104 protein-coding genes, 1 tRNA gene, 2 pseudogenes and 3 CRISPR repeat arrays (1 of these 110 running past the window's edge) are annotated in these 115,343 nt (G+C 71.5%); of the genes and pseudogenes, 46 read left to right on the top strand and 61 right to left on the bottom strand.

The window, feature by feature from the left end; translation table 11 throughout:
• Window positions 1-1,254: the 3' portion of a C39 family peptidase gene (locus C1701_RS15150; protein ID WP_103056061.1), read on the top strand. The gene continues 36 nt to the left of window position 1, outside the view; the window shows 1,254 of its 1,290 coding nt (coding positions 37-1,290); its start codon lies beyond the left edge, outside the window; it ends in the stop codon at window positions 1,252-1,254.
• A 60-nt stretch (window positions 1,255-1,314) separates the two neighbouring features.
• On the opposite strand, the gene C1701_RS27460 is transcribed toward C1701_RS15150, so the two are convergent.
• Together C1701_RS27460 and C1701_RS27465 are read right to left on the bottom strand one after the other, a co-directional pair.
• On the bottom strand, window positions 1,315-1,650 hold the full coding sequence (locus tag C1701_RS27460) for a hypothetical protein (protein WP_337661693.1): 336 nt from the start codon (window positions 1,648-1,650) through the stop codon (window positions 1,315-1,317).
• A 93-nt stretch (window positions 1,651-1,743) separates the two neighbouring features.
• Window positions 1,744-2,379 (bottom strand): RNA polymerase subunit sigma-70, encoded by a 636-nt coding sequence (locus C1701_RS27465; protein WP_337661694.1) that lies wholly within the window; start codon window positions 2,377-2,379, stop codon window positions 1,744-1,746.
• A gap of 73 nt (window positions 2,380-2,452) precedes the next feature.
• Between C1701_RS27465 and C1701_RS15160 the strand changes: the two genes are divergently transcribed.
• On the top strand, window positions 2,453-2,812 hold the full coding sequence (locus C1701_RS15160) for a VOC family protein (RefSeq protein WP_026419191.1): 360 nt from the start codon (window positions 2,453-2,455) through the stop codon (window positions 2,810-2,812).
• An 87-nt stretch (window positions 2,813-2,899) separates the two neighbouring features.
• On the top strand, window positions 2,900-3,490 hold the full coding sequence (locus C1701_RS15165; protein ID WP_103057058.1) for a DinB family protein: 591 nt from the start codon (window positions 2,900-2,902) through the stop codon (window positions 3,488-3,490).
• A gap of 99 nt (window positions 3,491-3,589) precedes the next feature.
• Here C1701_RS15165 and C1701_RS15170 read toward each other — a convergent pair whose 3' ends face one another.
• The 8 genes from C1701_RS15170 to C1701_RS15205 all read right to left on the bottom strand — a co-directional run bounded on the left by C1701_RS15170 (window position 3,590) and on the right by C1701_RS15205 (window position 13,165).
• Window positions 3,590-5,143 (bottom strand): serine/threonine-protein kinase, encoded by a 1,554-nt coding sequence (locus C1701_RS15170; protein WP_026419189.1) that lies wholly within the window; start codon window positions 5,141-5,143, stop codon window positions 3,590-3,592.
• A gap of 255 nt (window positions 5,144-5,398) precedes the next feature.
• Window positions 5,399-6,646, bottom strand: coding sequence for a styrene monooxygenase/indole monooxygenase family protein (locus C1701_RS15175; RefSeq protein WP_103056062.1), 1,248 nt, complete (start codon window positions 6,644-6,646; stop codon window positions 5,399-5,401).
• Between the two features lie 321 nt (window positions 6,647-6,967).
• A complete protein-coding gene (locus C1701_RS15180) occupies window positions 6,968-8,203 on the bottom strand; it encodes a styrene monooxygenase/indole monooxygenase family protein (RefSeq protein WP_026419187.1) in 1,236 nt (411 codons plus the stop codon).
• Between the two features lie 49 nt (window positions 8,204-8,252).
• Complete coding sequence (locus C1701_RS15185; protein ID WP_026419186.1) at window positions 8,253-8,834, bottom strand: GTP-binding protein; 582 nt, start codon at window positions 8,832-8,834, stop codon at window positions 8,253-8,255.
• On the bottom strand, window positions 8,812-9,168 hold the full coding sequence (locus tag C1701_RS15190; RefSeq protein WP_026419185.1) for a DUF742 domain-containing protein: 357 nt from the start codon (window positions 9,166-9,168) through the stop codon (window positions 8,812-8,814). Before C1701_RS15190 ends, C1701_RS15185 begins: the two co-directional genes overlap by 23 nt.
• Before the next feature lie 52 nt (window positions 9,169-9,220).
• Window positions 9,221-9,646, bottom strand: coding sequence for a roadblock/LC7 domain-containing protein (locus C1701_RS15195; protein ID WP_026419184.1), 426 nt, complete (start codon window positions 9,644-9,646; stop codon window positions 9,221-9,223).
• Window positions 9,643-11,091: a sensor histidine kinase gene (locus C1701_RS15200; protein WP_337661695.1), complete on the bottom strand. Its 1,449-nt coding sequence runs from the start codon at window positions 11,089-11,091 to the stop codon at window positions 9,643-9,645. Before C1701_RS15200 ends, C1701_RS15195 begins: the two co-directional genes overlap by 4 nt.
• Before the next feature lie 1,258 nt (window positions 11,092-12,349).
• Complete coding sequence (locus C1701_RS15205) at window positions 12,350-13,165, bottom strand: potassium channel family protein (protein ID WP_337661696.1); 816 nt, start codon at window positions 13,163-13,165, stop codon at window positions 12,350-12,352.
• A gap of 570 nt (window positions 13,166-13,735) precedes the next feature.
• Between C1701_RS15205 and C1701_RS15210 the strand changes: the two genes are divergently transcribed.
• On the top strand, window positions 13,736-14,251 hold the full coding sequence (locus tag C1701_RS15210) for a hypothetical protein (protein WP_337661697.1): 516 nt from the start codon (window positions 13,736-13,738) through the stop codon (window positions 14,249-14,251).
• Window positions 14,252-14,266: 15 nt separating this feature from the next.
• Here the strand turns inward: C1701_RS15210 and C1701_RS15215 are convergent, their stop codons facing one another.
• The 4 genes from C1701_RS15215 to C1701_RS15230 all read right to left on the bottom strand — a co-directional run bounded on the left by C1701_RS15215 (window position 14,267) and on the right by C1701_RS15230 (window position 19,497).
• Window positions 14,267-16,603: a heavy metal translocating P-type ATPase gene (locus C1701_RS15215; protein ID WP_337661698.1), complete on the bottom strand. Its 2,337-nt coding sequence runs from the start codon at window positions 16,601-16,603 to the stop codon at window positions 14,267-14,269.
• A gap of 116 nt (window positions 16,604-16,719) precedes the next feature.
• The gene (locus C1701_RS15220; protein ID WP_051314052.1) at window positions 16,720-17,385 is read right to left on the bottom strand and encodes a nucleotidyltransferase family protein; all 666 of its coding nucleotides are present in this window, start codon (window positions 17,383-17,385) and stop codon (window positions 16,720-16,722) included.
• Window positions 17,386-17,740: 355 nt separating this feature from the next.
• Window positions 17,741-18,961 carry an XdhC family protein gene (locus tag C1701_RS15225; protein ID WP_337661699.1) on the bottom strand — a complete coding sequence of 407 codons (1,221 nt, stop codon included), beginning with the start codon at window positions 18,959-18,961 and terminating at the stop codon, window positions 17,741-17,743.
• Window positions 18,962-19,059: 98 nt separating this feature from the next.
• Window positions 19,060-19,497, bottom strand: a complete 438-nt coding sequence (locus tag C1701_RS15230) for an SRPBCC domain-containing protein (protein ID WP_051314050.1) — start codon at window positions 19,495-19,497, stop codon at window positions 19,060-19,062.
• Window positions 19,498-19,990: 493 nt separating this feature from the next.
• Here C1701_RS15230 and C1701_RS15235 point away from each other — a divergent pair, with 493 nt between their 5' ends.
• On the top strand, window positions 19,991-20,821 hold the full coding sequence (locus C1701_RS15235) for a DUF1684 domain-containing protein (RefSeq protein WP_035276188.1): 831 nt from the start codon (window positions 19,991-19,993) through the stop codon (window positions 20,819-20,821).
• Window positions 20,822-20,933: 112 nt separating this feature from the next.
• Here C1701_RS15235 and C1701_RS15240 read toward each other — a convergent pair whose 3' ends face one another.
• Complete coding sequence (locus tag C1701_RS15240; protein WP_337661700.1) at window positions 20,934-22,148, bottom strand: carboxylate-amine ligase; 1,215 nt, start codon at window positions 22,146-22,148, stop codon at window positions 20,934-20,936.
• A gap of 712 nt (window positions 22,149-22,860) precedes the next feature.
• On the opposite strand from C1701_RS15240, the gene C1701_RS15245 reads away from it, so the two are divergent.
• Window positions 22,861-25,920: an AfsR/SARP family transcriptional regulator gene (locus C1701_RS15245; protein ID WP_337661701.1), complete on the top strand. Its 3,060-nt coding sequence runs from the start codon at window positions 22,861-22,863 to the stop codon at window positions 25,918-25,920.
• A 24-nt stretch (window positions 25,921-25,944) separates the two neighbouring features.
• On the opposite strand, the gene C1701_RS15250 is transcribed toward C1701_RS15245, so the two are convergent.
• A complete protein-coding gene (locus C1701_RS15250; RefSeq protein WP_030107527.1) occupies window positions 25,945-26,844 on the bottom strand; it encodes an NAD(P)-dependent oxidoreductase in 900 nt (299 codons plus the stop codon).
• A gap of 764 nt (window positions 26,845-27,608) precedes the next feature.
• Between C1701_RS15250 and C1701_RS15255 the strand changes: the two genes are divergently transcribed.
• The gene (locus C1701_RS15255) at window positions 27,609-28,418 is read left to right on the top strand and encodes a S1 family peptidase (RefSeq protein ID WP_026419179.1); all 810 of its coding nucleotides are present in this window, start codon (window positions 27,609-27,611) and stop codon (window positions 28,416-28,418) included.
• A gap of 175 nt (window positions 28,419-28,593) precedes the next feature.
• On the opposite strand, the gene C1701_RS15260 is transcribed toward C1701_RS15255, so the two are convergent.
• Window positions 28,594-29,541 (bottom strand): NAD-dependent epimerase/dehydratase family protein, encoded by a 948-nt coding sequence (locus C1701_RS15260; protein WP_026419178.1) that lies wholly within the window; start codon window positions 29,539-29,541, stop codon window positions 28,594-28,596.
• Between the two features lie 83 nt (window positions 29,542-29,624).
• Window positions 29,625-30,167: a MarR family winged helix-turn-helix transcriptional regulator gene (locus C1701_RS15265; protein ID WP_051314047.1), complete on the bottom strand. Its 543-nt coding sequence runs from the start codon at window positions 30,165-30,167 to the stop codon at window positions 29,625-29,627.
• 242 nt (window positions 30,168-30,409) lie between these two features.
• On the opposite strand from C1701_RS15265, the gene C1701_RS15270 reads away from it, so the two are divergent.
• A complete protein-coding gene (locus C1701_RS15270) occupies window positions 30,410-32,086 on the top strand; it encodes a DUF885 domain-containing protein (protein ID WP_103056069.1) in 1,677 nt (558 codons plus the stop codon).
• Window positions 32,087-32,099: 13 nt separating this feature from the next.
• Here C1701_RS15270 and C1701_RS15275 read toward each other — a convergent pair whose 3' ends face one another.
• Together C1701_RS15275 and recD2 are read right to left on the bottom strand one after the other, a co-directional pair.
• Window positions 32,100-33,032, bottom strand: coding sequence for a hypothetical protein (locus tag C1701_RS15275; protein WP_103056070.1), 933 nt, complete (start codon window positions 33,030-33,032; stop codon window positions 32,100-32,102).
• A gap of 181 nt (window positions 33,033-33,213) precedes the next feature.
• Entirely contained in the window at window positions 33,214-35,436 is a 2,223-nt protein-coding gene (gene recD2, locus C1701_RS15280) for an SF1B family DNA helicase RecD2 (RefSeq protein ID WP_026419175.1), read from the bottom strand.
• A gap of 324 nt (window positions 35,437-35,760) precedes the next feature.
• Here recD2 and C1701_RS15285 point away from each other — a divergent pair, with 324 nt between their 5' ends.
• Both C1701_RS15285 and C1701_RS15290 read left to right on the top strand, forming a co-directional pair.
• On the top strand, window positions 35,761-36,195 hold the full coding sequence (locus C1701_RS15285) for a cold-shock protein (protein WP_035292289.1): 435 nt from the start codon (window positions 35,761-35,763) through the stop codon (window positions 36,193-36,195).
• Window positions 36,196-36,237: 42 nt separating this feature from the next.
• Window positions 36,238-36,801 carry a pyridoxamine 5'-phosphate oxidase family protein gene (locus tag C1701_RS15290; RefSeq protein WP_026419173.1) on the top strand — a complete coding sequence of 188 codons (564 nt, stop codon included), beginning with the start codon at window positions 36,238-36,240 and terminating at the stop codon, window positions 36,799-36,801.
• 132 nt (window positions 36,802-36,933) lie between these two features.
• On the opposite strand, the gene C1701_RS15295 is transcribed toward C1701_RS15290, so the two are convergent.
• Window positions 36,934-37,440, bottom strand: coding sequence for a MarR family winged helix-turn-helix transcriptional regulator (locus C1701_RS15295; RefSeq protein ID WP_103056071.1), 507 nt, complete (start codon window positions 37,438-37,440; stop codon window positions 36,934-36,936).
• Window positions 37,441-37,594: 154 nt separating this feature from the next.
• Between C1701_RS15295 and wrbA the strand changes: the two genes are divergently transcribed.
• Entirely contained in the window at window positions 37,595-38,209 is a 615-nt protein-coding gene (gene wrbA, locus C1701_RS15300) for an NAD(P)H:quinone oxidoreductase (RefSeq protein ID WP_026419172.1), read from the top strand.
• Between the two features lie 289 nt (window positions 38,210-38,498).
• Here the strand turns inward: wrbA and C1701_RS15305 are convergent, their stop codons facing one another.
• The 8 genes from C1701_RS15305 to C1701_RS15340 all read right to left on the bottom strand — a co-directional run bounded on the left by C1701_RS15305 (window position 38,499) and on the right by C1701_RS15340 (window position 42,217).
• Complete coding sequence (locus C1701_RS15305) at window positions 38,499-38,948, bottom strand: Imm1 family immunity protein (protein ID WP_337661702.1); 450 nt, start codon at window positions 38,946-38,948, stop codon at window positions 38,499-38,501.
• A 372-nt stretch (window positions 38,949-39,320) separates the two neighbouring features.
• The gene (locus C1701_RS15310) at window positions 39,321-39,770 is read right to left on the bottom strand and encodes an Imm1 family immunity protein (protein ID WP_337661703.1); all 450 of its coding nucleotides are present in this window, start codon (window positions 39,768-39,770) and stop codon (window positions 39,321-39,323) included.
• Complete coding sequence (locus C1701_RS28150; protein ID WP_103056074.1) at window positions 39,767-40,093, bottom strand: DddA-like double-stranded DNA deaminase toxin; 327 nt, start codon at window positions 40,091-40,093, stop codon at window positions 39,767-39,769. Before C1701_RS28150 ends, C1701_RS15310 begins: the two co-directional genes overlap by 4 nt.
• A gap of 47 nt (window positions 40,094-40,140) precedes the next feature.
• Complete coding sequence (locus C1701_RS15320) at window positions 40,141-40,632, bottom strand: Imm1 family immunity protein (protein ID WP_103056075.1); 492 nt, start codon at window positions 40,630-40,632, stop codon at window positions 40,141-40,143.
• Window positions 40,581-40,985, bottom strand: a complete 405-nt coding sequence (locus C1701_RS15325; protein ID WP_337661704.1) for a DddA-like double-stranded DNA deaminase toxin — start codon at window positions 40,983-40,985, stop codon at window positions 40,581-40,583. Before C1701_RS15325 ends, C1701_RS15320 begins: the two co-directional genes overlap by 52 nt.
• 142 nt (window positions 40,986-41,127) lie before the next feature.
• Entirely contained in the window at window positions 41,128-41,388 is a 261-nt protein-coding gene (locus C1701_RS15330; protein WP_030104388.1) for a hypothetical protein, read from the bottom strand.
• A 14-nt stretch (window positions 41,389-41,402) separates the two neighbouring features.
• Window positions 41,403-41,861, bottom strand: coding sequence for a hypothetical protein (locus C1701_RS15335; RefSeq protein ID WP_337661705.1), 459 nt, complete (start codon window positions 41,859-41,861; stop codon window positions 41,403-41,405).
• Between the two features lie 74 nt (window positions 41,862-41,935).
• On the bottom strand, window positions 41,936-42,217 hold the full coding sequence (locus tag C1701_RS15340) for a hypothetical protein (RefSeq protein WP_026419167.1): 282 nt from the start codon (window positions 42,215-42,217) through the stop codon (window positions 41,936-41,938).
• A gap of 279 nt (window positions 42,218-42,496) precedes the next feature.
• On the opposite strand from C1701_RS15340, the gene C1701_RS15345 reads away from it, so the two are divergent.
• Window positions 42,497-43,921, top strand: coding sequence for a hypothetical protein (locus tag C1701_RS15345; protein WP_103056078.1), 1,425 nt, complete (start codon window positions 42,497-42,499; stop codon window positions 43,919-43,921).
• A gap of 142 nt (window positions 43,922-44,063) precedes the next feature.
• Here C1701_RS15345 and C1701_RS15350 read toward each other — a convergent pair whose 3' ends face one another.
• The 4 genes from C1701_RS15350 to C1701_RS15365 all read right to left on the bottom strand — a co-directional run bounded on the left by C1701_RS15350 (window position 44,064) and on the right by C1701_RS15365 (window position 49,990).
• A complete protein-coding gene (locus tag C1701_RS15350; protein ID WP_035292278.1) occupies window positions 44,064-46,448 on the bottom strand; it encodes a Tex family protein in 2,385 nt (794 codons plus the stop codon).
• Between the two features lie 220 nt (window positions 46,449-46,668).
• A complete protein-coding gene (locus C1701_RS15355) occupies window positions 46,669-47,469 on the bottom strand; it encodes a S1 family peptidase (RefSeq protein ID WP_026419164.1) in 801 nt (266 codons plus the stop codon).
• Window positions 47,470-47,672: 203 nt separating this feature from the next.
• Window positions 47,673-48,686, bottom strand: coding sequence for an enoyl-CoA hydratase/isomerase family protein (locus C1701_RS15360; RefSeq protein WP_103056079.1), 1,014 nt, complete (start codon window positions 48,684-48,686; stop codon window positions 47,673-47,675).
• 131 nt (window positions 48,687-48,817) lie between these two features.
• Window positions 48,818-49,990 carry a beta-1,3-glucanase family protein gene (locus C1701_RS15365; protein ID WP_103056080.1) on the bottom strand — a complete coding sequence of 391 codons (1,173 nt, stop codon included), beginning with the start codon at window positions 49,988-49,990 and terminating at the stop codon, window positions 48,818-48,820.
• Window positions 49,991-50,614: 624 nt separating this feature from the next.
• Here C1701_RS15365 and C1701_RS15370 point away from each other — a divergent pair.
• Together C1701_RS15370 and C1701_RS15375 are read left to right on the top strand one after the other, a co-directional pair.
• Window positions 50,615-51,238: a superoxide dismutase gene (locus C1701_RS15370; protein WP_026419161.1), complete on the top strand. Its 624-nt coding sequence runs from the start codon at window positions 50,615-50,617 to the stop codon at window positions 51,236-51,238.
• 211 nt (window positions 51,239-51,449) lie between these two features.
• The gene (locus C1701_RS15375) at window positions 51,450-52,529 is read left to right on the top strand and encodes an aldose 1-epimerase family protein (RefSeq protein ID WP_103056081.1); all 1,080 of its coding nucleotides are present in this window, start codon (window positions 51,450-51,452) and stop codon (window positions 52,527-52,529) included.
• Window positions 52,530-52,628: 99 nt separating this feature from the next.
• Here the strand turns inward: C1701_RS15375 and C1701_RS15380 are convergent, their stop codons facing one another.
• The 5 genes from C1701_RS15380 to C1701_RS15400 form a co-directional block, all read right to left on the bottom strand.
• Window positions 52,629-53,516, bottom strand: a complete 888-nt coding sequence (locus C1701_RS15380; protein WP_051314041.1) for an alpha/beta fold hydrolase — start codon at window positions 53,514-53,516, stop codon at window positions 52,629-52,631.
• Window positions 53,513-54,277, bottom strand: coding sequence for an LLM class F420-dependent oxidoreductase (locus C1701_RS15385; protein WP_026419158.1), 765 nt, complete (start codon window positions 54,275-54,277; stop codon window positions 53,513-53,515). The genes C1701_RS15380 and C1701_RS15385 overlap by 4 nt, the downstream gene beginning before the upstream one ends.
• A gap of 205 nt (window positions 54,278-54,482) precedes the next feature.
• Entirely contained in the window at window positions 54,483-55,511 is a 1,029-nt protein-coding gene (locus C1701_RS15390; RefSeq protein ID WP_030107508.1) for an iron-siderophore ABC transporter substrate-binding protein, read from the bottom strand.
• A 175-nt stretch (window positions 55,512-55,686) separates the two neighbouring features.
• The gene (locus tag C1701_RS15395) at window positions 55,687-58,494 is read right to left on the bottom strand and encodes a M14 family zinc carboxypeptidase (RefSeq protein ID WP_337661706.1); all 2,808 of its coding nucleotides are present in this window, start codon (window positions 58,492-58,494) and stop codon (window positions 55,687-55,689) included.
• A 36-nt stretch (window positions 58,495-58,530) separates the two neighbouring features.
• A complete protein-coding gene (locus C1701_RS15400; RefSeq protein WP_026419155.1) occupies window positions 58,531-59,787 on the bottom strand; it encodes a S8 family peptidase in 1,257 nt (418 codons plus the stop codon).
• A 310-nt stretch (window positions 59,788-60,097) separates the two neighbouring features.
• On the opposite strand from C1701_RS15400, the gene C1701_RS15405 reads away from it, so the two are divergent.
• Window positions 60,098-61,078, top strand: coding sequence for a hypothetical protein (locus C1701_RS15405; RefSeq protein ID WP_081715491.1), 981 nt, complete (start codon window positions 60,098-60,100; stop codon window positions 61,076-61,078).
• A 1,408-nt stretch (window positions 61,079-62,486) separates the two neighbouring features.
• A CRISPR array of direct repeats spans window positions 62,487-62,760; the repeat unit is 30 nt; unit sequence GAAAGCCCCGCGCAAGCGGGGGTGAGCCGG.
• Window positions 62,761-63,079: 319 nt separating this feature from the next.
• Here the strand turns inward: C1701_RS15405 and C1701_RS15415 are convergent.
• From C1701_RS15415 to C1701_RS15425, 3 genes are all read right to left on the bottom strand, one after another.
• Window positions 63,080-64,285, bottom strand: coding sequence for a M20 family metallopeptidase (locus C1701_RS15415; protein WP_337662300.1), 1,206 nt, complete (start codon window positions 64,283-64,285; stop codon window positions 63,080-63,082).
• 55 nt (window positions 64,286-64,340) lie between these two features.
• Window positions 64,341-64,979, bottom strand: a complete 639-nt coding sequence (locus C1701_RS15420) for a transcriptional regulator (RefSeq protein WP_103056084.1) — start codon at window positions 64,977-64,979, stop codon at window positions 64,341-64,343.
• 187 nt (window positions 64,980-65,166) lie between these two features.
• Entirely contained in the window at window positions 65,167-65,622 is a 456-nt protein-coding gene (locus tag C1701_RS15425) for a hypothetical protein (RefSeq protein WP_103056085.1), read from the bottom strand.
• A gap of 66 nt (window positions 65,623-65,688) precedes the next feature.
• Between C1701_RS15425 and C1701_RS15430 the strand changes: the two genes are divergently transcribed.
• The 10 genes from C1701_RS15430 to C1701_RS15475 all read left to right on the top strand — a co-directional run bounded on the left by C1701_RS15430 (window position 65,689) and on the right by C1701_RS15475 (window position 73,322).
• Entirely contained in the window at window positions 65,689-66,318 is a 630-nt protein-coding gene (locus tag C1701_RS15430; protein ID WP_337661707.1) for an NAD(P)-dependent oxidoreductase, read from the top strand.
• Window positions 66,315-67,106 (top strand): class I SAM-dependent methyltransferase, encoded by a 792-nt coding sequence (locus C1701_RS15435; RefSeq protein WP_337661708.1) that lies wholly within the window; start codon window positions 66,315-66,317, stop codon window positions 67,104-67,106. Before C1701_RS15430 ends, C1701_RS15435 begins: the two co-directional genes overlap by 4 nt.
• The gene (locus tag C1701_RS15440; protein WP_103056087.1) at window positions 67,103-67,858 is read left to right on the top strand and encodes a class I SAM-dependent methyltransferase; all 756 of its coding nucleotides are present in this window, start codon (window positions 67,103-67,105) and stop codon (window positions 67,856-67,858) included. Before C1701_RS15435 ends, C1701_RS15440 begins: the two co-directional genes overlap by 4 nt.
• Window positions 67,783-68,937, top strand: a complete 1,155-nt coding sequence (locus tag C1701_RS15445; RefSeq protein WP_103056088.1) for a hypothetical protein — start codon at window positions 67,783-67,785, stop codon at window positions 68,935-68,937. Before C1701_RS15440 ends, C1701_RS15445 begins: the two co-directional genes overlap by 76 nt.
• A gap of 19 nt (window positions 68,938-68,956) precedes the next feature.
• Window positions 68,957-69,334, top strand: a complete 378-nt coding sequence (gene speD, locus C1701_RS15450) for an adenosylmethionine decarboxylase (protein ID WP_103056089.1) — start codon at window positions 68,957-68,959, stop codon at window positions 69,332-69,334.
• Between the two features lie 1,282 nt (window positions 69,335-70,616).
• Entirely contained in the window at window positions 70,617-71,450 is an 834-nt protein-coding gene (locus C1701_RS27470) for a hypothetical protein (protein WP_337661709.1), read from the top strand.
• Window positions 71,451-71,472: 22 nt separating this feature from the next.
• Window positions 71,473-71,976: a hypothetical protein gene (locus C1701_RS27475; RefSeq protein ID WP_337661710.1), complete on the top strand. Its 504-nt coding sequence runs from the start codon at window positions 71,473-71,475 to the stop codon at window positions 71,974-71,976.
• 1 nt (window position 71,977) lies between these two features.
• Window positions 71,978-72,292: a hypothetical protein gene (locus C1701_RS15465; protein ID WP_103056090.1), complete on the top strand. Its 315-nt coding sequence runs from the start codon at window positions 71,978-71,980 to the stop codon at window positions 72,290-72,292.
• An 83-nt stretch (window positions 72,293-72,375) separates the two neighbouring features.
• Window positions 72,376-72,690 (top strand): hypothetical protein, encoded by a 315-nt coding sequence (locus C1701_RS15470; protein ID WP_103056091.1) that lies wholly within the window; start codon window positions 72,376-72,378, stop codon window positions 72,688-72,690.
• 317 nt (window positions 72,691-73,007) lie between these two features.
• On the top strand, window positions 73,008-73,322 hold the full coding sequence (locus C1701_RS15475; protein WP_103056092.1) for a hypothetical protein: 315 nt from the start codon (window positions 73,008-73,010) through the stop codon (window positions 73,320-73,322).
• A gap of 63 nt (window positions 73,323-73,385) precedes the next feature.
• On the opposite strand, the gene C1701_RS15480 is transcribed toward C1701_RS15475, so the two are convergent.
• Entirely contained in the window at window positions 73,386-73,568 is a 183-nt protein-coding gene (locus C1701_RS15480; RefSeq protein ID WP_103056093.1) for a DUF397 domain-containing protein, read from the bottom strand.
• Between the two features lie 230 nt (window positions 73,569-73,798).
• Here C1701_RS15480 and C1701_RS15485 point away from each other — a divergent pair, with 230 nt between their 5' ends.
• On the top strand, window positions 73,799-74,113 hold the full coding sequence (locus tag C1701_RS15485) for a hypothetical protein (RefSeq protein WP_103056094.1): 315 nt from the start codon (window positions 73,799-73,801) through the stop codon (window positions 74,111-74,113).
• A gap of 60 nt (window positions 74,114-74,173) precedes the next feature.
• Here C1701_RS15485 and C1701_RS15490 read toward each other — a convergent pair whose 3' ends face one another.
• Entirely contained in the window at window positions 74,174-74,359 is a 186-nt protein-coding gene (locus C1701_RS15490; RefSeq protein ID WP_337661711.1) for a DUF397 domain-containing protein, read from the bottom strand.
• On the bottom strand, window positions 74,356-75,120 hold the full coding sequence (locus tag C1701_RS15495; RefSeq protein ID WP_337661712.1) for a helix-turn-helix domain-containing protein: 765 nt from the start codon (window positions 75,118-75,120) through the stop codon (window positions 74,356-74,358). The genes C1701_RS15490 and C1701_RS15495 overlap by 4 nt, the downstream gene beginning before the upstream one ends.
• A 425-nt stretch (window positions 75,121-75,545) precedes the next feature.
• Here C1701_RS15495 and C1701_RS15500 point away from each other — a divergent pair, with 425 nt between their 5' ends.
• Entirely contained in the window at window positions 75,546-76,610 is a 1,065-nt protein-coding gene (locus tag C1701_RS15500; RefSeq protein ID WP_337661713.1) for a hypothetical protein, read from the top strand.
• A 192-nt stretch (window positions 76,611-76,802) separates the two neighbouring features.
• Here C1701_RS15500 and C1701_RS15510 read toward each other — a convergent pair whose 3' ends face one another.
• Together C1701_RS15510 and C1701_RS15515 are read right to left on the bottom strand one after the other, a co-directional pair.
• Window positions 76,803-77,741 carry an ABC transporter ATP-binding protein gene (locus tag C1701_RS15510; protein WP_026420317.1) on the bottom strand — a complete coding sequence of 313 codons (939 nt, stop codon included), beginning with the start codon at window positions 77,739-77,741 and terminating at the stop codon, window positions 76,803-76,805.
• Window positions 77,738-78,109: a hypothetical protein gene (locus C1701_RS15515; protein ID WP_026420318.1), complete on the bottom strand. Its 372-nt coding sequence runs from the start codon at window positions 78,107-78,109 to the stop codon at window positions 77,738-77,740. The genes C1701_RS15510 and C1701_RS15515 overlap by 4 nt, the downstream gene beginning before the upstream one ends.
• 308 nt (window positions 78,110-78,417) lie before the next feature.
• On the opposite strand from C1701_RS15515, the gene C1701_RS15520 reads away from it, so the two are divergent.
• Window positions 78,418-78,840, top strand: coding sequence for a GntR family transcriptional regulator (locus tag C1701_RS15520; RefSeq protein WP_026420319.1), 423 nt, complete (start codon window positions 78,418-78,420; stop codon window positions 78,838-78,840).
• Between the two features lie 78 nt (window positions 78,841-78,918).
• Here the strand turns inward: C1701_RS15520 and C1701_RS15525 are convergent, their stop codons facing one another.
• From C1701_RS15525 to C1701_RS27480, 5 genes are all read right to left on the bottom strand, one after another.
• Window positions 78,919-80,178 (bottom strand): cation:proton antiporter, encoded by a 1,260-nt coding sequence (locus C1701_RS15525; RefSeq protein ID WP_103056098.1) that lies wholly within the window; start codon window positions 80,176-80,178, stop codon window positions 78,919-78,921.
• 748 nt (window positions 80,179-80,926) lie between these two features.
• On the bottom strand, window positions 80,927-82,474 hold the full coding sequence (locus C1701_RS15530; protein ID WP_026420321.1) for a tryptophan halogenase family protein: 1,548 nt from the start codon (window positions 82,472-82,474) through the stop codon (window positions 80,927-80,929).
• Between the two features lie 1,318 nt (window positions 82,475-83,792).
• A complete protein-coding gene (locus C1701_RS15535; protein WP_035292908.1) occupies window positions 83,793-84,815 on the bottom strand; it encodes a class I SAM-dependent methyltransferase in 1,023 nt (340 codons plus the stop codon).
• A gap of 115 nt (window positions 84,816-84,930) precedes the next feature.
• Entirely contained in the window at window positions 84,931-86,058 is a 1,128-nt protein-coding gene (locus C1701_RS15540) for a branched-chain amino acid aminotransferase (RefSeq protein WP_103056099.1), read from the bottom strand.
• A 296-nt stretch (window positions 86,059-86,354) separates the two neighbouring features.
• A complete protein-coding gene (locus tag C1701_RS27480) occupies window positions 86,355-86,504 on the bottom strand; it encodes a hypothetical protein (RefSeq protein WP_155886255.1) in 150 nt (49 codons plus the stop codon).
• 797 nt (window positions 86,505-87,301) lie between these two features.
• Here C1701_RS27480 and C1701_RS15545 point away from each other — a divergent pair.
• From C1701_RS15545 to C1701_RS15555, 3 genes are all read left to right on the top strand, one after another.
• Entirely contained in the window at window positions 87,302-87,529 is a 228-nt protein-coding gene (locus C1701_RS15545; RefSeq protein WP_026420323.1) for an MbtH family protein, read from the top strand.
• A gap of 259 nt (window positions 87,530-87,788) precedes the next feature.
• Entirely contained in the window at window positions 87,789-89,126 is a 1,338-nt protein-coding gene (locus C1701_RS15550; RefSeq protein WP_026420324.1) for an aspartate aminotransferase family protein, read from the top strand.
• A 91-nt stretch (window positions 89,127-89,217) separates the two neighbouring features.
• Window positions 89,218-90,033: an alpha/beta fold hydrolase gene (locus C1701_RS15555; protein ID WP_103056100.1), complete on the top strand. Its 816-nt coding sequence runs from the start codon at window positions 89,218-89,220 to the stop codon at window positions 90,031-90,033.
• A gap of 382 nt (window positions 90,034-90,415) precedes the next feature.
• Here C1701_RS15555 and C1701_RS15560 read toward each other — a convergent pair whose 3' ends face one another.
• Entirely contained in the window at window positions 90,416-90,919 is a 504-nt protein-coding gene (locus C1701_RS15560) for a FadR/GntR family transcriptional regulator (protein ID WP_337661714.1), read from the bottom strand.
• Between the two features lie 29 nt (window positions 90,920-90,948).
• Window positions 90,949-91,305 (bottom strand): annotated as a pseudogene (locus tag C1701_RS15565) (hypothetical protein); the annotation flags it as partial.
• 475 nt (window positions 91,306-91,780) lie between these two features.
• Here C1701_RS15565 and C1701_RS27485 point away from each other — a divergent pair.
• The 6 genes from C1701_RS27485 to C1701_RS15595 all read left to right on the top strand — a co-directional run bounded on the left by C1701_RS27485 (window position 91,781) and on the right by C1701_RS15595 (window position 97,204).
• Window positions 91,781-92,434, top strand: a complete 654-nt coding sequence (locus C1701_RS27485; RefSeq protein ID WP_337661715.1) for a hypothetical protein — start codon at window positions 91,781-91,783, stop codon at window positions 92,432-92,434.
• 358 nt (window positions 92,435-92,792) lie between these two features.
• On the top strand, window positions 92,793-93,107 hold the full coding sequence (locus C1701_RS15575) for an HD domain-containing protein (protein ID WP_337661716.1): 315 nt from the start codon (window positions 92,793-92,795) through the stop codon (window positions 93,105-93,107).
• Window positions 93,104-93,892 (top strand): tyrosine-type recombinase/integrase, encoded by a 789-nt coding sequence (locus tag C1701_RS15580; RefSeq protein WP_337661717.1) that lies wholly within the window; start codon window positions 93,104-93,106, stop codon window positions 93,890-93,892. The genes C1701_RS15575 and C1701_RS15580 overlap by 4 nt, the downstream gene beginning before the upstream one ends.
• Before the next feature lie 13 nt (window positions 93,893-93,905).
• Complete coding sequence (locus C1701_RS15585) at window positions 93,906-94,226, top strand: helix-turn-helix domain-containing protein (RefSeq protein ID WP_103056101.1); 321 nt, start codon at window positions 93,906-93,908, stop codon at window positions 94,224-94,226.
• Between the two features lie 1,466 nt (window positions 94,227-95,692).
• Window positions 95,693-96,541 (top strand): hypothetical protein, encoded by an 849-nt coding sequence (locus C1701_RS15590; protein WP_103056102.1) that lies wholly within the window; start codon window positions 95,693-95,695, stop codon window positions 96,539-96,541.
• Between the two features lie 51 nt (window positions 96,542-96,592).
• Window positions 96,593-97,204, top strand: a complete 612-nt coding sequence (locus C1701_RS15595; RefSeq protein WP_103057063.1) for a GNAT family N-acetyltransferase — start codon at window positions 96,593-96,595, stop codon at window positions 97,202-97,204.
• 153 nt (window positions 97,205-97,357) lie between these two features.
• On the opposite strand, the gene C1701_RS15600 is transcribed toward C1701_RS15595, so the two are convergent.
• Complete coding sequence (locus C1701_RS15600; RefSeq protein ID WP_103056103.1) at window positions 97,358-98,590, bottom strand: MAB_1171c family putative transporter; 1,233 nt, start codon at window positions 98,588-98,590, stop codon at window positions 97,358-97,360.
• A 9-nt stretch (window positions 98,591-98,599) separates the two neighbouring features.
• The gene (locus C1701_RS15605; RefSeq protein WP_337661718.1) at window positions 98,600-99,001 is read right to left on the bottom strand and encodes an ImmA/IrrE family metallo-endopeptidase; all 402 of its coding nucleotides are present in this window, start codon (window positions 98,999-99,001) and stop codon (window positions 98,600-98,602) included.
• 582 nt (window positions 99,002-99,583) lie between these two features.
• A CRISPR array of direct repeats spans window positions 99,584-100,281; the repeat unit is 28 nt.
• 373 nt (window positions 100,282-100,654) lie between these two features.
• A CRISPR array of direct repeats spans window positions 100,655-101,110; the repeat unit is 28 nt; unit sequence GGAACAGCCCCGCGTGCGCGGGGACGAC.
• Between the two features lie 72 nt (window positions 101,111-101,182).
• Between C1701_RS15605 and C1701_RS15610 the strand changes: the two genes are divergently transcribed.
• From C1701_RS15610 to C1701_RS27490, 4 genes are all read left to right on the top strand, one after another.
• Complete coding sequence (locus C1701_RS15610; protein WP_337661719.1) at window positions 101,183-101,503, top strand: hypothetical protein; 321 nt, start codon at window positions 101,183-101,185, stop codon at window positions 101,501-101,503.
• Window positions 101,504-101,544: 41 nt separating this feature from the next.
• Window positions 101,545-102,099: a DUF3558 domain-containing protein gene (locus C1701_RS15615; protein WP_103057064.1), complete on the top strand. Its 555-nt coding sequence runs from the start codon at window positions 101,545-101,547 to the stop codon at window positions 102,097-102,099.
• A 401-nt stretch (window positions 102,100-102,500) separates the two neighbouring features.
• Window positions 102,501-102,992 carry a DUF3558 domain-containing protein gene (locus C1701_RS15620; RefSeq protein ID WP_337662301.1) on the top strand — a complete coding sequence of 164 codons (492 nt, stop codon included), beginning with the start codon at window positions 102,501-102,503 and terminating at the stop codon, window positions 102,990-102,992.
• Window positions 102,993-103,289: 297 nt separating this feature from the next.
• Window positions 103,290-103,856, top strand: coding sequence for a hypothetical protein (locus C1701_RS27490; RefSeq protein WP_337661720.1), 567 nt, complete (start codon window positions 103,290-103,292; stop codon window positions 103,854-103,856).
• Window positions 103,857-104,401: 545 nt separating this feature from the next.
• On the opposite strand, the gene C1701_RS15635 is transcribed toward C1701_RS27490, so the two are convergent.
• Window positions 104,402-105,388, bottom strand: coding sequence for a DUF6319 family protein (locus C1701_RS15635; RefSeq protein ID WP_337661721.1), 987 nt, complete (start codon window positions 105,386-105,388; stop codon window positions 104,402-104,404).
• Between the two features lie 191 nt (window positions 105,389-105,579).
• Here C1701_RS15635 and C1701_RS27495 point away from each other — a divergent pair, with 191 nt between their 5' ends.
• On the top strand, window positions 105,580-106,314 hold the full coding sequence (locus tag C1701_RS27495; protein WP_337661722.1) for a hypothetical protein: 735 nt from the start codon (window positions 105,580-105,582) through the stop codon (window positions 106,312-106,314).
• 291 nt (window positions 106,315-106,605) lie between these two features.
• On the opposite strand, the gene C1701_RS15645 is transcribed toward C1701_RS27495, so the two are convergent.
• Both C1701_RS15645 and C1701_RS15650 read right to left on the bottom strand, forming a co-directional pair.
• Complete coding sequence (locus tag C1701_RS15645) at window positions 106,606-109,884, bottom strand: S8 family serine peptidase (RefSeq protein WP_253860259.1); 3,279 nt, start codon at window positions 109,882-109,884, stop codon at window positions 106,606-106,608.
• Window positions 109,885-110,673: 789 nt separating this feature from the next.
• The gene (locus tag C1701_RS15650; protein ID WP_026418989.1) at window positions 110,674-110,895 is read right to left on the bottom strand and encodes a DUF3618 domain-containing protein; all 222 of its coding nucleotides are present in this window, start codon (window positions 110,893-110,895) and stop codon (window positions 110,674-110,676) included.
• Window positions 110,896-111,167: 272 nt separating this feature from the next.
• On the opposite strand from C1701_RS15650, the gene C1701_RS15655 reads away from it, so the two are divergent.
• Window positions 111,168-111,241 (top strand) — tRNA-Leu (locus C1701_RS15655).
• 48 nt (window positions 111,242-111,289) lie between these two features.
• Here the strand turns inward: C1701_RS15655 and C1701_RS15660 are convergent.
• Window positions 111,290-112,093, bottom strand: a complete 804-nt coding sequence (locus tag C1701_RS15660; protein WP_337661723.1) for an aminotransferase class IV family protein — start codon at window positions 112,091-112,093, stop codon at window positions 111,290-111,292.
• Window positions 112,094-112,184: 91 nt separating this feature from the next.
• Between C1701_RS15660 and C1701_RS27500 the strand changes: the two are divergent.
• Together C1701_RS27500 and C1701_RS27505 are read left to right on the top strand one after the other, a co-directional pair.
• Window positions 112,185-112,289 (top strand): annotated as a pseudogene (locus C1701_RS27500) (MerR family DNA-binding transcriptional regulator); the annotation flags it as partial.
• A gap of 106 nt (window positions 112,290-112,395) precedes the next feature.
• On the top strand, window positions 112,396-112,554 hold the full coding sequence (locus C1701_RS27505; protein ID WP_337661724.1) for a hypothetical protein: 159 nt from the start codon (window positions 112,396-112,398) through the stop codon (window positions 112,552-112,554).
• A gap of 79 nt (window positions 112,555-112,633) precedes the next feature.
• On the opposite strand, the gene C1701_RS15670 is transcribed toward C1701_RS27505, so the two are convergent.
• Window positions 112,634-113,533 (bottom strand): alpha/beta fold hydrolase, encoded by a 900-nt coding sequence (locus tag C1701_RS15670; RefSeq protein ID WP_103056109.1) that lies wholly within the window; start codon window positions 113,531-113,533, stop codon window positions 112,634-112,636.
• A 150-nt stretch (window positions 113,534-113,683) separates the two neighbouring features.
• Between C1701_RS15670 and C1701_RS15675 the strand changes: the two genes are divergently transcribed.
• A complete protein-coding gene (locus tag C1701_RS15675; RefSeq protein ID WP_103056110.1) occupies window positions 113,684-114,181 on the top strand; it encodes a hypothetical protein in 498 nt (165 codons plus the stop codon).
• Between the two features lie 78 nt (window positions 114,182-114,259).
• On the opposite strand, the gene C1701_RS15680 is transcribed toward C1701_RS15675, so the two are convergent.
• Entirely contained in the window at window positions 114,260-115,225 is a 966-nt protein-coding gene (locus C1701_RS15680; protein ID WP_103056111.1) for an amidohydrolase family protein, read from the bottom strand.
• Window positions 115,226-115,343: the final 118 nt, after the last annotated feature.

The following is a 115,343-nucleotide window of genomic DNA, read 5'->3' on the forward strand; positions in this document are numbered from 1 at the left end:
GGGCTCGCCGCCCTGGTGGGACTCACCCTGCTCACCCCCACCGCCACACCGGCCCAGGCCGGGGAGGCGTCCCGGAACCGGCAGGAGCCGGTCATCGCCTACCACGAGTGGAGGTCGGCGGCCGACCTGACGCGCGGCGAACTGGACGGGACCACGGCCGCTCCCGACGGCGGCGCCCTCGTCGTGGGCACACCGGTCGGAACCGTCGACCGGGACGGCCCCGGCGGCACCCGTACCTACGAGTACGCGACCTGGACATCCCCCGAACGGCGGGACGACCTGGCGGCGACCGAGCTGGTCCCGTCGTGGAACGCGGTCACGCCGGCCGGGACCTGGCTGCGCGTCGAGGTGCGGGCCGTCACCGCACAGGGCGGGCGCACCGGCTGGTACTCCCTCGGCGACTGGGCGTCCGGTGACAGCCACATCCTGCGCACCACGGTGCCCGGGCAGTCCGACTCGCACGCCCGCGTCAACGTGGACACCCTCGTCGCGGCCGGAGCGACCCGCTTCGACGGCTACCAGCTGAGGGTCACGCTGTACCGGGAGGCGGGGAGCGACCTCACCCCCGAGCTGGTGATGGCGGGGGCGATGGTGTCCGACGTCCCCACGCGGTCGGAGGTCCCCACCGGCCCCGGCGCCGGCGCGTGGGGGACGGAACTCGCGGTGCCCCGGTACTCGCAGAACGTGCACCGGGGGAAGTACCCCGAGTACGGGGGCGGGGGCGAGGTCTGGTGCAGCCCGACCTCCACGACGATGCTGCTCGAGTACTGGGGAGTCGGGCCCACCGAGGAGGACCTGTCCTGGATCGAGGACGGCTACGTCGACCCGCAGGTGGCCCACGCGGCCCGCCACACCTACGACCACGACTACGCGGGCGCCGGGAACTGGCCGTTCAACACCGCCTACGCGGCCCACTTCGGCCTGCGCGCCCACGTCACGCGGCTGGCATCCATCACGGAGTTGGAGGAGCACATCATGGCGGGTATCCCCGTCATCACCTCCGTGTCGTTCCGGGCGGACGAGTTGGACGGCGCCGGGTACGGCACGAACGGCCACCTGTTCGTCGTCGTCGGTTTCGACGACGAGGGGAACGTGATCGTCAACGACCCGGCCTCCCCCGACAACGAGGCGGTGCGCCGCGTATACGACCGCGACCAGTTCAACACCGTCTGGCTGCGCACCCAACGCGAGGGCGGCAGCGGGCCCGGGGGCATCGCCTACGTCATCCGCGACGCGGACACGCCGTTGCCGTGACACCCGGGCCGCCCGGCCCGGTGGCGGCCGACGGCGCGGGAAGGGCCAGCCGGCTCGGGGTCACGTCGTCGCCTCCTCCGGCGGCGGTTCCCACACGGGTGGCAGCCCGAACGGCGGGAAGTGCTCGGCACCCAGGAACGAGGTGAGACCGGCGATGCGGTCGCCACGCAGGGACAGCACGGTGACGGACCAGGCGCGGTGGACCACCGCCTCCTCCTCCCGCAGGTAGAACGCCACCGCCGGCTGCCCGTTCGCCGTCGTCCTCCGGTAGCGCCACGAGCCGCAGGACGACAGCGGCACCCGGACGGCGAAACCCATCACCGCGTCCCTGCCCGCGTACCAGTCCTCCAGCGGGGGCATCGACCAGGTGACGTCCTCGGTGAGCAGCGCCACCAACGCCCGAGCGTCCCCCCGTTCCAGCGCCTCGGCGTAGGAGGTGACGATCTCCCGGACCTCGCCGTCACCCAGGGCGCGCAGGGTGCGCGACTGTCAGACGGGGGGAACCCTCGTCGACACCGCGAGACGCGCTCGCTGGAGGGCGCTGTTCACCGAAGCCGTCGAGGTGCCCATCATGGACGCGACCTCGGCGGCGGAGTAGCCGAGCACCTCCACGAGCAGCAACGCGGCCCGTTGGTTCCCCGGCAGGTGCTGCAGCGCGGCGACGAAGGCGAGTTCCACGGCCTCGCGCTGGTCGTACCGGGCTTCGGGTCCGGAGGCCACACCCTCCGGCACGCCGTGCGGGTAGGGCTCCAGCCAGGCCACCTCGGCACCGGACGACCCCGGTGTCGCGTTCGTGTTCGCCGGGCCGAGGTCCACCGGCAGCGCCCTGCGTCGGCGTCCGGCGAGCTGGTCCAGGCAGGCGCGGGTGGTGACCGTGTAGAGCCAGGAGCGCAGCGACGCCCGTTCCTCGAAACGCGACAGCCCCCGCCAGGCCCGCAGCATGGCCTCCTGGATCGCGTCGTCGGCGTCGTGCGTGGAGCCGAGCAGGCGGTAGCAGTGCGCGTGGAGCTCGGGCCGCAGGGGCCGCACGAGGCGGGTGAAGGCGTCCTGGTCGCCGTTCCGGGCGAGGACCAGGTCCGGTTCCCGCGCGCTTGTCACCGAACCGGGACCGGGAGGGCGCGTCACGACCGATGATTCTGCCGCACGCCGTCGGTCTCCCTTCCGGAACCACCACACCAAGCCATCGGAGGGCAGCGACATGACAGCTGGGCAGCACGCGGAACCACCGGTCTGGTTCGACATCTCCAGTCACGACGCTCCTCGCGCACGGCGCTTCTACCGGGAGATGTTCGACTGGCCGATCCGGGAGATCGACGGCGGCTACGCGCTCGTCGGTGAGGACGACGGCCCCGTCGGAGGCATCGGTCAGGCCGGCCCTGGCAGCCCGTACACCGGGATCACGGTCTACTTCCGGGTGGCGGACGTCGACTCGGCCCTGGCCAGGGCGGAGCGGCTGGGCGGGACCCCGGTCCTGGAACCGGTCGACGTACCGGGGCAGGGCCGCATCGCCGCGTTCTCCGACCCGGATGGCCACGTCGTCGGGCTGTCGAGCGGCTGAGCCCGGCCCTCCTCCCCTACCGGGCGGAAGGCGGCCCGTCTCCCGCCCGCTCCCCGAGCACCACGAATGGAACCGGAAGGTGACCACATGAACTCGGACCACGCGAAGCACGATCTGCTCCGTCTGCTCGACGAGGCACGGGAGACGATGCTCTGGAAGTTGGAGGGGCTGTCCGAGTACGACGCCCGCCGGCCGGTGACGCCGACCGGGACCAACCTGCTCGGGTTGGTCAAACACGTCACGTCCGTGGAGATCGGTTACCTCGGGTACGCCTTCGGCCGCCCCTACCCCGAACAGCTGGACTGGATCGGCCCCGAGGCGGAACCGAACGCCGACATGTGGGCGACCGAGGCGGAGTCCCGCGAGGAGGTCGTCTCCCGGTACGGCCGGGTGCGGGCCCACTCGGACGTCACCATCCACGAGTGCGACCTGGACACCCCGGGCCACGTGCCGTGGTGGCCGGCGGACCAGGCGACGGTCACCCTGCACCAGGTGCTGGCGCACGTGGTGGCGGAGGTCCACCGGCACGCGGGTCACGCGGACGTCGTGCGTGAGCTGCTCGACGGTGACGTGGGCCGGCTGCCGGGGAAGGAGGACGTCGCCGCCGGCTCTCCGGAGCGGTGGTCGGCGTACCACGCGCGCCTGGTCGAGGTCGCGGAGGGCTTCCGCCGGCGCTGAGAGCGGGTGGCCGCCGTCGTTCACCCCGTGGGCGGCGGCGGTCAGCGCACCCGGTCTGGTTCGGAGGGCGCTCCGGCGGGGGCGCCGGGCGCGACGACCTCAGAGGGGGACGGGGATGGAGTCGATCCGGTACTGGCCGCCGACCTGCACGACCCGGACGACCACCCGCTCGGAGCCGCCCCCGACGTAGTTGAGGGTCACCGACAACCGGCCGGCGTTGTCCCCCGTCACGCCCTCGCCGTGGATTCCCTGGTAGGAACCCCCGGTGGCGTTCTCGGACCAGTACTGGGCGAAGCCCTCCCGGCCCCCGTACATCTCCTGCGCCCTCGGCGTCAGCATGTTCCACGCCGTGTCGCTGCCCGGGCTGGCGAAGAAGGGCTGGAGCCAGGGGCCGACGCTGCCCCACTGGTTGACGGTGGCGGAGGTCTCGGTGCCCTCCTCGATGGGGTCGCCGAAGTCCTCCTCCAGCTCCTCGGCGTCGGGGACGACTCCCTCGTCGTCCTCCTCGTCCTCACCGGGCGCCGGCTCGTCCGCGCTCTGGCTGGAGGAGGGTGCCGCGTTCTCCCCGGAGTCGCCCGTGGCGTTGTTCACCATGATGATCCCGGCGATACCACCGCCGAGGACCAGCACGACCACGGCCGCGATGACCATCACCTTCGCGTTGACACCACCGCCGTCCCCACCGGCGGAGCCACCCGCCGCGCCGGGACGGGTCGTCGCCCTGGTCTCGGCGGGGATCGGGGTGGGGGCCTCCCTGGTCTTCTCCGCCTTCGTCTCGGGCGGGATCGGGGCGGCGGCCGCCTTCGCCGGCGCGACCGACTGCGGCATCCAGGGAGCGGCACCGCCCTTGGCGACCGCAGCGAGCGCCTCACTCGCCTTGCGCATCGTCGGCCGGTCGATCGCCTCGGACTGCAGGAGGCTGGTCAGCACCGAGGTCAGCGGCCCGGCCGCCTCGCTGGGCGGGTCGAGCCGGCCGGCGGCGACGGCGTGCAGCAACGCGAGCGGGTTCTGGTTCTGCGCCTCCGGGTACGGGCTGCGTCCCTCCACTGCCTGGTAGAGGGTGATGCCGAGCGCGAACACGTCGGAGGCGGGCGCCGGGTCCTGCCCCCTGGCCACCTCCGGAGCCAGGTAGGCGGGCGTTCCCGCCACCATGCCGGTCTGGGTGACGGTGACGTCGCCGACGACCCGGGAGATCCCGAAGTCGGTGATCTTGGCGACGCCGCCGTAGTCGATCAGGATGTTGCCAGGCTTGATGTCCCGGTGGACGATGCCCGCGGCGTGGGCCGCGGCGAGGGCCGCCGCGACCTGGCTGCCGATGAGGGCCACCTCCTCCGGCGGCAGCGACCCTCGGTCGTCGAGGACCGCCGCCAGGCTCCTGGACTCCAGGAACTCGATCACCAGGCACGGGTCGCCGTTGTGCTCGGCGACGTCGAAGATGGCGATGGCGTTGGGATGTTGCAGTCTGGCGGCGATCCGCGCCTCGCGCATGGCGCGGCGCCGCGCCATCTCGGTTTCCTGCGCGGTCAGCTCCGGCCGGAGCAACAGCTGCTTGATCGCGACCATCCTGTCCAGGCGCTCGTCATGCGCCTGCCAGACCACGCCCATGGCGCCACTGCCCACCCGCTCCAGCAGACGGTAGTGGCCCGCGATCACTTGCCCCTTTTCGATGACCGGTTACCCCTCGTACACACCCCAACCCTGGAGTGGGGTTGATCTGCACCAACACCCCATACGGTAGCCGACGCGGGAACACGCGCCGACACCGTGTGGACCTTGATCCGGGAACTGAACAGGTGTTTCGCACCCACGCGACGACCAAGCGGTCGGCCGTCCGGGGGAACGGTCCAGACGGCCGACCGCCCACTACACCGTTCGGAGCAGGACGACCGTGCCGTCCCGCTCGGCCGGCTACGCCGCGTGGGAGGTGGTCACCTCGGCGAGGTAGGAACGCGTCCTGTCGGGATCGAGCAACCAGTTCCGGAAGTCGGCGGTCCGGTCGAACCCGTTGGCGAAGCGATCGGCCACCTCCGGGTGCTCACCGGCGGCGCCGAGCACCTCCAGCACGTGGGGCGGCGGGGGCGCGAGCATCGCGTTGGTCCAGGCGGTGACGGTCTCCGCCTCGGCCCAGTAGGACTCGAAGGCGTTCCGCATGAACGCCTCGTCCAGCGGCCCGTCGCCGGCGGCGGTGATGGCATCCAGGTACACGGCCGCGCACTTGCTGGCGTTGTTCGACCCCTGCCCGGTGATGGGATCGTTGGCGACGACGACGTCGGCCATGCCGAGCGCGAACCGACCGGAGGGCAGTCGCCCGACGGGCTGGCGGACGACCGGCGGGTAACCGCCGACCAGGGTCCCCTTGTGATCGGTCAGCTCCACCCCGCGGGCCCGCTCGTACTCCCAGGGGACGTACCGCCGCATGAGCTCGAGCGTCCTGGCGAGGTGGGCGCCCGGGTCGTTGCGCACCTCGGTGAAGCAGTCGAGGGGCCCGCCGGGGATCCCCTCGAAGAACAGGATGTCGCAGCGGCCGCTGAGGGTCAGGGAGGGCATGACGAACAACTCCCCGATCCCGGGGATGAGGTTGCAGCGCACCGCGTCGATGTCCGGGTGCTCGGGTCGGGGGCCCAGTCCGTGGACGTAGACGACCGAGAGCGCGCGCTGGGTGGAGGTGTGGCAGGACCGGGCGGCGTCCCGGTCGAAGAGGTCGACGAGTTCGCCCTTGCCGGCCGCGACGACCGTCAGGTCGAACATCACGGTGAGGGAGTCCAGGTCGGACAGGCTCACCGGGTGGATGACCAGGTGGCCGCCCGCGCGCTCGAACTCCTCCAGCCAGCCCGCCATCTTCACCCGCTGGTCCACCGACTGCGCCGGCTCGTCCAGCCGGCCGAGCCAGTCGATGGCCCGTCCGCCGTCGGGTCCGGCGACCGAGACGCCGAGGCCGTGCACGGTGGGCGCCTGGTCGGCCCAGAAGTCGATACCCAGTTCCCTCTCGTTCGCCAGGGAGCTGGCGAACATCATCTGGGTGGACATCACCCGACCGTTCCGGATCTCCTCCGGCGTTCTCGCTGACATCAGGGTGACGTCGTAGCCACGACCCACCAACCCCAACCCCAGTTGCAGCCCGGACTGCCCTGCTCCGACGATGAGTATCCTGCGCACAGCGGTTCCTTCCTTGTCCGAGAAAGCCCGGTGGTCTCTCCCCTGCAACCGGACAGGCACCTGTTCGCCGACGTTCGTGACGCCTCGCACCACTCTCCCCGAGTGGACGCGAGCCGCCACCCCCCGATGAGGTGAAACCGGGCCACCGCGCGCTCGGGCGGCGGCCCGTCGAGTCCTCCTTCGCCAGATCTCCGTCCCGGGGGTCCGACCGCCCACCCGGCCGGACCCACACCAGCACACCCGCCCCCGGTGGGGCGGGAAATCCTCCCGACACGCCCGCACGGCTCCCCGACCGCGCCCGGACGAGTGGTCGCGGCGGTCTCAGGCCGCCGGTTGCCCGAGCGAGGCCAGGTAGGCCCTGGCCTTGTCCTCCTCGAACAGGAAGTTCGTGTAGTCCTCGGGGTTGTTGAAGCCGTTCGTGATCCGGTCGCCGACGGCGGGATTCGTGTTACCGGCGGCGAGGACCTCGAGCACGTGCGGTTCCGGCGGGGCCAGCAGGGTGTTCGACCAGCGCGTGGAGAACTGGGCGTACTCCCAGTACCGCTCGAAGGTGGCGGTCATGAACTCCTCGTCGAACGGGCGGTCGCCGTGCTCGACGATGCTGGTCAGGTAGGACGCGGCGCACTTGCTCGCGTTGTTCGCTCCCTGGCCGGCGATCGGGTCGTTGACCACGACGACGTCCGCCATCCCCAGCACCGCACCGCCGGAGGGGAGCCGACCGACGGGCTTGCGGACCATCGGGTTGACCCGACCCGTCAGGTTCGACCGCTCGTCGGTGATCCGCACTCCCGCGAACCTGTCGCGCTCCCACGGCGCGTACTCCTCGAACAGCGCGACGGTGCGGTCGAGCTGTTCCCGGGGCCCCGGCGAGTCCCCGAAGCGGTCCAGCGGCCCCCCGGGGATCGCCGACACGTAGAGGATGTCGCAGGGACCGGTGTGCGTGAGGCCGGGCATGATGTACAGCTCGCCGTGCCCACCGATGAGGTTGATCCCGATGATGGTGATGTCGGGGTCCTCGGGCGCCAGCCCGTGGGTGTAGACGATGGCCACGGACCGCTGGGGGCCGGTGAACCGCGACCGGGTCGGGTCGCGGTCGAACATGTCGACCAGCTCACCCCGCCCGGCCGCCACGATCGTCAGGTCGTAGAGCCGGGCGAGCCCGTCCAGGTCGGACACGGAGGCGGGGTGGATGATGACGTTGCCGCCGCGATCCTGGAACATCTCCAGCCAGGTCGCCATCTTCACCCGCTGGTCCACCGACTGGGCGTAGGCGCTGAAGTCGCCGTGCCAGTTCACGAACCGGGTCCCGTCCGGCGCGGTGGCCGAGAGGTGTTTGCGTTTGATCTGGGGCGTCTCCGGCTCCCAGAGGTTCAACCCGTGGTCCCGCTCGTGTTGGAGGGCGGTGTCGAACATGACCTGGGTGGAGGTGACCCTAGCGTTCCGTATCTCCTCCGGCGTGCGGGCGGAGATCACGGTGACCTCGTAGTCCTGCTCCTGGAGGCTCAGTGCCAGTTGTAAGCCCGACTGCCCACTGCCCACGATAAGAATTCTGCGCATCGACTCCACTTTCCCCGAACCGTCTCGGTGCCGACCACGACGAGCCCCTTCACCCGGTCACTGCCAGCGCGTGCTTGATCGCCTCGGTCAGCACACCCCTCGCGTCGACGCCCTCCCGGGCGTCGCAGTTCACGATCGGGACGTTCGGGCCGACGGCGAGCGCCTCCCGAACCTCCTCCAGCGGGTAGACCGGTGCGTCGTCGAACTGGTTCACCGCGATGATGAAGGGGACGTCGCAGTCGTTCTCGAAGTAGTTCACGGCCGGGAAGCAGTCGGAGAGCCGCCGGGTGTCCACCAGGATCACCGCGCCGAGCGCGCCCCGGACGAGGTCGTCCCACATGAACCAGAACCGGGGCTGTCCCGGGGTGCCGAACAGGTACAGCACCAGCTCCGAGTCCAGGGTGATCCGCCCGAAGTCCATGGCGACGGTCGTGGTGGTCTTGTCCGGCGTCTCCTCCAGGTCGTCGACCGGGGCGCTGACCTCCGTCATCAGCGCTTCGGTGCTGAGAGTCGGCACCTCCGACACCGATCCGACGAAGGTCGTCTTGCCGACCCCGAATCCCCCGGCGATGACGATCTTCGCGGAGATCGCCGAGGCGCCGTCGCCCTCAGGAGATGGTCTGTAGCCCACGAAGCACCCTTTCGAGCAGGTCTCGTTGGTCTTGCTCGCTGTCGATACTGGTCGCGTGCACCCGCACCCGGCCCTGGTCGCTGAGGTCGCAGACCAGCACCCGGACGACGCCGAGCGGAAGCTTGAGCCTGGTGGAGATCTCGGCGACGGACTGCCGGCTGCGGCAGAGCTCGTAGATCCGCCAGGACTCGGGGATCAGGGTCTTCTCCAGCGCCGGGTCGAACTCCACCACCGAGATGAGAGTCTCCAGCAGGAGCGGCCGACGGGATCGGGTGCGCCCGCCGGTCACCAGGTACGGCCGGACCCGGGCGCTCTTACGCGAATTGTTGGTCACGACGCTCCTCGTTCCTCACGCGTCACCCCGGCACCGGGCCGGCGGGTGACGGTCACGAAGTCTTCGCCTCGCTCAGCTCGGTACGCAGTTCGGGGGTGAGCACGTGCGCGGCCTTCTCCACCAGCAGGGTCATCTGGTAGGCGACCACCTTCATGTCGCACTCGCCGGACGCCAGCACGGTCAGGCACGACCCGTCGCTGACGGACATGATGAACAGGTAGCCCCGTTCCATCTTGATGATGGTCTGCTCGCAGGCCCCCTGTTGGAAGAGTCGGGAACTGCCCTGGGCGAGGCTGAGCAGGCCGCTCGACATCGCCGCGAGCTGTTCGGCGTTCTCGACCGTCAGGTCCTTCGACGCGGTGAGCAACAGGCCGTCGACGGAGACGACCACCGCGTGGGTGACCCCGGGGACCTGGTCGACGAAGTCGTTGACCAGCCAGGCGAGGTCCTGCGCCTCATTACTCGATGGACGACTCATGTCAGCCCGTCCCGCTCCTTCGTAGTGGGGTTCACTGGTTCGCCCGCGAGGGCGGTGTCGTCCTGCGCGAGGTCCGACGGGGAGTCCGAGGTCCGGAGGTCGGCGTCCCCGGCCGGGGCGGCGGACTGGGTGGCGCGTGCGGCGCGCGGGGGGCGTGACTGGCGGCGCGCCGGGGCCGACCGCTCCGGCTCCGGCGTGGCGGTGGGGGCCGGGCCCGGATCGGCGGGCGTCGCGGTGACGCTCTCCCCTCCGGCCCCGGTCTCCGTCGCCGGCGGGGTGGGCTCCGCCGCCGCGGTCTCCTTCCTGGCGGCGTCCTGCCCGAGTTCGAACCCGTCCAGGGCGTCGTGCAGGGCCTTGGCCGACTGGGCCGACGAGGTCCGCTCGGTCGCCGGCCGGGGGCTCTGCTCCGTGGTGGGCGCGCGGCGGGGGGCGCGCTTGGGCAGACCACCACTGGTGGTGCCGCTCACCTCGGTTCCGCTGGTGGCGGTCGGCTTCGCGCCGGAGGTCCGGGGAGGGGTCGAGGAGGCGGGTGTCCTGGTGGGGAGCGGGCTGGCCCCGGCGGTGCGCACCGAGCCCCGGTCGGGGGCCGTGGGGGTCCGGCCGGGCAGCGGCGGCCGCTGGGGGTGCGGCTCGGCGACGGGTCGCCTGCTCGCGGGCGCGACGATCCGGCTGCTGGTGGGGCTGCTCGCGGGCCGGGCCCTGACGAGGCGGTCCGGGAGCACCACGCTGGCGGTCGTGCCCTCGCCGGGGCGGGACCGCAGGCTCACCCGGATGCCGTGCCGGTGGGCCAGCCGGCTGACCACGTAGAGGCCCATGTGCCGCGCCACGCTGGCGTCGAGCAGCGGGGTTCCGGCGAGGCGGGCGTTGAGCCTGGTCAGCCGCTCCGGGGGCACTCCGATCCCCGGGTCCTGCACCTGGAGCCGCAACTCGCCGTTGGCGCCGGCCGGGGACGAGACGACCACGGCCGCCTCCCTCGGGGAGTTCGCGGCCGCGTTGTCCAGCAACTCGGCCAACAGGTGGCTGACGTCGTTGGCGGCGGCGCCGACGAGTTGGACGTCCGGCATGGTCTCGGTCCTGACCCGGTGGTAGCTGGCGATCTCCGAGGTCGCGGCGCGAACGACGTCGATGAGGGGGACCGGACCGTAGTGCGGGGTGTCGCTGTCCTTGCCGGCCAGGACGAGCAGGTTCTCGCCGTTGCGCCGCATGCGGGTGGCGAGGTGGTCGATCTGGTAGAGGAACTCCAGCTGTTCGGGGTTCTCCTCCCGTTCCTCCGCCTGTTCCACCCGCTGGAGAAGCAACTCGACCAGGGTCAGATCACGCAGCGCCAGGCTGGCCAGCACGCTCGGAAGGAGCTCCCTGGACTCGGTCGGGGGTTGCGGCTGTTGGGGCGCCGGGCCGTCCACGACCCGCCGCCAGAACCGTCGAGCCTCGTCGACGGCGCGCATGCGCCAGTGCGGGAAGCGTTCGGCTGCCTCCCGCCACGCGGGAACCGCACGCGCCAGTGGCCCGCCGGCCTCTGGTCGAGCACGCCGCGGATCACGCCGCGAGGCGGGCGAAGGAGACTGTGCCAAGGGAGAAATCTCCTTATCACGAAGAATCGGATCCGCGAAGACGTCGTCACGGGCCGGCGGTCGAGGCTCCGCGACCGGAACCCGGCGCGCGTACCGGTCGTCATTCCGGAACGCCGTCTTCAATATTCCAGCTATTCGTGCCACTGCGGCGGCGAGCATAGCATGATCAAGATGCCAGTATGAATAGGCCGGGGCGAGTGAGCCGATAGGAGGATTCCGCTAACCTCAGAGTTACTTGAAGCTTCAACTTCGCTCTCCGTACCTCCGAACGGCGCAAGCCCACCGACCGGTCCGCTTCGGACAGTGACAGTGACGGGCCGAACAGCCGGCGCCCCCGCCTCGGTCGCCCCGGCCCCGTCAGCACCGCCACCTGCGCATCCCACCCCCGATCCGGGGTGGACGCACCGGCGCGACGCCACCCCCACCCCGCCGCCCACGCGCCCGACAACCCCGCTCCGACCCGGGCGAACGAGTGGGCGACCGGGCCGTGGACAACCTCCCACTCACGCGAACGGCTCAGAAGAAAACGGAGGTTTATATCACACTCAGGTAACGCGCGCTCATTCTGGATTACCTCGGGATGCTCACCGGAATTCGCCGCACGCTCCGTGAGTGCGGCTGATAAGAAGACCGGCGGCACGGGCGTGGCCCCACCATCGGCCAGCCGGGGATTGCCGACCACGACTACCCGCGCCACCTGTCACGGCCCGTATTCGCGCGCCCGCCCGGCGGCGGTTCGGATTCCGCCTCCGCGTGAAGCCCACGTGCCACTCGCCTCGGCGCGGCCGGGGCGGGATTCCGTGGAGAGGCCTCGAGCGACGGGCCGCCTGCCCACGCGCACCGCGACGGACGGCGTCGGGGGGCCCAACCCGCGTCGCCGCGAGGGGGACCCGCCGATCCCTCCCCGCCGCTCCGCCGGTCCGCACCACCGGTGCTCGGGTCCTGTTCGCCCGCCCCGGCTCGCTCCTGGTCGTCCCTGCCCTCCCACCCCGGTTCCCCCGAGGGGACGCCACGAGCCGTCGAGGAGACCGTGGACGGGCCCAGGCACACGAACACCGCGTCCCCACCGCACGGCGCCGTTGCCCGGCCGGTCAGGTCCACCCGCTCCCTGACGAGCCCTCCGAGGACGCCGTCACCCTCGTCCTCGTCGTCGGGTCACCCGAACCACCCCAGTGGTTCCCCGTCCCGGGGGGCCCGCCTGGCGCCGGGTTGCCCGGAAGCTGGCGACCAGCCGGGCGAGCAGGGTCGCGAGGAAGACCTGCCCGGCGAACGCCTCCATCACCGCCAGCCCCCGACCGAAGGGCTCGGCCGCGGTGAGGTCGCCGTAGCCCAGGGTCGTCAGCGTCGTGAAGCTGAAGTACTGGAGGGCGCCCGGTTCCCCGGATCCGGCCCCGACGAGGAACGGACCGTCCCCGAACTGGTCGAAGGCCTGGTAGCAGGCGGCGAAGAACAGGCCGATGACCAGGTAGGCGCTCAACGCGCCGAAGATCGTCGTCACCGTGACGACCTGGTGGGAGAGGACGCGCCGGACGACGACGAGCACCACCACGAGGAGCAGGGCCGCGATCCACAGGTTGAGGACGCCGAGCCCGGCCCGCCGCTGGTCGGCGAGCAGCAGAACGGTGACGACGCCCCCGGCGAGGAAGGACGACGCCACGATCGTCGCCACGACCCGACGGCGCGCCCACGAGGTCCGCAGCGTGACCAGCACCGTGACGAGGAAGAGCGGCACCCGCGAGGCGGTCGCCCAACCGCCCTCGGTCACCGCGCCGAGCAGGTAGCCGCCCACCAGCAACCCGAACACCAGTCCGTACCGGTCCCGGTGGTCGTCGCTCCAGCCCGAGGAGCCGGCCGGGCCCCCCGCACGGGACCGAGCACCGCCGCGCCCCGGCTGACGCAACCCGAACGCCTCGGTCCACCCGCCCCGGGACGCTGCTGGCCGCCTCACCGCCGCCCGCCCGGCCCCGCTCCCCGTGCCGTTCCGGCCGGGCGGGACGTGCCCCCGACCGGACCGGGCTCCACCCCCCACCGACACCGCCGCTCCCTCCGACTCCCGCCGCTCCTGACTACCGCAGCGGGTCGAGGCCGGCTCGCCCGATCACACCGAGGGATGAGACCGGCCTACCGGCCCGGTCAAGCCCGAGCGCCGCCCCGGGCCAGCACCTCGAACCGCGCGACGGTGGGACCGGCACCGCGGCCGGCGACGGCACGGCCTCAGACATCGGCGGACGGCACGGCGGACCTCCCGCCGAACCTCCTCCGCCGGGTCGGGTCAGCCGGGTCACGAGAAAACTGGTTGCGACCTTGCCGGTCCCCGACCTAGTCTCGCCGTACACGAGAAAGGAGGTGGTCCAGCAGTGAAGAGCTCTAGGACTCGTGAGGTGGCTGTCCGCTAGGACCGCCTCGGCAACACCCACGCCGGCCCCGCTCGGTGGCGCGTCCACTGACGGGTGAGCGGTCGGCGAATACCAGACAGCTACCCGACCCCTGGAACCCCGAGCCCGTCCTGCTCGGGCCCATGCGAACCGCATGGGAAGCGTTCCAGGGGTCGCTGTCGTTCTGGGGCCTGGTCCGCTCCACCGTCCGAGTGCCCGAGGCAGGCCTCGGGCGGAGACGGGGAGTTCTCGCGGTTTCGACCAGTCCGCTGCCCGAAGGGAACTGGCGCGCGGCGGTGCTGCTGGGCGTGGACCGGGTCGTCACACTCCCCGGAGACGACGAACTCCTGGTCACCGCGCTGGCCGACGCCACCGAGCCCCCCGCCACCCGCGCCGCCCCCGTCATCGGTGTCCTCGGTGGCCGGGGCGGGACGGGAGCATCCACGTTCGCCGCCTCGGTGGCCTGGGCCTCGGCCAGGCGGGGCGGCCATCCGCTGCTGGTCGACCGCGATCCCCTCGGTGGGGGCCTCGACCTGGCGCTGGGCATGGAGAAGGTGTCGGGCCCGCGGTGGTCGGGCTGCTCGGCCGCCACCGGTCGGCTCACCGCGAGCACGGTGGGAAGGGCGGGTGCCCGGGACACGGCTGCGCCTCATCCGTGAACACCGCCCCGGCGGTCACGCCTCCTCGGCCCCGCCCAACCCCCGTCGACGGTCCACGTCCCGGGGCTCGGGGTCCGGGTCGGCAAGGGTGAAGAACGCCTCCTCCTCCTGCGCGAAGTGCAGGGTCAGCACGGCGTCGAGACCGTAGAGGGTGGCCCGCAGGTCGTCGACCTGGTCGGGGAGCACCCGGCCCCCCGACTCCGCCAGGTGCCGTCCCAACCGGCGGATGAGACGTTCGATCTCCACGTGGCTCCTGCTCATGGTGCTCATCGCCTCCTGCCCGCCGAAGAGCGCTCCGACCCTCGGGTACAGGTCCCTCTCCTCGGCCCGTTCGTGGGGCAGCAGGTGGTCGACGAGCAGGCGGTGGGCGCGGCGGAGTTCCGCGTCGGCCACCGGGGAGGGCCCACCGGAGAGTGCGTCGGCCGCCTGCCGCACCGCGACCCTGGTGGGCTGGAGCTCGTCGTGCTCGGCGGCGAAGCGGCGGAGCATCCGGTCGGTCGGGTCCCCGACCTTCGTGCGGCGGGGGCGCCGCAAGGCGCGGAGGGCGTACAGGATGACCACCACGTCGATGCCCTCCTGGGCCACCGCGCCCGCCACCGGCGGCAGCCAGCCCACCGCCGCCACGATCATCGCCACCACTGACAGCGACGTGCCCACGACGGCGCTCCGCACGGCGATCCCCCGGGTGCGCCTGGCGATCTCCACCACGTCGGCCAGCCGGTCGATCCGGTCGTCGAGGATGACGGCGTCCGCCGCCTGGGCCGCCGCCGTCGACCCCCGGGAGCCCAGGGCCACCCCGACGTCGGCCGCGGCCAGCGCCGGGGCGTCGTTGACGCCGTCACCAACCATGACGGTGATCCCCCGCCGCCGCTGGTCGCGCACGCACCGGATCTTGTCGGCCGGGGACGCCTCGGCGCGCACCGCGTCGAGCCCGAGGAGGGCGGCGACCTCCTCGGCGTTGGCGACCCGGTCGCCCGTCACCAGCACGATGTCCCGCAGGCCGACCGCGCGGAGGCGGCGGATCGTCCGCCCGGCGTCGGTCCTGACGCGGTCCCGCATCAACAGCGCGCCCCGGAGCCGGTCGTCGACGGTGACCCAGACCGGGGTCGCGAGGTCCAACCGGCCCCTGCTCGCGGCACCCCGCGCCCAGTCCGGCAGGGCGCCCTCGTCGCCGGCCCTTCCGACGCGGACCGCGCTGCCCTCGACCCGGCCCTCCACCCCCACCCCGTGCCGTTCGCGCACCCCGGTGGCGGTCGCCGGTCGGAGCCCGGCACCGGCGGCGGCGCGGACGACGGCGCCGGCCAGCACGTGGGTGGAGTAGCTCTCGACGGCCGCCGCCAACGCCAGCACCCTCGCGGCGTCCTCCCCGGGGGCGCAGACGACGCCAACCACCTCGGGGCGTCCCACGGTCACGGTTCCGGTCTTGTCCGTGGCCAGGGTGGCCGCCCGGCCGAGGAGTTCGAGGGTCGCGCCGCCCTTGACCACGACGCCGGCCCGGGCGGCGAGGGACAGCCCGCCGGTGACGGCGATCGGCACGGCGAGCAGGAGCGGGCACGGGGTGGCCACCACCAGCACGGCGACCGCGCGGACCGCGTCTCCCGAGGTGAGCCAGGACAGGCCGGCGATGGCGAGGGCGGTGGGCAGGAACCAGGCCGCCACCCGGTCGGCCAGGCGGGCGACGGGTGCGGCGCCCGCCCCGGCCTGTTCGGCGAGGCGGACGACTCCCGCGTAGGTGCTGTCCTCGGCGGAGGCGGTGGCGACGAGTTCCACGGCCTCCCCCACGCTGACGACGCCGCTGCGCACAGTGTCCCCGGCCCTCCTGGTCACCGGGTCGGGTTCGCCGGTGAGGGCCGACTCGTCGAAGGCGGCGTCGGCGGTGACCCCCGCGTCGACGGGCACCACCTCGCCGGGGGCGACGACGATCCGGTCGCCGGGACCGAGCTCGGCCACCGGGACCGGGCGCGGTCCGTCGACGGTGACCAGTTTGGCCGTGCGCGGGATCCGGTCGAGCAGCGCGGAGAGGTCGTGGCCGGCCCGGCGTTGGGCGAGGGTCTCCAGGAGCCGGCCGGTGCCGACCATCACCGCCACGACGGCGCCGGCCAGGAACTCCCCGACGACGAGGGTGCTGGCGAGGGCGAGCACCGCGAGGAGGTCCGCGCCCCACCGCCCGGCTCGGAACTGCCCGATGACCCACACGGTGGCGGGGACCAGGCCCACCACCGTCGCGACCGCCCAGAGCACCCGGGCGGCGCCCGGGTGCGCGATCCAGACGAGCCCGCCCGCCGCGAGCAGCGTCGTGGTCGTCACCAGCAGTGCCGCCTCGCTGGAGGCGAACGCGAAGCGCCAGTTCACCACACCGAGCGTCCTCCCGGCCGTTCGTCACCTCGTGGGTACAGCGTGCTCGCCGGGCGGGCAGCCCGCCGCTCGGAACCCCGAGCGGGGTGTGGTCGTGGGGCCGTCGTGACTGGTCACGGTGTGCCAGGCGCTCCGCCCGCCGAGTTCCGCCACGACTCCAGGTCCTCGGGCAGGTCGACGTCCACCGGGTCAGCGACGTCACCGCACTCCACCAGCGTGACCTCCCGCCGGGCGAGGTAGGGGCGGGCTCCGGTGTCCCCGGCGGCCGACCGCGCCACACCCGCCCAGTGGGCACGCCCGATCAGGACGGGGTGTCCTCGCCGCCCCTGGTAGGTCGCCACGGCGAGCGCCGCGCCGGGACGGATCGGCCCGGGTGTTCCTGGTTCGGCTGTCGCGGTCCGGCGGACCCGGTCGACGGCGGCCGGGGTGAGCCCCGGGAGGTCGACGGGTACCACCAGCGCGGCGTGCGCGCCGCGCCGGAGCAGGGCGTCCAGGCCGGCTCGCAGGCTGGACCCGACCCCGGTGGCCCAGTCCTCGTTGTCGACCGGCAGGACGGGAACGGGGAAGCGGGCCCGCCGGCGCACCTCGTCGCGCGCGGCGCCGAGCACCACCGCGATCGGCGAGCACCCGCCGGCGGCCAGCGCGGCGACGGCCCGCTCGACCAGGAGGTCGCCGTCCAGGGCGGCGAGGGCCTTGGGTCGACCGAAGCGCCGGCCGGCACCGGCGGCGAGCACGAGGCCGGCGACGGTCGGGGTCGACCGCTCGGCCCACCCGGTCACCGGTCCGCTCCGGAGGAGGACGGCGTGGGCCGGCCCGGACGCGGATCCGGTCCGGCGGTCCGATCCGGTCGGACCGCGTCCGCTCCCGGGCGTGCCGGGGCGGCCGTGCCCACTCGTCCCGGAGCAGGCAGGGGGTGGTGCGGGGGCGGCTCCGCCCGCCCGAGGTCCCGGAACGGGTCCGAAGTCGGGGCGAGCCGGCCGGCGGCACCGTGGAGGAGGAACGGGCGGTCCGACCGATGGCCGCCCACCGGTCGTCGTGGCCGCCGGCTGGCCGGCGGTGGGGAGGAGTTCGGGCCGGTCCCGGCGGGCGGACGTCCCGTCGACCCTTCGGGGGGCCGCGCGTGGGGGTCGGAGGTCATCGCGTTCCCTCTCCAGTGCCGCATTGCGGTCCGGTTCGTCGGGGGGGCTGGTGGGGCGCCTGCCTGGTCCGCGCGGTACGGGGAGCAGCCGGGTGGACCGGGCCGTCGAGGGACGTCAGCGGCCGCCCGCTGCCGCCCGCGCGGCAGGCGATGATCTCGGCGGCCACCGAGACGGCCGTCTCCTCCGGCCGGTCACCCCCGAGGTCCAGGCCGACCGGAGCGCGCAGCCGGGCCAGCTCGCGGTCGCCGAGCCCCCGGCCCCGCAGCTCGCCGACCCTCCTGCGGTGGGTGGCGCGGGACCCGAGCGCTCCCACGTACCCGGCTGGTCCGCGCAGGGCCACCACCAGGGCTGGCACGTCCACCCTGGAGTCGTGGGTGAGGAGGCAGACGGCGTCCCGCGCGGTCAGCCGCTGCCCGGCCAGGTACCGGTGCGGCCAGTCGACGACCACGTCGTGGGCGGCGGGGAAGCGGCGGGCGGTGGTGAACAGCGGGCGGGGATCGCACACGGTGACGTGGTAGCCGAGGAGCCGCCCGAGCCGGGCGAGGGGGTCCGCGTGGACCGTCGAGCCGATGAGGACCAACCGGTCCGGAGCCGCGTGGGTCTCCACCAGGACCTCCACCTCCCCACCGCCGACGGTGGGAAGCCGGTGCCGGCCCGGCCGGCGGGCGGTCAGCCACTCCCGCACCCGCCCGGTCGCCGCCCGGTCGGCCGCGCGGTCCCCCAACGTCCCGTGGGGGTGTGGCCGCCCCGGCTGGCGGTCGCCGCCGGCTGCCCCGGCCGGTGCTCCGAGAACGGTGACCGCCTGGCCGGCGAGGGGGTGGTCCTCGTCGACGACGGTGACGAGCACCGCCTCCTGGTCACGGCGGTTGGCCTCGCGCAGGGCGAGCAGTTCGGGGTGTCCCTCCCCGGAGCAGCGGCGGACGAAGACCTCCAGTTCGCCACCGCAGCTCGCGGTCGGCGCGAGGATGTCCCCTCCGGAGGCCGCCACCCGCCGCCGCAGGCACCTCCCGGTCGCCAGGGCCTGCTCGGCCCACGCGTACACGGCGGCCTCGACGCAGCCACCCGCCACTCCCCCGGTCACCTGGCCGTCCGACTCGACCACGAGGGCGAGGCCGAGCCGGCGGGGGCTGCCGCCCGTCGCCTCCACGAGGCTGACCAGCGCGAAGGGCACGCCGGCCCCGGAGATGCCCGCGAGGTGTTCCACCAGATCGGACACGGTGTTCCCCATCCCGTCTCGGAGGGCGCGCGCCCCCGGTCGGGCCGTGACCTGGGAGCGGAGCCGGGCCGGTCGCGACCGGCCCGGCGGTCACACCCCTAGGCCGTGGCGCCGTGGCCGGCCAGGTACTCGCGGAGGTTCGCGAGGATCGGGGTCCACCCCTCCCGCCAGGACTCCACGTCCTCGGCCCCGGCCAGGCCGTCGTGCACCAGGCGGTACCGGACCTTGCCGCCGGGCAACGGCCGGAGTTCGAAGGACACCCGGGTGGCGGGAGACGCGGGGCCGCCGTCCGACGCCTCCTGCCGGAAGCTGTAGACGAGCCGGCGGGTGGGGTCGACCTCCAGCACCTCGCCGCTGTCGGTGACCCGGTCACTGTCGCCGTCGTAGAACCGGACCACCGATCCCACCGTCCAGTCTGACTCGACGCGACGGTCGAACCAGTACCGCCGGGTGATCTCCCCGGAGGTCAACGCGGCCCACAGCCGGCTGGGCGTGGTGTCCAGGACGTCCTCGTGCACGAACGCGGGGTCACTCATGGCATCGCACCTCCGGTGAACACGGATCACGAAGGAGGGCGGCGTGTCGTCCCGCCCCCCGGCGGCCAGCCCGCGTGGCTGACCGGTGCCGGAGAGCTCGGGAGGCACCACACCGCCCGCCGGAGGCCCATCGTCGCACTCGGGAGCGCCCGATCGGCGGAACGACGGGCGGGTGCCGTCGGCGAGGGCCGCCCACCTGCCGTCCGACGTCGTCCCCGCACTCTTCCGGGCGACGCTCGACGAGGTTGGGTGGCGAACCGACGGCTCGGCGGTCGGCGGGGACCGGACCGGCGACCTCCGCCGAGGGCAGCCGCCACGTCATGGGGTCCCGAGCGGGCCTCGCGAGCGCACCGGACGACCGCTCCTCCGGGCGGAACCGCCCTCGTCGTGGCCCCCTCCCCGCCCCTCGCTCCGCCAGCCCGCACCTCGCACCTGGACGCGTCGAGCGGTGTGGTGAGGTGGTGCGCGGGCATCGACCAGGGAGGAAGACGAGATGGGCGGCACGGGATCGGACACGTCGGTGACGTCCTCGGACGCGGGGCGCGAGGACGCCTGGAACCGGTGGCGGGAGGCGCGACGGCACGCGGTGACCGGCCCGGAGGGCAGCCTCGCGCTGGTCGACACCTGCTGGCCCGACGAGTCGGAGCGGCTGCCCGGACTGCCGGGGCGGTGGACCGTCGTCGGCGACGAGGTGTGGCTCGCCGCCGAGGAGGCGGACCAGGTGACCGTCGACGGCGATCCGCTGTCGGGCGAACGCCGGGTCAGCGGGGCGGGAGCGGGGGCAGCGCCGATGGTGCGTTTCCCCGGCGGGAGCGCCACCGTGGTGGTGCGGGGTGGGCAGTTCGGGGTTCGGCGCTTCGACCCGGCCGCCCCGGCCGCGTCGGGGTTCGAGGACATCGACACCTCCCCGTTCGACCCGGACTGGATCGTCCCGGCCCGGTACACGCCCTTCCCCGGCCGGGAGGTGGTGAACTACGCGAAGATGTTGGAGTCGGGACCGACGGAGCTGGAGGTCCCGGGGGAGCTGCGGTTCACCGTGGGTGGCCGCGAGTACCGCACCACTCCCCTGGTCTCCGAGGGGCGGCTCCTCCTGGTCTTCTCCGACGCGACCACCGGGGTCAGCAGCTACCGACCTGGCCGTTTCCTCCGGGTGACACGCCCCGACGTGAGTGCCGGCGGCACCGCTCGCGTCCTCCTCGACTTCAACCGCGCCTACCTCCCGCCGTGCGCGTTCTCGGCGCACTTCAACTGCCCGCTGCCCCCGGCGAACCACCAGTTCGACGTGGCGGTTCCCGTGGGCGAGCGGACCGTGCGGTACCGGTGAGGACGTGGTGGACAACCCCGGCCGGGCAGGGGGCGGCCGGTGGGGCCGTGACGCCGTCCCCTGGTGGCGACGGCCGTCCTCGGCGGGGCGGGCTGGTGCCGTGGGCCGGGGCTCAGGTGGGGCGGAGCGGACCGGTGAAGGACCTGCTCAGGTGGTCGTGCAGGTCGTCGAACCGCCGGCGCCGCCCGTAGGCGGCGCGCTGGCGGTGCGCGCCCGATCCGGCCGCGAACAACCTGCCCAGCAGGTCCCGCGCGGTGGCCCGGTCACCCCCGGCCTCCAGTCCGGGGGCGGCCCGGCGCATGAGTTGGCGTACCCGTCCCCTGGCGGTGAGCAGCGTGCCGGTCCCCGGGTCGAGGCTCATGCCCTCCAGTCCGTCGTGCGCCGCGCGCCACAGCGCCAGCCGCAGGGTGTGGTCGGGGAACCGGGGGCCCGCGCGACCGGCGTCGATGTCGGCGAGCGCGACCACGGCGAGCGCGCGGACCAGCAGCGCGTACAGCACAGCCTCCTCGGCCGTGGCGGCCACGTCGAAGATCCGGACCTCGACGGTGGGGACCCGCTCCGAGGGGCGGACGGAGAAGTACAACATCCCGCTGTCAAGAGCGGCGCCCGAGATCAGGAGTTCCTCACTCGCCCGTTCGTACCCGGCGAGCGACCCGAACCAGGGCTGTGGCACGGCCGAGGGCAGCCGGGTCCAGGTGACCGCCCGCCAGCTCGCGTGCCCGGTGGGCCGACCACCCGCGAACGCCGAGTTGGCGGAGAGCGCCAGCAGGGCCGGCAGCCACGGACGCAGGTGGTCCGCGACCAGGACCGCGCGTTCCCGGTCGGGCATCCCGACGTGGACGTGGCAGCCGCACACGGACAGGTCGTCCACGAGCATCCCGTACCGCTCCCCCATCCGCTGGTACCGGTCGGCCGGGGTGAGGGGGGTGGGGACACCGGCGGCGAGCGGGGCGCAACCGCTGGCCACGACCCGACTGCCCTCCCCGGCCGCGGCCGCCGCCAGCACGGCCCGGGACCGTGACAACGAACCCAGCAGCTCGCCGGCGGTCCCGCAGACCGGCGTCGCCGTCTCGACCTGGTACGGGGTGGCCTCCGCGCAGGCGCCCACCCCGGCCCGGTCGGCCGCCGCCAGCACGGAGGGTGCCGAGGCCGCCGGCCGGCCCGACTCGCCATCGAGCAGGAGGAACTCCTCCTCGATCCCGACCGTCAACACACCTCCCATACTCGCCCTGCCCGAGGGGAGGGTGTGGATCGAGCCGGGCTCGGGGTGCTCCTGCGGCCGGGAGGACGGGGGGACACCGGCTAAGTCGGTCTCCGTCTTCTCCATCTGTACCTCCGAGGGGAGAGGTCGTCGCCGAACGGCGACGGGTTCGGCCCGCGCGGGGCCGGCCGGCCCGGGCGGGTTGACGCGTGCCCGCGGAAAACGCGATCGGAACGCCGGAACGGGGAACGCCGTCGGGAAGGCCGAGCCCGCCGCGCGTCGGCCGCCACGGCTCACCGGGCGACGGCGGGCTGGTGTACGGCGGGCGTGGCCAGGGGGCTGGTCCCGGCTGGCGGTGGGACGCCTACCGGGTGGGATGCTCCGACCTGGCCAACGCGCGAGCCACGGAACGCTCGAAACAAGCGCGTTCGTTCATCGCAACCACCGTGCCCGTCTCTTCATCGTCCGCTCGCCACGGGGCGGGACGGGTTCGGTCCGAGTTCGCCGGCCTCGGTGCGCTGGTGGCACGGCGGGAACGGACCGACGGGGACCCACCCGTCTCCTGGCGAGATGTCCGGCGAAACTCCCTGGCAATCGCTACTCGCTGCGGCGGAGGACCCACCGCTCGTGATGCTACCTAAAGTGTTGCCGGTGGCACAGTAGGTAATGGGTGGTGGACCGCTGGACCCGTCGTCCCAGGCCCTCCGGTCCCGCCGGCGGACGGTCCGCGCGCCGCGAGTCCGCTGCGCGGGAAGGGCTACCGTACAGCTGACGATTCCGACCGCTCCCCCACGGGCCGACCCGGGGGACGGACGCCGCGGCGAGAATGGAAGGGCGGGTGTCTTCGGAGGTGGGAGAGCTGTCGTTCCGCCTGTTGGGACGCGTCTCGGCCATTCGCGACGGCACTCCGGTCGATCTTGGTCCGCCTCGTCAGCGCACTGTCCTCGCGGCGTTGTTGCTCCGGCTCGGCGAGCCCGTTCCCGCGCGGCACCTGGTCGAGGCGGTGTGGTCCTCGACGCCGCCGGGAGCGGCCGCACAGGCGGTGACCGTCTACGTGTCGACGCTGCGGCGGACGCTGCGCGAGGTGCGCATCTCCGGGGACGCGGACGGATACCAGTTGGAGGCCACGCCGGAGGCGGTCGACCTGCACCGCTTCCGGCGGCTGGTCGTGGCCGCCGGCCAGGGGGACCCCGAGAGCGCCCTGCCCCGGCTCGGTGAGGCCCTCGCCCTGTGGGAGGGCGACCCGCTGGGAGGCCTCGGGGCCGCGCCCCTGGTGGCCCGGTCGGCGGGCGCGCTCGCGGAGGAGCGGCTGGCGGCGTTGCGTCACCGCAACGAGATGCGCGTCGCCCTCCACCGGTACTCCGAGGCGGTGGCCGAGCTGTCCCGGTTGGTCACCGAACACCCGCTGCGCCAGGACCTGCGGGAGCTGCTGATGCGGGCCCTGCACCTGTCGGGGCGGCGGGACGAGGCGCTCGCCGTCTTCGAGGACGCCGAACGGGTGCTCCGACGCGAGGGGGGCACCGAGCCGCTCCCGGAACTGCGCCTCCTGCGCGAGGAGATCAGGAACGGGCGTCCCGGGAAGGCGACCGGGAACGCCGGCGGCCGGGAGGTGGTGGCGGAGGGCCGTCCCCAGCCGGGCCACCCCGTGCCCGCGCAGCTCCCCGTGGACACGGCGGACTTCACCGGTCGTGACGAGTTGATCGACCGGATCTGCCACCTGGCGCGGTCCGGGGAGGCCGAGTCGCAGGTCACGGTGGTCGTCCTCGACGGGATGGCGGGAGTGGGCAAGACCGCCCTGGCCGTGCGGCTCGGACACCGGTTGTCCCTCGGCTACCCCGACGGCCAGCTGTTCCTCGACCTCCACGGCTTCACCGAGGGCACGCTCCCCCTCGACCCGGCGCGGGCCCTCGACCGGGTGCTGCGCGATCTGGGCGTGCCGGGGGAGGAGGTCCCACCCACTCCGGCGGAACGGGCCACGCTGTTCCGGACGATCGCCGCGCGGCGGCGGCTCCTCGTCCTGTTGGACAACGCGGGGTCGGAGGAGCAGGTGACGCCGCTGTTACCCGCTGGCCCGGGGAGCCTGGTGCTGGTCACCAGCCGCCGGCGGCTGCCCTCCCTCCCCGGCGTGCGTCCCTTCTCGCTCGGTGTCCTGGACAGCACCGAGGCCGCGATGTTGTTCCGCAGGGTGGCGGGTCCCGAACGCCTCGGAACCGTCCCGCCCGAGGAGGTCGACGAGCTGGTCGACCTGTGTGGGCGACTGCCGCTCGCCGTGCGCATCGCCGCGGCCAGGCTGCGGGCGCGTCCGACCTGGTCGCCCCGCCACCTCGCCAGGAGGCTCCGCGACGAACGACGCCGACTCGGGGAGCTGGAGGAGGAACGTCGCAGTGTGGCCGCCGCCTTCCAGGTCTCCTACCGGCAGCTCAGGCCCGCGCAGCGGAAGGTGTTCCGGTCGCTGGGCCTGTTGCCGGGACCGGATGTCGACGTGGGCGCGGCGGCGGCGGTCGCCGGGTCGGAACCGTGGGCGGTGGAACGCTCGTTGGAGGACCTGGTCGACAGCCACCTCCTCGAACAGCACCTGCCCGACCGCTACCGCTTCCACGACCTGATCCGGGCGCACGCCGCCACGCTGGCGGAGGCGGTCGACGACCAGACCGAGCGGCGGACCGCGCTGCACCGGCTGTTGGACTACTGGTTGGTCACCGCGCGGGCCGCCGTCGACCGGATGGACTCCAACCGGACGACCGAGTCCCTGGCCGTCGCCCACCCTCCACGACACGTCCCCACCCTCACCGGTCCCGGTGAGGCCGGGGACTGGTTGGAGACCGAGCTGGCGAACCTGGTCGCCGCGGTGGAGCGGGCGGCCGGGTCGGAGCTGGCGGAGCACTCCTGGCGGCTCGCCGACGTGCTCTGGCGCTTCTTCCACCTGCGCGGCTACCTCGACCACTGGGTCGCCACCCACGAACAGGCGTTGGACGCGGCCCGCCGGCACGGCGACCGGTGGGAGGAGGCGACGGTCCTGCACAACCTGGGCACCGCCTACTGGCGGCTCGGTCAGCTGCCCTGCGCTCTGGACCACTACCAGCGGGCGCTGGCCGTGCGGCGGGAGCTCGGCGACAGGACGGGCACCGCGCGGTCGCTGGGCAACCTCGGCCTCGTCCTGCGCCGGCTGGGTCGGCTCCCCGAGGCCAGGGAGCGGCACGAGGCGGCGCTGGCCCTGTTCCGCCGGCTCGACGACCGCCCGGGGGAGGCCAGGGCGTTGGGGAACCTGTCCATCGTCGAGGAACTGCTCGGGGACCTCGACGGCGCGCTGGCCCGGCACCGCCACGCGTTGGCCGTCTTCCGCGAGTTGGACGACCGTCCCGGGGAGGCCAGGACGCTGGGGAACCTGGCGATCCTGTTGCGGAAACTGGGTCGGGAGGGCGAGGCCGAGGAGCACGACCGCGGGGCGCTCACCCTGTTCCGGCAGCTGGGTGACCGGTCCAGTGAGGCGATGGCCACCGCGCACCTGGCCGCGGGGATGCGCCGGGACGGGGATCTCGCCGCCGCCGAACGGGAGCAGCGGCGTGCGCTGGAGCTGGCCGAGAAGGTGGGTGACCCCGGCCTGGTCCACGAGGTGTTGCTGGAACTGGGCGAGACCCTCGCCAGGTCGGATCCCCGGGCCGCGCTGGCCGAGTACCGCAAGGCCGCCGAGGTGGCGGAGTCGGTGGGCAACGGCTACCAGCGGGGCCAGGCCCTGGAACGGGTGGGTGACGCCCACCGGGCGATGGGGGACGCGGCGGCCGCGGCCGAGTCGTGGCGCCAGGCGTTGGCCTGCTACCAGCCGCTGGAGGTCCCGGAGGCCGCGAGCGTGGCCGAGCGGCTGGCGGCGCTCGGCGGACCGGCCGCCACGAGCGGCTGAGGTGGCCTCCCCGCCGCCCGCCCGTCAGTGCTCGTGGTCCTGCCCGTCCCGAACCCCTTCGTACACGGCGGCCAGGTCGTCCCGGCCGAAACCGTGGTCCTCCGCCCGGGTCAGCTGGTCGAGCACCACCCGCACCAGGGAGAGGTCGGGTGCGTCGTCGCCGGCCGACGCGGCGAGCACCAGGCGGGCGTCCTTCGCGGCGAGCCGGAGGGGGAAGGACGGGGTGTAGTCGGAACGCAGCATCGCGTAGCCCTTGGTGTGGGCGTAGGGGACGTCCATCGCGCCGCCGGAGATCGCGGCGAGGAACAACGCCGGGTCCAGGCCGAGGTGGCGGGCCAGCGCCAGCGACTGGCCGACGCCGGCGGTCAGCGTCAGGACCCAGGCGTTCGCGACGAGCTTCAGCCGCGATCCGGCACCGGCTGGTCCCACCCAGAGGGTGCGGGAGCCGATCGCGTCGAGAACCCGCGTCGCGGGTCCCCTGGTCTCGTCGGGGCCGGAGGCCAGCACGACCAGCCGCCCCTGTTCGGCGGGTTCGCGGGTGCCGAGGACCGGCGCGTCGACGTAGGGCAGGTGCGCCGTGGCGGCGGCGGAACGCAACCGCCGTTCGTCGGCGACCCCGACCGTGCTGGTCTGGATCCACAGGCCGGGACGCTGCCGCGCCGCGAGCACCCCGTCGGAGCCGGAGACCACGGCGTCGACGGCGTCCCCGTTGGCCAGCATGGTGAGGACGACGTCCGCGCCGTCGGCGGCCTCGGCCGGGGTGTCGAGGATGTCGGCGCCGTCCGCGCGCAGCGGTTCGGCCCGGGCGCTGGTCCGGTTCCACGCCCGGACACCGAACCCGTGGGCCAGCAGGTTCCGGGACATGGGCAGGCCCATGGTGCCGATGCCCAGCACCGCGACGGTGGGAGGCGGTGTCCAGCTCACGACCGTGCTTCTCCTCAGACCGGGGTTCGTCGTCGGGTGACGTCCGACGCGGCTCCATCGTCGGCGCGCCACTCCGCCACCGCCACTCGACGAGGGGCGGGCCGGCGGGGCCGGGTGGGCGGGGCGACCGGACGTGCCGTCCACTCCGATCCGCCGGTGGCGGGCGCGGCACGCGCGTCCCCGTCCCGTCGTCATCGGTCGAGGTGCGGTTACCGGCAGGACTCGGCGGGAACGGGGCCACGGGGATTTCGCGGACCGCGCCACCACTCGTTCTCCACCTCACCGGGGCAGCGCGATCCCGGAATTCCGACTCGACGCGCCCCCCGGGCCCCACTTCCGAGCGACGCACTCCGAACACCGCACCCGCGACCGCGCCAAAACGTTCTGGGACCTTTTCCGAGGAATCACCGAACCAGGTCGGCCAGTGCGTTCGCCACCCGGGCTCGACAGCGCCGCTCCCGGGCAACTCTGACCGGAACCGGCCCTGGACCAGGCGAACTACACCGTCCTACTGATACGGGAAGGAACGGTTTCCGATCTTGTGCGGATCACGGAGAACACCGCCACCGATAATTGGAGGGTTTTCGCCGAGGGGGAACGGAAACGTATCTCCCGAATCCAACGGACATCGAGCAAGGGTTTTCCTATGACCGCCGTGACAGTTTCTTGACGGCGCACGCGAACTCGGACTAGACCATTGTCCCGTGACGTTCGCCCACCAGGCGAACACGGCTCAGCCGAACCATCGAGACAACCGGAGTGTCATGCGCTTTCGTCTTGCCGCCACCGCGGTCGCCAGCGCGGCCATCGCCACGCTCGGGCTGGCGTCGGCCACCGCGGTCGCGTCACCCGACACGACCACCCCTGACGCCGGGGTCGTCCAGCCGTTCATCGTCGGCGGCGAGGACGCCACCGAGGGGTACGAGTTCTCGGCGGCGCTGATCAACGACGGTCGCCACGCCTGCGGCGGCACCGTGATCGCCCCCGAGTGGGTGCTCACGGCCGCCCACTGCATGGTGAGCTACGAGCCGGCGGACATCGACGTCCGCGTCGGCAGCGTCGACCGCACCCAGGGCGGCGAGGTGGTCCCCTCCGCCGAGATCATCATCCACCCGGACTACGACGACTCGGAGGTCACCCGGGTCGACGCGGACATCGCGCTGATCCGCCTCGCCGAGCCGGTCTCGGTGACGCCGGCGACGCTGTCCACCAGCAAGCCGCTGCCCGGAGACACCATCCGGCACACCGGGTGGGGCCAGGAGTGCCCGGTCGGCGGTGAGTGCGGGTCCGCCGAGATCCTCCAGCTGCTGGACACCACCGTGATCGCCGAGGGCTGCGAGTACGGATTCAACCCGGAGACCGAGATCTGCGACCAGCCGGCCGAGGGCACGGGCTTCTGCTACGGCGACTCCGGCACCGGCACCCTGAAGGCCACCGACGGCGGCTGGGAACTGGCCGGCATCATCGTGCGGACGGGCTACCAGTCCAGCGAGCCCCTCTGCGCCATCGGCCCTGGCATCAGCACGGACGTCGCCTACTGGACCCCGTGGATCGAGGAGCACGTCTCCCTCTGACGGTGAGCGGTACGACGCACCGAGCAGCGGGGCGGTGGTCTCCAGGGGAGAGCACCGCCCCGTTCGGCTGCCAGGCACCACCGCCCCTCCCGGGCGGGAGCCGAGGGTCAGGTGAGCGCCGGGAGCCGCGCGCGGGGCGAGCTGGGCGGGGCGAGCGGGGCGCGGGGCTCCCGACTCACTTCTCCACGGGATACCAGCGCTGGTGTGCCTCCCAGCCGTCCCGCAGGATGCGCGGGAGGTCCGACCGCCTCGGTTCCCAGCCGAGCTCCCGGGTGATCCGCGAGTGGTCGGCGACCAGTTCGGGAGGTTCGGGTGCGGCCCTCCGGTAGGCGAGGGGCACGGCTCCCCCCGTCACGCGGGCGGCCGTGTCCACCACGTCGCGGACGCTGCTGCGCCGGCCACTGCCGACGGTGTAGGCGCGCCACCGGCCGGGCGCGCAGGCCGCCACCGCCAGGGCGAAGGCGTCGGCCATGTCCTCCACGTGCACGAAGTCGCGCACGGCCGACCCGTCGCCGTTGATGGTCAGGGCGGCCGTCCGGCCCGTCCTGGCCGCGAGCACCGCGGGGACGAGTCGGGACGGGTCGGGGTCGGGCCGGCCACGCGCCGCGCCCGCGAGGTTGAAGGACCGCAGGCTGATCGCGCCGACCGACCCCGTCGCGGCCAGGTCGGCGGCGGCCCGGTCGGCGGCGAGTTTGCTCCCGCCGTAGGCGTTGACCGGGACCTCCGGGGTGTCCTCGTCGATGGGTTGGCCACCCGGAACGCCGTACACGGCGCAGGTGGAGGCCAGCACCAGGCGGCGGGGACCGCCGGCCGCGCCCGCCTCGGCGAGCGCGGTGAGCAGCGCCAGCGTCCCCCCGGTGTTCGTCCGCCAGTGCCGCACCGGGTCCGTCAGCGACTCGCGCACCCGGACCAGCGCGGCGAGGTGGCAGACGGCCTCCACGGCCGAGACGGGGGACCGGAGCGAGTCGACGTCCCGCACGTCACCCACGACCGCGTCCACGACACCGGGTGGAACGGGCCGCCCCGGTCGGACCAGGGCCACCACCTCATGGCCCCGGTCGGCCAACTCGGCCACCACGGCGTGCCCGAGGAAACCGCTCGACCCTGTCACCAGCACTCGCACCGCCCCAGCCTCGCAGAGCGGACCGTGGAGCCGGCGGTGTCACGTCGGCGCGTCCCGGGAGTGGGCCGCCGCGCCGTCGCGGATCAGCCCACGCCGCCGGGCGGCGGCACCTCGGAGTCCGGGGACGGGGTCTCGGTCCCGCCGGGCTCGCGTCGCCGGTGGTAGCGGGCCGGCGGGTCCAGGTGCGCGAGCATCGCCTGGGAGATCTCACGCAACTGGCGGACCTGGTCCTGGCTGAGCTGGTCGAACAGCCCCTGCCGCACGGCCTCGACGTGGCCGGGAGCGGCGGCCACGAGGACGTCGAACCCCTCCGCCGTGAGGGTGGCGATGGTCGTGCGAGCGTCTCGCGGGTGCTTCTGGCGACGAACCCAGCCCTCCGTCTCCAGCTTCGTCACCGCGTGGGACAGCCGGCTGGGCGAGGCCCGGACCACCTGGGCCAGTTCGGACATGGTCAGGGACCGCTCGGGCGCCTCCGACAGCATCGCGAGGATCAGGTAGTAGGTGTGCGGCAGGCCCGAGTCCCGGTGCATCTGGCGGTCCAGCGACTCCCGTAGCAGCTGGCTCGCCCACAGATAAGCCCGCCAGGTCTCCTGCTCGTCGTCGTCGAGCCATCGCACGCCGTCCATCCACCAAGCATACGAACGGACTTGATCGATCAACGCATCTCAGGCCGCCGAATGGCCGCACCGGGTGAGCGGGTCCTGGCCCGCGGCGCCGCCCGCCACGCCCGCACGCCCCCGTCCGTCGCGCGGGAACGCGGTCCGGCCACAGCACGACAACGATGTGAGCCGCCCGGTCCACGAACCGCCCGTTCCGCCGCCGCTTGGATACTGTCTCCCCATTTCGGCTCCCGGGAACGAGGAGAGACATGACCACCCCAGCCCAGCTCGCGGACGACCTGATCGCCGCGATGTTCGACGCGCGTCCCATCGATGCCACCCTGGTCGGGTTACGGGACCGGGACGACCGGCTCCCCGACTACGGGGTCGCCGGTGACGAGGACCAGCGCGGTCGTCTCCAGGCCATCCTCGACCGGGCGCGGGCGCTCGACGCCGAGTCCCTGGACCACGGTGACCGGTTGAACCGGGACGTGGTGATCCACCAGGCCAGCGGGCTGCTGGAACACCTCGACGCCCGCGCGGTGGAGTACACGGTCGCCGACTCCTTCTTCTCCTCCACCGCCGAGCTGCTCATCATGCTGCCGAGGGTCGGGATCGCCGACCGCGCGCACGCCGACGGGTACCTCGCCAGGCTCGCCGGGCTGCCCACCGTGCTCGAGGCGATCGCCGAGCGTCACCGGTCCGGGATCGGCGCGGGCCTGCTGCCGGTGCGCCACCTCGTCGAGGCCACCGTGGACTTCCTGGACCGGTACCTCGCCGCCCCGGATGACGACCCCCTGCGCCAGCCGGAACCGCCGGCCGAGGCCGACGTGGACCTCGCCGGGTTCCGCGCCGAGCGGGACCGGCTGCTGGCCGAGGTGGTGCGGCCGGCGTTCCGCCGCTACCGCGACGTGCTCGCCACCGAGGTCGTCCCCTCCGGCCGGGACATGGACCACCCGGGCCTCAGCTGGCTGCCGGGTGGTGACGCCATCTACGCCGGCCTCGCCCGGGCGCACACCACGACGAGCCGGACCCCCGAGGAACTGCACGAAACCGGTCTCCGGCTCATCGAGGACCTGAAACGGGAGTACGCGGAGATCGGTGGCCGCGTGTTCGGCACCGACGACGTGACCGAGATCTTCGAGCGGCTGCGCACGGACCCGGCCCTGCTGTGGTCGAGCGGCGAGGAGATGGTCACCGAGGCCCGTGCCGCGATCGCCCGGGCCGAGAAGGTCGCGCCGGCCTGGTTCAACCGGATGCCGGCCGAGAGCTGCGCGGTGGAGGCCGTGCCGGAGTCCGAGGCCCCCGGCGCCCCGATCGCCTACTACATGTCCCCGGCGCTGGACGGCAGCCGCCCGGGCACCTACTTCGTCAACACCCACCGGGCGGAGGAGCGGGCCAGGACCACCTCGGAGGCCGTCGCCTTCCACGAGGCGGTGCCGGGGCACCACTTCCAGATCGCGCTCGCCCTCGAACTGACCGACCTGCCGTTGCTCCGCCGCCTCGCCCCGTTCAACGCCTACCTGGAGGGCTGGGGGCTCTACACCGAACGGTTGGCGGAGGAGATGGGCCTGTACTCCGGCGACCTGGACCGGCTGGGCATGCTCACCCAGGACGCCATGCGGGCCGGTCGCCTGGTGGTCGACACCGGTCTGCACGCCAAGGGCTGGAGCCGTCAGCAGGCCATCGACTACCTGCGGACCAACACCGCCATGTCCGCCTCCGAGATCGAGTCCGAGGTGGACCGCTACATCACCGCCCCGGGCCAGGCGCTGTCCTACATGGTCGGGCGCCTGGAGATCCAGCGCATCCGCGCCGCGGCGGAGGAGGCGCTGGGCGACCGGTTCGACATCCGCGCCTTCCACGACACGGTGTTGTCCGACGGTCCGCTGCCGCTGGAGGTCCTGGACCGGGTGGTGCGGGAGTGGGTGGACAGCCAGCGCTGAGCGAGGACAGGCGTCAGGAGGGGCGACGCGCACCCCCGCCGTTGAGAGGTGCGGTGGTCAGCAGTTTCTCCCGCAGCCACACCGGGCAGCGGTAGCCGTCCGCCCGTTCGACCAGGAAGTCGTCGGCGACCTTGCGGCGCAGGGTGGCGTTACCCGCCTCCTGGAAGCGGGGGTCGTCGGCGAGTTCCTCCGCCAGGGTGGGCAACGACCGGGCCAGCCGCTCGTGGTGGTCCTCCGCCACCTGGAGCGCCGTGTCGGTGGCCTGTTGGATGGCCTCCCGGGCGGTGCGGCCGGGGAGTCCCGACTGGCTCAACATCCCCCGCAGCTCGGGCTGGCGGCGGGCCACCCTCGCCCGCCGCACATCCGTGCCCGCCGCCCGGAAGGCGGGCAACGCCAGCAGCACGGCGGCGAGCCGGCGAACCTCCTCGGAGTCCACCACGTCTCCGGTGCCCTCGTGCCGGGCGGTGGGCGCGGCGGGCGACACCGCCGCCAGTGCCTGCCGGAACAGCGCGTAGAAGGGTTCCTGGTAGGTCCACCGGTGCAGGACACCTCGGTGGACGAAGGCCACGTCGAACTGGTAGAGCACGCCGTCGAACCGGCGCATCACCCGTTGCACGGCGGCCACCCCGTCGTCCGCCGGTGGGCTGGCCGGCCCGAACTCCTCGACGTCGTCCGGGTCGAAGGCCCACATGCTGACGTAGAGCAGACCGGTGTCCAGGCCGGCGGCCAACTCCACCACCCGGGTCGCGTCGTAGCTCTCGGCGGGCAGGCGCACGGTCCACCCGCCGCCCTCGGGCAGTTCGTCGACGACGGTGAGCCCCAGCGCCCTGGCCCGTTGGAGGGCGGCGCGGGCCAGGCCGGTCAGCTCCCCGTAGGCCTCGTCGTCGGGCAGCCGGGCCAAGGCCTCCAGCGCGGAGGGCGAGGTCGTCGGTTCCTGGCTGTGCACGCGGGGTCCCCTTCCGTCCCCCCGGTCGGGGTGCCGACGTGGGGCCGACGGCCCGATCAGAGGTGTGATGTCCACCTCCGCCCGATGCTAGCCATCGGGGCACCACCCGGGACAGGACTGAACGGGTCGTTGTGCGTCCTTCGTGCTCGGGCCACCGCTACCGCGGGTGCCGGTCGGCGGCTCAGGAGCGGGGCGCGGGACGGCGCAGCCGCCAGTCGAGTGCCGTGTGCCGACGGCCCGACCCCACGGTGCGGACCGCCTGGCCGAGCGCCCGCCTCGACCCGACGAGGACCACCAGCTTCTTGGCCCTGGTCACCGCCGTGTAGAGGAGGTTGCGCTGCAACATCATCCAGGCGCTGGTGGTGACGGGGATGACCACGCACGGGTACTCGCTGCCCTGGGACCGGTGGATGGTGACCGCGTAGGCGTGCACCAGCTCGTCCAGCTCGGAGAACTCGTACTCGATGTCCTCGTCCTCGTCGGTGCGGACGGTCAGCGTCTGCTCGTCCTGGTCGAGGGCGGTCACCACGCCCTGGGTCCCGTTGAACACGCCGTTGGCGCCCTTGTCGTAGTTGTTCCGGATCTGGGTGACCTTGTCCCCCAGGCGGAAGATCCGCCCGCCGAAGCGTCGTTCGGGCAGGCCGTCCCGGGGTGGTGTCAGCGCCTCCTGGAGGAGGAGGTTCAACGCACCGGCCCCGGCCGGCCCTCGGTGCATGGGCGCGAGCACCTGGATGTCCCGGCGGGGGTCCAGGCCGAACCTGCGGGGGATGCGGCGGGCGACGACATCCACCGTCAGTTCGGCGGCGGCCTCGGCCTCGTCGACGGGGAAGAGGAAGAAGTCGTCCATGCCCTTGAGCAGGGGGTGGTCGCCCGAGTTGATGCGGTGGGCGTTGGTGACCACGCCCGACTCGGCGGCCTGCCGGAAGATCTGGTCGAGCCGCACGTGCGGGATGGGGGTGTCCGGGGCGAGCAGGTCCCGCAGGACCTCGCCGGCCCCCACCGAGGGCAGCTGGTCGACATCGCCGACGAGCAGCAGGTGCGCGCCGGGCGCGATCGCCTTGACGAGTTTGTTGGCCAGCAGCAGGTCCAGCATGGAGGCCTCGTCGACCACCACGAGGTCCGCGTCGAGGGGGCGGTCGGCGTCGTAGGCGGCGTCACCTCCCGGTTTGAGCTCCAGCAGCCGGTGGACGGTGGCGGCCTCGTGGCCGGTCAGTTCGGTGAGCCGTTTCGCCGCCCGCCCCGTGGGCGCGGCCAGGACCACCTTGGCGCGTTTCGCCCTGGCCAGGGTGACGATGGACCGCACGGTGAAGCTCTTCCCGCAGCCGGGTCCTCCGGTCAGGACGGCCACCCGTTCGGTGAGGGCGAGCCGGACGGCGCGTTCCTGGGCCTCGGCGAGCTCGGCGCCGGTGGAGCGGCGCAGCCAGTCCAGGGCCCGGGACCAGTCGACGTCGGCGAAGGCGGGCAGGCGGTCGGCGCTGGTGGCCAGCAGGCGGCGCATCCGGCTGGCCAACGAGATCTCGGCGCGGTGGAACGGCACGAGGTAGACGGCGGCCGTCGGGTTCTCGGCGTCGTCCCCGGGGACCTCCTCCCGGACGACGCCCTCCTCCTCGACGAGTTCCCCGAGGCATTCGGCGACCAGTCCCGCGTCGACGGCCAGGATCTTGATCGCCTCGGCGATCAGCTCCAGCTCGGGCAGGTAGCAGTTGCCGTTGCCGGTGGCCTCGGAGAGGGTGAACTGGAGACCGGCCTTGACCCGCTGCGGGGAGTCGTGGGGGATGCCGACGGCCTTGGCGATGGTGTCCGCGGTCTTGAAACCGATTCCCCAGACGTCGCCGGCCAACCGGTACGGTTCCTCCCGCACGACGCGGATGGCGTCGTCGGTGTACTGCTTGTAGATCTTGACCGCGAGCGAGGTGGACACCCCGACTCCCTGGAGGAAGACCATCACCTCCTTGATGGCCTTCTGCTCCTCCCAGGCGGCCGCGATCAGCTTGGTGCGCTTCGGGCCGAGTTTGGGGACCTCGATGAGGCGGTCGGGCGTCTGCTCGATCACGTCGAGCGCGGCGGTGCCGAAGTGTTCGACGATGCGGTCGGCCAGGCGCGGCCCGATGCCCTTGATCAACCCTGACCCGAGGTAACGGCGGATTCCCTGGACCGTGGCGGGGAGCACGGTGGAGTAGTCCTCGACGTGGAACTGCCGACCGTACTGCGGGTGGGAGCCCCACCGGCCCCGCATCCGCAGCGCCTCACCCGGCTGCGCCCCGAGCAGCGCGCCCACCACGGTGACCAGCTCGCCGCCCCGGCCGGTGTCCACCCTCGCCACGGTGTAGCCGGTCTCCTCGTTGGCGAAGGTGATCCGCTCCAGGGTCGCGTCCAGCACGGCGCCGCGCGGGGACCCGTCCACGAGTTCCTCACCTCCGTCCGGCCCGCCGTTGGGCGCGGGGTGCCGCCCCGGGCCACGCGCGTCCAGCGCGCGTCCTCGGGGTGGCGGCGGCCACGCCGCCCTCCGTGCCGCCGCCACGGTATCCACTCGGGACGACCGTTCCGAGCCGGGGCCGGGACATCCGGATTCGGTCACCGACGGTGTCCGCTTCCGGTGTTCGGCCTACCGCCGGTTGGAGGAGATCGGCGCGTTCTCGGGTCTGTCACCTGAGCGGGCGCTGTTGTAGCCTGCCGGGACCGCCAGCGTGGACGACGCTGGACTGTGTTGAGGTTTGGGGTAGCTGTGGTGACAACCGGCAAGATCCTTCGGTTCGACGAGACACGCGGATACGGCTTCATCGCGCCCGACGAGGGCAGCGAGGACGTCTTCATGCACGCGAACGACCTGCGTGATGCCAAGCACCTGTTCCAGCCGGGGGCCAAGGTGTCCTTCGTGGTGGAGGACGGCGACCGGGGGCTGAAGGCGTCCGAGGTCCGACTCGTCTCACCGGCCGTGTCCTCGCCACCCGCGCCGGCGAGGGTGGCCGCTCCGGCGCCGCGTCCGATCGGGCGGGAGGACGAGGAGGACGGCATGTGCGACGTCCTCTCCGCCGCCGAGTTCCGGGTCGAGCTGACCGAGGCGCTGCTCGACGCGGCACCGACGCTGACCGCCGCGCAGGTCGTGCAGGTGCGCACCCGCCTGCTGGAGCTCGCTCGTGGGCACAACTGGATCGAGAGCTGATCGGTCCGCCGACGGGCCTGGCCGATCGGTCAGGATGGTGGCGTGAAGTTATACGAGCGGATTGACGGCCGGCTGCGGGAGTTCGTGCTCGCGCAGCCGGTGTTCTTCGTGGGCACCGCGCCCGCCGGCGCCGAGGGGCATGTGAACGTGTCGCCGAAGGGGATGCGGGGCACGTTCACGGTCCTGGGCGAACACCGCGTCGCCTACCTCGACTACATGGCCAGCGGAGTGGAAACGATCGCGCACCTCCGGGAGAACGGGCGGGTCGTGCTGATGTTCTGCTCCTTCTCCGGCGCGCCCAACGTGGTCCGGCTCCACGGTCGGGGCCGTGCGGTCATGCCGTCGGACCCGGACTTCGCCGAGCTCGTGTCGCGGTTCGAGGTCGAGCCGGCGCCGAGGTTGCGGGCCGTGATCGACGTCGAGGTGACCCGGATCAGCGACTCCTGTGGGTTCTCCCTCCCCCTCATGGACTACGTGGGTGACCGGGACCTGCTGACCCGGCACAACGGGCGCCGCAGCGACGAGAACGCCGCGACCTACCTCGCGACCCGCAACGCGGTCAGCATCGACGGCCTCCCCGCGATCGACCCGGTGCCGACCTCCTGATCGTCGCGGCCCCGCCCGGCCGCCACCCGGCCCGTCCCTCGACGGGCGACGTCCTGAGGAGGACGGGAGCCCGAGGTGTTCGGCCGTGGGCGCGCCGGCGCCGGAAGCCCCCGGGGCGGCGAGGGGAGCCTGTCAGCAGGCCCCGGGTCGTCCGACGCCCCGTTCCTCCTGGGGGTCGCCGTTGGCCTCGCGCAGCGCGCGCATGGCGTCGGCGAGCCACTGGGAGTCCCCAGGCCCGAGGGGCGCGAGGACGCGGCGGCGCAGGATCTCCGCGCCGGCGGCCCGCACCTGCTTGGCGATGTCCAGCCCGTGGTCGGTGAGTTCGGCGTAGGTCACCCGGCGGTCCCGGTCGCAGCGGTGCCGCCGGATCAGGTCCGCCGCCACGAGCCGGTCGGCGACCTTGGTGAAACCGCCGCTGGAGAGGGCGGCCTCGTGGGCGAGCCGGGTCATCGGCATCCGGTGGTCGGGGCTGCGGACCAGGCGGATCAGGATGTCGAAGGAGGCGGGGGCGAGGTCGAAGCGCTCGCCGATCTCGGCCTGGATCCGGGCCTGCGTCGCGTGGTAGCCCTCGATGACCAGCCCCCACCAGGTGATGATCTCGTCGTCGGCCGCGAGGCCCGCGTCACGCGCGGCGGTCATGCGCACGCCCCTCCTCCCCCTCGTCTCACGTTCCGGACTGGGCGAGTGTAGCCGAACACATCTTCCCGGCGAACTTCTTGCACGGAAGATGTTTAATGTTTAACCTCGCGTCGGGTCGTCCGCAGACCCCCGACCGAGAGGAACGAACACCCCCATGAGCAAGGTCAAGCTGAGCGTCATCTACTACTCGTCCACCGGCACCATCGCGGAGATCGCCCGCACCCTGGTCGCCGAGGCCGAGCAGGCCGGTGCCGAGGTGCGCCTGCGCAAGGCGCCCGAGCTGGCCCCCGACGCCGCCATCGACTCCAACCCGGCCTGGCGGGCGAACGTCGACGCCACCTCCGACGTCCCCGAGGTCACGGCCGACGACGTGGTGTGGGCGGACGCGGTGATCTTCGGCTCCCCCACCCGCTACGGCAACATCGCCGCCCAGCTCAAGCAGTTCATCGACACCCTCGGCGGCGAGTGGCAGCAGGGCCTGCTGGCCGACAAGGTCTACAGCGGCTTCGCCTCCTCCGCCACCCTGCACGGCGGCCAGGAGTCCACGCTGCTCGCGCTGTACAACACCATCCACCACTTCGGCGGCATCCTCGTCAGCCCCGGCTTCACCGACGGCTCGAAGTTCGTCGACGGCAACCCCTACGGCACCAGCCACGTGGACGCCCAGGGGAGCAACCCCGTCAACGACGTGACCCGCACCGCCGCCGGCGTGCAGGCCCGCCGCGTGGTCCGGATCGCCCAGGCCCTCAAGGCCGGCCTGGCCGCCTGAGCTCCCCGGCCGGTGGTCGTCCTCCCACCAGGGAGGGCGACCACCAGACGGAGGGTGGCGACCCGGGCCTCCGAAGAACGGACGGCAGGGGCCCGACCGCGCCGCGCCCGCTCGTCCACCTCCTCAGGCCCCCTGTCCACGACGCCGCCAGCAGCACAAGGCCGGCGACGTGGCTGTGAGGAACCGAGGTCAGTCCTGACGGAAGTCCCGGAAGCCGCCCGTCGAAACGGCACGGGCCCCGCCCCCGCCTGGCTCACCACGTCCTCATCACGCCGAGGAACCCGCCGATTCAGTACCAGTCCCCCGGCTGCCACTGGACGCACTCCGGTCGACGCCCGGTCCGCAGATGTTCGGTGACGGCTCGGCGCACGTCCTGGAGCGCGAGCGTCGCGGAAAGGGGGAAGAAGAGCGGCGCGGACTCGTCGAAGAGGAGCGCGGAGCCGCCCAGATCGGCTCCCGGGTTGTACGTGTCCCAGGGCCCGAGGTCACCGTCCGGCGAGTCACCCGCCCAGTTCAACGCTCCCACCCCCTGGTCAGGCACGGTGGACACCCTCAGCTGCCACTCCGGCCACGCCTCGTGCCCGGCTCCCTGCGCGGCGGGCCTGTCCCAGACGTAGAGGAGACTGGGGCCGGCCGGGTGCGGTTCGTCCACGACCGCCCGGACCAGTGCCGTCCGTTCGCCCTCCGTCCGGGCGTAGTGCCAAACGTTGTCGATGATCGCGGTCACGACGACTGCCACGTGGCTTTCCCTTCGACGGTGGTCGGTCGGCTTCGCCCCTGTCGCCACACCGACACGGAGGACCCCCGGGGGGCAGGATCGCAGCCGCCGCTTCCCGACACCCCACCGGCCGCCGCGCACGTGGCCGTCGTACCGACCACCGTGAGGCGACCAGTTCCCGCAGCCCGCGCCACCAGCTCCCTCCCGACGCGGCGGGGAACGTCGATGATCGCGGTATCGCGCAGGGGTGTTCGGGGAACACGTGGCTGGCGGCGAGGAACCCGGCCCGCCAGGTCCGACTCCGGCGTACGCCCCGACATGTGAGTTCGCCGCCGCTTCCCCGAGCCGCCCAGAATGAGTCGGTAGCCCTGGCCCGAGTCCGCTTCGTGGGGGTCAGTACCGGTTCGCCGACTGCCACTGGACACACTCGGGCCGGAGACCGGTGCGCAGGTGTTCGGTGACAGCTCGGCGCACGTCCTCCAGCGGCAACACCGCTGACGGAGGGAAGTAGGAGGGGATGGCGCCGTCGAACTCGACCACGACACCGGCGATCGGCGTGGGATTCAGACTGTCCCAGGAACCTAGCTCATCCTCACTCAGCGTGCGTCCCACCCAGTTGAGGGCGCCGACTCCCAGGTCCGGCTCGGTGGACACTCGAAGCTGCCACCCCGGCCACGCCAGCCGTCCGCTTCCCTCTCCCGCTGGCCGATCCCAGACAAAGATGAGTGATGCCCATCCCGGATGCTCCTCGTCCACGATTCGGCGCACCAGGGCCGCTCGTTCCTCCTCCACCCGCGCGAAATGGCGGACATTGTTGATGATCGCGGTCACAACGGCTGTCACGTGGCTTTCCCTCCGATGATGGTCGGTCGGCTGCGTCCTGGTTCCCATACCGTCATGGAGAACCCCCGGGGCAGGATCGCGGCTACTGCTTCCGTACACCCGTAGCGGCCTTCGCACATCAGGTTGTTGAGGACGACGACCGTGTGGGTGACACCGGACTCTGCCTGGCGCAGCGCCAGCTTGGTCTCGACGTGACGGGCGGCGTCGGCGGTCGCGCAGGGAATGTTCGGGGAGCAGGTCGCTGGTGGCGGGGCTGAGGTCGGCGCGGGCCGAGTCCGGGGCGTGTTCGGACGCCATCCGGTGGCTGCTGCCTTCGGGGCCATCTGGGACGTGGTTGGTCGGCTGCTTGGCCTGGGTCGGTTCGGGCCGCTCAGTACCACATCCCGGGTTGCCACTGGACGCACTCCGGCCGGCGGCCGGTCTGGAAGTACTCGGTGACGGCCTGGCGCACGTGCTCGATCGGTAGTGATGCCGACGGTGGGAAGAACAGCGGAACGGACGGGTCGAAGTCGACGGGTTCACCGTCGAACGGCGTGGGGTTCAGGCTGTCCCACGGGCCTGGTTCGTTTGTCGGCACTGGGCCGACCCAGTTCATAGCGCCTACCAAACCTGGCTTGGTAGACACCCGAAGCTGGGTGTTCGGCCACGCCTCCCGGCCGCTCCCCTCTCCCGCTGGCCGGTCCCAGACGAAGACAAGTGACGCCCATCCCGGATGCGGCTCATCCACAATCCGACGAACCAGGTCCGCTCGTTCCTCCCGAGTCAGCGCATAGTGGCGGACATTGTCAATGATCGCGGTCACGACGACAGTCACGTGGCTTTCCCTTCGATGATGGTCGGCTGCGTCCTGCCCGGCTCCCATACCGTCATGGAGAACCCACGGGGCAGAATCGCAGCCACCGCTTCCGTACACCCGTAAGGGCCATCGCACATGACGTTGTTGATGACAACGACCGTGTGGGTGACCCCCGATTCCGCCTGTTGCACAGCGAGCTTGACCTCGACATGGGTCGCCACGCCCGCCGTAGCAAGGTCACGTAATCGGTGTTCGGGAAAGTGCTCGCTGGTGGCGAGGATGAGGCCCGCCACGGCCGATTCCGGCGCATGTCCGGACACCATCCGCTCGCCGCTGCCGTCAGAGCCTCCCAGGATGATCCCGGTCGTCTGCCCCCGGTCCCCAGGACGTTCCGGCAACTGGTCTCGGGCCCAGTCCACCCAGGCGGCGCCTGTCCCCGGGGCCGCTTCCCACGGGGTGTTCGACGGGTGCGGCAGCGGACGGCCCCGGGGTGGTTCGTCGGCCGGGGCGGGGTCGTGGGTGCCGTGCACCGCCCCACCGGCTGGCGGCCCAGGGGCCTGGTCAGATCCCGAAGCCGCCCTGAAACGTGGCCATCAGCCGCACCAACTGCTCGCGTAACTGCTGTTGCTGGTTCGCGGCCATCGCGATCGACTGGCGGATCTGCTCCAGCTGCGCGAGGACCTCGGCGTGCCGGGCGGTGCCGTTGAGCACCGCCAGGTGCCCGGCGACCTCGTCCATCCGGCCCTGTTCCTGGCTGAGCCCGTAGGGCTCCAGCAGGGTGGTCGCGGCCTGTAAGCCTCCGATGATCTGCTGCATGTCCACGGCGGTTCTCCTGTTCAGGTGAGGGTGTCGGCGGCGGCGGCGGAGGCGGCCTGGCCGATCAGCTCCCCGGCCCGCTGCGGGTGGGTGAGCCTCAGACCACGGTCGTGGGGTGGGCGCCAGCGCATGGGAAGCGCCCACGTCAGCGGCGGGGAACCGGGAGAGGTCAGGGTGAGGACCTTCCCGCCGAGGCGGGACAGGGTCGTCACCATCAGCGAGGCCACCACCCCCGGCCCGGCCGTGATGACGGTCGCCACCGCGTCGGCGTCGGGCACCAGGAGCGCCCCGGCCACCCGCCGGGCCTGCACGCCGGGCAGCCCGACCGGTTCGGCGGGCGCGTGTTCCGGACGGAGGACGACTCCAAGGCGGCCTGCCTCGACACCCAGGCGAACCGGCCGGTACTGCTCCGGCCACCACACCACCAGCCGGGCAAGCTCGCGACCCGGCATCACGACATCGGGCGGGAGGGCGGTCACGGGATCACCCGCTACGGCGGGGGCGAACCCGGCGCACACCGCGCTGGACACGCCCGCTCGGGGAGCCGGGGTGGTCACGGCGTCGCTGCCTGAGCAGCGGAGGCCGTGTCCTCCGCTGCCGCCGCCTCGGCCTCTTTGGCTTCCAGCTCACGCACCACCCGCCGGAGCTGGCCCACCATCGTCCGCACCCACTCCGAGTGGAGGTCGGGCTCCTCGGTGACGCAGGGCTCCATCTCCCGCAGCCAGTCCTGGTAGTACCGCAGCCGCTGCTCGTCCGACACCCAGGACCAGCGGCCCATGTAGCGCCTGGTGATGGCCGAGGCGATCTCGGCTGGACTGCCCTTCCGTCGTCCCATGTGGTCATTCCCCGATCTCGATGACGGTTTCGCGGCCGTGCGCCCGGCCACACCCCCACCTCACCGCCGGATCGATCGCCACGGCAGTCCCACAGTGGACGCCTTCCGTCCACGACCCGCCCACCACCTCTCGCCGCCCGGCGGAAGTCCCAGTCCCCTCCCAGGGGTCCTACTGGGGTCTCACTTCGCCGTGACCAGCCCCAACGCCTCCCACTCGTCCACTCGGGCCACTACTCTCCGGACGCACAGGGAAACCCACGGTGATGACACGGGGTCGCGATGCACGGGAACCAGGACCTGCGCCGACTGATGGCGGAGGCGGAGCTGAGCAACACGGGGCTGGCGAACGCGGTGGTGCGGACCGCCGCGCGGGAGGGCATCCATCTCGGAACCACTCCCACCTCCGTGAAACGGATGCTGCTGGGCTGCCAGCCCCGCGATCCGGTGCCCCGGCTGGTGGCCGCCGCGTTGTCGCGGCGACTCGGCTACCCGGTGACGGTCACCGCCTGCGGGTTCGACGACCACCGAACGGCGGGTGACACCTTTGACGCGCTCCGTCGCGCGTCCACTCCGGGTGGGACGATGGGCACCGTGGTGGAGCTGTCCGGACGCGACCTGAACCGACGCAATTTCCTGCTGGGCTCGGCGTTCACGGCGAGCGCCTTCGCGGAGCCGGCCTGGCTGGCACTGACCGCCCCGCCGCCGGAGGCGACGGCGGCGGTGGGAGGGGGGCGACGCATCGGCGCCGCCGACATCAAGGTGCTCCGGGAGACGGCCCGTCACTTCGAGACGCTGCACCGCCGGTTCGGGGGCGGGCAGGTGCGGGACCGCGTGGTGCGCTTCCTGCACGACGAGGCCAGGGTCGCGTTGGAGGCCACCTACTCCGAACAACACGGCCGGGAGCTTTTCTCCGCCGTGGCACGTGCCACCTGGCTGGCCGGGCTGACCACGGTGGACAGCGGGCGGCACGCCCTGGGTCAGCGCTACTACGCGCAGGCCCTGCACCTGGCCACCCAGGCCGGCGACACGCTGTTCGCGGCCAACGTGCTCGCCGAGATGAGCCGGCTGACCATCGACATCGGCAACGCCACCAGCCAGGCGACCGGCGCGGAACACGGCCCGCACGCGGCGGCGTTGGCGCGGTCGGCGCTGCGGATGACCGAGGGCGCGGCCACCCCGAGGTTCGCCGCCTGGCTGCACGCTATCGAGGCCCGGGGGCTCGCCTTCGTGGGCGACGCCCGCTCGGCGCGGCAGGCGATCGAGGAGGCGCAACGCGCCTTCGACCGGCCGGGCCCGCCGGAGCCCGAATGGCTGGCCTTCTATGGTGAGCCGGATCTGCTCGCGGACATGGGGCAGTGTCTGCGGGACGCCGGCCGGCCCCAGCAGGGGCTCGCCCTGCTCGAACAGGCGGCGGCCGCCCTGCCCGAGGACAGGGTGACGGCGCGGGCGAAGACCCGGATCCACATCGCCGCCGCCCACCTGGAACTCGGCGACTACGACCAGGCCGAGTCCGTGGCCGGTCAGGCCTTCGCCGACATGGGCGAGCTGTCCTCGGCCCGCACCGTCGACCGGGTGGTGGCGCTCCGCCAGCGGGCCCGGGGGCGGGGTCGGCATCCGGCGCTGCTCGACCTGGACGAGCGCATCACCGAACTCGTCGGGGAGCGCCCGTCCTCCGGCCCTGGCCCGGCGGGGGTGACCCCCTAGTCGACCGCCTGGTCGTTCGCGGCGCCGCACCCGCCAGGTTCGGCGGCCGGTCGGCCGTGGTCGTCGCCAGCACCGTCAAGGACCGCGAGGGCCGGACCGGCCGGCCGAGGCGCCGCGCCCCCACCGACCGGTCGGGCTCAGCTCAGCGGGAGCCGCCGCCGAACCCGGCGCGGCGCAGCGCGTCGGCCATCGCTCCGCCGCCACTGTCGGCGCGCTCCCGGCGCTGTCCACCTCGGCCGCCCTGCTGACGGCCGCCGCCCTGACGTTGACCGCCCTGGCCCTGACCGCCTCGGCCGCCCTGGCCGCCGCGCCGCTCCCCGGGCTGGCCCCCGGCCTGGGGCAGCTCGTCGTCGAGGCGCAGGGTCAGGGAGATGCGCTTGCGGGTGGCGTCGACCTCCAGCACCTTGACCTTGACGATGTCGCCGGGCTTGGCCACCTCGCGGGGGTCGCGCACGAAGTTCCTCGACATCGCCGAGACGTGGACCAGGCCGTCCTGGTGCACGCCGATGTCGACGAAGGCCCCGAAGGCGGCGACGTTGGTGACGACGCCCTCCAGGGTCATGCCGGGACGCAGGTCGGCCAGGGTCTCGACCCCCTCGGCGAAGGCGGCCGTCTGGAACGCCGGACGCGGGTCGCGGCCCGGCTTCTCCAGCTCACCGAGGATGTCGGTCACGGTGGGCAGTCCGACGGCGTCGTCGACGAAGTCGGTGGGGCGCACGGACTTCAGCAGCCGGGTGTTGCCGATCAGACCGGCGACGTCGCTGCCCACCGCGTCCAGGATGCGGCGCACGACGGGGTAGGACTCCGGGTGCACCGCCGAGCTGTCCAGCGGGTCCTCGGCGTCGGGGATCCGGAGGAAGCCGGCGCACTGCTCGAAGGCCTTCGGCCCCAGCCGGGAGACGTCCTTGAGCTGCTTGCGGGAGCGGAACGGACCGTGGGTGTCGCGGTGGAGGACGATGTTCTCCGCCAGTCCCTCACCGATGCCGGAGACCCGGGTCAGCAGCGGGGCCGATGCGGTGTTGACGTCCACCCCCACGCCGTTCACGCAGTCCTCGACCACCGCGTCCAGCGACCGCGAGAGCATCGTCTCGGAGAGGTCGTGCTGGTACTGGCCCACCCCGATGGACTTCGGGTCGATCTTGACCAGCTCGGCGAGCGGGTCCTGGAGCCGGCGGGCGATGGAGACGGCGCCGCGCAGCGCCACGTCCAGTTCGGGCAGTTCCTGGGAGGCGTAGGCGGAGGCCGAGTACACCGAGGCGCCCGCCTCGGAGACCATCACCTTGGTCAGCCTCAACTCGGGGTGCCGGCGGATGAGGTCGGCGGCCAGCCGGTCGGTCTCGCGGGACGCGGTGCCGTTGCCGATGGCGACGAGTTCGACGCCGTGGCGCTCGGCGAGGCGCGCGAGGGTGGCGATCGAGGAGTCCCAGCGGTCCTGGGGCTTGTGCGGGTAGATGGTGTCGGTGGCCACGACCTTTCCGGTGCCATCGACCACGGCGACCTTCACCCCGGTGCGGAAGCCCGGGTCGAGGCCGAGGGTGGGCCGGGTGCCGGCCGGGGCGGCGAGCAGCAGGTCTCGTAGGTTCGCGGCGAAGACGCGGACGGCCTCCTCCTCGGCGGCCTGCCGCAGTCGGGTGCGCAGGTCGATGCCGAGGTGCACCAGGACGCGGGTGCGCCAGGCCCAGCGCACCGAGTCGAGCAGCCAGTGGTCGGCCGGGCGGCCCTGGTCGCCGATGTCGAAGCGGTGCGCGATCCGCTGTTCGTAGCTGCTCGGGCCCTGCGGCGCCTCACCCGGGTTGCTGTCCTCGTCGGGTTCGAGGACGAGGTCGAGCACGCCTTCCTTCTCCCCCCGGAACAGCGCGAGGATCCGGTGGGAGGGGAGTTTGGTGAAGGGCTCGGAGAAGTCGAAGTAGTCGGCGAACTTCGCGCCCTCGTTCTCCTGGCCCTCCCGCACCCGGGCGGCCACCCGGCCCCGGGTCCACATCTCCTCGCGGAGCTCGCCGATGAGGTCGGCGTCCTCGGCGAAGCGTTCCACCAGGATGGCCCGGGCGCCCTCCAGGGCGGCCGTCCCGTCGGCGACGCCCTTCTCGGCGTCGACGTAGTCGGCCGCGACGGCCTTCGGGTCGTGGGTGGGGTCGGCGAGGAGCAGGTCGGCGAGCGGTTCGAGCCCGGCCTCCCTGGCGATCTGCGCCTTGGTGCGCCGTTTCGGCTTGTAGGGCAGGTAGATGTCCTCCAGCCTGGCCTTCGACTCGGCGGCGTTGATCCGCGCCGCGAGCTCGTCGTCGAGCTTGCCCTGCGACCGGATCGACTCCAGGATCGCCGCCCGCCGGTCCTCCAGTTCGCGCAGGTAGCGGAGGCGTTCCTCCAGGTCCCGCAGCTGGGCGTCGTCGAGTGTGCCGGTGGCCTCCTTGCGGTACCTCGCGATGAAGGGCACGGTCGCCCCTCCGTCGAGCAGGTCGACGGCGGCCTGGACCTGGCCCTGCCGCACCCCGAGTTCCTCGGCGATCCTCTGGTGAATGGACATCGTCATCGGTTCTGCATCCGCCCTCTCGCTGATCTCCGGCCTGCATTGTGCCGGTGCGGGCCGGGGGGTGTGGCATCCCCCGCCGGGGTGGTGCCCGAAGATCACCCGGGACGGACGGGCCGGGACGGTGGATCGGCCCGCCGGGGCGGGACATGGCGGTGGCCCCGGGGGGCGGCGAACCCCGGGGCCACCGGATCGGGGGTGCGGGGCCGGGGCCCCGCGCCGGTCAGGACGCGATCTGTTCGGCGAGCTGGTCGCTGTGCGCGGCGACGCCGGCGTAGACGCCCGGGTAGCCGGCCTGCGCGCAGCCGTAGCCCCAGGAGACGACGCCCACCAGGGTGCCCTCAACCACCAGCGGGCCGCCCGAGTCGCCCTGGCAGGCGTCCTTGCCGCCTTCCTCGAGCCCGGCGCACAGCATGGTGGCCTCGTCGAACTCGCCGCCGTAGGCGCTGGCGCAGTCCTCGGCGCTGACGAGCGGGACCGTGGTCTCGAGCAGGTAGCGGGAGGCCGCGCCCCCGGAGGACGTGGTGCCCCAGCCGACGACGGTGGCCGCCTCCCCCGGGGTGTGCAGGTCCTCGTCGGCCGGGGTGGCCAGCGGCACCGTCGGGTGGTCCAGCTCGACGTCGAGGGTGAGGACCGAGACGTCGCCGCTGAACGAGGTGCTGTCGTAGTCGGGGTTGATCCAGATGTCGGTGACCTCGGCCTCGTCGCCGTCGGTGCTGTTCTTGTCCTCCCGGCCGGCGACGACCCGGATGTCGGACGGAGCGGAGTCCTCCGTGCAGTGGGCCGCCGTGACGACCTTGTCCGCGGCGACGAGGGAGCCGCCGCAGAACTGCTGGCCGGCCGGCGTCGTCAGGTAGACGGCCCACGGGTAGTCCTCGATGCTGGCCCGCTCGCCGCCCACGATGCGGGTGCTCACCCCGTCGCCACCCGTGGTGTCCGCGATGGCCGTTCCCGCTCCGGCGGCGGCCACGGCGGCGGTGGCCGCGACCAGGGTGGACCAGCGTCGTGCCCGACCTGCTCTCATGAACTCTCCCTCCCCGAGGGGTGATGGGCGGCAAAAAACCGACCACACCGTCGAATGTGTGGATCGTTCACATCCAAGCCGACCGACCGGCGGCCGGGACAGGTCCGTTCGGACCAATCCGCGTACCCGCGACCGGACAACCAGACACGATCCAGACGTCGACGAGCGAGCGACCGCCACCCTCCGGGACGGGCGTCCGCGCCTCAGCCGTCGAGCACCCGGGTGACCAACGCCGTGTCGACCTCCGCGAGCGTGGCCGGCGACCAGCGCGGCCGGCGGTCCTTGTCCACCAGCTGCGCCCGCACCCCCTCGTGGAAGTCGTGGCTGTGCGCGGCCCACGCCGCCACCCGCAGCTCCCGGGCCAGGCACTCCCGCAGCGAGGAGGCGGCACCGCGCCGGAACAGGCCGGCAGCGAGGTGCAGGCTGGTCGGTGACATCGCCGCCAGGGTCGCCAAGGTGGCGCGCGCCCACTCCTGGTGCGGCCCGGTCTCCGCCTCCAGCCGCGCGACGACCTCCTCGACCGAGTCGGCGGCGAAGCACCGGTCGACGGCCTCGGCCACCGGCGCGAGCTCCGACACCGGCGGGGGCGTGGCGAACCCGGCGACCACCTCCGCCGCGGTCCCGGTTCCCAGCGCGGCGACCAGGTCGGGCAGCCGCTCGGCGGGAACGTGGTGGGTCGCCAGCCCGGTGTCCACGGCAGCCCCTGCTCCGATGTGGACACCGGTGAGTCCCAGGTGGCGGCCGGACGCGCCCCGCAGCCGGGGCAGGAAGTAGGTGGACCCGACGTCGGGGAAGAAACCGATGCCGGTCTCCGGCATCGCCAACCGGGACCGTTCGGTGACGACCCGGATCGACCCGTGCGCGGAGATGCCGAGCCCACCACCCATCGCGATCCCGTCGAGCAGGGCGACGTAGGGCTTGGGGTACTCGGCGATCAAGCCGTTGAGGGCGTACTCGGCGCGGAAGAACTCGGCCACGTTCTCCTCGTCACCGGCCAGGCTGGCCGCCCGGGCGGCCCGGATGTCCCCGCCAGCGCAGAAGGCGCGGGGTGAGCCGCCGGCCACCAGGACGGTCCGGACCTCCGGGTCGTCGCGCCAGCCGTCCAGCACCCTCGTCATCTCCCGGATCATGTCCAGGTCCAGGGCGTTCAGGGCCGCCGGCCGGTCCAGGACCAGCCGCCCGACCCCGTCGACGACCTCGTGCCGCACCGTGTCCACTTGGGGACCTCCTGTCCGCTCGTCGTCGGTGTCCCGTGACGCCGACCTCGCCCGAGCCTGCCCGAGGAAGGGCCGGCCCGGGCGACCGGGGCCGTCGCGACGACGGGGACCTGGCTGGCCCCGCCGCCGGATCAGAACGGGTTGATGGACACGGTGATCCCGGCCGGCGCGTGGTCCTGGACGTAGGAGGCGAAGTCACCGACGTCGTCGAAGGCGAACCCGTAGACCTTCCCGTCGACCATGTTCTCGTGCAGCACCCGCGAGTAGTGGTTGCTGGTCTGGTCGAGGTAGAAGGCGTCCGGGTCCAGGATCGGCGCCCGCGCGCTGTCCAGCAGCGTCGACCGGTTCAGGCTCGCGCCGAGCACGGCGGCCACCGGCCCCGAGATCCCGTCGTTGGGCGCGTGCAGGGCTCCGTCGCAGAACAGCACGTCGCGGGTCGTCGGCTTCTCGAAGGGGCTGACGCCGCCGGTGAAGGTGAACAGCCCGCCCTGGACCTGCCCGGTGAAGTCGGTGTGGTTCGCGGTGACGGTGAGCGTGTCGCTCTGGTACCTGTTCCAGACGGCGTCCACGTAGGAGTCGTAGAAGGTGGGGGAGAACAGGCCGGAGTCGATGCCGTGGCTCGGCGCGATGACGCGCAGGTCGTCGACGACGAGGTTGGCGAAGTCCGGGTTGCCCCGCATCGCCGCGAGGACGGCCTCGCGCCCCCCGTCGACGAGGAAGCCGGTGCGCTGCGTCTCGCTGCCCGTCAGCTCGATGCCCAGCGGCATGCTGAACATGTCGACCTTGGTGGTGTTGCAGTACATGCCGGTCGCGTCGTAGGTGAACTCCATGCAGTCGTGCAGGATCCGGTAGTTCGGGTCGCTCTCGACCCACCCCGCCGGGTAGGCCAGGGTGTCGTCGGGGTTGACGCGGAACCGGATCTTCTCCGTCACCGAGAAGTAGGCCCGGCCGGAGAAGTTGATCGGCAGGTCGAACCGGGTGTCCCCCGCACCGTTGAGCGGGATGGCGTAGTCGGCGAAACCGTCGGCGTCGTTGTCGGAGGCGGACACGTAGGCGAGCGTCCCGTCCGGTGTCATCCGCACCGGGCGGTCCGAGGGCAGTTCGCGTCCCACGAGGTGCATCCACAGCGCGCTGTTCGGGTACCGCCCGCTGTCGTTGACCACGGTGAACGGCAGCGAGTTGGGCACCCGCGCGGCGGCCGGGGCGACAGGCCCGGACGCGGCGGAGACGGTTCCGCTCCCGATCAACGCGCCGCTGGTGGCGGTGGCGGCGAGGCCGCCGAGGAACATTCGCCTGGTCACCATGGTGGTGGTCTCCGTTCTCTTCGCCCGGTGGGGAAAGGCAGGGGCGGCTTCCCGTGACGCGGCCCGGTGTAACGGTGATCTGGGCACCATCTGAGCTGGCCCGTCGACGCCCTTCAATCGGCCGGACGGCGTAGCGGCCGGGCAGCTGGGCCAACGCGGAACAGGACAGCGGACAGCGTCCCGGCTCCCGGTGCCCCAGCGCTGGCCACCGGACGCTGGGCGGGTGATCAGCACCGTCCTACCTGCACCGATCCCGAACCACGACCGGCGGCCGAGCGCCCGGGCGTGGGACACCGGACCCTTCCGCCCGAACCGGACAGGTCGGGGGTCGTGCACCACCACCGGAGTTCCCCGCCGGTGCTCCTGCCCGGCGAACCGGCGTCCGAGACGCCTCGGCCCCCACCACGACCGGAACGCCCGAACCGTCCTCGGCCCGCACACGATCGCGGGACCGCACCCGCCCCCCCGGCCGGCACCCCGCCAGCGCCGTCACACCGCGGCTTTCCCCGCCAGCGCCACCCCCGCCGACCGGATGCCGTTCCGATCACAACCCCTTGACCTCAAGCGCGGTTCAGGTCGGAGGGTGGGCTGGTACCCACGACGGAACGACGAACAGGACCGACGATGGCCCCCTACACCCTGCCGGATCTGGACTACGACTACTCGGCGTTGGCCCCGGCGATCACCGGCGAGATCAACGAGCTGCACCACTCCAAGCACCACGCCGCCTACGTCAAGGGCGCCAACGACACGCTGGAGAAGCTCGCGGCGGCACGGGAGGCCGACGACTTCGGCTCCATCGTGGGCCTCCAGACCACGCTCGCGTTCAACCTCGCCGGTCACGCCCACCACGTGATCTGGTGGAAGGTCCTGTCGCCGAACGGCGGCGACAAGCCGGTGGGGGAACTCGCGGCCGCCATCGACGAGGAGTTCGGCTCCTTCGACCGGTTCCGCGCCCAGTTCAACGCCGTCGCCACCACCATCCAGGGCAACGGCTGGGCCGTCCTCGCCTGGGACCCGATCGGGCAGCGGCTGATCACCCAGCAGATCAGGGACCACCACGCGAACTCGGTGCTGCCGTCGGTGCCGATCCTGCTGTTCGACGTGTGGGAGCACGCCTTCTACCTCCAGTACCGCAACGTCAAGCCCGACTACGTCAACGCGCTGTGGAACGTCGTCGACTGGGCCGAGGTCGGTCGCCGCTTCGAGGACGCCCGCGCCGGGCGCAACGGTCTGCTGCTGCCCTGAGCCCACCCGACCGGGCCGTCCCTCCCCCACCGGACGGGCGGCGCGTCCGGTAACCCCGCTCGACGCGGGGCCGTCCGCCCGGCACCCCCGATCAGCGGTGCCGGGCGGACGGAAGACCGGACAGACCGGCGGCGTCGACGTGACGGACGTCCTGCCGTACCCCACGATGGGATGACCACGCCTCGACAGCGCCGGTCGGGAGGAGCCCAGGATGAGCAGGAGCACCGAGCGATCCGCAGGATCCGCACTGTCCCGGCGCGCCGCGCTCGGGGCAGCCGGCGGACTGGGACTGCTGGGCGTGACGGGCATCGCCGGGACGAGCCAGGCCTCGACCGCCGACGGTCCCGGCACGCACCCCGCCACCGGGCCGCGCCCACCCGTCGGGGAGGCCACCGGCCGCCTGTACGAGATCCGCGCCGGTCGGCACGCCGTCGTCGTCGCGGGCGTCGCGGCGACCCTGCTGTCCTGGAAGGTCGACGGCGAGGAACGGCTGCTCACCCACGAACCCCACTCGGTGGGCGACAGCTACCAGGGCAAGACCATCGTGCCCTGGCCCAACCGCATCGACCGCGGCCACTACACCTTCGACGACGCGGAGTACCAGGTCCCCGTCAACGAACCCGAGCGGAACACCGCCCTGCACGGCCTGGTGAACTGGGTGGAGTGGGAACCCGTCGAGCACTCCCGGGACCGGGTGGTGCTCGACTACCAGCTCCACCCCCAGTACGGGTACCCCTTCCGGCTCGGCCTGCGCATGGAGTACGCGGTCAGCGCGCGGGGCATCCGTGCCCGGCTCACCGCGACCAACCTCGGGCGGGCGCGGGCGCCGTTCGGCGCGGCGTTCCACCCGTACTTCCAGCTGGGCTCGGAGACGATTGACGACATGCGGGTCCGGCTGCCCGCCGACGCCTACTACACGGTCGACGACCGACTGCTGCCCACCGGGATCGCCGAGGTCGACGGGACCGGCATGGACTTCCGCGTCCCCCGCGAGCTCGGCACGACCGAGTTGGACACCGCCTACACCCGGCTCCTCCGCGAGGCGGACGGCACCGCCGTGACCCGGCTGAGCCGCCGGGGCGGCCCGACCATCGAGCTCTGGGTGGACGAGAACTACCGCTACCTCCAGGTCTACACCGACGACGGCCCACCGCCCGGCCGCGCGGGCCGGGCCGGTATCACCGTCGAACCGATGACCTGCGCCCCGGACGCGTTCAACTCCGGTGACGGGCTCGTGCTGCTCGACCCCGGAGCGGAGTTCCACGGGAGCTGGGGGCTGCGCTCCGCCTGACACCGACCCGGTCCGCCGCTCCCGGTCGGTGCGGCGGGCAGGACGGCCGATGCCCGGGCCGCGCCGGCCGGACCACCCGGTACGGGGCTCCCGGGCGGCTCACTCCGCGGTGTGCGCGAGGATGCGGTCGGCCAGGACCCCGTGCAGGGCACCGGGAAGCGCGTGCCCCAGCCCCGCCACCTCCCACAGGACGGCACCGGGGATGAGGTCGGCCAGGTGCCGCCCGTGCGGCGGCGGGTTGAGCGGATCGAGCTCCCCCTGGACCACCAGGGTCGGCACCCGAACGCCACGCAGTTCCCGGCCCCGCTCGGTCGGCACGGGTTCCGCCGCGCCGTGCGCGCTCGGCTGCTCGAGGGTGCCGGCGTGCTCGATGGCGCGCTCCTCCCAGCGGCGGAACTCGGCCGCGTCGAACACCGAGGGCCCGGCGAGGGCCCGCCACTCCTCGACGCGGCGGTCCAGCGCGGCCGCCCGGTCCGAGGGCGGCTCGGCCCGCCGGGCCAGCACGTCGAGCACGTCCCGGCGGGGCAGGGGCAGACCGCCCGGGTCGGGTTCCCCGGTGTGGGCCCGCCGCAGGTTGCCCACGAAGTCCACGTCGAGCGCCGCCCCCAGCATCAGGGTGAGGCCGCGCAGCCGCTCCGGGTGGTCCAGCGCGAGCAGCTGGCCGAGGGTGCTGCCGAGCGAGAGACCCACCACGTGCGCCGACCGCAGCCCCCAGCCGTCGAGCACCCCCAGCGCGTCCTCCGCCAGCCGGGCCACCGGGTACGGCGCGTCGGAGAACGGCCGGGTGGTGGACCTGCCGGTGTCACGGTGGTCGTAGCGCAGGACCCGTCGCCCGCCGTCGACGAGGCGGGCGACGAACTCGTCCGGCCAGCCCAGCGCCGAGGAGTTCGCGCCCGCCACGAGCAGCACCGGGGGGTTCGCGGGGTCACCGATGCTCTCGGTCCACAGCTCCACGTCCCCCACCGGCAGCCTGCGGGACGACCTCACGCCGCCCGCACCTCCCGCAGCAGCTCGGCGACCCCGTCCAGCGGGAACGGGTCCTCCAGGGAGACGATCAGCTCCTGGGCACCGGCCTCGACGTAGTCCCGCCACGTCTCGAGTTCGTGCGGGCGGATGAGGACCGTGCGGTGGACCTCCCGGGGGTCACGGCCCACCCGTTCGCACCACTCGTCCAGCACCCGGTTCTTGTGCGCGAAGTTGTCCGGCGGGCCGAAGGCGTTCCAGGCGTCCGCGTGCTCGGCCACCAGCCGCAGCGTCACCTTCTCCCCGGAACCGCCGATCAGGATCGGCATCGGGCCGGCCGGGCCGGGGTTGAGCACCGAGAGCCGCTGCTTGATCACCGGCAGGTCGGTCTCCAGCTTCCGGAGGCGGCCGATCGCCGTGCCGAAGGTGTAGCCGTACTCGGTGTAGTCCCGTTCGAACCACCCGGAACCGATGCCGAGGATGAACCGGCCCCCGCCGAGCTGGTCGATGGTCCGGCTCATGTCGGCCAACAGGTTGGGGTTGCGGTAGCTGTTGCAGGTGACCAGGGCACCGAACCGGATGCGGGACGTCTCGACCGCCATCGCGGCCAGCAACGCGTAGGCCTCGAAGTGGGCGGCGTCCGGGTCACCGTGGAGTGGGTAGAAGTGGTCCCAGACGTAGGCGGTGTCCAGCCCCAGTTCGTCGGCCCCCGTCCAGGCGCGGCGCAGCGCCTCGGTCGTGGTGGCCTGGGGTTCGAGCTGGACACCGATCTTCACCTGCTGCACGCGCTATCTCCAGACTGCTGTGAGCCGACCGATGTGGACGCGGAACCGGGACGGGAAGGCGTTTCCCGCTCCACGAGCGGGACCGGCGGCGGTCCCGCTGCCGAGACTAGCCACCAGCACGCCCGGCGGTCACCCGCATTCCCCCGTGTGCCGCGGTTGGCCTCGTCCGGCCACCGCCCCGTCACACCACCGCCGGCACCCCCCGTCAGTCGGCCAACGCCTCGGCGAGCTGGGGAAGCAGCAGGTCGAGCGCGTAGGGCAGGCTGAGGACGGTGCCCATCGAGAACGCGTTCTGCGCGTCGGCGTCGCTGAGCACGATCATCCGCCCCTCCCGCGCCATCGCGGTCCCCTGGAGCAGGGTGTCCTGCTCGATGCGCTCGGCCGGCTGCATGCTGACGACGACGCAGACGTCCGCCTCCAGCAACCCGGCCTCCTCCCGGGAGACGTCCACGGTGAAACCGTCACCACCGCGCAGCTCCTCGATCGCCGGCGAGTTGACGAACCCGAGGTCCCGCAGGGTGTCCACCCGGGTGTCACCCTCCACGTAGGCGGCGTACGACGCCTCGTCCCACCACACCACCGAACAGGTGCGCCCCTCGAACTGGGGGTACCGCGCCCGGGCATCGGCGAAGGCGTCCTCCACCTCACCGATGAGGGCCTGGCCCTCCTCCGGGCGCCCGAGCACCTCGGCGATGAGCCGGGTCTGGTCGCGCCAGTGGGTGCCGTAACTGATGTCGGTGGCCGGCCCGGACAGGGTCGGCACGAGTTCGGCGAACATCTCGTACACCGACCGGTCGTTGTCCGACTTGGTCATGGTGACCAGGTCCGGCCGCTGGGCGAGGATGCCCTCCGGGGAGAACTCGGGGCCGGTGAGCACCTCGACCTCGCCGTCCCCCCGCCTCTCCCGGGCCCACGGCCCGAACCCGTCGTCGTAGGCGCGGAACCAGTCGACCGAAGCCACCGGCACCACTCCCAGCGCCAGCAGGGTGTCGCCGTCCCCCCACCCGAGGGCCACCACCCGTTCCGGGGCCCGGTCCAGCTCGGTCGTCCCGAACTGGTGGTCCACCGAGGTGGGGAAACCCTCGGCGGCGGGTGCCCCGCTGGCCCCGGCCCCGGTGTCACCACCCGACCCGTCGGCGCAGCCGGCGAGCAACGCGACCGTCGCCCCGGCACCCCCGATCAGGAAGTGCCGCCTGGTCAGGCCACGGGTACGGACGCTGGGGAACCGGTTCATGCTGCTGTGCTCTCCTCGCGCGGAACGGCTGCCACCCGGGGTCTCCCGGGCGGCGGACGCGATCCGCCACCCGACCGCGACCAAGCCAAGGCTAGCCTCACCACGCTCCGCTCCCACGGGCGGCGGGTGGGGCGACCACCGCTCCGGCGGCCACCCCACCCCAGCGGTCAGCGGGTCAGGAACTCGCCGTCCAGTAGAGAGCCCTGGCCACCTGCGAGTACAAACCCTTCGGGTGATCCCGGAACAGGGGTTCCGTGCCGAACAGCACGGTCGGTGTCCCCGCGCCACCAACGCCGGACACCACGGCCGGCCGCCCGGCCGCCTCCACCTGACCGCCGGTGCCGTCCTGCTCGGGTCGCCAGTGGCCCGCCACGAGCGGCGCGTCCGGGCCGTACCGCTGCTCCACGGTCACCCCGTCGCCGAGGCCCTCGAACCACAGGGGTGAGTAGACGAAGGAGTGCGGGGCCGCACCGGAGCCGACCCACCCGTCACCGGCGCCGACCTCGACGATGCCGTTGGCGTCGGAACGGCCCCGGACGACGTCGACGGGCAGCAGGCCGGCCTCGGTGTTGAACCGGGCCCCGACCGCGCCGCGCGTCACCACCCCACCGCGGCCCAGGAACTCCGTGAGGTCCGCGCGTGCCTCCTCGCGGAGACCGGACAGCTCCAGACCCGCCGACACGTAGAGCACGTCCACCCGGCGCCAGTCGAACCCCTCGTTGAGGACGGCGGTCGACACCGGCCGCACCTCGAACCCCATACCGCGCAACGCGACCAGCTCGTCCGGTGACACGGCCGCGGCCACCACCGGCCGCTGTCCCACGGGAGTCCGTTCGTCACCGCTCGGGGCCTCGGTGAAGCGCACACCGTGCTCACGGGACGCGGCCAACGCGTCGGCGCGCGCCGACGCCGGCACCACGATGACGCCCTCGGACGACCTGTGCACCTGGTGACCCCGGCCGAGCAGGTCGTTCACGACCCGGACGTCACTGCCGTCGGTGAGGGCGACGGCGAGGTCCCGGCCCGGGGCGACGTCCACGCCACCCGAGGCCACCGGCTCCTCCACGGGACGGGAACGCACCGTCAGCCCACCCCGCACCGGCGCCACCTCGGCCCCCCACAACAACCCGTGGCTCAGCGCCGAGTTCGCGTAGGTCCTGGGCACCCGCTCGGTCAGATCGGCACCGTCCTCCAGCAGCGAGTTCGCGATCGCGCGGCGAGGCTGCCGCAGGTCCACCAGGTACGAACCGGGTGGGTACTCCTCCCGCCCCACGCGGAAGCCAGCTTCGGTGCGCCGCACCTCAACACCGTTGTCCAGCAACAGGTTCACCAGGCGCGCCGCCGCCGGCTCCGAGGTGCCCTCCCCGGCCGCCGGGATCACGTAGCCCCGGGGGAACTCGGTGGTGTACCGGTCCGCCTCCCCGAAGCCGGGGATGTAGTCGTCGGGGATGCGCCGCTGCTGCTCCCCGGCCCCCGCCCGGCGGAAGAACTCGATCTGGTCGGCGACCAACTCGTCCCGGTTGGCGTCCACGTAGTCGATGGTGCTCAGGATGGTCGCCTCGGCGACGTCGGTGTTCACCGCCGCCCTGCGGCGGAGCTCCGCCACCGGCTGGTTCTCGTAGTCCTGCCGGTTCACCCGCAACGGGACCTCGACGGTGTGACCGTGGGTGCCCTGCAACATCGCGTACATCGGCGTGTACATCGGCAGCCAGTCGTCCCAGTCACCCGGCGCGCGGTCCCGGATCGGGATGTCGGCCCGCTGGGTCTCGGGGTGGCCGAGCCCGGCGATGGCCCGTTCCATGCCCAACGCGTTGGGCCAGGCGTGCTTGAGGTACAGGTCGTACTCGGCGTTCTGCACGTGCGGGGCGGTGTTCGGGCTCAGCAGCGTCGGGTTCACGTAGCCGTGCAGGTCCAACATCACCAGCGACTGGCCGTTGATCGCCACCTTCCGCACGGCCTCCGTCTCCGGGTTGGCCACCGTCACGAAGTCGCGGTTCAGGTCGAAACCGGCCGCGTTCTGCCGGGTGCCGGCCACCCGGCCGTCCGGGTTGTGCGAGACCGTGAAGTAGAGCCTGGACGTCTCCAACAGCCGGAGGTCCTCGGGGTCCTCGCTGGTGGCCAGCTGTTCGATGACGCGGAGCGACCCGTCGGTGCCCTCCCACTCGTCACCGTGGATGTTGGCGTTGAACCACATCGGGGCCTTGTACCCGGCGCGGAGTTCCTCGTCCGCCGCCGCGGCGCGGGGGTCGGTGCGGATCGCGTCCCGCCACCGCCGCTGCTGGGCGCTGTCCTCCGGGGTCTCGGGGGCGGTGAGGGTGACGAGGTAGATGTCACGCCCGAGCACCGACTCGCCGAGCACCTCGACGGAGACCCGGTCGCTCTCGGCCTGGAGGTCGTTGAGCCGGGGAGCCAGCTCGTGGTACGGGACGAGGCCCAACTTGACCGACCTGTCGGCCGGGTCGTCGGGGTAGATCCGCAACTGGGTCCGCCGGGGGTACCCGCGTTCGTCCGACTCGGAGAAGGAGCTGGGCGTCCCGGCCTCCACTCGCTCCCCCGGGGTGCCCGGCCGGTTCTCGCCACGCGGTCGCACCCGGGCAGGGTCGGCCAGGTCCGCCGCGAGGACCGCGTCCCGGTCCGAGACGTCCACCCCTGGCGGGGCGTCGGGAGGCGGTGGCTCGGCCGCGGTGGCGGGAGGTGCCGCCGCGGCCGTGGCCGCGACCAGGGCCGCGACGAGCAACCCGGCGGTGGGACGGGAGATGCGCACATGAACTCCTGTGGTGGCGGTGATCCGGTCACCGGTACCCAAGACCGAGTGGGACCGCCGGTCAACGGCGTCCCAGGCAGTGGTCAGGGACTTGCCGACCGCGTCGTTCCCCGCTCTCGACGTCTCCCCTGGTCCTCGGCCGGCCAGCACGGCCACCCCCGCCCCCGGGACAACCGCGTCCAACGGCCGGTGGCCGGTTCCCGTCAGGGAGCCGGCCACCGGTGGACGCGAGGTGGGTTCGCGAGGAGGACCCGGTCAGCTCGCCGGCGGCACGTACAGCAGGCGGTTGGTGGAACCGGTGCCCGGGTTGGTCACGATGCCGCTGGTGCCCCACGACTGGAGCGCGCTCTTCACCTGGGCGGGAGTGGCGCCGGGGTTGCTCTGGAGGTAACGGGCGGCGGCACCGGCCACGTGCGGGGACGCGAAGGAGGTGCCGTTGCCGGTGTAGGTGCCACCCGCGCGCCAGGCGGAGGTGATGTTGGAACCGGGTGCGAAGATGTCGACCTTGCCGAAGTTGGAGTACGAGGCGCGGGCGTCGGTGCTGGTGGTCGCCCCGACCGTGATCGCCGGGCCGACCCGGGCCGGCGAGTAGTTGTTGGCGTTGCCGTTGTTGTTCCCGGCCGCCACCACGTGGGTGACGCCGCTGTTGATGGCGTTGACGACGGCCTGATCAAGGGCGGTGGACACGCCGCCACCCAGGCTCAGGTTCGCGACCGAGGGACCGCTGGCGTTCGCGGCCACCCAGTTCACGCCGGCGACGACCCCGGCGGTGGTGCCGCCACCGGTGGCACCGAGGACCTGCACGGCCACGATCCGCGCGTTCTTGGCCACACCGAACTGGGACCCGGCGACGGTGCCCGCCACGTGCGTCCCGTGCCCGTTGCCGTCCTCGGCGTTGGGCGTGTTGTTGACGAAGTTGTAGCCGTAGCTCGCCCGACCGCCGAAGGTCGGGTGGCTGATGTTGACGCCGGTGTCCAGCACGTACACGGTGACGCCGCTACCGGTGGTGGTGTACTCGTACCGGTTGTCCAACGGCAGGTTCCGCTGGTCGACGCGGTCGAGGCCCCAGGACGGCGGGTTGGTCTGCACGGCCTGGACGCCCACGTCACGCGTGGTGGCCGGGGCGGCGGTCAGGTCGATGCTCACCCGCTGGTTCTGCTCGACGTAGGCCACCGACGGGTCGGCGGCCAGCCGGCGGGCCTGCCCCTCGGTGAGCGCGGCCTCGAAACCCTGGATGGCCGTGGAGTAGGTCCGCTCGACGCTGCCGCCGTACTGGGTGACCAGCCCGTCGGCGGTGGCGGTCACGCCGGAGGCCAGCCGAGGGCTCGTCTCGTCGAGCACGACCAGGTAGCTGCCCTTGATCGCCCGTGCCGAGTCCGCGTGCAGCACCTTCCCGACCTGGTCCGCCGTCGGGTTGGCACCGGCCGCCCCGGTCAGCGCGGTCAGTGACAGCGCGACGGCGGCTCCGACACCGCCGAACGTCCGTAGGTAGTTCCGCCAGTTGTTCGTCATCCCTGAATCCCTTCCGGGTACGGTTCCGCCGCGTCCGGGCATGCGAAACCGAAACCGATCACCGTTACTCCCGATCACCACGAATTACGTCACAAGAACGAAACACGGAACACTGTTGGCGGTAATTCGTGATGCTGCACCGATGCTAGGAAGAAAACAGGGCGGTGGAAAGGACCGGGTTTTGACACTTAACAGATGAGCGCCGTCGCCCAGTTCCCGGACTCCGGAATTCACGGCACGCGGGGGCTGCCACGGGAGAACGCCCCGCACTAACGTCAGCCGGAGTGCGATCCGACTGCGAGGAGTGAGCATGATCGGTGCCACGTGGAGTACGAGCGACCAGGTCGACGGGGACGGAACCCGCCAGACCACCGACCGCACATCACCGGCTGACGAGCCATTCCCCAGCACCCTGCGAGCGGCGATCGCGGCGAGCGGGCTCAGCCTCGACCGCATCAGGTACCGGCTGGAGCAGCACGGTCACCACATCAGCGTCGCCACGCTCAGCTACTGGCAGTCCGGCCGCAGCCGGCCCGAACGGCGGGAATCGCTGAACGCGTTGCGGCAGCTGGAAAGCCTGCTCACTCTGCCGCCGACCGCTCTCCGTTCCCTGCTCGGCCCACCCAGACCCAGGGGAAGAAACAGGCGATTAACAATCCCGTCCATCGCGTCGCTGTGGCCGGAGGTGCCGGCGGTGCCCGAGCTGCTGTCCTCATTCGACATCCGGTCGGACACCATGCTGGAACGAATCAGTCACCACGACCATTATTCGATCGGCGGCTCGGGCGACGTCCGCCGAATTCGGACGCGGCAGGTGCTCCGCGCCCGGGGGGAGGGGCCGGACCGCTGCCTCGTCGTGTTCGACCCGGAACGCCCCGGCCTGCCCAGCCTCACCCCGCACGCCATCCGCAACTGCCGGGTGGGCAGGGTGGCCCGGTCCGGTGGCACCGGGCTGGTGGTGGCCGAACTCGTGCTGCCGGGGCCGTTGGCCAGAGGGGCGACCACCATCCTGGAGTTCGAGCTGCGCGCCCAGCCGGGCAGGCCCGCCGCCACGCGGACGACGGAGTGTTCCAGGAGGTTCGTCGCTCCGGTGCGGGAGTACCTGTTGGAGGTGTCCTTCTCCCCCGAGGCCCTTCCCGTGGCCCCGCACCGTTTCGTCCGCCCCGCCGATCGGCGCAAGGCCCCGTCGCGGTCGCCTCTGACCTTGGGACCGGAGCAGTGCGCGCACGTGGTCGAGCTGGACGTGCCTCCCGGGACGGTCGGCATCTCCTGGGGGTGGCCGGCACCGTGAGCACGCGCCGTCCGTCACGAGGTCTTCGCCGGCACCGGCCCCGTTCGGACCGGAGGGTGGTGGCGGGAGACCGCCGCGGAACCGCCACTCGGGTCTCTCGCCGGTGAGCGGGAGGCTTCTCCCCGGCCGGAGTGCCGGGGAGGAGCGGCCGCCCGACGACGGACGGGACGGGGACCGGTCCTCGACCCGCCGGACACCCTCGCCCGTGGCCCGTCAGACGGGCAGTGGATGCGTGACACCTTCGGTGACCCAGCGTTCCCGGCTGGTCGACCTCCGTCGCCAGGCCCAGGCCCAACTGCTGGTTCCGTTCGACGAAGCCCTCGACGGTTCGAGGGACTGGCCGTGCCCCTCGTTCGACGTGGCCTCGGAACCCGCACGTCCGTGGAGCAGGTGCGCTCGCCACCGACGACCGGGGACCGGATCGTCAGCGGTGACGGTCACGCCCGAAGCCGACCGCGGGTTCGCCAGTCGACCGCTGGTTCGTCTCGTCGACCCCGACCACGACCAGTCAGCCGTCCCTGACGCTGCCCCAGTCCCGGGTCACCGGGAAGGCCCCGGAGGGGACGTCGAGGCCGCCCTCGGGGCGGTGCGCGCCGCTGGGCCACCACCCCGTCCGGCGAGCCGAGCCGCCAGTCGTGGGGTCCGCCGTCCGAGGGCGGTCACGGCCTCGGGGACCACCCCACGGCGAAGGCCGGCTGCCTGCCTCCTGGTCGTCCATCTGCACCCCCTAGGCGGGGGCCGCCGGACGGGTTCCGGGCAGACGGGACCGTGGCCGTCACTGGGTGGGGACCGCACAGGGGAACGGACAGCACCGGGAACGCCTGACCAACCCTGGCGGTGGAACGGTTCGGCACCGCTCGGACGCCGACCAACCCGCCCCTCCCCGAACGCGGAGCTCCGGTTCCTGGGCGCACAAAAAAGTGGGTGGAGGAGAACCGGGAGCACCCACCAGGTGCTCAACCACATTCCCCTCCACCCACCGGTGAAAGAATCCACCCCGTCGGCGAGCGGACCGGCTGAGTCGCGCACCACCACGAGAGTGGGCGCCGGGGTCGCGGCGGACGATGTCGCGCCTCGAACCCACCGGAACCGAACCCGCGCTCAGGGAGGCGCCACCCCGAACCCACCTGGCGCCGGACCAGCCCGCTCGGAGCGACTCCGCGCGGCAACCCCACGCCGAAATCCAGTGCCAAACCACCTGAAAAAAATTGCAACACTGGAACCGATCGGCCGCTGTGCTCGCCGAGTGGGTCGAGCGCGCGTCGGCGCTACCCGTCGCAGGTCAACGGATTGACACCGCCATTCGTCACTGGCGACAGGCCACAGCGGTCTGAACGTACACGAGCGTGGGAGGCACGGCCTCCAACACCACCGGGGCGGTCCAACCTCCACGATCAACTTGGCCCGTGAAAGCCCCGCGCAAGCGGGGGTGATCCGGGGTGCGGCCGGTCGGACCTGACGGCGCTCCGGAAAGCCCCGCGCAAGCGGGGGTGATCCGTAGCCGGGTGAATCCCGCTCGGCGGGCGGCGCGAAAGCCCCGCGCAAGCGGGGGTGAGCCGCCCGACCACCGCAGCGTGTTCGTCGTGAGCTCGAAAGCCCCGCGCAAGCGGGGGTGAGCCGGAGGAACTTGTCGCGCGCAACCGACCCGGTGGGAAAGCCCCGCGCAAGCGGGGGTGAGCCGGTACGCCACCCACTGTTCGGGGCGGCCGGGATCGCAGGGCCGGTCCGGCCGGCGGGGCACTGTCTGCCGCCCGCCGCCGGCGTTCGCCGGTCGTCGCGGCCGCCGGTCTGGTGTCGAGCGAGCGGGGCAGTCCTCTCGGTGTGCCGGGCGGTGGTGTCCCGGGATGTGCCCGTCGTTTATGCGGGCACCGGCCGTGTCCACCATTTTGGTGTTGCTGGTTCCCCGGTCCGCGCGATCCGAACGCGGCGGGCACGAGTTGGAGTTGCCTGTTCCACCTGGGGACGTCCCACTGCTCGTTGTCGAAACCGCGCACGGTCGGGCTACGGACGCAGGAGCGCGAGTACGGCGGCGTGGTAGATCGCTTGGATGGTGGGGATGGTGTCCAGGCGGATTCGTTCGTCGGTGCCGTGTAGGCCGACGTAGTCGACGCCGAAGCCCGCGGTGGCGGGGATGTTCAGGCCGGCGAGGTAGTTGCCGATGTTGGACGGGCCGGCGATCTTGGGCTCGACCTCGACGCCGACCGCTGTGGCGGCGTCGAGGATGGCGGCGCGCAGTCGGGAGTCTTCGGCGAGGGCGAACGCGGGCCAGCGAGTGTCGACCTGGATGAGGGTCGGATGCGTTCCGGGCCACGCGTCGTCGACTTGGGCGACGAGGTGTTTCAGCAGTCGGGCGGCGTCCTCGTCGTCGAAGTCGCGGGTGGTGCGGATATCGACGTGGAGGGTGCACAGGTCCGGGGTGACCGAGTAGCCCTGGCCTCCCTCGATCGCGGTCACGGTTAGCTTGCCGGCCATCGGGAATTCGGAGCTGGCGCTGGCGGCGAGCTCAGCCGCGGAGAGCACCCGGACCAGGTTGGCGGCCTTCTCGATGGCGCTCGGAGTGGTTTTGCTACCGCCTGAGTGCGAGGCCACGCCGTGCACGTGCAGTGTGGCACGGTGCACGCCGCGTCCGCCGACGACGAGTTTGTCCATGCCGGGGTAGCCGATCATCACGCCGGCCACGTCGTCGGGTGCGTCCGGGCCCTCGAAGTAGCGTTTCGCCCCGCCGAAGGCCCCGGTGTGCTCGTCGACGTCGAACAGCAGTACCAGGCTGCCGCGCAGCTGGTCGGTCATGGTGGCGAGCCGGGTGGCGACGTGGCAGAAGATCGCGGCGCCGGTCTTGGAGTCGGCGCTGCCGCGCCCGTAGAGCCAACCGTCGACGATGGTCGCGGAGGTCGGCGGATGGGTCCAGGCGGCCTCGTCGCCGAAGGGTGCGGTGTCCAGACAGGCGTCGAGCACCCAGCGGGGGCCGGGATGCGCTCCGCGGATCTCGCAGGTCAGGCCGACGGTGGCGCCGGCCTTGTCCCTGAGCACGGTGACGACGAGGTTGCGCTGTTCCAGCCAGCCACTCAGCCGGTTGAGCACCGGCTCGTACGGGTCGACACCGCCTCGGCTGGGGATGGCGACGAGTTCACGGGTCAGGGCGATGACCGACTCGTGGTCCTCGGTAGCCGCAGCCAACACGTCGCGCTCACCGCCGTGGTTGATCATGTTCACGACCGGCACCGCCCTTCACCCACGCTCTGCTGGGCATCGTCTCTGGCGTCTAGCTTGGCACTGCCGGCAGGTCACGTAGGGCCTGGTCACTCTCGATCCGGCGGGCACCGGCGTAGACCTGCCGTGCGTGGTCGATCAGCCGTTCGGCCACCGCCGCCTCGAACAGCACCCCGGAGTCGAACGCCTCCGATGAGGTCAGTGAGGGGATCGGCACGACGGCGGTGGACTCCGAGGCGCAGAAGAACCGCTCCGGGGCTCGGGGGGCGTCCTCGACAACGCCGATGTGCAGCGTCTTCACCCCAAGGCTGCGGTCGTGCGGATCGCGGATCTTCACCAGCCGCAACAGGTGGTCCTTGAGGACCTGGTGGCGCGGCGGGCCGAACAGCACCCGGTAGTGCACCAGCTCGGGCCGCTGCACCAGCACGGCCTCGATCGCGTCGAGGTAGGCCGCGTCGCGTGAGCGGGACCCCACGACCGCCAGGTACTGGCCGGCGCCGTGGACCACTTCGGTCATGGCCGCGCGCAGGTCGTGGTGGCCGACCAGCAGGAGTGGTGTCTCGGATCCGGCGGTGAGCCGCTGGTCCTGGTGGGCGAACAGCACTTCCGGGGGCTGGGCGTAATAGCCGGCGAGCACCTTGCGGTAGCGGATGCTGGTGATGTGCTTGCCCAGCTCCCAGCCGGACAACATACTCGGCGTGACTCCGGACGAGCCGTTATTCGACTGTTTGTCGAGGTCCTCGCAGACCTGCTCCAGCGTGGCCGGAATTGACAGGCGTGCCTGCCGCAGCGGGGATACGCCCAGGACGGCTGCTGGGCCCTTACCACGTGCGCGCCGACCGGCCATTTCGCCCCACCCCTTCCCGTTCCTGATGTGATCAGATTACGGAGGCAGGGTGCTCCACGACCAGCTCTCGCACCGGTTCGGCCGCCATCAGCTTGTCGCACACGCCCGCGAGCGTGAGGTTCTTGTCCACCCGGGTGTAGCCCTGCGGAGGGTGGAATTTGCCGAGCATGCCGGTCAGTTCCTCGGCGGTGAACCCCGAGAACTCGCGCACCTTCCTGATCGGCAGCGCGAACCCGTTCTCCAGATCCTTGAGGTACTCGAAGACCGATTCGCCGTTGCCGACGCGGGCCTGCTCGGCGATCTCAGCGATCCGGGTCGGACTGGCCACGACGGCTTCGTCGAGGTCGATCACGGCGGCCAGCTTGGATACCGGCGCGGTGAGGTAGACGAACCACGTGGTGGGCCGGTCAGCGAGATATCGGCGGCGGAACTCGTGCCGCTTGAGGCGCTGCCAGATCAACTCGTAGTACTCCGGGTCGAGCGACATCAACACACGCTCGACCGGGACATCGAACTCCGCGGTGCCGAATAGGTCTTCCAGGGTGGACGTGGCGTGCTGCTGGCCGAAGTCACCGGAGCGGTGGCGCCCCAGGTGGTGGTGATCGGATGCGGCACCGTCGGTGCGGCTGCGGCTCGCACCGCGGCCGCGCTCGGCGCGCGGGTCACCGTCCTCACGCGCTCGGAGGACTCGGCAGGCCGGTACCTGCCGGACGCCCCGACCGGCGTGCGGGTCGCGGTCAACACGCCGGAGCTGCGCTCGCGCGTCCTGGCCGAGGCGGATCTCGTTGTCGGCGCGATCCTGATCTCGACGTTCGACACGGCCCCAATGATCACGGAAACCGACCTGCGTGAGATGAAGGCCGGCGCGGTCATCGTGGACGCCACCTGCGGGTATGGGGAGGGCTACTTGCCCACGGCCGGGCCGGTCCAGCAACCCGGCGACGCCCCGCGCGTGACCCAAGGCGTGCTGCACGTCAAACTCGACGCCCTCCCGGCGCTGGTGCCGCTCACCACGACCGCGGCGTACACCGGCAACGCCGCCCCGTACCTGGTGCGCCTGGCCCGCGTCGCCTTGTCCGGCGTGAGCGACAGGGCGATCGAGGCAGCCCGGATCGCCCAGGCCGGTCGGCTGGTGCATCCGATCTGCCGTCAGCACGCCGCGTTCTACGGAGTCCCGGCGTGACCGCGACCAGCAACGCCGTCGCCGTGGTCGAGTCCTACGCGCGGCGGGCACGGTTCGCCCGCGCCGAAGCCACCGCCGTTCGCCGACCCCGGCTGCTGCATGGGCTGCTGCGCACCGGCCCGCACGTGGTGGAAATCCCCTGCGGCGCAGGACATTTCCTGACCGAGTACGCCCGTGCAGGCGCCACGGTGACCTTGGTGGACGCCTGCCCGGAGATGCTCGCCGCCGCGGTCGAGCACGCAGCCAACGCCGGTGTGCCCGCCGAACACACGGTTCCGGCGGTGGCCTACCTGCACGAGCTGGAGTTCCTTTCCGAGGTCGAGCTCGTGGTGGCGCCGAACGCCGCGCTGAACCAGCTCGCCCGCCAATCCTCGCTGACCGACATGTTGACCGCGCTCCGGCAGGCACTGCGTCCTGGTGTCGAGGTGCTCGCGCAGGTGGCGTGCACGCATCCCGGCGGTGGGGTGGACTCCGCCACCTTCTACGACGTCGCCCGCCAGCACCGGGTGTGGTTCCCCGACCGCTGGTTCGACCCCGCCCACGCCGGTGGGGCGGTCCTGCGGCGTCGCCGCCAGCAACGCGACGACGACCGGCTGCGCATCGAGTTCGACTACGTCGACCCCGCCGGGCACAGCCTCTACACGACCACGGTGGAGCTGGCCCTGTTCTCCGCCCAGCAGTTGCGGGACACCTTCACCGCCGCCGGGTTCGTCCACGTCCGGTTGCTGGCCGGACAGCACGGGCTGTCTGAAGTCCTGGCCACCACCGACCCGGGAGTCCAGCGGTGAGCGGCAACGAGACCGTGGCCGACGCGGACGAGTATTGGCGGCGCTACTACGCCGAGCAGTTCCGCTTCGGCCTGGGCACCGAGGACATCCTCGCCGCCCTGATGACCATCCCACCCGTTCAGACCTGGGTGGACCTGGGCTGCGGATCGGAGTCGATGCTGTGGGCCATCGCCCTACGCGCCCAGCAACTCGTCGCGGTCGACGTCGATCGCACACGGCTGGAGATCCTGGGCCAGTTCGCCGAACTCGCCCAGCCTCGCGGGGTGCACACCACCGCGCTGGCGCTCTGCGGGCGCGCCGAGCCTGACGACTTCCTGGCACGCTGCCGATCGCTGGTCGTACGGGTCCGCGCCGACTGCCTGGACCGGTCACTGCCCGCCGACCTGACCGCGACCACCTTCGACCTGGTGACCCAGTTCGGGTTGCTCGGCTTGTGCCGCAACGACGAGCACTTCACCACCCGGTTCGCCGAGATTCATCGCCTGCTCGCGCCGGGCGGCTGGACCGCCGGCGCCAACTGGGTTGCCCGCGACCCACGCGGGCGAGTCGAGCTGACCCACCAGCTCTACCAGAACGCCGCCACCCAGGCAGGCGCGCACCTACTGCTCCTCAAGCGGATCACGATCGCCGATCCCGAGTTTCCCGCCGTGTGGACCTACGTCGGAAGGACACAGCCATGCCCACAAGCCGAACCGCTCAGTCACCAGAACCAGGCGAGCTGTTCTTCGCCCCGGTCGGGATCGCGCATCTGACGAGCGACAACACCGATCTGCTGCGAGCCGCGGCCCGCGGCAAGCAGCGGCTTCGTGTGACGACCGCCGCGCAGCTGAACGGCACTCCCCACATCGGCACCGTCGTCACCGTGCTCTCGGTGTTCGCCGCCGCCCGCCACAACGCCGACGTCTTGGACCTTCCGGCGACGGTCATCTTCGACGCTCTGGACAACGCCCCGGCAGAGCATGTCGAGATCGACGGCGAGATCTACACCCGCACCGTGGGAGATCTCATCGACTCCGGCCACCTCGACCGCGCCGACCGAATCTCGGGGTTCGAGCGGCTGCTGCGGTGGGCGGCGGACCGCTCGCAGGTGCGCTACGAGTTCCGGCCGTACTCGATCTACCAAAGGCTGACGCCGGTGCGGACCTGCCTGCACGCGATGGCCTCCCGTCTGGAGGACTTCCGCTCGATCGTGGCCCCGGCCGACGGGATCGTCCGCATCCGACCACGCTGCCCCGAGTGTCGCCTGATGGAGAAATCCGCGAAGAACCTGTCGATCACCGCGGGTGACGGAGTCGTTCACCTGGACTCGCTCTGCCCAGTCCACGGCTGCTACCGGGAGACCATTGACATCAGTGGTACGGGCGGCTGGTACGACGCGAATACCCCGGTCCGCTCCATTCAGAAAGGGTTCCTGCTCGCCGCCGAGGGTGAGCTGTACGAGGCGTGCTCGGTGTCGGTGGACGGCGCGGACTGGGGCGGGGCCTGGCACGCCCACGTCCTGGCGCCCGCGCTGGCGACGCTGGGCATCCCGGCCGCCGAATGGCCGGTCAGCGTGTTCACCCCACTCGTGCCCGACCGCAGCGGCGGCAAGCTGTCCAAGACGCTCTATGTCCGCTACGGCGCCGCCTACGCCGACCTGCCCGAGGCGTTCCTCAACCTCGATGTCCTGCTCGACCAGCACGGTGACGACGCGCTCGACGCGCTCTGCACCGAGGTCACCCGTTGGGCGGCCGAACCGCGCCGGCTGCACCGCTCCTACACCGTCGACTACCTCGCCGACCTCATCCGCATCCCAGCCAACGGCCCGTCCCTCGACCGGCGATCGGCCTGACCAATCCCTGGAGGGTCCCGTGATCCACGCCGTCTACGACATCACCGGCTGCACCATCCCCAATCCCGAACCCGCCGAGCTGCTGGAAGCCATGCGCGCCGCCGTCGCCCGGCTCGGCTGCACGGTGCTCGGCGAACTGCCCGTGGTGTTCCAGCCGCACGGCGCCACCTGCGTGCTGGTGCTGGCCGAGTCCCACCTGACCGTGTCCACCTGGCCCGAGCACGAACTCGCGCACGTCGACCTGTTCACCTGCCGCGCCGAAACCGACCCCGAAAAGGCGATCGTCCCGATCCTCGCCGCGCTCGGCGGGGAGACTGTGCACGGCCAGCGAATCGTTCGGCTCGGCCCCGCCGGCATCGCTGCTGGCTCGGCGCCAGGAGGGACAGGTGTTCGGTGACGAGCCTGCTGGAATGGAACGTCCGCGATTCCTCGCCGGAGCTCGGCCGTTGGTCGACCGGACACGTGGTTCCGCTAGCTGATCGGAGGCAGGGCCATCCAGTACGGTCCTGGTCCTGGGCAAGAGGAAACGGCAAGGCCGGGGGGACGGCCCGCGCCGGAGTCAGTCGGTTCGGGTGGTGCCGGGGATGGCTCCAGACGTCGCGATCCGTCGGCTGGGGGCGCGTGAGCTGGCCGTCGGGGCTGCCGTGACTGGTGGCTCGGCCGCTCCCGCTGGTCGTCGGTGCGCCTCGTGGTTTCGCTGTGGACCAGGCGTCCGGTGGTCGGCGAGTCGGTGTGTCCCGGGGCGGTTCCGGCACTCGCACCTGCTCGTACCTTCGTGGGGTTCGACAACGGGGACCGAACAGGAGGAGGGACACCGAGGAGGCGTCGAGCCACCGGCTCGCTCCGCCGAGCGGCCGACCGGTGGGGGACGGTCCTGCTGGTGGGGATCCGCCGAGTTCGTGGCCGAGGCGGAGGTGACCGCCTGCTACGTGGCCGGTCCCCTCGACCCCGCCGAGCCCGATCACCACTGGTGGGAACTGCCCGGCGGCGGCCTGGACGACGGCGAAGACCTCCGCGGGTGCCTTCAGCGCGGCACGAGACCGTCAGGACTCACCCGTGAGCTAAGCGGCCCTGCTCGGCTGCGAGGCGGCCGATGATGTCATCGTCCTCCCGGCAGGTGTCGACGAACCTCACGCCTCGTCGGGGCACAGGCTCGCGCCGCCTGTTGGCCGCCGGTTCAGCCCCACGCCCCTCACCCTCACCGGCTGAGCGCCTGGCTGGTCGCCGGGCGTGAACTCCTCGGTGAAGGTGGATCACCGACGTTGAGCTCGGGCGGTTCTGGTGGGGCTGCTCCTGGTGGGACGTGTTGCGCCATGCCGTGCGGCAGTGGGGGTGGGCGGGAGGTGCCCGCCGGCCACCCCATCGGCCGGCGGCTACGCGCTGACCGGGACCTCGGTCGCCATGCGGGAGCAGTGCATCGGCGTGGAGATCGACTGGCCGGACTGGTGAGGGCGGAGCAGCGTGCGCGATCGAGCTCAGGTGGTGTCGGGGAGTCGGCCGTTCCGGTTCGCGGGTCGAGCGGTGTGCGGCACAAGAGCGCATCCCGCGTCCGCGACCGGGCCGGGGACGCTCGTCGTCCAGATGTACCCGTGAGGGCGCGGGGGTGCGCCGCCCTCCTGGCGGTCCTGCTCGCCGTCGCTGGGTGTTCCGGCGGACCTACCCGCGACGGTCCGTTGCTGGTGGGGGGTAACGCGGATGCCGAGCCGTACGCGCGGGACTGCATGCCGCTGCACGCGGGGCCGACGGGGACCAGCAGCGTGGGGCCCGTCGTGAACGACGGGACCACGAGCCTGACCGTGACCGGCGTCGAGTTGGTGCGGCCGGTGGACATGAGCCTCGTGGAAGGGGTGTTCGTCCCTCGGGAGCAGCCGTACAACACCGTCCCGTACCCGCCTCCTCCGGACGAAGCTGGGGAGGGGTGGCCTGATCGGGTGGTGGCGCCGGGGGCGGTGCTGGGGCCGGGGGAGGAGTGGTGGTTCGCCATCGTCGATGCGATGACCGAGCGCGGCTGGGAGCTGGGCGCCGCTTCTGACTACGACCCCAAGCTCGGTCTGGACACCGGGCAGCTGTTCACCTTCATCGGGGCTACCCAGCAGGCCGAGTGGAATGAGCTCCTCCCCTACTACGGCGGTGACGCCGACGCGGCGCAGCGCGGGTTCGCGCGACGTCTTGCGAAGGCCATCGACACCGACGGTGTGCTCGCCGTGCTGCGCAATGGCGTGAAGGACCGGGGCGTGCGCATCCGACTCGCCTACTTCAAGCCCTCGCTGGTTGCCTCGGACTCCGCGCTCGACGATTACCGCGCCAACCGGCTCACGGTCGTACAGTTACCCGTTGCTACTGTTCGTCACGGTGTGCAACGGGGGTGTGAGGAGGGTGGCTGGTGTCCGTCGCCGACGTGGTGGCTCAGGCACGGGCGGCCCTGGTGGAGATCGAGGAGGCTCAGCGCGGCCTGGTGGTGGCACTCGACAGAGCGGAACGCGGGTGTCAACTCTCCGCCCAACTCCTCCTAGCTTCGGCGAACCACGACGTGGTGTGGGTGGTGAAGTCGGCCGCCGACGCGGCGGAGCCGTTGAGCAGGCGTACGCGGCGTTCGGACGGTCCGCCGACCTGATCCGCCGCTACCTCGACGGCATCGCCGGAAACGGCGGCCCGGGGACAGCACCTCCCCCGCCCGCTCCTACGGCTGCCGGGCCACCGGCCGCGCCGCCCACCGTGGGGACGTGGCGAGGGAAGACCGCGAGCGAGTACGCGAGGGACAAGGGCGAGGGAATCGGCCGCCTCTCTCCGCTCGGTCGTCGCAAGGTGGTCAGGGAAGTCGACACCGCCGACGAAGTGCGGGAAATTTTTGATGCCCTCGCGAAGGGAGCAAGGAGGATTGATCCACCCGGATACGAAGGTATGATGATAATGGATGCCGAGGGAACTATTGTCGGCTTCAGGAACAGCTCGAAATCCACGAAAGATGATCCCGCACTGGACGTGAGAGACAAGCACCGAAACATTTTTAAGATACACGTCGCATTGAAGGAAACCTAGAATGGACATTGACTACGAGGTCCGCGAATCCGTGTGCGATCTCGCCGAAGCAGATTATGTCATGATGACCGATGTTATCGGCATACTGGTCGATGTGGGTGGGGTTCCCTGGGACCAGCAGATCAGCAGGGCAGGTCGGATAGCGGCCGGACTCGTGCGCGAAGGGAGAATCACCCCCGGGAGCCTACGGGGAGGCACGTTCACCCCATGGGAGGGAAGCCGAGACGAACAGGCGGCCCGTATCGAACGTGAGACGCTAGAGTACGAGGCAGAGGGGCGCGAAGTAATTTTTGGCGACATCGCGTGGTTCGCATGAGCTGCGGACTAGACCAAGCTGGACATCGATACACCGGCACCGGACTCGCCGCGAACCGCCCGTCGAGGTGGGGAACAATCCACATGGACATTGATCACGAGGTCCGCGAATCCTTGTGCGACCTTGCCGAGGACGACTACGTCATGATGGCTGAGATCATTGGCCTCATCGTTCGCGTTGGTGGGGTTCCCTGGGACCAGCAGATCAGCAGGGCAGGCCGAATAGCAGCCGGACTCGTACGCGAAGGCAGGATCACACCCGGGAGCTTACGAGGAAACGTTTTCACCCCGTGGGAGGGAAGTCGAGAGGACTGGGCAGTACGCGTCGAACGCGAGACGCGGGAGTACGAGGAGAACGGACGTGAGATGAATCTGGGCGATATCGCGTGGTTCGCATGAGCCGAGGGGGAACGAGCCCCTCGACCAGGCGTAGTGCTGGCCGGGGGCTCGCCAACAGCGGCACCAGCTACAGGCGGCCGGCCTTCACAGCTCCAGTGACGCCTTCTTCACCAGACTTACGGATTCACCTGGACTCCATGTTACCCCGCACAGGAAATTAAACGCCACAAACATGGCGGCAGCATGATGGAGCACCCCGACGAAACACTGTTAGCTTGCGGGGACATGCGAAATCAACAAAGCACGATCCCACGCCAGGCGCCAGGGGCGCACACCGAAATTTTCCATAGTACGCGCCACAGCGAGGAACGAACCAGATGGACATTGACCAGGAGGTTCGCGAGTCAGTGTGCGACCTGGTGGAAATCGACTACGTGATGATGTCCGACATCATCGGGGCACTGGTCAACGTGGGCGGAGTGAGCGCCGACCGGCAGATCAGCCGAGCCGGCGAGATAGCCGCCCAACTTGTACGGGAAGGAAAGATCACCCCAGGGGAACTACACAGGGGCGTTTTCCAGCACTGGGAGGGAAGTCGTGAGGAGACGGCGTCCCGGATCGAACGGGAGACGCGGGAATACGAGAAGGCCGGCCGGGACGTTGATCTGGGTGATATCGCGTGGTTCGCATGAGCCGAGGGGGGACGAGCCCCCGACCAGGCGTAGTGCTGGCCGGGGGCTCGCCAGAGGCACTAGCTACAGGCGGTCAGACTTCACCGCAGCGAGGAACGTCGCGAACGTGCCACGGTCGACGACCAGCGTTCCACCATCACGGTTCTTGGTGTCGCGTACAGCCGTGAGATCGGCGACGATCCCGACATCAACACAATTTTCAGAACCTCCACTGTAGCTACTCTTGCGCCACTGAATCTCCTTCATGGCCCTTCCGCCACCTCCTTCATCAGAGCTACGGATTCTACTGACTCAATACTACCGCACACAGGAGGTTAAACTCCACGACCATGGTGGCAGCATGATAGAGCACCCTGACGGGGACCCTGGTAGCTTCCGGGAAAGTACGAGATTAACAAAGGACGAGCCCACACTAGATGACAGGGACATGCATCGGAATTTCTTCAAAGTGCACGTCACAGCAAGGAACAAACCAGATGGATATTGATTACGAGGTTCGCGAATCCGTATGCGATCTCGCCGAGATCGACTACGTCATGATGACTGCGATAATCGGCATACTGGTCGACGTGGGTGGGGTTCCCTGGGATCAGCAGATCAGCAGGGCAGGTCAGATAGCAGCCGGACTCGTGCGCGAAGGGAGAATTACGCCCGGCAGTCTACGGGGAGGCGTGTTCACCCCATGGGAGGGAAGCCGAGACGAACAGGCGGCCCGCATCGAACGGGAGACGCGAGAATACGAGATAGAGGGGCGCGAAGTAATCTTCGGTAACATCGCGTGGTTCGAATGAGCTGAGGGGAAACGAGCCCCTGACCAGCGGCACACCTGGCCAGGGGCTCAGAGCGTCGGATTACAGGCGGCCGGACTTCACCGCAGCGAGGAACGCCGCGAACGTGCCACGGTCGACGACCAGCGTTCCACCATCACGGTTCTTGGTGTCACGGACGGCCGCGAGCCCGGGAGTCCGCCCCACCTCCACGCAGTTGTTGGATCCACCACTATAACTGCTGACCTTCCAGGCCTCATCAGAAATCACTTTAGTTCCTCCGCGATCGTTTCCACCATGTTCTGTGAGGCTTCGGGGCTGAGCGCCATGGCACGCAGCATGTTGAAGCCGGCCGAGTACCTGCGCAGGTCCTCACCCCGTTCCATATACTGTGCGCTCGTGAGGTCCTCGATGTAGACGATCGAATCGCCCTCCGCGAACGATATGATCTGGAACGCGGACCCCAGCATCGGGTGCGCACCAACGGAGGCGGGCAGGACCTGTATCGTGATGTTCCTGCGATGGCTCAACTCGACGAGGAACTCCAACTGCTCCCGCATGACGTCCTGACCGCCGATGGTGCGCCGCAGCGCGGCCTCGTCGAGGACCATCCACACTTGGGGGCCGTCCTCGGACAACAGGTGTGATCGACGTTCACCCCGCAGCTGAACGGCCCGTTCGACGTCGTCTCCGTCGTAGTCACGCGCACCCGCCGCGATGACCGCTCGGGCGTAGTCCGAGGTCTGCGTCGGCCCGTAGACGAGATCGAGGCCGAAGTACTGGATCTCGGTTGCCGCATCCTCCAGGCCAATGAACTGGGTCGCCCACTGTTGCAGGGCTTTGCCGCCGTACTGCTGCCACCAGCCGGCGTTCCGCGATCCCCTGCAGAGCTGCAACAGCAAGTCACGCTCCGCCTCATCGGTGACCTCGTAGACGTCCATCAACAGCCGCACGTCGTTGGGGTGCGTCCTTACTCGCGCGGTCTCGATGGAGGACACCTTCGGCGCGGACCACTCCAACCTCCGAGCCACGTCGGCTGCGGTCAGACCCGCGACAGCACGTAACCGCCGTAGCGCCGCGCCCAGTTGGCGCTTGCTGGCGGTGGGGTTCGAGCGCATCTGTCCTCCATGTGCCTTCGTACGGCTCACGTGGCCTCAGTCTCGCAGGTGCCGCGTCTACCGGATCAAGCTTCCCACTTAGCCCGAATGGGGTATAGGTAGCTAGTAACTTTACTCGATAACGTTCCCACATGGCGCTCAATCTGAGCGTCACGGGATGGGGTTACAACTCGGTCCCGGTATCAGGGGTAGGAAGGGGCTTGCCATGTGGGCGTTGTGCTGGTTGGTCGGATCGGGGATGGGCGTAGCCCTGTTGCTGCGGGGGGCGGCGTGGCTCGCGGAACGCGGACTACCCCCGGAACCACGCGGCCACCGGGTCGTACCTGAACCCGCTGCCGGTGGGCGCGGAGGGCGAGCTGTGCATCGGCGGGCAGGCGGTGGCGGTCGGCTACCTCGGCAGGCCGGGTCTCACCGCCGAGCGGTTCGTGCCCGACCCCTTCGGGGGTCCCGGTGACCGCCTCTACCGCACCGGGGACCGGGCCCGGTTCGGACCGGACGGGGCCGTGGAGTACCTGGGCCGCCGGGACGGCCAGGTGAAGCTGCGCGGCTACCGCATCGAGCTGGGTGAGATCGAGGCCGCCCTGCTGGAGTCCGACCTGGTTCGGCAGGCCGCCGTGGTGCTGCGCGGCGGGGAGGCCTCCCGCCGGCTGGTCGCCTTCGTCTCCGGTCACCCCGACGCCGCGGAACCGCCACTCGGGTCTCTCGCCGGTGAGCGGGAGGCTTCTCCCCGGCCGGAGTGCCGGGGAGGAGCGGCCGGCCGACGACGGACGGGACGGGGACCGGTCCTCCGTCGGCCTGATGCCCTGGCGCGCCGGCCGGGCAGTGGATGCGTGACACCTTCGGCGACCCGGCGTTCCCGGCTGGCCGACCTCCGCCGCCAGGCCCACCCGCTGATTCCGTTCGACGGAGCCCTCGACCGTTCGAGGGACTGGCCGTTCCCCTCGTTCGACGTGGCCTCGGAACCCGCACGTCCGTGGAGCAGGTGCGCTCGCCACGTCCTCCTCCTCGCCCGACTGGTCGGCCTCCCCGGCGGCCGGCGCCGACGGCGACTGGACGTCGGTCGTGGTCTCCTCCACCGCGCCCGTCGCCGGAGGAGGTACCTCGGTCCCCGCCTCGTCGGTCCCCGCCTCGTCGGTCGACGCGGTGCGCGCCGCCCCGGCCTCGGCGTCCACCGGCCGATCAGAGGTCTCCGCGGAAACATCAGTCCCACCAGTCACACCGGACACAGTGGACTCCCCTTCGCCGACGGGGGCGGCTGGTTGCTGATCTTGATCGGCTACAGTGTCCGAACCGGACTGGGCGGCGGTCTTCCGCTCGGTGTCGCCGTGGTCCGGAGATGGTGCGGTGCCGGTACTCGGAGGTCACGGCGAGCGTGCCGAGCGCTGCCGGCACGAACACGGTGAAGGACAGCATGCCGAGGAGGCCGCGGACCCCCTCCTCGGTGTCCAGCCCCGGCATCGGAGGATCGAAGTTCTCCGGCCCCAACAGGGTCAATCCGCCGATCAGGGCGCCGCCGCAGACCAGGGCGCCGATGAGTGCTCCGAGCCAGAGCCGCGAGGACAGCAGACGCGTCGCCTCCGCGCTGATCAACCGGTTCACCGGACACTCTCCCTGGGGTCCGAGGTCAGTCGTAGGAAGACCTGTTCGAGGGTGGATCGTTCCGGCGTCAACTCGTGCACCCGGAGCCGGTGGTCGGCGGCGAGGTCCGCGATCTGGGCGGTGGTGAGTCCCTCGACGCGGATCGTGCCGGCTTCGAGCCTCTCGACCGAGGTGGCGCGCGTCCCCTGGACGGACTCGGCGCGCAACGTCTCGGCAAGGCGTTCGTCGTCCGGTGAGCGGACGACGACGGCCGCCGTCGCGGCCGAGGACAGTTCGGCCATGGTCCCGGAGGCCACCAGTTCCCCCCGGCGCACCACGACGACCTCGTCCACGACCTGCTCGACCTCGCTGAGCACGTGGCTCGACACCAGGACGGTGCGCCCCTGGTCGGCGAGGCCCTTCAGGAAGGAGCGCAACCAGGCGATCCCCTCCGGGTCGAGCCCGTTGCTGGGCTCGTCCAGCAACAGCACTCGCGCGTCCCCGAGGAGCGCCGTGGCCAGGTTCAACCGCTGCCGCATGCCCGTGGAGAAGCCCCGCGTCCTCCTGTCGGCGAACTCGCCGATGCCCAGCTGGTGGATGACCTCGTCGACGCGGTCGAGCGGGTAGCCGCCCATCCGGCAGTACACGGCGAGGTGGTCGCGGGCGACGTGGCCCGGGTGGAAACTGGACGAGTCGAGGACCGCGCCGACGGTGCGGGAAGGGTGCGGCAGGTCCGCGTAGGGGCGGCCGCCGATGGTCGCGGTGCCCGAGGTCGGGGTGACCAGGCCGAGGATCATCCTCATGGTGGTCGTCTTCCCGGCCCCGTTCGGGCCGAGGAATCCGGTGACCACCCCTGGTTCGACGGTGAAGCTCAGGCCGTTGACCGCCGTGACGGAGCCGAACCTTTTGGTCAGGTCGCGCACCTCGACCCGGACCCCGCCGCCGTCCCCGCTCACCGGGACGTCGCCCGTCGACGTGTGATGTCACCCGCGACCGAGGGGGCGTCGGGGGTGCTGACCATCACCTCGTCGATCCGCAGCCCGGCGTCGTACTTGTCCAGGATGATCCGCAGCGCAGGGGTGCCCCGGCGGACCGAGACGAGTTGCTGGATCCCGGTCCCGGTTCCCCACATGCCGACCTTCATTACCCCGGTGACGAACATCCCCGCGCGGCGCGCACCCTTGGTGGACAGGGACTTCTCGACGACGGTGACGTCCCTGATGGCGGAGAGCGGGATCGTCACCACGCGCCGGGCCACCAGCGGGACCTCGGCGGCGTTGAACCTGACGACGACCTCGTCGTCCGACACGGTCACGGAAGCCATGCTCGTCCCCTTTCCCGACGGCGCGCCCGCGTGGCGCGCCCTCCCGATGTGCCTGGAAGTGCTGGCACGGCCCGTCCCACCCCCGACGGGCGACGCGCGTGGAGGTACCGCAGAGTCAGGTGGCAGCTGGGTGGCCCGTCGGGGCGGGCCGATCGCTCCTCCGCCGTCCGCGCGCGTGACCGGCCCTGGCCCGGGCGGGTCCGCGAGGACGCCGGTGCTCCCTCGGCCGCTACCGGTCGCCCCACCGCGCCATCCACCCCCAGCTGATCTTGTGTTCTAGTTGATGTATACCAGCTAGGATGGCGTGGGTGCGCCTCAATCTCGACCTCGACAGCGAAATTCCGATCTACCAGCAGATTCGGGACCGACTGGTGGAGGCCGTCGCCGACGGCCGCCTCGCTGAGGGGACGGTTCTGCCATCCACGAGGAAGCTCGCTGGCGACCTCGCCATCAACTTCCACACGGTGGGCAAGGCCTACGACCTGCTGCGCCGAGAAGGAGTCATCCGGATCAACCGGGGGAGCGGGGCCGTCGTCCGCCGGGACCGCCGATCCGGATCCGCCGCCCCCCGCTTCGTGGAGGACTGGCACCGTCGGCTGCGCACCCTGCTCGCCGAGGCCGAAGTGCTCGGGCTGAGCCGGTCCGAGGTGATCGAGCGCTGTTCCCAGGTGCAGCGAGCCTTCGGCCAGGCCGCGGCCGACCCGACACCGCCGGTGAGCGCCCGCCTCTGACGCCGCCACCCCGGCCACCAACCGCATCCCCGGCGACGGATGCCGCCACCGCGCCACGTTCCATCGCCGAGGCGAGCGCTACACCGTGGCCGGTTCGGCGGGTCGCCGCCTGCTGGCGAGGAGGGACAACAGCGGCCCGGTCATCGCGGTCGTCACCAGGGCCATCGCCACGAGCACCAGGAACAGGCCGGCCGAGAGGATACCGGCCGCGTAGCCGGCCTGGAGCACCACGATCTCGGTGAGCCCCCGCGTGTTCATCAGCACCGCGAAGGTGGCCGCCTCACCCCTGGGCAGCCGGGCCAGCCGGGCCCCCAGGTAGCCCCCGCCGACCTTGCCCAGGATCCCGAGCACGACCGCGAGCACCGTCGTGCCCAGGGGGAAGCCGCTGCTCGGGCCGCTGAAGAGGTCCAGACCCGCGACGACGAAGAACACCGGGACCAACGCCCTCCCCACGGTCGCCAGCCGCCCCACGGGGCCGTCCCACCCCCCGAGGGCACCGCCGCCGGGAACCGCGAGGCCAACGAGGAAGGCACCGACCACGGCCGTGAGCCCCCAGTGTTCCAACAGCACCGCCGTACCCAGGGCGGCCAGGGCAAGCAGGAGCGAGGTGCTCCGGACGAACCTCGACGCCCACGCGGACGCCCCGCCCGACCGCAGCAGAGCTTGACACCCCAGAGCGGTGGGGATCCCCACCGCCATGACGAGCATCGACACCAGCGCCCCGCCGACCCCTCCGGCGGTCAGCCCGATGGCGACGGCGAGGAGAACCCACGCCACCATGTCCGTCGCCACGGCGGCCGACATCGCGAGGTCACCCACCGGAGTTCCGTTCAACCTCCGGTCCACCAGGATGCGGGCCAACACCGGTACCGCCGTCACCGCCATCGCGATGGCGACGAACAGGAGGAAGGCCGGGAGGGGCGCGTCGCCGCGCAGCTCCGCGTCACCGGTGGACAACACCCACCACCCCAGCAACAACCCGCTTCCCAACGCCGGTACCAGCGAACCCACGGTGACCCACCCGACCGAGCCGGCGCGCAGCCCGCCGTCCTTCCTTCCCAGCTCGTGGACGATGCTGACCAGGAACAGGACCAGCCCGACCGTGCCGACGAGGTGCAGAACCTCCACCACCGGTGCCGGGAGCACGAGGCTGACGGTGTCCTCCCCGGCCACCGCCCCGATCAGCGGAACGACCAGCAGGCCCGCCGCGATCTCGCCGATGACGCTCGGCTGGCGGAGCAGCACCGCCAGCCGGCGGCCGAGCACGGCCAACAGCAGCACCGCGGCCAGGGCCCCCACCACGTGCAGCACCCCAAGGATCGGATCCCAGACTGTCATCAACACGTCTCCAGTGGTCGGGAGCGGAATCGCGGGTCATCGGGTCCCGGCGGGTCGCACGTCCCGCGCCGGGCCGGCGGGTCGACCAAGGCGAGCGCTCCACACCGGTGGGGGCCAGCGGCCCCGTCCGCTGTGGACGGCCGGCGTGGGCGCGTCGCGCGGGGGGAGCCGGCGGTGACCGGGCGCGCCGCGTCCGACGCGAGGCCCCGTGGGCGCTGCCCCGGTGCCCTGCGCGGTGACCACCTCGCCGAGCACGACCTCGTGGCCACCGAGCCCGTGCGCGTCACGCATCCAGCGGTCGACCAGCGGAGCCGCGCCCACCCGGCGCGACCCAGCCACTCCAGGACCCGTCCGCCACCGGAATCCGGGGGAGGTGGTCCGGACACCGCCGAGGAGGACTGCTCCGCCACCGGCCAGACCGCCACCGGCGCGGCGCGCACCGCGAAGGCACCGCGCCGGAGCGCGACGGCCGGGGACGGGTTCGCGGCGGGGAGGCACGCCAGCGACACCGGCGGGTCTGGGAGTCGCCGCGCGCGGGACGCCCACGTCATCAGCACCGGAGCATCGCGGGAACCGGAGGTGACCGCCCCGACTCCGGCGGGCAGCCCGGGCATCAGCACGCCGAACCCGTCGCGGCCCTCCCCTCGTGGCCAGGGCACGGGGGGAGGACCAGCTGGCAGCGCTGGCACGTCGGTCACACCACGCTCCCCTTCGGCTTCGCGACGGTCCCGTCCTCCGCCGGCACGGTTCAGTGCGACTGGGCGAAGTACTCGTACTGGCTGGGCAGCCGCCCCACCAGATCCTTGGCCTGGTGCTGGATGAGCCGCATCTCCTCGCGTGCCGAGGTGTCGTCCATGTGCGCCAGTGCGGGGGGAGCGGCCAGCGGGATGCCCCCGAGCCCCATCAACATCGAGACGTAGGAGTAGGCCTCGAAACCGTGGTAGTGGGGGTAGATGCTCTCCGCGTCGGGAAGCTTGGTCCGCCACTGCTCGAGCCGTTCCCCGAGCCCGTCCGGGATGACGCGCGTCTTGGCGTCCCGCCAGTACTCGTTGTCGGCCCGCGCGGCCGCCCGGTAGTGGAGTACCAGGAACTCCCGAACACCGTCCATCGCGTGGTTCACGGCCCGGTTGAACGACGTCCGCAGCTGGGGGGACCACCGCTGGTCCGGGAAGTGCTTGACCAGGTTCTCGATGTTGTTCTGGATGAAGAAGATCCCCGTCGACTCCAGCGGCTCGACGAAGCCGCTGGACAGGCCCACCGCCACGCAGTTGTTGACCCACGAGTCGCGGCTTCGGCCGATCCGCATCCGGATGTGGTTCGCCTCCAGCCCGTCGGCCTCCGGCCCGACGAACTCGCGCAGGGCACGCTCCGCATCCTCCGGGGAGCAGTAGTCGCTGGCGTAGACGTACCCCGTCCCGATGCGGTCGAACAGGGGGATCGTCCAGATCCACCCCGCGTCCATCGCGGTGGCGGTCGTGCAGGGCCGCAGGCCCTTCGTCTCCACGTCCACCGGAACGCGGAGAGCCACCGCGCTGTCGTTGGGCAGGGTGTCCTGGTAGGACTCGAAGGGCTCACCCAGGGCCTTGCCGAGCAGGAGGCCGCGGAAGCCCGTGCAGTCGAGGAACAGGTCACCGCGCACGTCCCCGTGTTCCCTGGTCCGGACGTGGCTGATCCAGCCCCGGTCGTCCAGCACCACCTCCTCGACGTGGTCCACGACGTGGTGCACGCCCCGGTCGGTGCCGTACTCGGTGAGGAAGTCCGCGAGCAGTGCCGCGTCGAAGTGGTAGGCGTAGGGGAACTGCGTGCTCTGCTCGGACAGCGTCGTGCGGTACATCCGCCCACCGGACTCCAGGTCCAGCTCCGGTTCGAACAGGCGGTGGTCCAGGAACCGGGGGGACTTCTTCGCGTCCGCGAGGGACGAGACGAGGAAGACGTCCTTGTCGAAGCGATCCGAGGCCGGCTCGTGGAGCCACCAGTCGCTGAGGGGGAAACCGTCCACCACCCGCAGCCGTTCGAACGGGTGGTAGAAGTGGTGGCCCTTCGCCCGCCAGTTCTCGAAACGGATGCCCAGCTTGTAGGTCGCGTTGCACCTGGGCATCCAGTCGCTTTCCCGGAGTCCCAGGTAGTCGAAGAACTGTTGGACCGTGCTGAACGTCGCCTCGCCGACCCCGATCGTGCTGACTCGGGGTGACTCGACGACGGTGACCTCGATGCGGTCGGCGAAGGCGGCCTTGAGGTAGGCCGCCGACATCCAACCCGCGGTTCCCCCGCCCACGATCACGACGCTCCTGAGCATCTGCGTGTCCTTCCGTTGTCGGAGTGGGTGTTCCTGTGCCGTCCGTCCGGGGACGGCGGTGGAGCGGCGCGGCGGGTCCATGGCGCCCGCGCCCTCGCGTTCGGGCCAGCGGGAGCCGCCGACCCCCGACGTGCGTCGGCACCGGCTGGGCTGGCTGGGAGGCGCGGACGACACGCCGTCGCGGAACAGGACGGCCACGGGACGTGGATCGCGCGTCAGGCGTTCGTCAGCGACCGGCGGGTCCGCTCACGCGGGTGCGGCGCGTCGCGGATCCGGGCGCGAGGTGGTCGAGCCAGGACCGAGTGCGCGGTCGATCCGGTGGTGCCCCGATCGGTCCTCGACGCGCGAGATGCGGGGGACGGCGGGCTGCCCCCGGGCCGTCCCATCCGTCGAGGACACCGGAGCGGAGCAACGGACAGGGCCGGCCGGGAGCTCCGCACGTCCTCTTCCGACAGTGGGAGGACGGGACCGACCCCGTCCGACGCCGTGTGCTCCCACCACGGTGTCCCGCGCTCCCGGCGCCGACGGGACGACCGTGGTGGCGGTGCGGAGGACCGGCGCACGGTCGGCGGCGCGCCCTCGACCCACCCGTGGTGGTGGCGCGCGCGGCCACGCCCCCCACCGCCCTGGCCGACATCGCGTCGCGCGCCCTCGCCCAGTGGCACCAGCCCTCCCGCCGTCCGTGTGCGCGACCACTCGGTCACGACGAGCCGAGAACCCTCGGTGCGGTACCAGCGCCTCCTGACACGCACCCCGCCGAGCCGTGCCCACGGGCGGTGCCGATCCCGGTCGTCGACGGGGGAGAGGGCGAACGTGTCGTCGTTGTCGAATGGTCTGCGCATCGGCCAACAGCGCTTCCTGCGAGGCGTGTGCGAACCCGGGCGTGGGCCGCCGACGCAACGTACCCGCGGTGATCTGGACCGAGGTTGAAATCGCGGTGACGCGAGCATGTACCCGCAGGTGGGTGAGCGCTGTCGACGCGCTGGACGTCAGGGACGCGCCATCATGGACCAACGGTGGGTGGAAACGGGGTGGGCCAGGCCGTCGTGAACCCGACGGGACGACCCGCTCGCGGGCGGCCGCCCCACGAGCGACGACCGGGGCCGGCCGGCAATCGCTGGATCGACGCGACGTCAACCGGGGAATGCCGCCAGGACGTCGGGAAGCGTTGATGAACGGGGAGCGTCCAATCCCACGTGGACCCTCGGGTCCGCCGCTCCGGCCGCGCCGGTCGACAGCGGGGACGTCGACGACGCCGAGCGGGGCGGTGCCCCGACGACGGCCGGTGCGCCGCCCCGCCGCGACGGGGGCACCGGGCCTAGGCCTTGGTGGCCCGGAACAGCCGGCCGGTCGGGAAGCGGTGTGGCACGCACTCCACCGACGAGAAGCCGGCACCGGACAACTTGGCGGTCCACTCCTCCTCGCTGAGGAGACGGCGGCGCATGAACTGCTTGTGGTAGTAGCTCACGATCGCGCTGAACCGCCGTTCCCGGATGTTCTTCACGTACGGCACCGCGTCGGTGATCGCCATCATGCCGCCAGGCCGCAGGCCCTCCCGGCAGTTGGCGAGCACGGCGTCGGCGACATGCTCCTCGTCGGGCATCATGTCGTGGAAGACGAAGCCCGCGTGCACCACGTCAGCCCCCAGCACCGGCGTGGGGTCCTCGGCGACCGACTGGATCGGTGCCTCGATGACGGTGAGCCGGTCGGCCACACCAGCGCGCTCGGCCGCCAGGACCGCCTCCTCGCAGGACGGGCCGTCCAGGTCCAGGGCCACCGCCGTGGTCTCCGGGAGCTGGAGCATGACCTCGATCAGCAGTCGGGCGGTGCCGGCGCCCAGGTCGACCACCCGGGAGGGACGGGCGTCGAGGATCGTCTGGAGGGCGACCGGGTAGAACCCCTTCGAACCCATCCACTCCGAGGACACCGCCACCTGGCGGCCGTCCCTGGGGTACTTCGCCCTCGAGTCCAGGGGAGCGCGCAGGAACTCCACGGCGTTGTTCACGAACGGGCGGTTCGCGTTCATCGCCCACGACAGGTAGCCCGACTCGTACTGGATCTGGTCGAAGTCATCGGCCACCCGCAGGCCCCCCTCCCCATCGGGGGAGTCGACCATGATGCCGGCCGAGGACATCGCCTCCAGGTAGTTGGCGACGCCCTCCTCGGGGAGGTCCGCCTCGGCCGCCAGCCTCGCGGCGGTCACGCTCTGCCCCTGGTCGATGTGGGGGAGCAGACCGAGGCGGTCCCCGATCTCCAGCAGCGCGGCGGCGCCCGCCGCGTCGGCCGCCGCCTCCCGGGGGCCCACCGCGACGGTGGTCGGTACCTCGTCAGTGACGGTCATCTCTCGTGTCCTCTCACAGGCTGAACCGGGGCATGGCCGGGGAACTCCCAGGCCGTCGTGGGAACGATCGGGTCGGGCCGGCAGTGGATGCCGGCGGGAGCGCGGGAGGCGGCGGTCAACCGACCGGGACCATCCAGCCATGCCGGTCGGGGACCAGCCCGTGTTGGACGTCGAGCAGCGCGGTCCGCAGGCGGGCGGCGAGCGGCCCCGCCCGACCCCCGTTCACGGTCCAGTCGCCGGCCGCCGACCGGACCGTCCCGACGGGAGTCACCACCGCCGCCGTTCCGCAGGCGAACACCTCCCGCAGCGAGCCACCATCCGCCCACCTCCGCCACTGCTCCACGCTGATCGGTTCCTCGGATGTCGACCACCCGAGATCCGAGGCGATCGTGATCAGGGAGTCGCGGGTCACTCCCGGCAGGATCGTGCCGCGCAGCGGTGGGGTCAGCAGACGCGGCGCCTCCTCGGGGCCCACGGCGAAGAACAGGTTCATCCCACCCATCTCCTCGACCCAGCGGCGCTCGACCGCGTCCAGCCACACGACCTGGTCACAGCCCCGCTCCCTCGCCTGCTCCTGGGCGAGCAGACTCGCCGCGTAGTTCCCGGGGGTCTTGGCCTCACCGGTGCCACCCGGCGCCGCCCGGACGTGGTCCTCGCAGACCCAGACGGTCCTCGGGCGGAGTTCACCCGGGAAGAAGTTGTCGGTGACGAAGGCGATCAGCAGGAACAGGTACTCGCGGGCCGGACGCAGGTCCAGGTCGGCCTCGGTGGCCATCAGGACGGGGCGCAGGTAGAGGCTTTTGCCGACCTCTGCCGGCACCCAGGCCCGGTCGGCCCGAACGAGCTCGGTCAGGGCGGAGGTGAACAGCGCCGTCGGCATCTCGGGCATCGCGAGCCGAGTCGCCGACCGCTGGAGACGCCTGGCCGCCGCGTCGGGACGGAAGATCCCGACCCGGCCGTCCGCGAGGGAGTACGCCTTCAGTCCTTCGAACACGATCTGGCCGTAGTGGATGCCGACGGTCGCCGGGTCGAACTCCAGGGCTTGGTACGGGCGCAGGCGCGCCTCGTGCCAGCCGGCATCCTCGGTCCACCGGATCGTCACCATGTGCTCGGTGAGGACCCGGCCGAACCCCGGGTGGCGCATGCGGTCGGTCCGGACGGCCGTGGTGAGCCGGTCGGCCGGAGGCACGTGGGCGACGTCGAACGGCGCCGCGGCGGCCGGAGTCGTCGTTCGGTGGTTCATCGGTCTCCCAGCACGGAGGCGCCGCGACGGGTGGCGGCGCGCGGGCGGTTCCGGACGGCACGGCCGGACGCGGGAAGGCGCGTGGGGCGGCGTCCCGGCCCGCGAGCTCTCGGTGGGCGCGGGAGTCCGGGACACCAGGTCCGATCAGCTCGTCTGGCGGGCGGCGGGCGGCGGGCGGCGGGCAGCCCCTGGGTGTCACCAGCGTCTGGCCGGCGGATCGACCACGCGGCACGGGCTCCCCACGCCGCGACCCGGAATCCGTGACCGGTCCGAACGGCCCAGGGAAACGATCCTTCTCACCGCGAGCGGATCTCGTTCAGGAGCTTTCCCAGACCACGGGAAACGATCCACCAGTCATTGTTCCCCTCGGCGCGCTGGCGGGAGCCGACCTGCTCGTTCGACGTGTTCTCGATCGCGGATAACCGTCCATCGTCGTCCTCGTCCACTCCTGATCGCCCTCGGCTGGCGAAACTGCGAAGGACGCTAACAACGCAGTCCGGGCCGGACGAGGACCTTCAGGTGTCCGTGAAACCTCCTTCTCGGAGGGCCCGGTCCCCCTTGCGGGTGCGATGGGGCAGCGGCCCGCCGGCGCCCGCCCCTCTGGTGGGCCGTTGCCGGTGACACGACCGCACCTCCTGGCCGGCGCCGTGTCGGTGCCGGCCCGAGATCGTGCCCTCCCAGCCGGGTGCTCCGGATCCAACGCCCCAGGCAGGCACCCCCGGTCCGTTCGAGCACGAGGGCGCCGTTCCCGGCGGGCCGCTTCCCCGCCAGGCCCACCAGGGCTGCCGATCCCGACGTCCCAGTCGACCTCCGGCATCCCGGTCGACCGTGACGTCCTGCGGCCGGGCGAAGCCACCAGCCCTGAGCCCGGGGACAACGGAGGGAGCGGCGGACCTCTCCCGGGGAGCACGCGGACGGGCCCGCAGGCCAGCCGACCAAGGGCGTCAGGAGCTCCACCGTGCCGACGACTCGCCGGCGGACTCGCGCCGTGACCAGCGTTCCCAACATGAGGCGAAAGTCCTTGACGCTCCACATCGTCCTCGAATTGAATGGCACGCGGAACGGGGGACAGGGCGAATCGGCGTGTTCGACACCGGACGACCCGTTGTTCCGGGAGACCGCCGTTTCGCGGCTGGCAGTTCGAGAGGACGAACAGGACGCCGAACACGACCTCCCGGCCGGCCCGCGAGCCGATGGCCGGTGGGTGATCGCACTGCTCGGCACGGACGACGGAGGAACGCTGATGACCAATCCGTTCGAAGATCCGGACGCGACCTACCTGGTGCTCATCAACGACGAGGGCCAGTACTCCCTCTGGCCGTCGTTCGCGGAGGTGCCGGGTGGCTGGACCGTCGTGGTGACCGAGACCGACCGGCAGTCCTGCCTCGACTACATCGAGGAGAACTGGACTGACATGCGCCCCAGGAGCCTCGTCCGTGAGATGGAGGGGGCCGGGAGCTCCGGCGACTGACGAGGTCCGGACGGGGGTTCACCGGGGGACGGCCGGGTCCGCCCCGGCGGTCCCGGACCGGGCCAGTGCCGGGACGGCACCATCCACCCCGGCTCGGCGTACGCCCGCGCCCTCCCGGGCGCGGGGCCTCCGGGTCCGCCCTCGGCCTCCCGAACGGGACGACCGGGCTCCGGGGCACACTGGGAGTCGGTCCCGGGGTGACCCGTCGGTCACCTCGGGACCGACCTCCACGGACACCGCGAGAAGGGGCCGCAAGGGCATGAGCGACGCCGCCGAGATCTCCGCCGCCGAGCGCGACCACGTCTTCCACTCCTGGTCGGCGCAGGGGTCGGTGAACCCGTTGCCCATCGCCGGCGGCGAGGGGTGCTGGTTCTGGGACCACGACGGGAACCGGTACCTGGACCTCGCCTCCCAACTGGTCAACGTGAACCTCGGCCACCAACATCCCAGGGTCGTGGCCGCCATCCGCGACCAGGCCGAGCGGCTCTGCACCGTCGCGCCGCAGTTCGGCAACGAGACGCGGTCCACCCTGGCCCGACTCATCGTCGAACGCGCGCCGGGGGACCTCGACGCGGTGTTCTTCACCAACGGTGGCACGGAGGCCGTCGAGCACGCGGTGCGGATGGCCAGGCTGCACACCGGGCGCCACAAGGTCCTCTCGGCCTACCGCTCCTACCACGGGGCGACCGCCGGCTCCATCACGTTGACCGGGGACCCGAGGCGGTGGGCGAACGAGCCCGGTGTGCCCGGCGTCGCGCGCTTCTTCGGCCCGCACCTCTACCGGTCCGCGTTCCACGCCACCACCGAGGAGGAGGAGAGCGACCGCGCGCTGCGCCACCTCGCCGAGGTCATCCAGTTCGAGGGACCGGACACGGTGGCCGCCGTCCTGCTCGAACCGGTCGTGGGCACCAACGGCGTGCTCGTCCCCCCGCCGGGGTACCTGGCAGGAGTGCGGGAACTCTGCGACCGGCACGGCATCCTGCTCATCTCCGACGAGGTGATGGTCGGGTTCGGCCGGGTCGGGGAGTGGTTCGCGGTGGACGCCTGGGACGTCACCCCGGACCTGATCACCTTCGCCAAGGGGGTCAATTCCGGTTACGTCCCACTGGGTGGCGTGGTCATCTCACGGCGGATCGCGGACACGTTCACCGACCGGGCCTACCCGGGCGGACTGACCTACTCGGGCCATCCACTCGCCTGCGCCGCCGGGGTCGCCTCCATCCAGGTGTTCGAGGAGACCGACCTGCTGCGCCGGGTGCGGCGCCTGGGTTCGGAGGTCGTGGAACCGGCGCTGCGGGAGCTCGCCGAGCGCCACCCCTCCGTCGGGCACGTGCGTGGGCGGGGCCTGTTCTGGGCGGTGGAGCTGGTGCGGGACAGGGACACCCGGGAACCCCTGGTGCCGTTCAACGCCAGCGGCGCCGACGCGGCCCCGATGAACCAGCTGGCCGCGGCCATGCGGGCGAACGGGGTCTGGCCCTTCGTGAACATGAACAGGCTGCACCTCGCCCCTCCGCTGGTGATCAGCGAGGAGGAGCTGGCGCTGGGGCTCAAGGCCCTCGACGAGGCCCTCGCGGTCACCGACGCCCTGGTGGGCTGACAACGCCCGGACCGGGCGGGCCGACGGGGCCGCCGTCGCCGCCGCCACCGGAGGCGGCGGCCGACCAGATCACGACAGACAGGGGTAGGGCATGTCGACCGCGGACATCAACGGCATCCGCGTCCAGTACGAGGATGTCGGAGACGGCGAGCCCGTCGTGCTCGTCATGGGGTCCGGTTCGACCGGGCGGGCCTGGCACCTGCACCAGGTGCCCGCCCTGGTGTCGGCGGGGTACCGGGTCATCACCTTCGACAACCGGGGTAGTTCGGCCAGCACCCGCGACCTGGTCGGGTTCACCGTCGAGGACCTGGTCGCCGACACGGTCAGGCTCATCGAGCACCTCGGGCTCGGGCCCTGTCGGCTGGTGGGCACCTCGATGGGAGCCCACGTCGTCCAGGAACTCCTGGTGACCAGGGCGGACCTGGTCAGCCAGGCGGTGCTGATGGCCACCCGGGGCCGGACCGACGTCATGCGGCGGTTCGCGGCCCTGGCGGAACGGGAGCAGGTGGACAGCGGAGTCGAGCTGCCGGCCCGCTACGCGGCCTCGATCCGCGCCATGCAGGTGCTCTCACCGGCAACCCTGAACGACGACCGGAAGTGCCAGGACTGGCTGGACATCTTCGAGATGGTGCCCGCCGAACACTCCAAGGGCTACCGGGCGCAGTTGGACCTCGACATCATCCCGGACCGGCTGGCCGCCTACCGGTCGATCACCACGCCCACGCTGGTGATCGGTTTCGCCGACGACCTCGTCCTCCCGCCGCACCTGTGCCGGGAGGTCGCCGACGCCATTCCGGCCGCCCGGTACGTCGAGTTGGCCGACTCCGGCCACTACGGGTACCTCGAGCGACCGGAGGCGGTCAACGCCGAGTTGGTCTCGTTCTTCGCCGAGCGCCGCGTGCGCTGACCGGATCCGGGGGCCGGGGCCGCCAGTCGGGGGACACCGCCGGGAGCGGGTACCCGGCCCGCATCCGGCGTTCCACCGGGTGGCCGGACGTCCCGCGCGTGACCTCGAATGGCGACCGCGCCCCCGAATGGTCGATAATCCCTGTCTCTTCAGTGTCTAGTGAAATCAACCCCCGTGTGTGCTCGCGCACCACGCCCCACCAGGATCACGGAGAAGCGACCACTGCCCGAACCCGGCCCTCGTCTCCCGGCGGGGGGTCGACCGCCAGCGCACCCGTTCCCCGGGCCGGACCAGCCCGGGGCGAGTGGGGATGCCTCCCCGGCTCGTGGGCCGGGTCGGCGAGCGGCCCAACGGGCACCCCGACGCGACCTCCCCGGTCGGGTCAGGACCCGGACGGAACCGGGCCCGCGTCCTCCGAGGTGGCGGTGATCCGCCGCAGCACCGAGTCGATGTGGGCGGCGGTGGCGGCACTCGCCCCCTCCGGGTCGTGCCGTTCGATCGCCCGCAGGATCTCCCGGTGCTCCTCGATGGAGGACCGGCGCCGCGCCGCCGACACGAGGGCCTCGTCCCTGCTGGCCTCGGTGATCTCGTGCACGCGGTCCAGCAGCCGCACCAGCAGCGGGTTGTGTGTGTACTGGGCGATCGCCCGGTGGAAGGTGCGGTCGAGATCGGCGAACCCGGTCGGCGTGGGGTCCCGCGTCATCTCGTCCACCAGCCCCGCGAGCTGGGCCACGTTCGCCGGAGTGGCCCGCAGCGCCGCCCGCGCCGCCACCGGCGGCTCCACGCACGCCCGCACCTCCATGACCTGGAGCAGTTCGATCCGCTCGGCGTCAAGCCCGGAGGCCAGCAGCTCCCCGAAGCGGCTCGCCGTCGGGTCGAGGACCACGGTGCCGGAACCGGGCCGGCGCGCGACCAGGCGTCACCGGCCACCGGCCGAGCCTTGAGCAACGCCTGGAACTCCCAGGTGCGCGCCCACCTCCGGTAGTAGCTGAGGTGCCCTTCCAGGGTCCGCACCAGGGCACCGGCCTTCCCTTCCGGGCGCAGTGCGGCGTCGACCTGGAAGCATGCCTCACCGGCGATCCGCATCGCCTCGGCGGCGACCCTGGTGGCGGTGGCGAGCGCCCGGTGCGGCGCTCCGTCCCCCTCGTCCCCCGCACTCCCGGCGTCCACCTCCTCCGCCGGGGGGCGCGGTTCCGCGACGAAGACGACGTCGACGTCGCTGACGTAGTTCAACTCGCCCGCTCCGCACCGCCCGAGGGGCCGCGCCGCCAGCTCCCGCACGGCACGGGAGGACGACGGGGGGAGCACGGGGGGTCGACGGGCACTCGGCTCACGGCGGGGCCGGGGAACACTCCCCTCGGCACCAGGCCGGCCGCCACCCGGCGACGGACGACGGCGGGCGATCGCCCGCCGCTCGCGGGCGCACGGACCGAGAAGGGGGACGAGTCGACCTGTAAGCCGGATTCTGTGACCACCGGACCTCTCGGTCCGACGGCCGGCGGCCATCCATCTAGACCTGCCGTCACCGACAGGCTCCAGCGGCCTACCCGCGAACTCGGGCGGGCAGCCCTCGAACGTTGCCGGTGTAGGGCCGTAAGTGGACTCTGAGCAGCGCGATGAGCACGCGGTCTCCACGTGTCGGGCGCGACGGGTCGCGCGTGGTGGGTGGCGGGCGGGAGGCCAGCCCAGATTACATCACATGTGATGCATCATCGGTGATAAGTGTTGGCTGTTGTAGCGTGAGCGCGTGGACGGGTTCGTGCTCTACCTGCTCGGGCGCAGGCTGATGAAGCTGGGTGAGGACGCCATTCCCGAGGGCGGCTTCCACGGGCTGCCGGCAAGTGCCCGCGCCATCCTGTTCGACGTAATCGAGCACCCGGGCAGCTCCATCGGTGACATCACCGAGCGCACCGGGTTCCTCCAGAGCCAGGTCTCGGGCGCGGTGGCGCGGTTCCGGGCCGAAGGGGTGACCATCGCGCACTCCCGGTTCCTGGCCTGCGACCGGGCGGAGATCGACCGGGGGCTCCTGCGGCGCTTCGGACCACCAGAGTCCGCCCCCGACCGCCCACCGCTGCACATCGTGGTCGCCTCCCAGGTCGTCGAGCAGTCGCTGGACGTCGACTTCGACCTGATGGTCACCGACCTGGCGCCAGTGGACCTGCTGCTCCAGCGGATGGGACGCCTTCACCGCCACACCCGGTCCCGCCCGACGGCGGTCAGCAGCCCCCGTTGTGCCATCGTGGGAGTGGAGGACTGGGCGGCCGAGCCAGCACGGGCACACCCGGGCTCGCGGCGCGTGTACGGGGAACACCTGTTGCTGCGGGCCGCCGCCCTCGTGATCGACCGTGACGAGCGAGGGTGCCCCCCATCTCGCTTCAGGAACAGCGCGTACTCGTCGTAGGGAGCATCCCCGCGTACGCGGGGCCGATGGGCACCATTCCTCTCCTACGTGAGATGGGTTCGGAGTATCCCCGCGTACGCGGGGCCGATACTTGTTGACCTGCGACTCCACACGGGATGAGGCCATTTTCATTCAGTCCGACACGGGGTGCGGGGTAGCGGATCATGCGGTGCTCCGAAGACGCGTACATCGCTTGTCGGTGTCCGGTCCTATGGTCCGTGCGTGATCGTCCCACGCGGAGAGTGAGGGGTTGGATACGTGGTGCTGGAGGACCGCCTGGAACAGCGCTGGCTGGAAGCATTGTGGGCCAAATCCGCGGCCAGGAACGGTGGGCGCCGGAACCTGCTGCTGGCACCACATGCTGGATACCGCTGCCGTGGCCGGGTGTCTATGGGACCATTTCCTCGCTCCCGTGACACGTCACAATCTCGACGAGATCGCGGGCGGTGCCGGCAAGGGACGGCGGTTCTTCGCCTGGTTGTGCGGCGTTCACGACGCGGGGAAGGCGGTGCCCGCCTTCCAGTCCTTGGACGAGGAGTGCGCACGGCTGGTGCGGGATGCGGGCCTCGGCTGGGACCGCCGTCGGATTCGACGGCAGTTGTGCATGAACTGCCGCGAGTTCGTTGATCGATCTCAGGACCGTCCACTGTGTATAACAAGGCGGGCACGTTGACGACGTTCTTCGACTTTCTCGTGGTGCGGCACCAGGGCGACATCCACGCCCTGACCGGGCACGTGCTGGAACAGCCGGTGGATGAGTTCAACCGTCCGTCCAAGCCGGGCTATGTTGACGCGCGGGTACCGCCGTCGCAGAACGAGGTCGAGACCTTGTTCACCACGTGGCGTGACGCGTTGCCGCATGCCCGGAAGTTCCTGCCGGCGGCACGGGACTACATGGCTGCCTCGTTGTGGCGCCGCGCGGGTTTGCGGATCAGCGAGTCGGTGATGCTGGACATCCGCGACTGGCGACCCGATCTGGGCGAGCACGGCAAACTGCATATCCGGTTCGGCAAGGGCAGTCGAGGGCGTGGCTATAAGCCACGTCTGGTGTCGGCGATCAACGATGTGGACGCGTCGCTGGAGTGGTGGCTGACCGACGTGCGCCACCAGTTCGGCCCGGACTGGTCCGACCCGGATGCCCCGTTGCTGCCGAGCGAGCGGCGCGACCGGGACACCGGACTGTGTACGCGAGTGGGTGATGACGCGCTGCGCTCTGGACTGGCCGGAGCGGTGGGCCAGTGGCTGCCGGCCTGGGTGAGCCGGTTGACACCGCACGGGTTGCGGCACTTCTGCGCCTCGTCGCTCTATGCGCGCGGCATGGATCTCAAAGCTATACAAGAGATTTTGGGCCACGAGTGGCTCTCGACAACGACGCGGTACATCCACGTCCACGCCAACCACGTCGACCAGGCTTGGGAGGCGGCCAACCAGCGGGTGGCTTCCCGGTTCGGAGAATAGCGGAGGTGGACTGATGAGATGGAATCTGCGGATGAAGGCGGCCGAGGCGGGGATCTGGAAGTCCACCGAGCTGCGCCGCCGGCTGGCTGACGCCGGCCTGGAGATCAGCGCTGGGAAGATGTCGGCGTTGTGGACCGGCACGCCGACCACGATCCGGCTGGATGACCTGGATGTGATCTGCGCGGTGCTGGAGTGTGAGCCCACCGACCTGCTGATCCGCGAGCCGGAGAAAGTCGCCGAGCGCAAGCCGCGGAAGACGGCGGAGGCCACCGGCGGCACGAGTACGGTGGTGGCCCCGCAGTTTGGGCGGCACCGGTCGCTGCCGCCAGCGTGAGCGGACGGCCGTGGCCACGGTTCTGCCGTGTGTGTGGCCGGCGGCCGGTCAAACATCGGCAATCCGACTACTGCTACACATGCCAGCCCGGCGGCCCGGTGACCCCGCCGCCATACCAGCGCTGCGGCTCCACTGAGAACTACTACACCGCCGGGTTGTGCGCCCGCTGTCACCGGTTCTCCCCGGTGACGATCGACTCGTGCGAGGACTGCTACGCCTGGGGCGCGACCCGCACCAACAAGTGGCTCTGCCAAGGCTGGCGCCGCCGCCGCCCGGTCGCCGATGCCCCGCATGCGGCCGGCGGGTGGCCGTCGACCCAGCGCTGCACGCATGTCGGTTGTGTTGGCGGCAGGCCGAACTGGTCGGTACCGACGACATCGCCGCCGCCGTCCGCCACGGGCATCAGCTGTTCTTCGCCGAGCTGTTCCGCAGCCGCACCGGTAAGGCGACTCGCTCGCGGCCGCCGGGCGTGCGTCCGGGACCGACCGCGCGGTTCGCCGCCACCGGCGCCCCGCAGCGGAAAGTGCTGCAGTGGACCATCTACGACACACTGCGCCCGAACACCACCACGACCCCGCGGCCGTGCACTCGGTGCGGGCAGCGGCCGGTCAAGTCCGTCCAGTCCGACTACTGCTACCCCAGCCAGCCCGGCGGGCCGATAACGCCGCCACCCTGCCGCAAGTGCGGCTCGACCACCGACTACTACACCGCCGGCGTATGCGTGCGCTGCCACCGGTTCTCGCCGCTGACGACCGACTCCTGCCCGGACTGCCACGCCCGGGGCACCCGACGCGGCAACAACTGGCTGTGTGAGGGCTGCCGCGCCTGGCGCCGCAACCACCCCGACCCCGCCCCCTGCACGATCTGCCAACGACAACGGCACGTCGACGACATCGGCGTGTGCCGGCTGTGTCGCAAACAGGCGCTCTGGCTGCCCACCGGGTCCGGCGACGAACTCGGCGAGCACATCCGCCGCTGGGGACACCAACTGTTCCTGGCGGACATGTTCACCGGCTTCGGAGCGCGCACCGCCCGCGCCGAAGCAGCCGAGCGGCGCCGCATGCTGGCCGCACGACGGATCCCAGCTCGGCGGCCGGTCCGCCACCAGCAACTGGTCGCCTTCACTCTGCCCCGCGACCTGCCCGCCGGCCGCGAGCACGGTTTCCCCTCGTCCGCCGATCCAGGCTTGGTGGCCTACCTGGACGCCTGTGTCTCCGAGCACGCCACCCGGCACGGCTGGGACACCAGGGTCGCCACTCGCGCCCGGCAGGGACTGCACATCCTGCTCGGCTTGCAGGACACCCCGGCGCGGCCATCAACGCCACCGACGTCACCACACTGTCCGTTGTGGACTTCCGGTACGCCCGATCCTGGATGTCCTGGCCGCCGTCGAGTTCCTCCACGACGACCGCGTCCCTACCATCGACCGCTGGTTCGAAGCCAAGACCGCCGACCTGCCCACCGCGATGACGGCCGACTTGAGGTTGTGGTTCGAGGTGATGCGCCACGGCCACACCAGCCCACCCCGCAGCAGACCCCGGACGCCCAAGAACATCCAGGCCGCACTGCGCCGGGCAATGCCCGCCCTGCACACCTGGGCTACGGCCGGACACCAACACCTGCGAGAAATCACCCGCGACGACGTGCTCGCGATCCTGCCCGGCTCGGGCACACCCCGGCACACCATGCTCTCCGGCCTGCGGTCGATCTTCCGGCTGCTCAAAGCCCACAAACGCGTCTTCGTCAACCCGACCGCCCGCATCCCCGTCGGCCGACCCTCCGGCAACCTCCCGCTGCCCACCCCAGTCGACCGCATCCGCGAGGCACTGGCCAGCGACGACCCCGCCAGCGCCTCGATCGCGGCACTGGTGGCCTTCCACGCCCTGTCCCCCGGCCAGCTGCGCGACCTGCAACTCATCGACATCCACGCCGGCCGCCTGCACCTGAGCGACCGCACCATCCCGCTTGCCCAACCAGTCCGCGAGCGGCTGCGCGCCTACCTCGACTACCGCACCGCCCGCTGGCCGTCCACCGCCAACACGCACCTGTTCATCCACTACCGCAGCGCCAACCACCTCGGCCCCGTCCAGATCGAGTGGCTCACGCACCGACTCGGCCTGTCCGCCCAAGCCCTGCGAGAAGACCGCATCCTGCACGAGGTCCACGCCACCGGCGGCGACATCCGCCGACTCTGCGACCTGTTCGGCCTGTCCGTCAGCGGCGCCGAACGCTACACCGCTGTGCTTGACCACCCCAACATCAACCGCGCCAATGGCCTCCCAGAGAGCCACATCCGCCCCAAAGGAACAGCCTGAACAGCAGAAAGTCGTTCGCCACATCCCGACCTCACTGCTTTGATCGCGATCATGACCTCGATCTGGACCGGGCACAAGGTCCGCGTGCGCGGCATCGAACCCGAAGACTGGCAAGCCTTCCAGCACTTCGACGAGCACTCGGCGGCCATGCGCAACGCGGACATGATCCAGCCACCCCGCTCGGCTGCTGGCTACCGAGAATGGGCAGCAATCCAGGCCACCCAACAGACCGCCGGCGACGAGTTCCTGCTCGCCATCGAAGCACGCGCCGATCAAACCCTGGTCGGCTCGCTGTCCACAAACAACGTCGATCAACGTGCGGGACGCTTCAGCTACGGGATCAGCATCGGCCACGACCACCAACGACACGGCTACGCCACCGACGCCATCCCCCTGCTGCTGACCTACATGTTCGGTGAACGCCGCTTCCACAAGTGCGAGGTCGACATCTACGCCTTCAACGAAGCATCCATCGCACTGCACCGAAAGATCGGCTTCCAAACCGAGGGACGGCTGCGCGACCACGAATACTTCGCAGGGCGCCATCACGACCTGGTAGTCATGGGACTGACCATCGACGAGTTCGCCGCACGACATCCCCTTGCCGAACCCCACCAGCACACGCAGCCGACCACACATCCAGACGAACCCACCAGTTCCTGAACCCAAGCACTCAGTTAGCCTCATCTCACCCAACCCCCACCTGAGTTCACGCCACCGTCCACTTCAGAATTCGCGAACTCACGGGAAACGAGCCGAATCCACGACACGCGGCCCGGAGAGCACCCGCCCCAGGTCTCTCCGGGCCGCTTCGGCTCACCTCGTTCTGCCGGTGGCCCCCCGTCGCCACGCAGCGGCGACCTGTCGCAGCCACCGAACGTTCTCGGCCAAGGTTCGGTGTGCGGCCAGCGGACGAGCCCGCTCTGATTCCGCGAGGAACGGACGACGTTCTCGCGCCCGATCGACAGCCTGGCGGATCATCTCCGCCTCCCCCAACGACCGCGCTCGTTCCGGCCCGTGCCCCTCCGCCACCGCACGCTGGATCTCTCGTTCACGAACCTCTGACGAGAGGTGCCCGTGCAGGTAGACCAGGACGTCCCAACACTCGATGACCCTGTGGTACAGCTTCACGTCGAGCTTCCGGAGGTCAACCGACTCCCACGCCCGGGTCCACGAAGTTGGAAGCCAACGCGGATGCTGCGGGATGACCACCCCAGGACGCAGCGCCGTCAAGGCGGACCACAAGGGCCACAACCCCCGGCGGGCGGCCCGATGGCGGTAGGTACGGATCGCGGCGGGTACTCCGTTGGCGATCAGTGGCAGCGCCAGCCCGATCGCCCCACACGCGGTTCCAAGCGCGATCGGAACGAACTCGGCGGCGTACTGGTCGTAGGGAGGCTTGTGGCCCACGACGGCTACCGCCGTGAAGTAACCGATCTTGTGCAATGCCTCGATACCACCGCAGATCGCCATCGCGCAGATCAGCCACAGTCCGATCTTCGTGGTCCGCCTCGTCTGAGCGTCGCGCGCCCACAGCCAGGTCAACCGGGTCACGGCGATCGCGGTACTTCCCATGTACGCGGCGTAGAGCAGCATGCCGGCAGCGGACCAGGGAACCTGACCCCAGTCGGACCGCCATACCGCTGGGATCTCTCCGGACGGAGTGACCACACCGATCAGGAGGCGAGCCAGGATGACAGTGCCGGCGATCGCGGTCTGCAGCCACATCCGCAACGTCCGCTGCCGTCCCGGTTCCCACACCCAGGCGATCAGGAACAGCCGGAAGCCGTAGGCAGCGATCATGATCGGAATCTGGCGCAGCGCGTAGGCCACACCCGGTCCCACCGCCTCATCCAGCTCTGCGGAGCCGATGACTCCTGCCGCCTCGTCCAGTAGCAGCAGCCCGACCGCCAACCCCATCAGGCCGAGGCACATCCCTACGATCGCGGGCCGGTTCTCCCCGCTTCTCCGGAGATGGAACAACTTGATCACGCAGCCGGCCACGATGAGGCCGAGCACGATCGACTGGACAAGGTCCCGGTTCAACACCAGCGTCTCCTAGGCATGAGTGGCTCCTCCTCGTCCGGCCAGTGCTGAGTCCAGTCGGCCTCGAGCCCCGAGGGGAGCCAGCAGCTGCTCTCCCACTCGTCGCCAGACCAGGTATGCGAAGGTCTCCGCTTCGAGCTCGGCCTTGTCCCCGTAGTACTCGCGGTGCAGCACTCTGGTGGACCCGTCACGAGCGTCCTGGAGAAGGTCGCTCACCAACTGCGATGTCGCACGCGATGGGCCGGCGAGCCCCCGGCCGAGCGTCGTCCCCTGGTGCCCGCACAGCATGTGGCCGACCTCGTGCAGAATCGTGTGCTCGCGATGCAATGGGCTGGAGGTGTCGTCCACCACGATCATGTCCTCGTCAGGGCCGGCGATCCACAAGCCGCAGGCGATGCTGCTGTACCGGCTCATGGTCTGGGGAACCACTTCGACTGGACGTTGCCTGAGCTGACCCACCCTGTCGACGAAAGCGTCAACCGTCCAGGGGACAGGCAGGCTGACTCGTGCGAGCGCGGTTCGCGCGACCCGCTCAGCGGCTGTGTGCCCGCGCATGACACCCACAGCGCAATCTGAGCTGGCCACCGTCTCGCACGGGGCACAGCATCGCTGACCAGCGGTGCTCAGCCATCACCGTTCCTCCTCAGCCCCAAGTTCGCGCAAGCCTGGGCCTGCCACGGTAGGACGCGTGACAGCTCGGGGAAAGGAAAGTCCGTGCTTCGCACCGCATCGTCACCCGGTGGGAGGAACGATTCAGTAGGCGATCCTCGCCGCACACGGGGCGTGTGTCGTCCTCGCGGTACGCGACCTCGACAAGGGCCGGCAGGCGATGGCCGCCATCTGGACCAGCTGGCCGGTCTGTGCGCCCTGCGTTGCCCGTCAGCTCCACATCCGACACTCGACCCACCGAGGGTCCAGCTCATGGACGAGCCCGACCGGGCAAGCTCCTGGGCGGAGGAGGGCGGCGTCCCCAACGGTATATCCAGCGCGAGGACCGGAACAGCCCCGCGTGCACGGGGAGGACGTCGACAGGGGGAGACCTGTGGATGAGAACGCGGGAACAGCCCCGCGTGCGCGGGGAGGACGTACTCACGGACAGCATGGCGCGCTTCGCGAGAGGAACAGCCCCGCGTGCGCGGGGAGGACGATGGCCTCTTGGGCGGCCCACGCCTCGTCCGCGGAACAGCCCCGCGTGCGCGGGGAGGACCTGGACAAGATCATCTCCGGGTCCAACAGGAACGGAACAGCCCCGCGTGCGCGGGGAGGACGTCCTATGTGGAGGGGGCGGCGGTCGGGTTCGCGGAACAGCCCTGCGTGCGCGGGGAGGACTTGAGGCCCACCCACACCATGTCGTCCATTGCGGGAACAGCCCCGCGTGCGCGGGGAGGACTCCGTTCTCACCCAGCGGCGGCGTCGTCGTCGGAACAGCCCCGCGTGCGCGGGGAGGACCCTGTAGGCAGATGTGCAACCTGGTGCTGCAAAGGAACAGCCCCGCGTGCGCGGGGAGGACCCGTATCCGGGGATGGCCGGCAGGGTCCCGGGGGGAACAGCCCCGCGTGCGCGGGGAGGACGTACTCCTCTCCGTCGGTCAGCCAGAGGACGTAGGAACAGCCCCGCGTGCGCGGGGAGGACCCGGGACAGTCAGGTCACGCGACCCGGAGGGGCGGAACAGCCCCGCGTGCGCGGGGAGGACACTTCTTGACCTGCGGGTTTACCGCGACCCGGCCCGGTTTTCATTCACATTTTCTGGCATTTCCACCTCGGGAACCTCACTGGGGATCGGCACGGCGGCCGGCGGCCAGCTCCCCGGAGGCGGGGTCGGTGTTCGCTACCTCCCGAACAAGCCTAGCGACACCTCACCCAGGTTCCCACGTTCGCCCGCGATGCCTCAAGGGCACGGGCGGCGGACAGCCCTCCGCGCCTGACGGGCGGCGGCCTTCCCTCCCTCAGCGGTGGCGGAACTGGGGGGCGCGCTTCTCGCTGCAGCTGAGCGCGGAGACCCCATCAATCCTCGGGACCAGCTTCGCGCGGGGACGACGTGGCGGGTTGACGGACGGCCGCCACCTGGGAACAGCCCCACGTGCGCGGGGAGGACTTCGACGGGCAGCGGCTGTTTCTCACCCAGTCGGGAACAGCCCCGCGTGCGCGGGGAGGACCCTGGCGGCCTTCACGGCGTCGGCGTAGCAGTGCGGAACAGCCCCGCGTGCGCGGGGAGGACCGCACGGGCCGTGCGGCGGGTGGCGTGGTGGAGGGAACAGCCCCGCGTGCGCGGGGAGGACGAACGTTAAGGACCCAAGAGGGGGGTAGACATGGAACAGCCCCGCGTGCGCGGGGAGGACGCTGAGGTGCGGGGAGGGTTCACCGCGGACGACGGGAACAGCCCCGCGTGCGCGGGGACGACCTTGACCACTGACGAAGCCAGGTCAGCACGGAAGGAACAGCCCCGCGTGCGCGGGGACGACTGAGGTCCACGGCGGGCTACTCGGATACCACACGGAACAGCCCCGCGTGCGCGGGGACGACACTTCTTGACCTGCGGCGTTACGAGCGACACGACCGATTCTCATTCACAGCGCGGCCGCTGCCGCCGGTAAGGTGTCGATCGATCCCGAGAGCGCCGAATCAATGGCGAGGAAGATCGACGCGATAGCCGAGAGAGCAGTGGACCGGCGGCGCCGGGTCGACCGACTGAATCAGAACGTCCCCCTCGGTTCGAGCCCGGTGGCCCTGCAGATGTCCGCGCAGACCAGGCTCAGCGCTGCTGGGACGCCGCAGTCCGCTAAGGAGAATCTCGAGCTGTACATCGAGGCGTTGACGGAGTTGGCGGCGGCCATCCGAGCCAGTGCCCGGCGTACTCAGGCCGCGGATGAACAGACCGCAGCCGAGTTCAACCGGCTGGGAGAGGATGAGGCGTGAGGCGCAGGGGTGTGGGTGTGTGGGGAACAGCCCTGGCACTGGTGGGACTGTTGTCTGCCTGTACGAGCGCGGAACGAGGAACCGCAGTGGCCGTGGAGCCGACGGTGGGTTCCTCCCTTCCGGGGAGCGCCGATCCGTCGGTGGGTGGGAGTCCCGGCGAGCAGCCGGGGGTGGATGTGGCGGCGGAGCTGTCGGAAATGTTGCCCTGTGAGATCCTCAGTGACGAGAAAATAACCGCCCTGGGTTTTGATCCGGAGAGCGCTTCGTTTGATGACGTCGGCCTGTCCTATGCCTGTAGTTACCGTTGGCCAAGTGGGGGACTCACGCTCATGGCCATCGACCTCAATTGGAAGCGAAGCGTTGATCAACTGGACTTGACTAATTATACATCCGAGGAGACAAGTGTAGGGTCGTTGCGGGCGCTCAGGATCGTTGACAAACCCGAATCGGAGCACTGTCAGATGTCGTTGGCGCTTAGCTCGCAGGCCCATGTAACAATCTCCGTGCATTATGCGGGGACGGCCGAACAGGCTTGTGACCTAGCGGAACAGGTGGCGGCGGCGGTGGAGCCTGAGCTGCCTCGGTCCTCGGGGTAACCGGGAAAACGGTACTACTCCACGAGTGAGAGTGACTCCCCTCGACCGAGGTGGTTCGATGGGAGGGGTTTTTCGGCATGCCTGGCTCGGAGGTTGGGGTCGTTTGGCTTTCGCGCTCCCCTCATGGACTGGGGTCGGCAACGGGGAGCCTGGCGGGTGGCGATTCCAGTAGGGCTGAACTGCTGTTCGGGCGTTGACGGAGTTGTCGGCGGCGTTCGAGCCAGTGCTCGGCGTATTCAGGCTGTGGATGAGCAGAACGCAGCCGAGTTCAACCGGCTGGGAGGGGATGAGGCGTGAGGCGCAGGGGTGTGGGTGTGTGGGGAACAGCGCTGGGACTGGTGGGATTGCTGTCTGCCTGTACGAGCGCGGAGCAGGGGACCGCAGTGGCCGTGGGGCCGACGGTGGGTTCCTCCCTTCCGGGGAGCGCCGATCCGTCGGTGGGTGGGGGTCCCGGTGAGCAGCCGGGGGTGGATGTGGCGGCGGAGCTGTCGGAGATGTTGCCCTGTGAGATCCTCAGTGACGAGGAAATAACCGCCCTGGGCTTCGACCCGGAGAGTGCCACGTTCGATGACGTCGGCCTGTCCTACGACTGCCGCTATCGTTTTCCGGGCGGCGCGCGTCCGGTCTTGACGATTCACCTGAACTGGATGCGCGGCGTTGATCAGCTGAATCTGACGAACTACACGGTTGAAGAGATCAGCGTGGGGCCGTTGCGCGCACTCCGCGTCATTGACAAACCCGCAGCGCAGCATTGTCAGATTTCAATGGATTTGAGTGAGCAGGCCCATGTGTCAGCTGTTGTGGATTACGCGGAGACACTCGAGGAGGCGTGCGCCCTAGCGGAGGACACCGCGGCGGCGGTGGAGCCGTTGTTGCCTCGGTCTTCGGGCTGACCAGGCTGACGGTGGTGTCCCTCGGGTGTGGGTGACCCGAATCTGGACGCTCCCGAATCCTTGGTGCGCCGAGGGCACTGCTCTCATTCAGTCCTCGTCGTGGGCGGCGGGCAACGGAATGTGCGGTGTCCGTGGTAGGTGGCGGCCGGTAGTTTGCTTCTACGATGGTCCCCAAGGGACTGCCCACATCGAGGCGTTGACGGAGTTGTCGGCGGCCGTCCGAGCCAGTGCTCGGCGTATTCAGGCTGTGGATGAGCAGAACGTGTCTGCTTTCGGCTGGCTGGGAGGGGATGAGGCGTGAGGCGCAGGGGTGTGGGTGTGTGGGGAACAGCCCTGGGGCTGGTGGGGCTGCTGTCTGCCTGCGCGAGCGCGGAGCAGGGGACTGCGGTCGCGGTGGGTCCCACGGTGGAGTCCTCGACGGGTTCCTCCGAGAGCTCCTGGAACCTGGCTCCGCTCACCGTGCGGGGACTCGCCCAGCGATTCGGCGACGAGGTCATGATCGGATCGAGCCTCTTCACGACCTCCGACGCCGACTTCTACGACGTCTACGGCGGCTCGGACGGGGGCGTGACCGGGGAGGTGACCCTTTCCCACGAGGGTGAGGTCATCGCCTCCAGTGAGGACGTCGCCTACCTGATCGCGCCGCTGCCCAGCGGACCGGCCGAGTTCACGGTGGAGGCGAACGCGACGCGGGACGTGCCCTGGTCGTCCCTCGGTTCCTATCAACACCGCACCCCCCGCCGCTGTCAGTCGTCGTGGTCGCATGAACTCCCGCTTCCTTGGCGTCGCCCTCGTGAGCCCCCGCGTGGCATCGCGCGGAACCTCACTCGGGATTTGCTGACGGCGAGTACGTTCACATACTGACCGGTCCAGGAAGACGATCTTGGCGTCATTCCGAACGGCTGCGGCGGAACAGTGACCACATTGCCGAGGTCCGACCGAACGGCGTCCACCAAAACACGTGGCGACCGGCCGACCGCCCGACCACGCAACGAGCTGGCCGAACCTCGGGGAGCCCTGCGCCACCACCTCCACCAGGGCGCGGCGGCGGTCCCCCGTCGCGTCGAGATCCGATGGAGGGATCGCGGGCGAGGTCCGTGCAGCAGGCACCACCACCGACGACGAAGGAACACCCGGAATCAGGGAAAGGAAATCTGCGCGATGGTGGAACTCTCGCGGAACATGACCGCGTTCGTATCACCGCATTCGCGCCGCGTCCCCTTCTCGTGCGACGCGCGATACTACCGAAACGGACGTTGGGCGGGCCTGGTCAGCGGGCCGGAACCTCCCATGTCGCCGTCCCTTCCCGACCGCAGCGCCACGCGGACGCCGCCCGGCCTGCGGTTGGGCGACGCGGACCGGCCGGCCCCGCCGCGAGGGCGAAGCCGGCCGGGAGTGGGCGCGGTGGTTCAGCTGCTGGCGCCGACGGGCTGCGGCGTGGGCGCCGGGGCGGTCTCACCCGTCGCCTCGGCCGCCGTCGCCTCCGGCGTGGGAGCTGCCGCGACGACCGACGCCGCCGCCTCGGGGGCGGATTCGGCCACGGCGGTCTCGGCGGGCGTGCCCGCCGGCACCTCCGGTGCCTCGGCCGGTGGCTGCGGGGCCACCTCGGCGACCGGGGCCGGCGCGGCCTCGACCTCGGGGGCCGGGGCGACGTCCGACGGCCCATCGGCCGGCTCGGACTCCTCCGCGGCCGCCGGCTGCGGGGTGAGCTCGCCGAGGAGGCGCCTCGCCTCCTCCAGCTCGGCCTGCAACTGCTCGACGCGCGCCCGGTGCTGCTCGCGAGCCGCCTCCAGGACTGGCTCGATCGCGGCCTCGACGTCCTCGTGGAGCAGCGCGACGGCCTGCGACACGGCGGCCGGGCTGACGGTCGTCGGCTTGACCGCCTTCTTGGTGCCCAGCGTGACCTCGGCCGTCCAGAGGCCGTCCTGGGTGGACGTCAGGGTGAGTACCGCGGCCGTGGGCGCCTTGGCCTTCTTGGCGCTTCCCGCCTTCGCCTTCGAACTCCCGGACTGGGACGTCGATGACTGTTCGGACACGGAACCTCCGCTCGTGGATGGGGACTTGGGCAACGCCGCGCCGGGCGCGGCGGAGAACGTGGGGCTCGGGGGGTTGGCCGGCTTCTTCGCCGCCGGCGCGGCGTTCTTGCCGTCCTTGCGCTTCCGCCCCGGCTTCTCGAGCGTGAGCTCGCTGGTGGAGAAGGTCAGGGTGTCCTGGGACCCGGTGGGAGTGACCTGGATGAAGTCGCCGTCCGCCGGGTCGCCCAGGCCCACGACCTTGCCGGACTTGCCCGCCTCGACCCCCACCGCACGGGACGTGAACCAGACCGGGGGCTGGCGTCCGGCGGCGAGCTCCTCCGTCAAGTATTGAAGATCCTGCTGGGACAGCACTTTCGGCATCGCTTCTCCTTGATCACGGCGCGCGCTGCCAGGGTGTCGCACCGGACCGACACCCTCCACGCACACCACTTTCACCCGTCAGAGGGGGCCGACACCCTCAGTAACGGCCTTACAGCGTGCCGTTCCGCTCCCACCATGCGGGTCCCGTCATCCGGACGGACGATGAGGCCATGTGGGAGGGGAGTAGCACCATGGAACTTGCACCCATCACGGTCAACTACGTGCAGGACGGGGAGGACTGGACGGTCACCGTGGTTGGCGAGGAGAGTTCCCGGACCGACCACGCGTCCGGCCTGCTCGCGGCGCGGGCCCGCGCCGACGAACTGATCGAGGAACTCTCCGGCGGACATCCCGTCGCAGTGCACCTGCTTGACGGTGACGCCGTTGCCTTCACCCGTGCCTACCTGTACGCCAGGCACGTGGCACCTCGGGACCACGGCGACACCGAGCGGAAGACCGCCGCCCAGTCCGGTTCGGACACTGTAGCCGATCAAGATCAGCAACCAGTCGCCCCCGTCGGCGAAGAGAAGTCCACTGTGGCCGGTGTGACTGGTGGGTCTGATGTTTCCGGGCAGGCTGCTGATCCGCCGGTGGACGCCGAGGCCGGGGCGGCGCGGACCGCGTCGACCGACGAGGCGGGGACCGAGGTACCTCCTCCGGCGACGGGCGAGGAGGAGGAGACCACGACCGACGTCCAGTCGCCGTCGGCGCCGGCCGCCGGGGAGGCCGACCAGGCGGGCGAGGAGGAGGACGAGCCCGACCAGGCCGCATCGTCGACCGGGCCGGGGTTCGACCGTTCCGCCCCGGCGGCCGACACGAGCACCGGTGGCGGGGGAACGAAGCCGACGGAGGGCGAGGGCGGGGCCACGCGGAAGAAGCGGTCCCGCTCCGACTCCGCGACGAGGCGCGGGAAGCGGGCGAGCTAGTAGCGGCGGCCGAGCCGGGGCGGGGCCGGTCGAGCGGCCCCGCCCCGCACCCAGGCCCGCCGACACCGGGCTCAGCGGATCAGTCGGAGACCGCCGTGACCGCCGACCCACCCGGTCCGGGACGCATGGCCTCTCCAACCCACCCCTCGTCGCGTTGGTCACCACTCGCCCGAGCATGCGCCCGCCATGCCATGCCTCGGGGCGGTGACGGGGCGAGTGGCGGACGTCCGCCGTCGTCGGCCAGTGCGAAGGGGCGGAGCGGGAAGCCAGGAGCCGTGCCGCCCCTCCGACTCACCGTGTCGAGGGACCGACCTGGTACGAGCGGATTACCGCCTGCTCCACGGAATTGCCCTCGGAGTCCGCTGCCCTGGCCCGCAGTGACACGAAGCCCTCCGCCGGGTGCACCACCGAGACCACGCCGTCGACGACCTCCAGCGGCTCCCAGGTCTCCCCGTCGTCCACCGAGTACTCGACCGCCAGCTCGGCGATCCCACCGGCGGTGTCCTCGACCGTCACGGCAAACGCGTGCTCCCCGTTCCCAGGCAGGACCCCGAGCGGATCGTCGACGGTCGCGACCGAGGTGAACCGGACCCCCATCAGGGGCAGACCGGTTGGTCCCTCGGTCCCCGGGTTCTCACTGCGGAAGGTCCACCGGGCCCGCGCCGAGGTGCCCAGCATCGACCACTCCACGTTCCTCGTGGCCGTGGCCTCCAGCGTGTACATCCCGGGCTCGCTCGGGACCGGAGCGCGCAGGAAGCCGTACTCGTCGCTGGAGGCGAGCACCCCCTGCTCGTCGGAGAGGGTCAGCTCACCGGCGAACACGTCGGCAGAGCCGTACCCGTAGTACTGGTCGGTGTCGGAGGTGACGAAGTACCGGGGCGAGAACGTCAGGTCGTCACCGGTGCGCCGTCCCTCCCCGAGGATCGTCACCGGAGCGGTGTTCCACCTGATCGACGCCGCTCCCGCCGCATACACCGAGACCCGACCGGTCTCCTCGTAGTTCTCGCCGAGGTCGTCCTGGAACCCAAGGTATTCGCGCCACTCGACGTCGTCGGTGACCGAGTGGTAGTCGGTGCCCGAGCCGGGCACGTCGACCGGAAGGCCGAACCCGAACAGGGACCAGTCGTCCACCAGCTGCCCCACCACCGTCCTGAGCCCGGCGGCGGCCACTCCCTGCGCCTGGTAGCGCGAGGTCACCTCGGCCAGCTCCTCGTCCCGAGGCGCCAGCACGGGCTCGGCCGGGATCTCGTCGACGAACTGGGTGGCCAGGTGGTATCGGTACTCGTCCTCGGAGGAGGACACCAGCGTCGGCTTGTAGTTCAGGGCGAACGAACCACGGGCCGGGACCGCGTACTTCTGCTTGGTGCCGAACCCGAGGGCGCCCAGGCTGGACTGCCGATCCTCGCTGAGCAGGGCGCTGTCGTGGTACCGCAGCTCCGAGGGGCGTTCCGTGCGCACCTCGATGGGGACCGCCGGGGTGGCGTCGACGGTGACCCGGGCATCCGAGGTCAGCTGGACCGCCCGCTCGACGACGTAGGTGTATTCGTCGGAGGTGTCGTCACCGATCCGGGCGAGGAGGTTGTAGGTGCCGCCGGGCAGGCGGACGGCGTAGTCCCCGTTCCCGTCCGCCTCCAGGTAGTAGGAGTACCCGGTGTCGGCGTCCTCCACCAGCAGCGCGGCCCGCGACGTGGACCGCCCGTCCCGGTCGAGGACGTCCACCCCCAGGTCGTAGCTCTCCGGCTCGAGGTGCAGGCCGACCGGGGTCGAGACCGCCACGCCGCCCTCGGCGGTGGCGCGCAGCGTCCCACTGAGGTAGCCGGTGGTGCCGTGGGCGACGTCGACCGTCACGGTTGCTCCGGCGGCTCCGCCGGCCGGGACCAGCAGGTCGCTCACCGACAGCTCGACGAGGTCGGCGGGTACCGCCTCGCCGTCCTCGGTCACCAGGTCGACAGCCAGGTCGAGGATGAGGTCCTCCTCCCCGGTGTTGCGGTAGGTGACCGTGCCGGCCGCCGGCTCCTCACCGTCCCTCGGCCACGTGAAGTTCCCCAGGGACAGCGACGACGGCTCCGCCACCACCGACTGCCGCATCGCACGGGCCACATCCAGCCGGCCCGCGCCCTGACCGCTCACCGGTACCCCCGCCAGCGGTTCGGCGGCGGCCATCAACGCGGCGCGAAACTCCCGGGCCCGCCACTCGGGGTTCGCCTCGGCCAACAACGCGACCGCCCCGGCCACGTGTGGAGACGCCATCGACGTCCCGTCCGCCGAGGTGTGGTGCTCGTCCACCAGCGACCCCATCGCGGTACCCGCCGCCCGCGCGGACACGATCCCCGAACCCGGTGCCGCGATCTCCGGCTTCACCGCCCAGTCCCCGACCCGAGGACCCCGGCTGGAGAAGTCGCTGAGCTCGTCGGACTTCGTCACGCTGCCCACGGCCAGCGCCGCGTCCGCCGCCGCCGGCGAGCTGACGGTCATGTCCCAGCCATCGTTGCCGGCCGCGGCGACGAACAAGGTGCCCGTGTCCTCGGTGAGGGTGTCGACCGCTACCGACATCGGGTCGGTGCCGTCGGTGGGCCCGATGCCCAGGCTCAGGTTCACCGCGACCGCGTCGCCGGCGGCCGCCCACTCCATGCCCGCGATGATCGCGTCCTCCGGGCAGTACCCGGAGTCGTCGCAGACCTTGCCGACGACGAGGTCCGCGTCCGGCGCGACACCTCGGTGCGCCCCGTCCGAGGCGGCACCCCGCCCAGCCACGGTGGCGGCGACGTGGGTGCCGTGCCCGAAGCCGTCCGCCGCCGTGCCAGCCGGGTCGGTGAAGTCCACGGCCTCCACCACCGCGTCGACCAGGTCGGGATGGTCCGGGTCGTACCCGCCGTCGAGGACGGCGACCGTCACTCCGGCACCGGTGTAGCCGGCCTCCCACACCTCCGGCGCCCCCACCTGGGCGTTGCTCTCCTCGTCCAGCACCCGCGCCCGACCGTTGAGCCAGACCCGGTCGACGCCGCCGGAGAACGCCCTCGGTTCGGTGGCGTCGTTGGTGAGCTCGGCCCACACCACGTCGGCGGAGTCCTCACCGGGGTGAACCGCCACCGCGTTGACGCTGGTCAACACCCGTCCGGTGCTCGCCTCCCCCGAGAACACCGACACCCCCGCCCCCGGGTCGTTTCCCCGCTGGTAGGCGACGATCAGTGGCAGCGGTCCGGCATCGCCGAACCCCTGTTCCAGCAGGCCGTGGACGTCGAACAACCGCTGGTCCAGCACTCCGGTCCGCACCAGGCGCTCCGCGTCGGACGGCACGATCGTCGTCCGGCCGCCCACGGTGCGGTGCAGGAACTGGACGTGCTCGCGGCCCGGCGCTGGTCGCACCGTCGTCGCCAGCCGTCCGCCGCCGAGCTGGCGGACGTGCAGGTGGTCCCCGGTGACGAGGGTCAACGTCTCGAAGGTTCCCGGTGCCTCCGCCCGGACGCCGAGGTCCGGGGTTCCGGCGGTGGCGGTGGTCGCACCACCCAGGGCCAGCCCCGCCGTGAGCAGCAGGGCGCTCCCCGCCGCTCTTCGTCGTCGTGCTCCCATGAACTCCCACTTCCTGTCGTTGCCGCGCCGGCCGATGAGGACCAGCGGAACGCTCCTCCACCCTTGTTCGAGGGAGGAACAGAAACATCCACAGTAGACAGAACTGTGGTCGCTCCGGCAGAACAGGACGACGGTGACCGGCGGCGGCCGATCAGACGAAAAGCGCAGGGGATTCGCCACCGCCCCAGGCGAACGCATGACCGCGCGGCGGTTCCCCGCCTCCCCACCGCCGGCTGCCGGTCAGGCGACGCCCGCCCGGCCACGCGCGGCTGGCCCGGAGTTCCGGCCCCGGCCCCTCGACGTCCACCGCCAGGAAGCGGCGACGCCCCACCACACCGGCGAATGCGTACTGGGGACCTCGGGCAAGGGGCCGCCAGCCACTCCAGCCGCCACGCACCAGCGGCGGAAACCGGCGGGCGCCAGGAGCCCCACGGCGGAGCGGGCGATCGGCACCGCCTGGCACGCGCGGGCGAGGAGGACCAGCCTCTCGGCACGCGACCACGCGCCGCAGGCGGCGGAAGGGAACGGGACGAGTCCTGGCAGGCCCGGGCCGGGGAACGCTGCCCGCCGGAACGGGAGCCTCGCGCGTTCGGGGCATCGTCGGTGCGGCCCGGAGCGGATCCCGGAGTGGGCAGGACCGCCGCCGGAGGGGGCGAGGACCGCGGCCGTTCGGAGGAGGAACGTCGGGAGCGAGCCGAAGTGGACCCGTTCGCGACGTGCGGACCGAAGCCACCCCCGGCACGGGTCGGGGGCGGAGCCGGCACCCGGCACCGCCCCCGACGACCTCGCTCAGCGGAACAGCCTGCGCAGCAACGCGAACGCGATCAGAGCACCGATCGCCATCAACGAGTACTTCACCCGAGGGTCCGCCAGCCTCTCCCGGGCACTGGCCTTCCCAGACTCGATGAACCGCTGCGGGTTCGCCTTGCTACCCAGCTCGTCGAGCGTTCCGGCCAACGCGGTACGAGCGTCTTCGATCTCCCGCTCGATCTCGTCGGGGTCGCGAGCCACGTTTCCTCCTCACAGCAGTGCGGACCAGGAACTCGTGCACGACCGGCACGACCGGACCGGCCGGGCGACCACCCGACGCGGCCAGCAGCGATCCTGTTTCCGACACCGTAGAGGACGCCAGTCGGGCGAGCGAACGCGCGGCGGGTGCCGGTCACGGGCACCCCGCGCGGGCGGGGACGACGGGAACGTGGTCTCGCTGACACAATCGCGCCCCCTCGTCTCACGAGAGTGATCTTTCCGTTACCCTGTGGTCCGCGTCGGAACGGCGCGCGGGGGCCGTAGCCCAATTGGCAGAGGCACACGGTTTAGGTCCGTGCCAGTGTGGGTTCGAGTCCCACCGGCCCCACAAACACCCCGAACTCCGAATCCGGTCAGTGGGACGTGGGTCCCTGGTTCACGGAGCGAGTAGCGGTTCCTCCTGGTAGGCGCGGTGCAGCAGCTCCAGGAGGCGCGGGGCTGACGGGAGCGGCACCTCTCCGATGCGGTCCACCGCCACTCCCGGAGTCCACGAGTTCATCACGACGGCCCCGGACAGCGCGGGCAGGTCGTCCAGCCGCACCTGCTGGCTCCGCTGGGGGATGCCCAACCGGTCCAGGCCCCTGCGCACGATCCCCATCGTGGTCCCACCCAGCACGTGGGCCTCCGGCCACACCACCGCCTCACCGTCCCAGAAGGCCACGTTCCAGATCGTGGCCTCGCTGAGCCGGCTCCGGCGGTCGACGAAGACGGCATCGTCGAAACCCCGCGCGACGGCCTGTCGGAGGAAGTACGTCTTGGCGACCTCACCGACGTGCTTGACGGCGGGAAGGACCCGTTCGTGATCGACGGCCATCAGCGCCAGCGGCCCGATGGGGCCGGTCGCGGGTGGGGCGGTCCGAACCAGCACCTCCAACTCCGCACCAGCACCGCCGGCGGTGAACTCGCCCGCCGGCGAGTACACCGTGGCCGTCAGCGAGAGGTCATCAGGCCCCGCCGCGAGCGCGGCGCGCAGCAGGGACCGCACCCGTTCCTCGGGCAGCGCCCGCCCGAACAGCTCCTCCGAAGCGGTCCGCAACCGATCGAGGTGCAGATCCAGACCACGCACCCGACCGCCACGTACCTGCATGGCGGTGAAATGGGCGTAGCCGGAGAAAGCGAGTGGGGCCAACTCATCGGCGGTGGCCGTCCGACCATCGCGCTGCACGACGTGAAAGGACATGGGAGGACCGTAGGATCTGCCGTCCACGTGAGGTTCAAGCGCGTATGAGGGAGATCACGTGCGGATCGGTGACCTGACGCGGCTGAGCGGAGTGAGCCCACGACTGCTGCGCTACTACGAGGAACGTGGACTCCTGACCTCGCACCGCGTGGGGCACGGACACCGGTGGTACGCCGACGACGCCCCGATCGTCGTTCATGACATCAGGGCGCTGCTCGGCGCTGGCCTGACCACGAGCGCCATCCGGGAGGTGCTGCCCTGCGCCGGGGCCGGGCCCGGCACTGGAGCGCTGTGCGGCGCCGATGTCGCGCGAACGGCTCCGGGACATCGACGACCGGCTCACCACCCCGCGACACGCGCGGACCGCACTCGCCGACCTGCTCGCCGCCACGGAGGACGCCAGCGAGGACGCCAGCGACGAACGACCGGTGGCCCCGCCCAGGGGGATCGGACCAGGCTGAACCGCGAACACCGACAGCGGAGGCGATTCCCCCTCGGTGCGCGAGCGCTGGTCGCGATCCCTCCCGGCGGAGCGCGGCGTCAGCCGAGGATGTCGAGGAAGTCGAGGACGTGGCCCGCGATGATGTCGGGAGACTCCAGGACCATGGCGTGGCTGGCCGCGACGTGCTCGACCCGCACCCGGGGGTTGGTCCGCGCCACGGAGTCGAGGTCCCGTTCGACACCTCGCCGCCACGCGGCGAGCAGGTCGGCGTACCGGTCGGCCTCGGGCAGGTCGCGGGTCGCCGTGAGGACCAGCACCGGGCACCGGGCGGCGGCGAGCGGCTCGGTGAGGTCGAGGGCGGCCATCCACGTGCGGAAGGCCGCCACCGTCCCGGGATCAGGGCGTGCCACCGTCAGCCCGTCCCGGACGGCCAGGCCACGGTCGAAGGCCTCGACGGCCCTGTCCCCGCCGGCGGTCCGGTGCTGGGCGCGGGCGACCTCGACCGCCTCCGGCTGGAGCGGCTCGGCGAGCGCCGCCGCCTGTGCCGCGAAGTCGGCGCTGAGCTCGGCCAGGCGCGCCGCCAGCTCGTCCGGGTCGATCCCCAGGTAGTGCCGTTCCTCGGTCTCGACCCCCCGGAAGCCGTCGATGTTCACCGCCCCGGCCGCCTCCGGGTGGTGGCCGGCCCAGAGCGTGGCGACGGCACCGCCGAGCGAGTGGCCCACGACGACCGGGCGCTCGGCGCCGAGGTCGGCCACGACCCGGTCGACGTCGTCCACGAGGGCCTCCCAGTCCCAGGCGCCGTCACCGGAACGGCCGTGGCAACGCAGGTCGCAGGCGACGACCCGGTGGCGGCTGGTCAACAGTGGGACGAACGCCTCCCAGTTGAGCGCGTTCCCGCCGAATCCGTGCAGCACCACGATGTCGCGGCCGGTCCGCTGGCCGCCGTGGTCCCGCACCACGAGCCTCGGTGATCCCTCGACGTGTCGTTCCTCGACCATCGTCCGCTCCTCCACCCTTGTCAACTACTTGACGGAACTCGTCAAGTAGTTGACGAGAACGTAGAATACTTGTCGCCGGCCGTCAAGTAGTTGGGCTGGCGGCCCAGCCGCGGCGCGAGCGGCGGGATCCCATCGTGGACGGAGGCGTGGTTGACCCTGGAGAACGCGCTGCGGGACCAGCTCGTCGCGCTGGTCGACGCCCGGTGCGTGGATCCGCTGGAGATCCTCCTCGAGGACGCGGACACCGCCGACGCGCTGCGACACCGGGTGCGGGAACGGGCCCCGGCCTGGGCACGGGCGATGGTCGCTGGCGACGACGCGGAAGCCATCCTCGCCATCACCCGCGTGATCGCCACCCTGTACCCCGGCGACGGCCCCTTCGACCCACCGGCGGACTGGTGGCGCACCCCGTTGGGGACGATCACCGCCCGCCGGGTGGGACACCCCAGCGCCCACGCCCTCTCCTACCCCGTCGCGGGCGCCATGCTCGGCATCAGCAGGCAGGGCGTGCACGACCTGGTGAACCGGGGCAAACTCGAGCGCCACCCCGACGGCGGTGTCACCGCCTCCTCGGTGCGCGACCGGTCGCGGGCCAACGCCCTCCCGCAAGCGCCACACCACCCGGGGAGCGGCGCGGACCGGAGCTGACCGGCCGAGTAGGTGTCGGCACGGGGAGACGGGCACCAGCCACGGGCATCCCGAGCCGCGCCCGGACGCCTTACCGGTTCAGCTGGTGGGAGACGCCAGGCGGGGGAAGAGGCGCACGGCGTTGTCCTCGAAGACGGCCCGGCGCAGTTCCCCGTCGAGCAGCGGGGTCTCGGCGAGGCGGTCCGCGAGCTCCCGGCCCAACGCGGCGGGGAAGAACGGGTAGTCACTCCCGTAGTGCAGCCGGTCCGGGTCGGCCAGCGAGAGCAGCGCACCCAACAGCTCGGGCACCGGGGCGCCGGCGAGGTCGAAGTGCAGTCGACGCATCGCGGCCCGCAGGCTCGGCGTGCTGCGCCCCTTCGGCACGGCCAACATCGGGACCAGCAGGTCCACCCGGTTCGCCAGCACCGGGAGCACCGCACCCGCGTGGGAGACGACCACCCGCAGGTCGGGGTGCCGCTCCAACACCCCGGACAACACCAGGTCCACCACCGATCTCGTGGTGTCGAAGGGGAACTCCAGCGCGGGTTGCGGGTAGCCCAGCGCCAGGTGCTCGGCGACGAAGGGCATCGCCGGGTGGACGAAGACGACCGAGCCCCGGGCCGCCACCTCGGCGTAGACGGGTTCGAGCCGCTCGTCCCCCAGGTAGAGACCGTGGTGGTTGCTCTGGAGGATCACCCCGTCGGCACCCAGGACGTCGAACGCGTGGCGCAGCTCGGCGACCGCCGGCTCCACCTCGGGTAGCGGCAGGGAGGCGAAGAACCCGAACCTGCCCGGATGCTCGCGGACCAGCCGGGCTCCCTCCTCGTTGACCCGGCGGGCGAGGTCGACCGCGCGGTCGGCGTCCCCGAAGTGGACTCCCGGGGTGGAGACGGACAGCATCGCCGTGCGCACGCCCAGCCGGTCCATCGTGCGCAACGCGAGCTGTTCGTCCCACTCCGGGAGCGAGGAGATGGCGGCCCGCCGCCCATGACCGGACTCGGCGAGCGCCTCCCGGTAGAAGTCCGGCAGGTAGTGCGCGTGCAGGTCGATTCTGCCGCCGGACATTCACGCTCCTCGTGTCGACGGGCCGGGCGCGGCGAGCCGCACCGCTTGCTGGACTATAGGCCGGCGGCGCGTCGAACGAGTGACACGAGGGATGCCGTGGACGGTCACGCGAGGCGGG

It is taken from the genome of Actinoalloteichus sp. AHMU CJ021 (assembly GCF_002895405.1).
Taxonomy (GTDB): domain Bacteria; phylum Actinomycetota; class Actinomycetes; order Mycobacteriales; family Pseudonocardiaceae; genus Actinoalloteichus_B; species Actinoalloteichus_B caeruleus.

What these genes read in the sequence shown, in the direction of transcription:
- C1701_RS15445 (WP_103056088.1), top strand. Translation starts at nt 67,783, where the DNA reads ATGCCCACAAGCCGAACCGCTCAGTCACCAGAACCAGGCGAGCTGTTC.
- C1701_RS15345 (WP_103056078.1), top strand. Translation starts at nt 42,497, where the DNA reads ATGCACGGGAACCAGGACCTGCGCCGACTGATGGCGGAGGCGGAGCTG.
- C1701_RS15480 (WP_103056093.1), bottom strand. Translation starts at nt 73,568, where the DNA reads ATGAAGGAGATTCAGTGGCGCAAGAGTAGCTACAGTGGAGGTTCTGAA.
- C1701_RS15540 (WP_103056099.1), bottom strand. Translation starts at nt 86,058, where the DNA reads ATGAACCACCGAACGACGACTCCGGCCGCCGCGGCGCCGTTCGACGTC.
- C1701_RS15400 (WP_026419155.1), bottom strand. Translation starts at nt 59,787, where the DNA reads ATGACGAACAACTGGCGGAACTACCTACGGACGTTCGGCGGTGTCGGA.
- C1701_RS15340 (WP_026419167.1), bottom strand. Translation starts at nt 42,217, where the DNA reads ATGGGACGACGGAAGGGCAGTCCAGCCGAGATCGCCTCGGCCATCACC.
- C1701_RS15530 (WP_026420321.1), bottom strand. Translation starts at nt 82,474, where the DNA reads ATGCTCAGGAGCGTCGTGATCGTGGGCGGGGGAACCGCGGGTTGGATG.
- C1701_RS15605 (WP_337661718.1), bottom strand. Translation starts at nt 99,001, where the DNA reads ATGAGCCGGTACAGCAGCATCGCCTGCGGCTTGTGGATCGCCGGCCCT.
- C1701_RS15200 (WP_337661695.1), bottom strand. Translation starts at nt 11,091, where the DNA reads ATGCGCGCCGTCGACGAGGCTCGACGGTTCTGGCGGCGGGTCGTGGAC.
- C1701_RS27505 (WP_337661724.1), top strand. Translation starts at nt 112,396, where the DNA reads ATGTCGCGCGAACGGCTCCGGGACATCGACGACCGGCTCACCACCCCG.
- C1701_RS15240 (WP_337661700.1), bottom strand. Translation starts at nt 22,148, where the DNA reads ATGGAGAAGACGGAGACCGACTTAGCCGGTGTCCCCCCGTCCTCCCGG.
- C1701_RS15535 (WP_035292908.1), bottom strand. Translation starts at nt 84,815, where the DNA reads ATGACCGTCACTGACGAGGTACCGACCACCGTCGCGGTGGGCCCCCGG.
- C1701_RS15635 (WP_337661721.1), bottom strand. Translation starts at nt 105,388, where the DNA reads ATGCCGAAAGTGCTGTCCCAGCAGGATCTTCAATACTTGACGGAGGAG.
- C1701_RS15295 (WP_103056071.1), bottom strand. Translation starts at nt 37,440, where the DNA reads ATGACCGCCGCGCGTGACGCGGGCCTCGCGGCCGACGACGAGATCATC.
- C1701_RS15375 (WP_103056081.1), top strand. Translation starts at nt 51,450, where the DNA reads ATGAGCAGGAGCACCGAGCGATCCGCAGGATCCGCACTGTCCCGGCGC.
- C1701_RS15470 (WP_103056091.1), top strand. Translation starts at nt 72,376, where the DNA reads ATGGACATTGATCACGAGGTCCGCGAATCCTTGTGCGACCTTGCCGAG.
- C1701_RS15545 (WP_026420323.1), top strand. Translation starts at nt 87,302, where the DNA reads ATGACCAATCCGTTCGAAGATCCGGACGCGACCTACCTGGTGCTCATC.
- C1701_RS15475 (WP_103056092.1), top strand. Translation starts at nt 73,008, where the DNA reads ATGGACATTGACCAGGAGGTTCGCGAGTCAGTGTGCGACCTGGTGGAA.
- C1701_RS15525 (WP_103056098.1), bottom strand. Translation starts at nt 80,178, where the DNA reads ATGACAGTCTGGGATCCGATCCTTGGGGTGCTGCACGTGGTGGGGGCC.
- C1701_RS15355 (WP_026419164.1), bottom strand. Translation starts at nt 47,469, where the DNA reads ATGAGAGCAGGTCGGGCACGACGCTGGTCCACCCTGGTCGCGGCCACC.
- C1701_RS15165 (WP_103057058.1), top strand. Translation starts at nt 2,900, where the DNA reads ATGAACTCGGACCACGCGAAGCACGATCTGCTCCGTCTGCTCGACGAG.
- C1701_RS15595 (WP_103057063.1), top strand. Translation starts at nt 96,593, where the DNA reads ATGACCTCGATCTGGACCGGGCACAAGGTCCGCGTGCGCGGCATCGAA.
- C1701_RS15425 (WP_103056085.1), bottom strand. Translation starts at nt 65,622, where the DNA reads ATGTCGCTCGACCCGGAGTACTACGAGTTGATCTGGCAGCGCCTCAAG.
- C1701_RS15405 (WP_081715491.1), top strand. Translation starts at nt 60,098, where the DNA reads ATGATCGGTGCCACGTGGAGTACGAGCGACCAGGTCGACGGGGACGGA.
- C1701_RS15575 (WP_337661716.1), top strand. Translation starts at nt 92,793, where the DNA reads ATGCTGGATACCGCTGCCGTGGCCGGGTGTCTATGGGACCATTTCCTC.
- C1701_RS15415 (WP_337662300.1), bottom strand. Translation starts at nt 64,285, where the DNA reads ATGATCAACCACGGCGGTGAGCGCGACGTGTTGGCTGCGGCTACCGAG.
- C1701_RS27495 (WP_337661722.1), top strand. Translation starts at nt 105,580, where the DNA reads ATGGAACTTGCACCCATCACGGTCAACTACGTGCAGGACGGGGAGGAC.
- C1701_RS15645 (WP_253860259.1), bottom strand. Translation starts at nt 109,884, where the DNA reads ATGGGAGCACGACGACGAAGAGCGGCGGGGAGCGCCCTGCTGCTCACG.
- C1701_RS15350 (WP_035292278.1), bottom strand. Translation starts at nt 46,448, where the DNA reads ATGACGATGTCCATTCACCAGAGGATCGCCGAGGAACTCGGGGTGCGG.
- C1701_RS15555 (WP_103056100.1), top strand. Translation starts at nt 89,218, where the DNA reads ATGTCGACCGCGGACATCAACGGCATCCGCGTCCAGTACGAGGATGTC.
- C1701_RS15180 (WP_026419187.1), bottom strand. Translation starts at nt 8,203, where the DNA reads ATGCGCAGAATTCTTATCGTGGGCAGTGGGCAGTCGGGCTTACAACTG.
- C1701_RS15420 (WP_103056084.1), bottom strand. Translation starts at nt 64,979, where the DNA reads ATGTTGTCCGGCTGGGAGCTGGGCAAGCACATCACCAGCATCCGCTAC.
- C1701_RS15590 (WP_103056102.1), top strand. Translation starts at nt 95,693, where the DNA reads ATGACGGCCGACTTGAGGTTGTGGTTCGAGGTGATGCGCCACGGCCAC.
- C1701_RS15365 (WP_103056080.1), bottom strand. Translation starts at nt 49,990, where the DNA reads ATGGTGACCAGGCGAATGTTCCTCGGCGGCCTCGCCGCCACCGCCACC.
- C1701_RS15585 (WP_103056101.1), top strand. Translation starts at nt 93,906, where the DNA reads ATGAGATGGAATCTGCGGATGAAGGCGGCCGAGGCGGGGATCTGGAAG.
- C1701_RS15390 (WP_030107508.1), bottom strand. Translation starts at nt 55,511, where the DNA reads ATGAACCGGTTCCCCAGCGTCCGTACCCGTGGCCTGACCAGGCGGCAC.
- C1701_RS15550 (WP_026420324.1), top strand. Translation starts at nt 87,789, where the DNA reads ATGAGCGACGCCGCCGAGATCTCCGCCGCCGAGCGCGACCACGTCTTC.
- C1701_RS15195 (WP_026419184.1), bottom strand. Translation starts at nt 9,646, where the DNA reads ATGAGTCGTCCATCGAGTAATGAGGCGCAGGACCTCGCCTGGCTGGTC.
- C1701_RS15515 (WP_026420318.1), bottom strand. Translation starts at nt 78,109, where the DNA reads ATGGCTTCCGTGACCGTGTCGGACGACGAGGTCGTCGTCAGGTTCAAC.
- C1701_RS15230 (WP_051314050.1), bottom strand. Translation starts at nt 19,497, where the DNA reads ATGAGTGACCCCGCGTTCGTGCACGAGGACGTCCTGGACACCACGCCC.
- C1701_RS15160 (WP_026419191.1), top strand. Translation starts at nt 2,453, where the DNA reads ATGACAGCTGGGCAGCACGCGGAACCACCGGTCTGGTTCGACATCTCC.
- C1701_RS15660 (WP_337661723.1), bottom strand. Translation starts at nt 112,093, where the DNA reads ATGTCCTTTCACGTCGTGCAGCGCGATGGTCGGACGGCCACCGCCGAT.
- C1701_RS15485 (WP_103056094.1), top strand. Translation starts at nt 73,799, where the DNA reads ATGGATATTGATTACGAGGTTCGCGAATCCGTATGCGATCTCGCCGAG.
- C1701_RS15680 (WP_103056111.1), bottom strand. Translation starts at nt 115,225, where the DNA reads ATGTCCGGCGGCAGAATCGACCTGCACGCGCACTACCTGCCGGACTTC.
- C1701_RS15670 (WP_103056109.1), bottom strand. Translation starts at nt 113,533, where the DNA reads ATGGTCGAGGAACGACACGTCGAGGGATCACCGAGGCTCGTGGTGCGG.
- C1701_RS15255 (WP_026419179.1), top strand. Translation starts at nt 27,609, where the DNA reads ATGCGCTTTCGTCTTGCCGCCACCGCGGTCGCCAGCGCGGCCATCGCC.
- C1701_RS15370 (WP_026419161.1), top strand. Translation starts at nt 50,615, where the DNA reads ATGGCCCCCTACACCCTGCCGGATCTGGACTACGACTACTCGGCGTTG.
- C1701_RS15320 (WP_103056075.1), bottom strand. Translation starts at nt 40,632, where the DNA reads ATGGGAGCCGGGCAGGACGCAGCCGACCATCATCGAAGGGAAAGCCAC.
- wrbA (WP_026419172.1), top strand. Translation starts at nt 37,595, where the DNA reads ATGAGCAAGGTCAAGCTGAGCGTCATCTACTACTCGTCCACCGGCACC.
- C1701_RS15270 (WP_103056069.1), top strand. Translation starts at nt 30,410, where the DNA reads ATGACCACCCCAGCCCAGCTCGCGGACGACCTGATCGCCGCGATGTTC.
- C1701_RS28150 (WP_103056074.1), bottom strand. Translation starts at nt 40,093, where the DNA reads ATGGCCCCGAAGGCAGCAGCCACCGGATGGCGTCCGAACACGCCCCGG.
- C1701_RS15465 (WP_103056090.1), top strand. Translation starts at nt 71,978, where the DNA reads ATGGACATTGACTACGAGGTCCGCGAATCCGTGTGCGATCTCGCCGAA.
- C1701_RS15265 (WP_051314047.1), bottom strand. Translation starts at nt 30,167, where the DNA reads ATGGACGGCGTGCGATGGCTCGACGACGACGAGCAGGAGACCTGGCGG.
- C1701_RS15235 (WP_035276188.1), top strand. Translation starts at nt 19,991, where the DNA reads ATGGGCGGCACGGGATCGGACACGTCGGTGACGTCCTCGGACGCGGGG.
- C1701_RS15210 (WP_337661697.1), top strand. Translation starts at nt 13,736, where the DNA reads ATGCGAACCGCATGGGAAGCGTTCCAGGGGTCGCTGTCGTTCTGGGGC.